The organism is Tessaracoccus antarcticus (assembly GCF_003688855.1).
Classification (GTDB): Bacteria; Actinomycetota; Actinomycetes; order Propionibacteriales; family Propionibacteriaceae; genus Arachnia; species Arachnia antarctica.
Genome location: NZ_REFW01000001.1, coordinates 397,909 through 513,251, shown reverse-complemented (window position 1 = coordinate 513,251; position 115,343 = coordinate 397,909). Strand labels below are relative to the sequence as shown.

The following is a 115,343-nucleotide window of genomic DNA, read 5'->3' as shown; positions in this document are numbered from 1 at the left end:
AAGTGCCGACGTGAGCAGGAACGGCCAGGTCCGGTCCATGCCCGAGAGCCACCCGCTGATCCAGCCGAACGGGGCAGTGACCAACATGACACACGTGCGCTGAATCGCCATCACACGTGAGCGCTCGGCCCTGTCCACGTGCAGAGCCACGAGGGACTCCGCCAGCATGAACAGCATCCCGGCTCCGAAAGCGTCCAGCATCAGACAGACAGCGAGAAGGCCATAGGTGGCCGTGACGGCCGGGCCACCCGGGGCCGGGATGCCAACCAGGAGGAGCTGACCTGCGAGATAGACACCGAAGCCGATGAGGGTTGGCGCCTTCAGGTGTCGGGCGTGCGTGAGGAGCGGTATGAGCGTGAAGAAGAACAACACCGACAGCAACGAGCGAACCATGGGGAAGAACGGCAGCAACGCGTCGGGAACGCCGAGCCGCTGGCTGATGACGACCTGCCAGAAGGTGCCGTTGACCAGCGCGACGGCACCGACGAGGGCAGCGATGACGAGCGCGAAAATTGTGCCCTTGGAGCGGACGATCAGCGCGAGCACGCCTCGATACTCGGACAACGACCTCCAGATGCTGACGCCGCGCGTCTCCTGCATCCGGATGCGACCCGTCGTGGTCTCGGTCGTGTAGCGGTAGAGAAGCCAGATCTTGAGCGACATGATGACGAAGGCGTTCAGGTAGAGGATCCGGACCGCGAGCTCCAGACCGAGGCTGGAGACCAGAACCGCGGCGATGGGCGCGAACAGCGCGGAGAATTCTGCGGCCACCTTGACGAGCGAGTACACCTTCGGGATCTCGGCACGGTCGACGTCCTCGACGAGCAGGCAGTCCCAGGAATTCTGAGTCACCTGCCACGCCCCGTTGACGACGGACGCCGCGAGGAACCACCAGAAGTTCTGCGCGAAGGCCCAGATGAGGCAGGGGATGGCCCACGCGATGATGTCGAAGACGGCAGTGGTGATCCGCCGCCCGAGCTTGTCGGTGATCACGCCGCTGAGCAGCCCGAAGACCACCTGGGACAGCATGGAGATGGTGGCAAGCAGTCCGATCTGTGCGTCGTGGACTCCCAGCGCCAGCATGAACACCGAGGTGTACGGCAGCACCAGCATCATGGAGAGACCCCACAGCGGCTCCGTGTAGACGGACGCGCGGCCATTGCCGCGGAGCCCCAGAAGGGTCACGATCATGGGGTTGCGTCTGCGTTTCACCGCCTCAGTCAACCCGTGCTGCTTCAACTTGTCCAACGAGGCAAGCGCTGCTCAGCCGACTCCGGGCATGATGCCCGGCAGCATCAGGACGGTGCCCAGCACGAGCGCTCCCACCGTGCCGCTCAGCCACAGGGCGATCCAGAGCATCCGCGGGAGGCGGGTCAGCCCGGCGAGCTGCGCGGCATCCGATCCAGCCGTGGCACGGCCTCGGCTGAGCGCCAACTCAAGGACGGGTCGTGGACCCGCGATAAGGAGGAGCCAGGCCAACCCGTAGGCGAGCCACACGAGGACGTGGGCAGGTGCGTACCAGGTCGCGAGGGCCAGGATCGCGCCGATGGCGACAACAACCAGCGCCCCGTACGCGTTGCGGATCTTCAGCAGCATCAGAGCCAGCAGCCCCACGAGCAGCCACAGCATGGCCACGGCGTGTCCCGTGCCGGCGACGGCGGCAGCCACCATGCCGACGAGTGAGGCCGCGGGATAACCGGCGAGCAGCGTGAACACCATGCCGGCCCCGGTGGGCTTCCCCCTGGTCAGGGTGACCCCGGACGTGTCCGAGTGCAACCGGATTCCCTTCAGGGAGCGGCCGGAAAGGGTGGCCGCGACGGCGTGCCCGGCTTCGTGGCAGACGGTGACCGCCATGCGGACCGCAGGCCAGGCGAGGATGACGCAGGCGAGGGCGACCAGTGCGATCACGAGGAGGGCGGATGCGTCCGGGACAGCGGTCGTCGCCCAGGCGCGCAGCCACAGATCCTGAAGAATGGACATGCGTTGCCTCACCCGGGTTCCTCATGGCCACCGGGCTGCAGCGACGTGTCAAAGACGAAACTGTGGGCTCGCAACCTCTCGACGAGGATGTCCCCCATGGCGGTGGCGGGCGTGAGCACGCCCGAGCGTCGGGGCAGGCGGTCGCCGTCGAGGGCCAGACTGAGGGCGGACTCGCCCAGCATGATGGCCGTGCCGTCGTAGCCCGGGTCGTAGTCGGCGCCCACCTTCGTGAGATACCGGGCGCCGCTCGTGGTTGTTGTGCGGATCTGCAGACGGAATCGACCCCTGGCCCGCTGCTCGGCGTTGGGGCCATCACCTGGCGTGGGCAGCATCCGGTCGAGCACCGCCCGTGTCGGACGGAAGGCCAGTCCTGCCAGGACGGCAGCCAATCCGATCGCCATGCCGCCCGCCTTCAGCGGGGACACCGGGGTGGAGCCGAAATCGGTGACCTCGTGATAGCGGAACTCGCGGCCGTAGGACCACTCGGTGAGGGTGTTCGACAGCCGCACGATGCGCGTGTTGAAGGAGGCCATCATGAAGGGCCCCATCCAGTGGTTCGTCTCGGCGTCTCGGGCGACGGGTATCCACCGCTTCAGCCTCGCGAGGGCCCCGCCGCCTGAGGCGGGCCCCGACGTCGGCTCCTCTGAACGTCGCGGGCTCAGGCTGTGGGGATCACTGATGGTGCGCCGAGCCACCGCGTCGCTGCGCGCGGCGATGATCTGCTGGCGGCCCGAGTCGATGGTGCCCCCCGAGAGCCCGCCGCGCAGTGAGTGGACGGCCAGGGTGGTCTGGCGCAGGGTCCCTGCACCGTCCTTCGCGACCCTCTCTGCCGTGACAAGCACGCCCAGGTCGGACGGAACGGAGTCGAACCCACACGCGTGCACGATGCGCGCACCGGTCTCTGCGGCGCGGGCGTTGACCTCGTCGATCGACCACCGCACGAAGAGCACCTCACCGGTGAGGTCGGCGTAGTGTGTCCCCTCCTTTGCGCAGGCCCGGACCAGTTCCTTGCCGTACAGGGCGTAGGGACCGACCGTCGAGGCGATCGCGGTGGTGCGCGCCGCGAGCCGACGCAGTCCCGTGGCGTCCGCGGCATCCACCGTCACCAGTTCCCAGCCGGCTGCCGAGGTCCCAAGTTTTTCACGCAGTGCTTCCAGTTTGGTGCGGGAGCGACCGGCCAGCGCGATCCTCACCTCCGCCCCGGCATGCGTGGCGAGGTGACCGGCCGTCAGTGCTCCGACAAAACCTGTGGCGCCGTAGAGCACGAGGTCAAGTTCGCGAGAGGTCATGTGTGCCCCATCCAATGTCTGCCGCCGTGAAGCGAACTGTTCGTGACCATGGTGCCACCCGCGCCAGAGCTCATCCCAAGCACCCACCCGCGGAGCCCTGCACTCCCATTAGGCTCGGGTGTGGAGCACCACAGAATCAGCACGACTGCAGGAGGCCGCTGACCATGCGTCTGGCACCCCTTGCCGACCCCGGATACCGACAGCCCCTCTTCGCTCGACGGGGAGCCGTCGCCACCTCGCAGCCCCTTGCCGCTGAAGCCGGTCTCGGGATTCTGCGGGCCGGCGGCAACGCGGTGGATGCCGCCGTCGCGATGGCCGCCTGCCTGCCCGTCGTTGAACCGTGCAGCAACGGCCTCGGCTCGGATGCCTTCGCCCTCGTCTGGGATGGAGACCATCTGCACGGCCTCAATGGTTCCGGGCGAGCTCCGGCATCCGCCTCCGCCTCACGGCTGCGCGACCGGGGGCTGACCACCATGCCTGTGTGGGGCTGGGAGGCCGTGACTGTCCCGGGCGCGGTGCGTGCGTGGGCGGACCTGCACCGCCGGTTCGGGCGTCTGTCCTTCTCCGATGTGATGGAGCCGGCCATCGCGTTGGCCACCGAAGGATTCGCGTTGTCCGGCGTGGTCGCGTGGGGCTGGCACAGGGGTGTGGCGGCAGCGGCCGCGCGCGCGTCCGAACCCAGCGCTGCAGGGTTTGCCCCGCTGTTTGCGCCGGGCGGACGGGCGCCAGAGGTGGGTGAGGTGTGGCGCAGCCCTGAAATGGCGGCGACCCTCACGGCCATCGCGGCCAGCAGCGGTGAGGACTTCTACACGGGCGGACTCGGCGCGAGGATGGTGGCCTTTGCACGCGCCACCGACGGATCCTTGACGGCAGGCGATTTGGCGGGTCACACGAGCGAATGGGTGCAGCCGATCAGCGCACGCTACCGGGACCACGAGGTGTGGGAGGTGCCGCCGAACGGTCAGGGTATCGCTGCGCTCATCGCGCTCAACGTGCTGGATGGCTTCACCCCCGACGAAGCCGCCGACTGGCACCGGCAGATTGAGTCGGTCAAGATGGCCCTGGCCGACACCCATGCGCTGCTGGGTGACCCGGCCGTCGTCGACGTGCCGGTCGAGGCCCTGCTGTCCGCTGGCCACGCGGCCCGGCGTCGCGCCTCCATCGGGGCCCGGGCACTGGCTCCCGTGGCGGTGGACCCGCGCGCCTCGGACACCGTGTACCTCTGTGCCGCGGACGGCGACGGGATGATGGTGAGCTTCATCCAGAGCAACTTTCACGGCTTCGGGGCGCAGGTCGTCGTGCCCGGCACAGGCATTTCATTGCAGAACAGGGGAGCCGGGTTCTCCTTGGAACCGGGGCACCCGAACGAACTCGCGCCCGGAAAGCGCCCGTTCCACACGGTCATCCCCGGGTTCCTCACGCGCGGCGGGGCGCCGGTTGGACCTTTTGGGGTCATGGGCGGGCACATGCAGGCCCAGGGGCACGTGCAAGTGGTCCTCCACACCGTGGATGGCGGCGACGACCCCCAGACCGCGCTGGGACGCCCGCGCTGGTTCTGGGATCCCGCGACGGGCCGGGTCCAGGTGGAGGCGTCCGCGGGGACGAAGCCATCGCGCAACTGCGGACGCACGGCCACGACGCGGTGGTGGGGCAACACGCGGCGATCTTCGGCCGCGGCCAGGCGATCTGGCGACTTCACCCCGACAACCCTGGCAGCGTCCTCGTCGCCGGATCCGAACCTCGCGCGGACGGTTATCCGCTCGGCTGGTGACGCAACTGCGGGGCGGTTGACAGATCCGGGGTTGCCTCCTTACAGTTTCGTCTGTCGTCGATTCGAGGAGGTGCATGCAGATGTTGATCAACTCTGCCGCTCCCGGTCGGCCGCGCGCGCTCGACCGCTGATCGCCACCGCGCCCGGGTTCCGCCCGCAGTGACGCCCACGGCGTCCCCCCTCTCACCCCTTTGCCGCGTCACCAGACGCCGTCCGTCAGGACCTCATCCATGCATGCACAACGCCGTGGGCGCTACGACTTCCCGCCCGCGATCCCACCCGACTCGCAACCCGACGTCCGCTCACCCAGTCGCTTCCTCTTCTGGCTGATTGGCTCCTACGGCTGGGTCGTGCCAGTGATGACACTGTCTGCCTCCTCGTGGTTGGTCCCTGCCGCATTGACCCCGTGGCTCCTCGGGCGGGCAATCGACGCTGGCGTCGCAGGCGCCGACACCACGGCTGCCCTTGGCTGGGTCGGGCTCCTGCTCCTCGTCATCGCCGGCGGGGTCGGCGGAGGGATTCTCTTCCACACGTTCGCTGTCCGCATGTGGTTGCTCGGTATCTACGGAATCCAGCGACGGGTGTCCCGCCAGGCGGTCCACCTGGGCCATGTCCTCAACCGTCGCGTGCCCACCGGTGAGGTGCTGAGCGTCTCGTCCTCCGACAGTGACCAGTTCGGTGCCACCATCGAGTCCTTCGGGCACGTCATCGCCGCGGCCATCAGCTTCGGGCTCGCATCGACGCTCATGTTGACCACATCGCCAGTGCTGGGCGCGGTCGTCCTGATCGCCACCCCGCTCCTCCTCCTGGCCTCGACGCCGGTGCTGCGTCCTCTGTCACGGGCCCAGTCCGCCGAGCGATCCGAGAGCTCCACGCTCACGTCGCAGGCAAGCGACATCGTCACCGGGCTGCGGATCCTCCGCGGCGTCGGGGGTGAACACACGTTTGCGCTCAACTACGAACGGCAGTCGCAGAAGGTCCGCGGCCTCGGAGTGCGGCTCGGCACCTGGCAGGCGGTCGTCGAGGCCACCAGCATTCTGTTGTCCGGGCTGCTGCTCGTGGCCCTGGTGTTCCTGGGCTCCCTCCGCCTCCTCGAGGGCTCGCTGAGTGTCGGCGAGCTCATCAGCTTCTTCGGGTACGCGGTGTTCCTCACCTCGCCCATGCAGGCATTCTTCGATTTCGCGCAGAGGTGGGTGCAGGGCCTGGTCGCAGCGCAGAAGACCCTGGCTTTCCTGGGCACCGACGTCCCGTGGGCGCCGACGGGTCTGGCACTCAGCCCCAACCCGGCGCTGCGGGACGAGTTGTCCGGCGTCACGGTGCAGCCAGGACGAATGCTCGGGGTCGTGTCCGCGGATCCCGACGCCTCCGCAGCCCTCGCCGACCGGCTCGGGCGCTACCTGCCTCTGCAGACGCCGGATCCGATGGACGACGAGGACCTTTCGGGGCGGGCCCGCAGGAAAGCTCGGCGGGTGCGCCTCGCGGCCAGAGCGCGCCGCGCACGGGAGGATGCCGAACTGGCGAACCGCCCGTGGGGTGTCACGGCCGACGGCGTGGACTATTCGGCAGTCGACGTCGCGGACCTGCGGCGCAGGGTCGTTGTGTCGCACACCGGTGCCATCCTCTTCTCGGGCACGCTGCAGAGCGCCGTCGACCCGTGGGGCACCCACAGCCGTGACGACGCGGAGCGAGCGCTGATCGTCGCGTCCGCCGAGGACATCTATGACTCACTGCCCGATGGCTGGCAGGGGCGGATCGATGAGAAGGGCCGGGGCCTATCGGGTGGGCAGCGGCAGAGGGTCGTGCTGGCACGCGTCCTGCTGCGGGACCCCGACGTCCTCATCCTCGTGGAACCGACCTCAGCCGTCGACGCGCACACGGAGGCGAGGATCGCCGCACGGCTGGCGGATCACCGTCGTGGCCGCACCACCGTCGTCGTCACCGTGTCCCCACTCCTGTTGCGGCGCTGCGACGACATCGCGGTGCTCGTCGACGGGGTCGAGGTTGCCCGCGGCAGCCACGACGAGCTGCGCGATCACCCCGAATACCATCGCGTCATCGCGCGGGGGATGGAGGACACCCATGAGTGAACACCTGTTGTCGCCCACGTCCGCCACCACGTGGCGCGAGGGTCCCGTACCGTCCCGGGTGCCGGACGAACTCGACGTGCCCCGAGGCGGTGGGCCGCGTCGCCGAATGGCCGCATTCCTTGGGCGCCACCGCTTCCGCACCCACACGGCGCGTGCCGCGTCCGCGGAGGCTCGCGCCCCGCAGAGCGGATTCCCGGTGGCGACGTCCTCCCAGGCGCTCGGATTCCTGGGTGGTCTGCTCGAGGGACGCCGGGGCACGCTGGTCTGGGCCATCGCCCTCAATGCGGCAGCGGCGGGCGCGGGGCTGGTTGCCCCGTTCCTGTTGGGGGGTCTCGTCGACCGTGTCACGGGTGGCCTGCTCGACCGCAACGCGCTCACGACGACGGTGGGGGTCATCGCCGGCATGATCGTGGCGCAGGCACTGCTCACCTTCGCTGCGCGACGGGCGTCGGCTGTTCTCGGGTACGACCTGCTCGCGGCGGCACGGGAGGAGGTCGTGCGCATCGTGCTGCGGCTTCCGCTGAGTCACGTCGAGTCGTCGGGTTCTGGTGACCTGCTGACCCGGATCACCTCCGACGTGTCGAAGATGGCGACGGCCGCGCGCTGGGCCTTCCCGAATCTCCTGGTGTCGGTGGTGCTCATCGGCGCGACGCTGGTGGCCATGCTGGTCAACTCCTGGGTGTTGACGCTCCCGATGCTGGGCACGGCGTTGGTCATGTGGCTGGGTGGGCGCTACTACCTCGCCCGCGCGACCGCGGGCTACATCACCGAGTCCCGCTCCTACTCGGTCATCAACTCCACCACCACCGAGACGGTCGAGGGGTCCCGCACCGTCGAGGCCCTGGATCTCGGCGGGCTGCGAATAGCGCAGATCGACGAGGACACGGAGGTGTCCGCCCAGGCGGAGCGATACACGATGACGCTGCGCAACATGCTGTTCGCCATGGTGGATTCCTCATTCCAGCTCCCGCTGGTCGGGGTGGTCCTCCTCGGGATCTGGGGTCACGCCGAAGGTTGGGCGAGCATCGGTCAGATCACCACGGCTGCGCTCTACATCGCGCAGCTGCAGGGCCCGCTGGATCGTGTCATCGCGGTGCTGGACCAGCTGCAGCTGGGCATCGTCGGCACCGCGCGTCTCATCGGGGTCGCCCAACTCGACGACGACCGCACCCCCGGTGAGGCCACGCCGGACGGCGCCAAGCTCACGGGCAGCGACCTGTGGTTCGGCTACCGCGAGGGCGTGGATGTGCTGCACGGCATCGACGTCGACCTCCAGCCCGGCGAGCGGCTGGCCATCGTCGGGCCATCCGGTTCCGGCAAGTCGACCCTCGGACGGCTCATCGCCGGGATCAACCGTCCCCGGGTCGGTGAAGTCACCGTCGGCGGTGTCGATGTCATGAACCTCCCGCTCGACCGGCTCCGTACCGAGGTGGCGCTCGTCACGCAGGAACACCACGTGTTCGTCGGTACCGTCCGCGACAACGTGGTGCTCGCCCGCGAGACCACGGCCTCCGACGAGGAGGTGGAGCGGGCACTGCGCGCGATTGACGCCTGGGGCTGGGTGTCGCGGCTGCCCGGCGGGTTGGAAGCCGAACTCGGCCACGGCAAGGCGAGCCTCACACCTGCTCAGGCCCAGCAGATCGCGTTGGCGCGACTCATCATCGCCGATCCGCACACCCTCGTGCTGGACGAGGCGACGTCGCTCATTGATCCGTCGTCGGCTCGGCATCTGGAGGGGTCCATGGCCGCACTGATGGAGGGCCGATCCGTGGTCGCGATCGCACACCGACTGCACACCGCGCACGACGCTGACCGGATCGCGGTGGTCGATGCCGGTCACATCGTCGAGATTGGGTCGCATGACGAACTCCTGGAGCTCGACGGGCAGTACGCAGACCTGTGGCGGACGTGGCGCGACTGACCCCCTCGGCTTCAGGGCAGGAAAACGGCGGGGCATGGGGGGGCACAACAAAGAATGGTGTTCGAGAGTGGACGCTCGAACAGCGGCCTATGGTGACGCCATGACAGTGCTCGTAGCACGGCGTCGACTGCTGGGCCGGACGGTGCGACGCACGCCGCATCACGCGGGTCGACGATGAGGAGGATCGGCTACCGGGCCTCCGGTGCGGACCTGCTGTTCGGACACCCCGAGCGAGCTCACGGGGTGGCCATGGAGGGCTACTTCTGGCGGATCACGGAGCCGGCGACCCAGCGGGTTGTCATCGCACTCATCGGCATCCAGACCGATCACACGGGTCGTTGGGCACTGGCGGGGCTGGGAGCATCCGACGGGTTCTGGCGCCAGGCGATCATCCCGACAGCTGATGCCCGTCCCGGCGGCCTCGGGGCACGCGCAACCAGCTCGGAGGCGTCCTTCTTCGGGACCGACGAGCGGGTCGTGGTCGACCTGGGTGCCGACGCACATCTCGAGGCCCATCTCGACGGCCTCACCCGCTGGCCGTCAGGACGCCCGTTCGGGGGATCCAGCTGGTTCCAGATGATTCCGGGACTCAACCAGTACTGGCATCCATGGCTCCTGGGCGGGCGGGCGTCCGGGACTGTCGCCGTCGGCGATGCGCGCTGGGACTTCGCCGACGCCCAGGTCTACGGCGAGAAGAACTGGGGGCGGGCCGGGTTTCCCGATTCGTGGTGGTGGGGTCAGGCGCAGGGCTTCGCGGAGGCCGACGCCTGTGTGGCCTTCGCCGGCGGCGACGTCACCGCTGGTGGGTTGCGCACCGAGGTCACTGCGCTCGTCGTGCGCCTGCCGGGTGGGAAGGTTCTCCGCCTGGGCAATCCTGTCACCTCGCCCGTCCGGGCGGACGTTGGAGATGAGCACTGGCGTCTGGAGGGCCAATCACGCGGCTGGGCCGTGTCCCTGGACGCCGATGCACCGCTCAGTGCCGCACACGTCCTGCCGGTGCCGTTGGTGGGACAGCGCCGCGCGGTGCCGGGAGCCATCGAACACCTCACCGGATGCCTCCACATCCGGGTCAGCCGCCACGGACGGCAGGTCTGGGCTGGGAAATCCACTCTGGCCGGCCTCGAGCATGGGGGGCTCGACCGTGCCGCAGGACTCGCCGCGTCGAGAAATCTCACGGTCAGCCAGCCGTCACGCCGCTGACCGCAGCGAGATGAAATCCACCGATCGATCCGAGGAGTGCCGATGCGGGCACTGTTCACCAGCACTGCTGGTCTGGATCACGTGCTCACGCCCACCCGTTCGCCCGAACCGTTAACCGGGTCCCCTCAATGCGTGGAAGCGTTCCGGCCCACCAAGACGTGGGTGACGGCGCCCGCTGGGTCGCCCTGCCTCAACTGACCCGTGCGATGGCGGCTTCAAAGAAAGGTGCCAGCGCATGGCTCTGATCGACGGTGATGTGGACCCCGTCGCGGTAACGAACCAGCCCCTCTGGCGACACGGCGGAGCAGATCCCCGCCGGACAGATGGCCTCCGTGAGGTCCAGCACGCCTGCGCCGGTGCTTGCTGTCACTTCGGAGACCACATGGGCGATGTCGCCCTGGCGCACGGTGACCTCGGCAATCGGCATCGTCTGCTGGCATCCGTCCGACAACAACTTCACCGTGGTGCACGCCTGCCAGTTCAGGGCTGCGGCACCACCCCAGTGGGGGACCGTCTGCACGAGCAGCACTTCGTGGCCCGCCTCCTGCAGCGGTCTGATGGTATCGGTCAGACGGGAGAACAGCTCCGTCTCGGAGGCCTTTCCCGCGACGTCAATCCTCCGGTTGCGCTCGCCGGCAAAGGTCTTCCGGAAGTCGCCGTACGCGTTGGCGATCACCACCACACCCTTCTCTGCCCCCAGGAGGTAGTCCTGCGCCTGGACCGGGTAGCGGTTGCACCGCCCACGCCAGTCCCGATCCGTCAGGGTGGACTCGCCCAGAATGTAGGAGCAGCCGGCCTCGAGCCGCATCACCAACGGACGCGCCAGAGACGTCGAGGCATCCATCATGGCCTCGCTGAAGTGGTCGGCATTGGAGTCCCCGACCAGGTAGATCGGGGGGCCAGCAGCATCCTGATTCCAGGTGCACGCCTCTGCTGTCCAGCCCATGGTGGTGGTGCAGTGCGCGTCATCTCCTGCGTGGTGTGACCGGATCATTGCGCGGTAGTCCCTGACCGACCCACTCCACAATTCATGGTCTGCGGCATACCCCAGGGCCCCAGCCACCACAAGCGGGGGCGCCATGGTGAGTGCGACGAGACGCACGAACGATGTACCCCCCGTGGTTGCCTTCGTACGGACGGGTTGTTCCACCCACCGGTAGGAGGCATAGGCGGGGATGAAGGACGCGGCCGCGGCGAGGACGAGGACGGGGAGCGACGCCGACCAGTTGAGCCGTGCGAAAACGATGCACGGCCAGTGCCACAGGTAGATGGAGTAGGAGCGGTCACCAATCCAGACCATCGGCGCGGAGGCCAACACCTTCGTGACGACTGTGTCGGCGGGCCCCGCGGCAATCAGGAAGACGGTGCCGAGCACAGGGAGCAACGTCCATGGCCCGGGAAAAGGTGTGGTGTCGTTGATGATCAGCAGCGACACACCCAGAAGACCGGCTCCGACGATGCTCACCGGTATCGCACTGCGAGCGGAAGCGGCACTGAGCCTCGCGCCGCCGAGGGCAAGCAGTGCACCGGCAGCAAACTCCCACACTCGCGTCGCTGGCCCGTAGAAGCCCACCAGATCGTCGGGGACACCCGGAACGTGAAACCCAGCCGCACCGATGAGCGCGAGGGCCAACGAGACCGCACCCACCGTGCCCACGGCCACCACCGGGCCGACGTGGAGTCGCTTTCGATGCGCGGCGATGAGCCACCCGAGCAGGAGAACGAAGGGGAACACGAGGTAGAACTGTTCCTCCACTGACAGGGACCACAAGTTCAGCAGTGGGTTGTTGTCGGCGGAGGCGTCGAAGTAGTCGCCCGTGGTTCTGGCAATGACGAAGTTCGCAGCGAGCAGAAGGGCGCCGAGCCCCGTCTTCGAGGCCGTCTCCTGCCCTCCGAAAGGTGAGAGAAGCAAGAAGGAGGCGAGCATCACCACACCCACCGTCAGGGCCAGGGCGGGCGCCAACCGTGTGAATCTTCGGACGTAGAAGCGGCCGAAACGGATCCGTCCGTCCCGAGACCATTCCCGCATCAGCATGGCAGTGATGACGAACCCGGAAATCACGAAGAAGACGTCGACTCCGACGAACCCCCCGGGTGCAGGGAGGCCCGCATGGAAGCACACCACCATCAGGACAGCGATGGCGCGCAGGCCCTGGACATCTGACCGGTGGTGCCGTCCCTGAGCCGCTGGCGTTGGGGAGGCAATCACCGCGGTCGCAGTGGACACCGACTTCCTCCTCGTGGGGCTAACGTTTGTGGGACCGTGGGCCCTTGTCATGCAGGACCAGAAGCACGGTAGCCGACGGAGCGGTCGCAACGGGCGACGCCGGAGACCACATTCTCATTGCGACCTCAGTGCGACCCACGAAAGCGCAGATGAAGCCAACTGCGACAGCAACATCCGCGCACACGACGGCAGGATCGTTGACGACACCCATCAGGTAACAGAAGAAGTGGCCGTCAAGGGGATTCGCAGGGCGGATGGTGAGACCGGGTCGTATCCGTACTGGATGGAATCGGCAGGGTCTGCGCTCGTGCGGTCAGCGCATCGTGGCCAGGCGCCAGCCGGCGGTGTCGCACTGGCCGTCGTCATTGTTGCCAGTGGCCAGGACACGCCCATCGGCTCGAAGTCCCAGGGTGTGGGTGGAGCCGCCCGCAACGGCCACCACGTCTCGCCATGATGAAACGTCGCACTGCCCTCGACTGTTGTCGCCGGCCGCGAGAACGCGGCCTCCCACGACGAGGCCCACCGTGTGGTGACTGCCCGCTGACACGGCGGCGACGTCGCGCCACTCGGACACCGCCTGGGCGGCGTGGTTCCGGTTTCCGGCGGCGAACACTCGTCCGTCCGTGTCGAGGCCGACGGTGTGGAGAGAGCCGGCGGCGATCCCGCGCAGGCTGTGCCACCCGGTGACATCGCATTGCCCCCGGTGATTGTTTCCCACCGCCGTGGCCGTGCCATCGGCGCTGAGCCCGACGGAGTGCCAATCTCCGGCAGCGAGGGCGACAAGGTCGCGCCACGAATCCACGTCGCATGCTCCGTCGCTGCGACGGCCCGTCGCTCGCGCTGTCCCGTCCTCGAAAATCGCGAGTGTGCGTCGCCACCCGGCCGCGACGCTGACGACACCGCTCCAGTCGACGACATCACACTGCCCTTCGTTGTTCCAGCCCGTCGAGACAACCGTGCCGTTCGCGAGCAGTCCCACACTGTGTGATCTGCCGGTATTGGACGCCGTGTGTACGTTCCCGACTGCCACGGAGACGACGTCGCGCCACCCGTCGACGCGGGACTCCTCGGAGAGAGGGTTGCCAGCGGCTACCACCGAGCCCTCCATGGTCACACCAATGCAGTGGCGCCGCCCAGCGGCGATGACAGCACGGAACGCTTCTCGTCTCACCTGTGGATGGTCTCAGGAGTGGTGGCGCGGAACAATCGACACGTCGGTCGCACTGCGTCAACCCAGCCAGTCGCCGACTGCCTCCAGCCCCCACAGACGGCAAGCGGCGTCCTGCGTGGCGCCGTGCCGAGCATGGCAGCTACGATCGCGGGAGCCCGACCCTCAAACGGCAGCGGCTGCCAGGGCGGCTGATCTCGCCGACAACGACGGATCTGCTCGCCCTCGGGCAGTCGGACGGGAGCGGGACCGCACCATGGAAGACGAGAGCCCTGCGGGTGTAGTGGCCGCGTTCGAGGCCTGGTGTGCCGCGAGTCCTCACCCCGGGGGGCCTGAGCCCTCGGATGCTGCTGCATCGCTGGCTGATCTCTTCACCCGATCGCGACGCGGTGGCGCGGACCTGCGCGACCCGGATGCGCATCTGCTCCGTTGGTTGACTCGTGATCTCGCGCGTCACGACGACGTCCATCGCGATGACGACAGCGACGAGTCCGACGGCGCCCAGTACCTGCTCGCGATCCGCACACTCATGGGGTTCCTCCTTTTCCTCAGGGCCCATGGCCTCTGGCGTCGAAGCGAACGTGCAGTCCTCGACTGCTGGGATGTCTTCACCTGGGCCACCCGCGAACCGCTTGGTGTGCACACTCTCGGGAGTCTCGCCGACGACATACTCGTGACGGGCCTGTTGATCGAGCCCGCACCATCTGATGTGGTGGACACGGCGCGAGAACTCCCTTTCGTCCCCCTCCTGCGATCCACGCTTGATGCGCTGGCTTCCCAGAGCCCGCTCTCGCGGGACGACCTGGCCGCCATCACGGGTCTGCAGGACACTCCTGGTGCGGTGGACATCTGGAGTGATTGCCTCTCCATGACCAATCTGGCTCGGCGGGACGCGGCAACAGACTCCGTGATGCCCTCCATCGAGGTCCGGACCAGCGGAGGCTGCCCCCCGGTGGACTCGGTACTGGTGCGAAACGTCGTCCAGGGGCTCGTCTCGGCGGCGCTCTCGTGGGGCTTCGACACTGACACCACAGAACGGCCGATGCGCACGACCCATCCGCGGGGCTCTTCGGTCCTGATCGCGCTCGTCTGTGCTTGTGATGATCAGATGTACCTCGCGGGAGACCGGAACGATGCTGACGATGAGGAGACAACGCGTGGGCTCGTGCGCATGTTCGTGGACAAGATGCTGGGGGCAGGACATGTGTCCTCACCATCAGTCGCGGACGAGGTGCTCGCCGTCCTTTGCGCACTGACCACCCTCGGTGTGCTTCAGGAGCGAAGGCTGCCGCTCAGCGGTGAGATCTATCTCGCCGCCCCGGATGCCCTTCGGCACTCGCTCCTCCAGAGGGTCGCGGATTTCACGGGCTGCATCGGCGGCCCCGATGACACCAGCGCCTGGCAGCCGATTGCGTTGGACTACCACCATGCGAAAGAGACGGTTTTCGACCTGCACCTGCACCTGGAGACTGGCGTGGGCGAAGAGAGCCGGCCGGAGGCCGCGACCGAGCCGTCAACAACATGGCGAGGCACACTGATCGCAGCGTCAAGCCCCATCGATGTGCTGCACGATGCCGTGCAGGCGCTCTTCGGGTGGCGGGGTCTGCGCCCACACGTGTTCCTGGACTCGGTCGGCACCCGCCGCTTCACCTCGCCGGGCCTCCTGCACATCTTCGACGCTCCCGGAGATGAGCGCATCACCGACCAGACGGCAGTCAGGATCGGCAGTGTTCTCACGCAGCCGGGGGATGAGGTGGTCTACGAATACGGGAGACTGCAGGACCCCTGGCGTGTGCGCATCCGCCTCGACGCCGTCGTGGACTCTCCCGTGGACATCACCCGAACCGGAGGCAGTGGGGAGTCACCTGCAGAGCAGTCGCTGCTCGCAGAGACGCTGTCGCGGCGCCTGCCGCAGGGTATGGAAATACCGGACGAGTTGGAGAGGGCGTGGGCCTTCTTCGAACAGAGGGGCTGGTGGGGATCGCGTGACGCGGACCATTTCCTGGCTCCGTGTTCGTTCGAAAGCAGGCCTGGTGTCGTGTTCAGTTCGGAGTGCACGCTGGATGGTTGGTTCGCTCCGGACAGCCCCGCCCATGAACGGCTGCTCCCCATCGCCGTGACGGATGGCACGGGCTCGATCGCAGCCCTGTGGCTGGAGTCACCCGGGATGCTCCGCGTCGTCGGGCTCGGTTCTGAGGGTGAGGCCCGACTGCTTGCCGAGTCCGTCCCGGACTTCCTGCGGTTGATGGCGATTGGCTACCCCGAGTTCACTCCGGGAGTGGTGGGCGGCCGCCCAGACGTCGACTCGAGAGCAGCGCTTGCCGACTACCGCCATTGGGTGGAAGAAACGCTGGGCCTGGACGTCCCCGCCGAGTGGCCTCCGTTCACCCGTGACCGATTCTCCGACTGGGTGGTTGCGCACATCGACCTGTGATGGCGCCAGAGGCAGCCATCGATCCGCGCGGACTGCCACGCGCGTCGCAAAGGCAATCATGGGGTCGAGGGGGTGGCGAGATGACCGCACTCGTGCGCCTGCTTCGTGCCACACTCCTTCCTGCCTTTGACGCTGCTCTGATCTGCAGAGGGTCTCTGTAGGATCGAGGAGTGTTCGTCTCCGCCGCAGCCGGCTTCGGCTTCGGGCTGTCACTCATCGTCGCGATCGGTGCACAGAACGCCTACGTGCTGCGGCAGGGGCTACGAAGAGAGCACGTGCTGGCCGTGGTGGCCGTGTGTGCGGTATCCGATGCCATCCTGATCCTGGTGGGGGTCGCTGGCTTCGGGGCTCTGGTGCGGACCCTGCCATGGCTCCTGACGACCGTGCGGATCGCCGGCGCTGTCTTCTTGCTCGGATATGCGCTGATGGCCGCTCGCAGGGCGATTCTGCCGCGCCCCCTCGACGCCTCGACTGTCGGCGACGCGAAGGGGCTTGCCCGGGTGGTCACCGCAGCCGTGGCGCTGACCTGGCTCAACCCCCACGTTTACCTTGACACGGTGCTGCTCCTCGGCTCCATCGCAGCAACGCACGGCGATGGCCGTTGGGTCTTCGGCCTCGGCGCCCTTCTGGGCAGTGTTCTCTGGTTCACGGCTCTTGGCTTCGGTGCCCGGCTCCTGCGTCCCGTCTTCAGCCGTCCGGCATCCTGGCGGCTGCTGGACATCGGGATCGCCGTTGTCATGACGACGATCGCAGCAAACCTGCTGCTGGGAATCAGCAAGTGAAGCAGCAAAGCTGGGCGGCCGTTCAGTCGCCACGCGCTGCCGTCCTCATGGAACAAAATCATGGTTCCGCCGGTGTCTCCCAAGGAGCCGGGGGGCGGGGCCAGGTGGCCCATCGTCCGAGCAATGTGAGCAGAGCTGGTGTGAGCAATGGCCGCACGACGAAGGTGTCGATGAGGAGGCCCACGGACATGGTGAAGGCGATTTGCCAGAACGTGGCGAGCGGGATCACCGCGACGAGGGCGAAGGTCCCGGCCAGGATCACCCCGGCGACCGTGATGGCCCGGGCGGCCCGTGGCACGGCGAAGCGCACCGCGCTGGTGATGTCTCGATGCCTCATTGCCCGCCAGATGCTGCCGACAGAGAAGACGTTGTAGTCGGAGCCGAGCGCGATGAGCAGCACGGCCGAGGCGAACGGTGCGTAGAAGGTCAGTCCCTGCTGACCGAGCAATCCCTGGAAGACCAGAACGGTGAGGCCGAGTGTCGCCGTCACGCTGAGGGCCCCCGTCGCCAGGAGGACGATGGGGGTGATCACCGACTTCAGGTAGAACGTGAGGATCAGCAACTCGATGACCAGGGCGGCGACCAGGACGATGCCGAGGCTCTCGCGCGTCTGGCGGGCCACCTCCCCAGCGATCAGGGTCTGGCCGGTCACCGCCAGGTAGCTGGGCGTCAATCCTGCCTGGGCGGCCATGGCTGGGAGCCGCTCCTGGAGACCGTCGGCATGACGGATGGCCTGGTCGGCCAGAGGGTCGCTGTCGAGAACGACGATGAACCGGGCCGCGCGGCCGTTGCGTGACAGGACCAGCCCGCGTGGTCCTTGCAGCGGGTTGTCGACGGGGCCGACGACGTGGGTCACACCCGGCATCGTGCTGATCAGCGCCTGAAGCCTGGCCAATTGTTCGCGTTGATTGAGGATGTTGTCCTGCTCCACAAGAACCTCCGTGGGCGCCGTCGCTCCTCGAAGCGTTGTCCGCTGCAGCAGGGCCGCACCCTGAGCCACCTCGTCGTCTGCAGGCAACGACGAGGTGAAGGAGAGGTCGAGCCGGGCCGCGGCGAGTGGAAGGCTGAGGAGCCCAAACACTGCCAAGAGAAGGACGACGGCCACCACAGCGCGTCGAGGGGTCGTGAGGCTGGTCACCTGACGCTCGAGGAGACCTCCGCTCGTGTCCGGGCGGCGATGCCCCACGGTGCGCCAGCGGGCGATGGGGAGGGGGGCAAAGAGCCGCCACCCGAGGATCGCCATGATGGCCGGGGTGAGCGTCAAACTGACGACGACCCCTACCACCACGGTGAGCGCCAGCGCCGGACCAAGGCCGCGGAACAGGATGAAGGGGGCTGCGAGTAGGGCGAGGGTGCCGCCGGCGACCGTCAGCCCAGCGGTCGCGATGATGGGGCTCTGGTGGACCATCGCCGCCTCCGTGGCGGCGCGCGTCGGGAGCCCGTCGTCCAGCGCGTCGCGGAACTCCTCGAGGAAGAGAACGCAGTAGTCGGTCACCACACCGAGCAGCAGGGCCAGCAGCACCGGCTCCAGTTGGCTGGGGACTTCGAACCCGAACGTGGCCGCCCCGAAACCGAGCAACGGCCGATACACGGCGTACCCGATACCCGCGATGATGAGCACGACGATGGGGGCCAGCAAGGAACGGAAGGCCAGGGCCACCACCACGACGATGAGGACAACACTTGCGAGCTCAAACGTGGGAAGGTGCCGGGCCAAGTAATTGCTTTGGGCGATCTGGGACGGGATGAACCCGGTCACGTACGTCTGGTGCTCCGGCACGTTGTTGAAGTGCCGCGCGTAGTCGTGGGCCAGGTTGTACATGCTGCGAGGGCTGGTCTGGTCGCTGGCGAACAGGTACGTCACGGTGGTGTCCGACCGGCCCGTGGGCAAGGGGATGGCCGCGATGATCCGATCCGGACCCGGGTCGGCGATCCGGAGTGCCTCCTGGGTCGTGGACGCCGCGAACAGGTACGAGTCAGCACGCGCGAGCGCCCCCAGCCCGCCCTGCTGATGAAGCACGACGGTGGTGCCGCTGATGACCGGGACGTCGAACTGGCTCAGCACCCGCAGCTCGTCCTGCACCACGGGGTTCTCCGGCGTCACCAGGTTCCCGAAGTCGGTGGCGGGAGGTCGATCGTCGATCAAGCGGGGTACGAGCACGGCGATGGCGATCCAGCCCAACACAACCAGCCATCGCCCCGAGGTCATGATCCAGCGATATGTCCGGCCAGTGGCCCGACCGGCAGCATGCAGAGCGGCACCGACGCGGCGACGCATGACCCGCATACCTGATGCCATGCGCTTATCATTACCGGAAAGTCCCCACGATGAGGGAGACGTTCGAATGACTCAGGACCAGACCCCACTTGATGAGCCGGACCCTGCCCCGGTTTCCACGGACTCAGAGGTCCCAGCCGCGCCGGGGGCCAGGCCGGTGCGCGCCGTCGTGTGGCCGGTCGTGGCGGTCGGGGCGTTGCTGCTGGGCCTTCTCGTCGGCTACAACGCTCCGGGGAGGAACCCGGCTGTGGTGCCACCTGAACAGCCTGCGTCGTCATCGTCGCCGCCGTTGACGCCCCGTGCGACGAGCGGCGATGCCACGGTGGCGGCACGGGCCCAGGTCAATGCGGCGTGCCTACGCTCGCTCAACGACGCCCAGAACGTGTACGTCGTTCTCGGCGGCATGGACACTGCCGTCTCGGACGTGGACTTGGGGCGGCTGGACCAGATGGTCCGCGACCTCCAGCCCCTTCAGAAGCTGCTGCAACGCGACCTCAGCGAGTGCGAGGTCAATACTGCAGTCGCCAACGGCGAGAGTGAAGCGCCTCCGCCGACGCCGACGTCAACGACAGCCCCCGCCAGTGTCCGGACTGTCACGAACTCCCCGCCGACGCCCACCGCAACACCCTCGTAGCACCGGCCATTCCCGGCCCCAGCCCGAGGCCCCCTCCACGGAGGCCGCGGCGTTTGCGTCATTGAATGTCAGACGTGAGTCGCATGACGTTGTCCACATATTTGCGGTACCACGGCTCCCTGTCCCACTCATCGGCAGTGAGAAGGTGTGACGCGTCCCGATAGCCATCCTGAACGACTGCCAGTTCGCCTGCGAGTGATTTCCCAAAACCGAGAAGCATGATTTCGTAGTCGAGCGCGAAGGAGCGCATGTCCATGTTGCTCGATCCGATCACCGAGATTTCACCGTCAACCGTGAAGTGCTTGGCGTGCAGGACGGTCGGCTTCGGGTACAGGTAGATCTTCACACCGGCCTCGAGCAGCATCTTGTAGTAGGAGCGCTGGGCATGTTGCACCATGAACTGGTCAGCCTGTTCCGAGACGAACAGCTCAACGTTCACGCCCCTGTACGCAGCAGTCGTGATGGCACTCAGGAGCGAGTCCTCCGGGATGAAGTAGGGACTGGTGATGATCAACGATTCCTGGGCCCGATGCATCAGGGAGACGAACATCCGCAGATTCGGCTCTGTGGGGAATCCGGGACCCGATGGCACGAGCTGGAAAGCTCCTTTGCGACCATCTGCGTCTGACAACGAGTCTTCTGCCGACGCGTGGGAGACGAAGTCAAGTGTTTCTCCGGTCTCGGTGTACCAGTCGACGGCGAAAACGGCCGCCAGGGAATCGACGATGGGACCCGTGACCTCGATGTTGAGATCCTTCCAACGTCTGCCGATTTCCACGTTCTTGGGCTTCAGGTAGCTTGAGTCGATCATGTTCTGGGATCCCATGAACCCGACGACACCGTCGACGATGAGCAGCTTTCGGTGATTGCGCAGGTCCGGGCGGCGCCAGCGTCCGTGGAGGAGATCGATGGGCATCATGCGGTGCCACTCAATACCCGCATCGGTCATCCTGGCCAGGAATTGCTTGTAGCCAGGGTATCCGCGAGTACCGATGTGGTCGAACAGAAGACGTACTTTCACGTCCCTCCTGACGGCGTTGGCGAGAGCGGTGAAGAAGACATCTGTCGTCTGGTCCCAGGCCATGATGTAGATCTCGACGTGGACTTCCGACGTCGCGTTGTCCACAGCTGCCGCCATGGCGCGGACCGTGTCCTCAGCATTGCCGTGGAGCCCTTCGTTGCGCCCCGACGCCAGAGGAAATGACACCAGGCGCCGGTTGCCCTCGACGATCGATTCCGCGCCCGGATAATCAGCCAGATATTTCTCCTTGGCGCCGTGCGTCGGCCATGTACGGGCAATGTGTTCGTTGACCTCACCCTGCAATCGATGTCGACGCCCCTGCACATACGGGCTACCCAGTATGAGGAAGAGCGGTAGTCCCAGCACGGGTACAAACAGGATGAGCATCAGCCAGGCGAACGAGGACCCCGTTTTACGATTTTCAGGAACCGTTCCCACCGCAACAATTTTGACTGCGTAATCGATGGCAAGCAACACAATGGCCCACCAGGACCTCTTTCGCTTCTTCTTCCCCGCATCGCGAAAAGCTGATGTGCTCATCTCGAACCCTCCAGGCATGCTTGCTGTTGGTCAGCCCCACGGTGACACGCTGGTCCTCAGTGTTGATGACGACGTCGGGCAGGTTGCCCTCAAGCTACCGGTCGGGGTGGCCATGCCGGTGAGGGTCCGCAGTGGGCCACGTGGACAGAAGTGGGAGAGCACTTCCTGCCAGTCGCTGCTCGCGATACGTTGTTGGCTGCGGAGGGGCCCTTGCCCCTCCCTCTGTCCCTTCCTGTGTGATCAAGCCTGACCGAGAGGTACCTCGTTATCGTGACTGACGGTATGGAAACCCCCGCCAATCCTGCTCCGACGTCGCGGCCGGGAGTGGCTGCCGTGGTGTACAACCCCATCAAGGTGGATCTGGAGGAACTGCGTGAGGTGGTGACAACCCAGGCGGGCGCCGCTGGGTGGGCAGAGACCTTGTGGTTCGCAACGTCGCCTGAGGATCCCGGGCAGGAAGCGGCGCGGAGCGCTATCGACAATGGCGCTGATCTCATCATCACCGCTGGCGGTGACGGCACGGTCCGCGCGGTCGCCGAAGCCGTCCGGGGAACTGGCACCCGCATGGCGTTGCTACCGTCGGGGACTGGAAACCTGCTCGCCCGCAATCTCAAGCTGACGCTCAATGACATCACCCACTCAGTGGAAGTGGCTTTCTCGGGAGTTGACCGCGAGATCGACCTCGGCGTCATCGACATCGAACGCCCCGACGGCACCACAAGCACCCACGTCTTCGTGGTGATGGCCGGTATGGGTCTGGATGCGAAAATGATCGAGAACACTGACGATGACCTGAAAGCCAAAGCCGGCTGGATTGCCTACGTGAAGGCGATCGTCCTTTCACTGCGTGATCCGAACAAACTCCACGTGCGGCTCCAACTCGATGGCGGGACCGAGAAGCGTGCCACGGTGCACACCCTCATCCTTGGAAACTGCGGGTCGCTTCCCGGCAACATCCTGCTGCTCCCGGACGCGAAAGTGGACGACGGGCTCTTCGACCTGATGCTGATGCGGCCGAGCGGGCTGATGGGGTGGATCAGCGTGTGGTTCAAAGTCGCGTGGATCAATCGGATCCTGCGTGGAAGCGCCGCCGATGCGTCCATCGGCAAGCTCTCGAGCGACCGCAGTCTGCGCTACGAAACTGGCACACGCCTGGCCGCCCACCTGTCACGTCCAGAGAAAATTGAACTGGACGGGGATGGATTCGGCGAAGCTACGGCCTTCAACGCCTGGATGGAACCAGGAGCGCTGACGGTCCGCGTCCCCGCTCACTGAGCGGGATGCGGCGGCGACACACCTGACGCCAACGACGAGCGTCGCCGGAACAACGACCGGGCAGCGAATCGGCGACCTACTCCCGGCCCGGGCCCCTGCGTTGCGCGATCAGCACTATGACCGCGGAGGCCCCCCACCCGTCAGAGAAGTTGCTGCTGGAGCAGCGCTGCGAGCCACTGCTGGTACTGCTCGTCGGTCCAGCCGCAGCCGTCGATTGCCGACACGTAGAGTTCGACTCCGGTGAGCATCCACGCCCGGTCCACTGCGTGGTCTTCGCTGAGCCCGGACGAGAGAGCGTTGGCTTGAACAAGCGAACCGATGAGCCGCCCCAGTGCCTCGCGACGATGCCGATTCCCTTCCTCTCGTAACGCATTCATCGCGGGATCTGCGGATGCGACATTGGCTGCCTGGATGAGCATTTTGCTGGTGGAGAACAGTGTTGTTGTCCACGTCGCGAACGCTTCCAGCTTGGCGCGGGGATCGGTCTCCTGCGCGATGCGCTCCACCCATTCGACGTTGTTCGCGTCGTGTTCCATCTGGGCGAGCAGGGCCCCCACGATGGCTCCTTTCGAGCCGAAGGTCGCGTACACCGTTGGCGCGGCCACCTCGGCGCGGGCGGCGATGTCGGCCACGGTCGTGCCCGAGAAGCCGCGCTCCGCGAACAGGTCCTTGGCCGCAGCGGCGATGCGATGTCGCGTATCAGCCGCGAGCTGCTCACGGACCGGCGACCGGTACGCCCTCCTGGTCTCCCGGGTCATGTTGTCCGAAGTGGCCACTGCCACACCTCCGTAATTGGGTATAGTCAACTATATCGAATTGATGTAGGTTGGCAACCATGCACTCGATGCCGCGTAAGCAATCCAACCACCGACCCTCGGGAGGCGGCTTCGGCCCGGCCGTCGGTGAGCCGCCGCCGTGGGTGGATCCGCGACGGTGGGGCAGCCTGATTGGCCTGGCCGGCGGGATGTGGTTCATCGCCGGCTACTCTCCCTCGCTCGGGCCGGTCGTCTCAGTCGCCGCCTTGATCGCTGGGCTGGGATTGGTTGGCGCAGCACTGTTTTTCCATTACGTTCGGCCTGTGGCGCTGGGCCCGCTGGCACGTCCCGGTCTCATGGCACTGCTCACCTACGGTGCGTGCGTCGTGGGTGAGCTCGTCCTCATCAGTCTTGGATCGCAGGGGCTGACCGCGACAGGGCATGCGGATCTGCGCCCGGCATTGATCGCCGCCGTCGTCGGGCTGCATTTCATCCCGTTCGCCTGGGCCTTCGGTGAACGCATGTTCTACCTGCTGGGCAGCCTTGTGGCCGCCCTCGGCACAGTTGGCCTGCTGGTGGGCGTCATGGGGGTGCCGCGGGCAGCCGACGCAATGGCCGTCACGGCGGGTCTGGTGATGCAGGTCGTCATTCTCCTGTACGCACGGGGTCGGTTTGCTCCCCGCCCGACACTCAGGCCCACCGCCTGATCGTATGATCCGCCGTCGCTGAACCACTGGACGCGTTTCGTCACTGGAGGTGGAAGCACAGCGCGTTATCGGCGCAGACTGCGATCACCATGCACTTCGGCGTCGGTCGCCCTCATGTCCATCACCACGTTGCAACCAGTCCCTGACAATCGCAGACAAACCCACCCCCAAAAGTTCTACGAAAGTGCTGTTGTGGCAGGAAATTCGTTGGTTGATGTCGAGATCGACGAATCGGTTCCGTCTCCTCCATGAGGCGGTCAGAATGGGCCGCAGCGAACAGGAGGCTGACATGGCCAAGTATCTGATGCTCAAGTACTACCGGGGCGGACGTCCCGCTGTGAATTCGGTTCCAATGCATCAACTCACGCCTGAGGAGTGGTCGGCGCATGTGCTCTACATGCAGGATATGGCGGCACGGCTCATCGCGTCAGGGGAGTTGGTCTCCTCGGAGGGCCTCTCCATGGAGGGCTCCTGGGTTCGCTTCGACGGCGAGGGGCGCCCACCCGTCGTGGATGGTCCCTTCGCTGAGACGAAGGACCTCATCGCGGGGTGGATGCTCGTTGAGGTCCACTCATACGAACGAGCTCTCGATCTCGCGTCCGAGCTGTCCGCTGCGCCATGGGCCAGCGGTTCGCCGCTCGGTGAGTGGCTGGAGTTGCGTGAGGTGATGAGTGCCCCGCCGGTCGATCTGGGATGACCCTCCTGGACGCGACGGCACTGCGCGCCGTCATCCCTGAGGTCGTCGGCATCCTCGTCCGGCGCGGCGCGGATTTCGCGTCGGCAGAAGATGCCGTCCAGTGTGCCGTCCTGCGCGCGCTTGATCCATCGCGCCGCGAGACAGTGCTCGACATTCGCGCGTGGCTCGTCACCGTCGCGTGGCGCGCATTCCTCGATCAGGTACGCAGCGATGCGGCGCGCACCGCCCGAGAGAAGCAACTCGCGAGAGTGCCCGAACCCGGTCCAGTGCCGCGCCGCGACGACACGCTCGCTCTCTATTTCTTGTGCGCACACCCGCTCCTCACATCGACATCGGCGATCACTCTCACTCTGCGCGCCGTGGCCGGCTTGACGACGCGGCAGATCGCGGAGGCATTTCTTGTCCCGGAGGCGACGATGGCGCAACGCATCAGTCGTTCGAAGCAGCGGCTCGTTGGCATTCCGCTTGATGAACCAGGCGACCTGTCCCGCGTGCTGCGCGTGCTGTATCTGCTGTTCAACGAGGGCTACTCGGGGCAGATTGACCTCGTCGCCGAAGCAATCCGCTTGACGCAGCAGCTGGCTGAACTCACCGACGAACCCGAGGTCCACGGGCTCCTGGCCCTCATGATCCTGCACCACGCACGGGGCCCCGCCCGCGTGATCGACGGATTGCTTGTGCCGCTCGCCCAGCAGGACCGCTCGTTGTGGGACAGAGATGCGATCACTGAAGGAGTCGACATTCTGCAGGGTGCGCTCGCACGCGACCGCCTCGGGCAGTACCAGGCGCAGGCTGCGATCGCGGCATTGCACGCCGATGCCCCGACCGTCGCAGAGACCGATTGGCAACAGATCGTGGAATGGTACGACGAGCTCCTTGCCATCGGGGACTCGCCCATCGTTCGACTCGGACGGGCGCTCGCGATCGGGGAGGCTGACGGGCCACGTGCTGGGCTCGTCGCCCTCGCTACCGTGGACTCGCGCGTACCCCGCTACTACGCCGCTCTCGCCTACCTGCACGAAGGGGTGGGGGACCTGGATGCGGCCGCCACCGAGTACGAGGAGGCGGCTCGCCGTGCGACCACTACCCTTGAGCAGCAACACCTGCTGCGCCAGGCATACCGAATCAGCAGAGGCAGGGGCATTGATCGAGCTGGCCAGGGTCTGTGGAATTGATTCAGCGAGAACGCTCATGGCCCGGCTTGCTGCGTCTGAATCTTCGGCGCCGAATGTGGCCCATTACGGCGATGTGGACTTGCCGTAGTAGCGGATGAATATCTCGTCGCGCTGATCACCCCAATGGAGGGCAAACCGCCAGCACCCTGCTCTGGGCATGTCCACGATGGAGGGTCCTGGACCCTCTGGAAGCTCCTTCGTGACGGTCTCTCCGGTCGCCTGCTCCGTCGCGATGATCGACAGTGGTGCCGCGTGAGTCCTGGCGATCCACAGAATTTTGTTGGCATGGTCGCTGGGTTGGTTGACCGGGTCACGTAAGGGCCATCCAAACGGCACCGCAACGATCGCCCGACCCGTGCCCACCAGATGCGACACCGACTGCGTCGGTGGGGTCCAGCCCGCACGGGCCCATGTCGGTAGAACGTCGTCAACCGGGTCAGGACATGTCCACGATGCTCGATCATCAATCGACGTGGTCGGCGGATTTGCTGAGATTGACGACGTGGTGGCCGTCGACGACGGCGCGGGTGGGGCGCTCGCGGAGCATCCACTGGCACAGGAAATAAGGGCGATACACAACACCGACAAGCCCAGGCGCTGCTGCACGGCAACCTCCCACTCGCTTCGCTCAGCTCATAGAACTTTTGCCAGCACTTCGGAGCTCACTGCCGGGGCCCGTCGGTAGCGACGTGTGTACTTCCACCGTAGACCTCTCGGTGGGTTCACGACGTGTGCGGTGAAAGCATGCTGCGCCGCTCGACAGCGTCGGATGATCAGCCACCCACAACTGGTCGAGCGAGTTCCCCTTTAACCAAGTCCACAGCGACCACATGCCCGGACATCCGGGGAACGGTTCGCCGATACCGACAAGACGTGGCACCCGTTGCCATACCCATCCGCTGGGTGGCGTGATCTTGGGCGTCCCTCGGGTGTCTGGCTGGTCGGTGCCACATGGGGTGAAAACGGCCAGCAACCTCTCGTGGTCGAGTCTGATGGGGTGCCGCGGCTTCGGAAGCGTGTCCGCAATCGTTGCGGTCATGGCGTCGATGGACGATGATTTCCACACCGGGAGTTTTTGACCTCACAATCGGTACCGGCATCCGCTGGGTCCTGTCATGCCGGCTAGATCTCGTCGGGAGGAATCATGCAGCGAATCGTGCCCAACGTGTGGTGCCACGGCAACGCGGACGACATCGGCCGCTTCTACGCGGCCGTGCTTCCTGACACTTCCGCCGAGGTCGTTGCCTCCTATCCAACGGAAGATGTGCCGGACTTCCAACGTGAGCTCGCGGGACAGCCCCTTGTCGTGGATGTGACGGTGGGCGGCTACCGGATCCGTTTGATCAATGCGGGCGGCGAGTTCCGGCCCACGCCGGCGTTGTCGTTCATGGTGAACATGGATCCAATGATGTTCAGCGGCGGGGAGGAGGAGGCGCGCGCCCGGATCACCAGCATGTGGGCGGCTTTCTCGGACGGTGGCGAGGTCCGCCTGCCCCTGGGTGAGTACCCGCACAGCAAGCTGTACGGCTGGGTCGAGGACCGGTTTGGGGTGAACTGGCAGTTGATGCTGGCCGACCCTGCTGGTGGGCGGCGTCCGATCCTCATTCCCCAGTTGTTGTTCACCGGGGCGGCCGCCCAGGCACGGCAGGCGATTGACTTGTACACCGGCCTGTTCCCCGGTTCGGCCCCCGGGATGCTCGTGCCCCGGCCGGGCGACGACGAGGGCGTCCTTTTTGCCGAGTTCACCCTCGCCGAGCAACAGTTCTCGGCGATGGACGGCGGTGCGGCCCATGACTTCACGTTCACCCCTGGGGTCTCACTGGAGTTCGACTGTGTTGACCAGGACGAGATCGACACGCTCTGGGCGGCTTTGAGTGCAGTGCCTGACGCCGAGCAGTGCGGCTGGTTGGTGGACCGGTTTGGAGTGAGTTGGCAGATCGTGCCGGAGAACATGGGTGAGTTGATGGAGCACTCCGGCGCCTATCAGCGGATGCTCGACATGAAGAAAATCATCATCGCTGACTTGTGAATCCCGGCCGTACCTCACGTCAGCGCTGCATGGCCCACAGTCCGGGTCCTCCAGCTGGGACATCGAGCGGCACCAACACCCCATCCCGCATGGACCTGGCCGAGGGGAGGCGGTTCCTCGACGCGCGATCATCGGACTCGACCTCCACTGGGCGTTCCAATTGATCCATGGACGATCAGATTGTCCTCACGAATGTTGGCCAGCGGAACGTCGGGAGGTCTCCTGACGTGCTGGGCGGGGTTAAGGTCGACGCGTGCGAAGTGGAAGTGATGTCATGCCGACCCCACCGACGGCGGTTGCGGGGCGGCAGCGAACTGCTCGACGCGTCCGGTGGTGGCTGGGAAGGAAGGCTCTCGATGAGCTTCTCGGGGGGCATGATCCGGCCGAGACGGTCCGCGTCCTCCTGGGAAACCATCCCGTCGTCACTCGGGCGACTGTCCAGGATGGCGTCGATCTGCTCGCCGATCGACTTCGTGACCACCCACGCGGCTTGCCCGCCGAGCGGTGGGGTCTCTGGCTGGCCCGGGTGCGCAATGTCGGCGTCGGCGTGGGAATCGTTGGCTTCCTCGGTGTATTCATCGCAGGATTCGTCCTCAGCGTGGGCTCACCGTCAGAGGATCCCTTTGAGGCGCTTGCAGGGCGTCTGAATCCCGGCATGGAAATGCTCGGGGTGGTGCTGATCGGTGTGCCCCTCTGCGTCGGCATCCTGCTCGTGTGGGTACTGAGCGCTTGGCGTTGGGTCATCGTCCTCGCGGAGGTGAGGTACGCCATCCGATGGTCTGCGAGGAGACCCGGCCAGGCCTCCCGCGGGGTCCCGGTGGCTGACCCTTTCGTCGGCCTGGGTGGGGTGTTGATGGCCCTTGCCGTCATGGCCTGGATTCTCGCCGCCATCGCGCTCTGGTTCGCGCTCTTTGCCCTCTCCGACGGTGACGTGTGGCCTTTGATCTGGCTCATCACCCTCGGCCTGGGTCTCCTCGGCTGGGGGCTCCTGCGTGGGCGCCGTGCGCTTCGAGAGATGGCCGCCGTCGCTGGCGCACACCTGCTGCTTTTCGGGCACCGGGGTGGTGGCCTCCGTCTGGACGCGGCCACGTCTGTCCAGGACGGCTTTCTCCTGGTCACGCAGGACCCGCTCCCGTTCATCCGCAAGTCCTGGTCCGCCAGTGAGGAGCGGGTCGTCTACCCCCTCACCGCGGGCCTACCTGCACATGAAGTGGCCCGACGGCATGACCAGGTCAGAAACGACGACAAGGACCTGAGATTGGTCGGAGATGGGCAGACGACCCCCCTCGTGACATTGGAGGTCCCGGGCTCAGGTCAGGACAACAATCCAGGCCACAGCCTGGACACCTCCTCGTATTCTGGCGGCTGGATGGTGGCCCGTACACGATGGAACCGCAGACCGGCGGTGATCATCGTGCAGGACCAGCCCGAACGCTTCCGTACCGAGGTGCTGCCGGCCTTCGGAGACCGGCATGGGTTGAACCTCGACGACATCGAGTGGCTCGAACCCCAACAGATCCCGGAGTCCGACAGATGGCTGGAGGAGTGGATGCCTCCTCGGACGTGAGGGCGAATGCGGGTTCTTGCGTAGGAGGGGCCGTCGTCTCCGGAAGTTTGCCCGGTAGTGCAAGTGACATCAGCACGCCGACGCCGGCAAACACTGTCGCCCACCAGAACGTCTGCTGGAAAGCGCCCGCCAATGAGGCGCTGCCAACGATGGGGGAGCGTGAACGCGTCGACCATGCAAGGATCCGCTGCTCCGCCCACTCGGAGACGGTGAGGGCGGCGGCGCTCTGGGTGTGCCGAAGGACGGCCGGGGGAGTCCACTCGCCTTGGTCGATCATCCGACGTTCCACGGCGTGCCAGTACGTGGCGTCCTTGAGGTGCGTGAAGGTCTTCGGGTGGCGTTCCCGCCGGGTCCGAGGTGGCGAACCTGGTAGCCGCCGGTGTTGATGCGGACTCCGCTGGGGAGTCGGATCTGCCTGCCTCGCCCGGACCGCAGAAGTTGAGCCCCATCTGAGCCCAATGTCTGGCATCCGTTGGCGGGGTGTGGTGCAGTCTGCAGCAAGGTTAAACGTTTCTGACTAGGTGTTTTAAGGCTATTTTGCCTTGTAAAACTCGGGTTTCGGGTTGTGGAGCATAGGGGACTCGAACCCTTGCTCAAGTGGGTTCTGACAAGGCTCGGAGTCCCATTTCTGCGGTGGTGAGCCCAATCAAAGCCCACACGCCAGAGCGCAGCCTGACGCAAAGGCTGGATGTCACCGTCCGTAGTGGTAGCGGCAGGCGGCGATGCGAACTTCATCAACGATCACCTTGTACACGAGCCGATGCCCATCGGTCCTGCGTGACCAGTACCTGCGGAAGTCATGTTTGAGAGCCTCCGGCTTGCCGATGCCGTCGTTGCTGTGGTGGACGACGTCCTGAATGAGATCGTTGATGCGCGTGAGGACCTTCCGGTCCTGGGTCTGCCACCACAGGTAGTCCTCCCACGCGTTGGAGTCCCAGACCAGTTTTCACGTCCGGTCAGTCAGTTGGGTCGAGCAGGTCTCGGACGTGTCCGTCGCCGGACTGGAGTCTTTCCATGGCGTCGAGGTGACGGCGGGCGTTTGCCGGAGACCGCATGAGGTACGCAGTTTCGCGGAGGGACTCGAAATCAGCCAGGGAAACGATCACCACGGGTTCGTGACCAGCACGGGTAATCACGATCTCTTCGCGGTCGTCGATCACAGAATTGAGCACCTCAGCGTAACGGGCGCGGGACTCGGTGTAGCTCATGGTCTTCATGGAACCTCCTTCTGTACAGATAGCTGTGCTTCAGGGCGTGGTCGAAACAAGCCCTCCTTGAGGGAGGAATCGGTGTCCTGGCAATATCACCCAGTCGAGTGAGTAGATGCTCGATCGAGGGCCTTGCGCACGACCTCGCGGACGCCGGTGTTCAGATGCCGTTCCAACTCCTCGATGACATTCTCGACGGCCCGGACGCCGTCATCGGCTTCGTCGTAGAACGAGGTGTGGTGCAAAGGCTCGCGGTAGCCGAGGTCAACCCCGGCCAGCGCAGCGTCAATGTCCGCCTGCAGTTCGCACCACCGGGTTGGCGTCTGGAGTAGCCCTACTCCCCTCCCGCCATGTGACACGTAGCGGGTGTGTCACTGGCACCTTGGGTGCTATGGCGCCGGTCGGCCAAACGGTCGCCAACCGTTGTCGGTGGGCTGTCCGTTTTCCTTGTACCGAATGCCAATCGATCAAAGTTTGAGTATCTAACCTTTGATACAATCGGTATTGATGAAAGGAACCGGTTGATGGCCACGTGGGAGGATGCGTTTTGGGAGTCCAGTGTCGACTCGGGCGTGCCCCGCCACGAGCAGCGCTCAGGCATTTACCAACGATACGTCCCCGATCTGATCGACGGCATGGCCCTAGCCGTTGATGGGGGAGTGTCGCGGCAGGTGACACCAATCGAACGCAGCATCCGGTTACTCAACGGACCAGGTGCTGAAGGGCTCGCCGGCATCGCCCGCTTTCTCCTGCGCTCCGAAGCCATCGCGAGCTCTCGGATCGAGGGCATCTCACCCTCCGCGCAGCAGGTGGCGTTGGCTGAGCTTGGTCTAACCGAGACGATTCGCGGGATCAGTGAGCAGGCGAAACTCGTCGCCAACAACATGACGGTCGTCCGCAGCGCCACCACTGAGTTGGTTGAGGCGGAAACCCTGACAGTAGAGAACATCGTCGACCTCCACCGCTCACTCATCCCCGATGAGCCGCACCATCATGGCCTTCGCGCAGTCCAGAACTGGATCGGCGCATCGCGCTGGACACCGATCGGCGCCACCTTCGTGCCACCCGCTCCCGAACGCGTTCCTGGCTACATGGCGGACCTGGTGGACTACATGAACGGCTCCGCGCATGCGCCGCTGATCCAGGCTGCCGTCGTCCACGCGCAGTTCGAGACGATCCACCCGTTCACTGACGGGAACGGGCGCGTCGGACGTGCGCTCATCCACACAGTGCTCGCACGGCGAGGCCTCACTGAACGAGCTGTCCTCCCCGTCAGTCTCGTGCTTGCCACCTTGCGAGACCGCTACGTCGAAGGGCTCACTGAGTATCGTCACGCCTCTGCCGCGGGTAGCGCCGGTGCCAGCAGGTCCATGAACGCCTGGACGGCGACATTCATCGAAGCGGCGGAGATTGCGGCGACCCAGTCGGAGGCACTGATGGATGCGATCCACACCCTGCGGGCGGAGTGGACGGATCGACTCACCGCTCATCGCAGCGCCTCGGGTGTACGGCCGACACCGCGTGCCGACTCAACGGTGTCACGTCTTTTGGGTCAGCTGCCCGAGGCCCCCGTCTTGACTGCGACAACGCTCGCCAAGATTCTTCAGGTGTCGTTTCCTTCGGCGAGTGCAGCGCTGGACGAGCTTCGTCAAGCGGGGATCCTCACCACCAGGTCGATCGAGAGAGGAGCAACGGCCTACGTTGCGCGTGAAGTGTTGGACATCATCACGATGTCTGAACGCGCGTTGGCCAGCACGCAGTTCGATACTCGGGTCTCGGCGCCGAACAGAAGCGTTCCGGCCCGCCCCACGCATGGCTGAGTACGCTGCCTGAACTGACACAAGACATCCATGGAAGTGCTCGTCCAGCTAGTTACCAGCGGGTGGCGCTCTCGTTGGCCTGTTGTCGGTCTCGGACGGCGGCGCCGAAGAATCGGTAGGCCCACTCCTCGGCCAGTGCCCGGGTCTCGGCGAAGATGATCGGCACGGTGGGGTGCCGGACCTGGCATTCGGCGAGCATGTCAGCCACCACCTCCAGTCTGTATCCCAAGCACGAGAGGAGACAATCCAACATCTCGTCGCTCATCTGGATCCGGCCCGACAAGAACTGGCTGATGTTTGGTTGTCGCACCCCACTGACTCGAGACAGCTCCGAGTGGGACATGCCCGTCTCAGTCAGCACTTTTGACGCTCCTTTATGTGAGAGCGGGCTCTGGTTGCGGGGCGGTGGCGAGGTGTCGAAGGGCGGCCGGCTGACGAGCCGCTCGGAGTCCGTTGAGAATGATGATGACTTCGGCGGCCTCGTGTACCAGTACGACACCAGCGAGCCCAAGCACCCCGAACAGGGCGAGCGGGAACAGCACGATGATGATCGCCAGTGCGAGCACGATGTTCGCAGTCATGATGCGCTTCCCCCGTCGGGCATGGGCCAGCGCTTGGGGGATGAGCCGCAGGTCGTGGCCCGTAAAGGCAATGTCTGCAGATTCGACGGCGGCCGCTGATCCCTGCATGCCCATTGCTATCCCGACGGTGGCGGTGGCCAACGCGGGAGCATCGTTGATCCCGTCGCCGACCATCGCGGTGGCACGGGATGCGACGAGCGTTGAGATCGCATCGGCTTTGTCCTTGGGAAGTTGCTCCGCGCGGACGTCGGTGATTCCGGCCTCCCGGCCGATCGCGCGGGCGGTGATCGCGTTGTCACCGGTGAGCATGATCGTCTCGATTCCCTGGGAATGGAGCATCGAAACCATCTCTGCTGCTTCCGGCCGGAGCTCATCCCGTACACCGATCAGTCCAACGACTTGCCCGTCCGTCTCCACGACCACCACTGTCACGCCCTGGGCGGCCATTGTTTCGGCGTAGCCTGCGAGGTTGCCGGTATCCAGCCAGCGGACATTGCCGACCCTCACGGTTCGCCCGCCCACCTGGCCGGTGATGCCGTGGCCGGCGTCTTCCACCACGTGGACTGCGGGGGTTGTTCCCGGGGCTGCCAGGGTGATCGCCGCCGCGAGCGGATGGCTGCTGGTGGCCTCCACGGCCGCAGCCCACTCGAGTAGTTCGTCACGGGTGACACCTGGTGCGGGGTGGACGTCAACGACGGTGGGCTTGTTTTGAGTGAGCGTGCCGGTTTTGTCCAGTGCGACCGTGCGGATGGTGCCGAACTGCTCGAATGCCTCTCCGGATTTGATGACGACACCAAATCGTGAGGCCGCGCCGATCGCGCTGATCACCGTCACCGGTACGGCGATTGCCAGTGCGCACGGTGATGCGGCCACCAGCACCACCAGTGCCCGTTCGATCCACAACCCAGGATCACCGACGATGAACCCAAACATCACAATGAGCGCAGCAGTGATCAGGACGAGGGGAACGAGCGGTCGCGCGATGCGGTCGGCAAGGCGGGCACGTTCGCCTTTGCGGGTGTGAGCCTGCTCGACCAAGGTGACAATTTGGGTCAGTGAGTTGTCCCGCCCGTCTGCGGTGGCTTCGATCCGCAAGGTTGCGGATCCGTTCACCGATCCGGCGATGACGTGGTCCCCTGGTCCGACCTCGACTGGGATTGACTCGCCCGTGACAGCGGACGTGTCCAGACTCGATCGACCCGCGATAACCACCCCGTCCGTCGCGACCCTCACTCCGGCTCCAACAACCAGCACGTCCAGCACGCGTACGTCGGCGGCGGGGATCTCCGTGTCGCCGCTCGCGCGGGAGATGCGCACCGAGTCGGGGATGAGTGCGAGCAGGGCCCGTAGTCCCTCTTTCGCGCGGTCCATCGCTCGGTCCTCCAGGGCCTCCGCGAGGGAGAACAGGAACGCCAGTGCGGCGGCTTCTGCGACGTGGCCCAGCAGCACTGCTCCGATCGCCGCCATCGTCATCAAAAGCCCGACGCCGATGCGGCCTCGTGCCAGACGCCGGAGTGCGCCGGGCACGAAGGTGTACGCCCCCGCCAACAGAGCGAGCCATTGGAGGGCCACCCCCAGGAAAGGGACTCCCAGCCACGCCACGCAGTACCCCGCTACAAGAAACGCGCCAGAGATCACCGACGGAAACAGGGACACGTCCCGCCACCACGGTGCCCGAGCGTGGAAGCCGTCGTGCCCGTTCGCGAGCGTGGATGAGGGATCCGGGCCGCAGCACGCGTCACCCATGGAGAGCGCCGGGGCAGTCGCGGAACTTCCCTGGCTGCCACTTGGGTCTCGACCCACGTTGACCGGCGTGGAAGGGTGAGCCGGCTCGGTTCGCCGCACCGTTGGGATCCGGCGCGGCTCGTCGGATCCGCAGCACTCCTTGCTCATTGGGCTTCGCCCAGACTGATTCTGGGCTCACAACACAACGGGACATCGCAGTTCTCATCGGCACACGGTGCCCCGTCGTCGTAGGCGAGCACGGTCTCCACCAGTAGTGCGATCGCCCGCGTCAGGTGCGGGTCCGCAATCTCATAGCGTGTCTGTCTGCCCTCGGGGGTCGCAACAACGATCCCGCAGCCCCGGAGACAGGCCAGATGATTCGACACGTTGGTCCGCGTCAGTGACAGCGCCTCGGACAAGCGTGCCGGATAGCAAGGCCCCTCCAGAAGCTGCAGGAGAATACGGGAACGCGTCGGATCCGCCATCGCCCGCCCCAAGCGGTTCATCACATCAAGGCGGGACGCAATAGTCAGCATCCACTGACTATACAGTCAACGGTGACATAAGTTCCACGTTTGCGCGCCTTGGTGTCACGAGTGGCAGTTGGCTCAATTGTCGAGACGCGGCGCAGATTGAAAACTTCCACGCTCAGCACTTTGAACAAACGGAACGTTTCGGCGCAGGTTGTTCAAAGTAGGCGCAGCACGCAAAGGGATCGTTGGTCCAGCGCCTGCCAAGGAGCTCCTCGTCCTTGGTGGTGGTGCAGGGTTGGAGCAGCATCACCAACACTGCATAGTCGCCGGCCTTGCTCAACTGGCTCAGGACGACTCGAGCGTGGCCAGTACCAGGACGCGATCGTCACCGCTTCCCCAGAGGCCAACGGAGCGCTTTCCATGTGTCTCGTAACCAACGTTGAGTACCTTGATGTGGCCGAATGGTTGTGAGACATAGTTGCGAGACCACCGGGAGTATGGGGCGCCCAGATCCCACGCGGGAACACGTGGGAACGGCGATGTGGAATGCAGTGTGGCTGTGAGGTGCCTCATAACCGTAGGGTTAAGAGACACCGGGAATCGTCAAGCCGACGTCAGGAAACACAGGCGAGTTCAAGGAGTCACCGCACCATAAGCGTTTTAGGCCAGCGCGGCCTGCGATGAACGGCTGAGGACATAGCGCTCGAGCGGTTCTGAATCCTCCACGACGCAACCCACGTACGAGAAGCCGAGGCGCTCCGCCACGGCGGCCGATTTGCGGTTCTCTTGCGAACACCGGATGAGAAAAGCGGTCACAGATCCCTGCTCATTGGCGATGCGCATGGCTAGTGTCACGGCTGCTGTGACGAACCCCTTGCCACGTTGCCCGCCGTAGAGCGCATATGTAAGGTTCACCTCGCCAGGAGCCAAGTAAGGCAACTCGCGTTGGATACCGACGACCCCGACGTGCTCACCAGTGTCGCAACGCTCAATCGCGAGGTCCACAACCGGCTCGTTGTCGTGCCAAGCGCGCGCATTCCTCTCCAACCAGGCGAGGTGCTGGTCCAAAGAGCTGACTCGTCCGCCATTGCTCCAAGCGTTAACTTCGTCGTCGCAGCCGTTGGCATGGGTCATCAGGTCGCCTGCCCGAAGCGGGCGGAGCCGTACTCTTCCATCGCTGAGGATCTCGTCTATGCCCGTGCTGTCCGTTGGCGTCTCGTGCATCCCTTCAGCGTAGACGCCGACCCTGATAGCCGAAGACTTCGCCGTGGCGCGGTGTCTCGTAACCTCGCCGTCTCGGAACCCATGGGATGCAACACAGCCTCGCCGATCCGTCGATATGGGCAGGGTGAGACGCCTCGATTTCGTAGAGTTACGAGACGGGTCTGGGGTACGTCTTAAGACTTGGAGCTTCGCGCTTCTTGGCGGGGATGGGCTTTGATGTGGGCCCGTTCGCCTTGAGGGCCGATGAGCATCAGTAGCTCGGTGGGTACGTTGCTGGAGTTGGTGAAGGCATGAGGGGTACGTGTGTCGAATTCGGCAACTTCCCCGGGAGTCAGTGTGAGGTCGTGATCGCCGAGCAGGAGGCGTAGCCGACCTGACAGTACGTACATCCATTCGTATCCCTCGTGGCTGCGCTGTTCGGGGCGAGTGACGTCAGGTTGCACCGGCAAGATGAGCTTGTAGGCCTGGATTCCTCCTGGTCGACGAGTCAGCGGTAGCCAGGTCATCCCATAGCGCACGCTCGGGCGCGTGTGGATGCGTGGATCGCCTGTGGTTGGGGCGCCGACCACTTCGTCCAGAGTCAGCTGGTAGATCTGCGCGAGTTGCAGCAAGATCTGAAGGCTAGGCCGTCGAGTCCCGGACTCGACGCGAGACAACGTGCTTTGGGAAATTCCTGTGGAGCGGGCCAGGTCCTCCAGAGTCATCGCGCGAGCGTGTCGCAGGTTCCGCAGGTGGCCCCCTACTGCATCGAGGGTTTCGTCGACGGCGGCTGGTGCTTCGGAGTCGCGCATTGCCCTAGTTTGCCAGATACGCAAGAAATCTTGTGAGGACCGCATTCTTCGTTCATCGTTTGGAGTAGTTGCGTGGGGACATTCCGCGGGACATGACTTGGAGGTTTGACGCGTGGTTACTTCATCAGCTGGTGGGGATTGTTTCGACATGGTGGTCGTCGGTGGTAGCGCTGCAGGCCTCAGTGGCGCCAAGATCGCGGCCCGCTCCCGGCGTTCGGTCCTGGTGATCGACTCTGGCGCGCCCCGCAACTCTGCCGCCGACGGCGTGCACAACTACCTGTACTCCGAGGGTGCCTCGCCATCCAGATTGGGCGAGATCGGTCGAGCGGAGGCCAATCACTACGGCGTGCAAGTCCTTCCTGGTACTGCGAGCTCAGCCACGATCATCGACGCGCCGATCGATGGTGCTTCGCGCTTCACGATCACGATCGAGCTGCAGGACGGCGGCGTGAGGACTGTTTGGGCGCGGCGGCTGTTGCTCGCGACTGGGCTGGTGGACGAGTTGCCAGATATCGATGGGCTGGGTGAGCGGTGGGGCAGGGACGTGTTGCATTGTCCGTTCTGCCATGGCTGGGAGGTCCGGGATAGGGCGATTGGTGTCATTGGTAGCGGCCCGATGGCCTTGCACGCTGTGCAATTGTTCCGGGCACTGTCATCCGATGTCGTCTTCTTCCAACACACCGCTCCGGACCCAACCGACGATCAGCGTGAACTGTTGGCCGCTCTTGGCGTGCGCCACGTCGTGGGTCCAGTGACTCGTATTGAGACCACCGACGACGAGTTGTCTGGGGTGCGGATGGCCGATGGACAGATCGTGGACCGCGAAGCCGTCGCCATCTCCACGTTCCTCAGCGCGCGAACAGATCTAGTGGCCGACCTGGGTCTGGAGATGACGGATCTGGAGATGGGCGGCACCGTCATCGGCCGGTACCTGGCAGTCGATGATCTGGGGCTCACCAGCGCACCGGGGGTGTGGGCTGCTGGCAACGTGAGCGCTCCAATGGCCCAGGTGATCAATTCCGCCGCCGCAGGTGCCACCTCAGGCGCGGCGATCCACATGGACCTGATTGCTGAGGACAATCGCCTTGCGGTCACTGAACTTCGCGCTCGAGCCGGCATCAATCAGAGCCATGACTTTGGCGATCGGGTGCGCTCCTGGATGAACGTTGCCAGCGGCCGATTCAACAACACCGCGCGCTATTGGGATCACCGGGAGGCCTCGTGGGTGGATTCCCGGAATGGCGGATCCGATGTGACAGCAGACGATGACCGGGCCGGGTGGGGACCGAGCGAACAGTTCTGGGAGCCGCACTACGCCGCCAGTGCACCAGCCACAGCTGGTCCCAACGCTGTCTTGGTCGAGACCGTTGAGGGGTTGAGCGCTGGAGACGCCTTGGATCTGGGTTGCGGCGGGGGCGGTGACGCTGTCTGGCTCGCACAGAATGGTTGGAACGTGACCACAGTCGACGTGTCCTCGACCGCTCTGGACAGGGTCGCGCTTCGAGCAGGCGCTGTCGGTGTCGGTGAGCGGGTCAGGACCGAACATCACGACCTGGCCCGCACCTTTCCTGCTGGTTCGTTCGATCTCGTGACGGCCCAGTATCTGCTCTCTCCGGTGGAGTTTGATCGACCCTCTGTGCTGGCTCAGGCCGCGACGGCGATACGGCCCGGCGGCATGCTTCTGATCGTTGACCATGCTTCGGTCGCGCCCTGGTCCTGGGCAGACCCGGAAACCGTGTTCCCCTCCCCGCGCGACACCCTGGAAGCGATCGGCCTGGATCTAGAGCAATGGGACATCACCCGGCTGGAGAACTGCGACCGATCCGCGAACGGCCCAGACGGGCAATCAGCTGTGGTGACCGACACCGTCATCGCCCTGACTCGTCGATGAACCACCACATGAGGGGTTGCTGCACGTTCTGGTGACACTTCTACATGGCTAACCGCGCCGGGTCCTTCCAGCGCGTGAAAGCTCGACACGGAACGAGCACCGCATATGTCTCGCGACCGATCTGTCTCAGAACCCCTCGGTCGCGAGACAGATCCGAGCAGATTTTCTGCTTTCGATCACCGCCGACCGGTGAGACGCCTCGTAACCCATGGGATGTAACACGGCCTCGCCGATCCGTCGACGTGGGCTGGGTGAGACGCCTCGATTTCGTAGAGATACGAGACGCAGCGACTTCGGTGCGTCACGCGGTGGACCCGGGCTGAGATAAAGTATCTTGATCTCAAGAGATTGGACATGATGCGCTGGGACCCCACGCAGTACGCCCGCTACTCCGACCACCGAAGCCGCCCCTTCTTCGACCTGGTCGCGCAGATTGGCGCAGTGTCACCAGGGACGGTTGTTGATATCGGCTGCGGGTCGGGTGAGCTCACCATCTCGTTGGCGCAGCGATGGCCGATGGCGAAGCTGCTGGGTGTGGATTCTTCGGCCGAAATGATCGGACGCGCACCCGTCCACAAGAGCGCCAGCTTCCAAGTCCGGGCCGCGCAGGACGTCAACGCAATCGGCGTCGACGTCCTGATCAGCAATGCTGCGTTGCAGTGGGTGCCGCAACACACCGAACTACTGAGCCGATGGGCCGAGGAACTCAACGACGGGGGCTGGATCGCCATACAGGTGCCGGCGAACTTCGACGCTCCTTCGCACAAATTGATGCGCGAACTCGCTGCTTCACCCCGTTGGCGTGATCAGCTGCACGGGGTGCTTCGCGATGCACAGGCCGTGGCCGAACCAGACACCTATCTTGACTTACTGACCGCACAGGGCCTGCACACCAATGTCTGGCAGACGCAGTATCTACACGTCCTATCGGGTGCAGACCCGGTCCTGGAGTGGGTCCGAGGTACCGGACTTCGACCCGTGCTACACACGCTGAATAGGGACGAGGCCGACGAGTTCAGCGATGAGTATGCCGCCCTCCTGCGCCAGGCGTACCCGGTCCGTTCCTACGGCACAGTCTTCCCCTTCCTACGCACCTTCGTCGTCGCTCAGAAGGCGACAACACTGTCTTGATTGGACGCGGCGGAAACCCAGCACGCCGCCATCAATGGGTGTGCTGCGCGATCTGGTGACAATGTCACCTATCCGGGCAGCAGACCCGCTTGCCGTTGGTCCGTAGCACTCAGCGCGCGGGGATTTGGTCCGCGGTGTGCTCAGTGCTTCGAACATGCAAGTGTCGAAAGGGCAGCGCGATACCGAAGGACACGGCTGCCGTTACGGGCGTTGATGCCTGTCTCCGCTCAGGAGCGCGTCAATCTCGTTCAAGTCGACGAGTACGCGGAAGCCGTTCTTGTAGCGGGTGAGCTTGCCCTCAGCCATGCGGCGCTCCAGTGAGCGTCGAGAGCTTCTGCAGTACTCGACGGCTTCGGGCAACGTTGCGTAGCGTGGATGCGTTCTGGTTGACGTTCGGGTGCTGGCCATGTGGGGCGCCTTTCGTGAGTCGTCTCGGTTGACCACACTGTCGCTGCTGCACCTCCTCCAAAACCTACCCCCAACCCACTCCGACGGACCTACCCCCAGTAGTGAAATGCGTGTTGACAAGGGGAAAGAAACCTACCCCCGAAAGTTTCCGGATAGGCCTTCCGAGACTGCAAATCACGGCCCGGAGCCCCTCGCGAATGCCGCCTTCCCCCTTGTGTGGGACACCTACCCCCACGACGAAGTTGGGCTACTCGTCGTGGAATGGGGTCCGATGGGAAACGGCAGGCGGAGTACGGTTCTGCCATGCCGACCTACACCGTCAGTACGTCGCGTGGGCAGTTGGACGATGCCACCCGCCCGGCACTGGCACGTGCCATCACGGCCGCCCATACTGCTGCGCCTGGGGCGCCGGGATTCTTCGCCCAGGTGAGGTTCGAGGAACTGGAAGTCGGTCGGCAATCTCCCACATGGGCTCGCCAGCCGTCGAAGCAGCAGCACCACATCTTGGCAGCCCGACCCGCAGACGCTTCGCTTGCACTGTCGACTAGCGCCCGATGCACAAATGCGCGGTATCGAGTGCTCGACACGCCCTCGAGTGTCTATTCAGAATAGAAGCCCATTTGTTCAAAGTAGGCTGCATCTCGAAATTTGGGTCTTATGGTTGCCATCTTTCGCTCCTGAGAGAAAGCGTATACACGAAAAATTACTTGTATACGGTTTCAATCACAAAGACGGTTCGTAGTCGACCTTCTCATCCACTCGAGAACCACGAGAGGGGTTGGAAGACAGTGGCCTTACCGGTTTGGTCCGACTGGCGGTGGTCGACGGGAGTGTTCAGCGCGACGGTGTAGTTCGCGGGCTCGGCCAAAGTCTTCCTTCCAGGAGGAAACAGGTGGCCCATTCGGCTCGAAGTCCCTGCGTTGTTCTCGCCACTTTGGGGTTTCGCGATTGCCCTCGGATTCCTTCGGGCCGTCGCCCGCCGGGATGAGGTCGAGTGGGAGTCGTGGTGCTTGTTCGCCGTTGGCAGCAGAGTCATGGTCGATGTTCTTGGTTGCTCCGACCAATGCCGCGACCTCGGTAGGTGTCGACGCTACTGATCCGGTGTGATCGCTCTGGTCGAGCTGTCGCGACAGCCGCCACCACAGTGCGGCAGCGGCGTGCTCGGCTGGGAGGGGGCCGTCGTCTGTCGCCCTTGCCAGCAACTCAGCGACGGATACGCCGCTGGAGTGCAGGTTGGCGACGTGGTGGGTGAGGGCGACCGCGAAGGGGTCGTCGTGGATTCTGGGGTGGATATCTGCGAGCATGTCGGCCCATGCCCGGCTGACGTCCGACCGAAGTCGAGTGTCGAGGTACTTCTGCCAGGTCCGGGCTGCGTCGCCGAGCTGGACCGGGCCGGTGGGGCGTCTGTCGGACGGGTCGACCCCGACAGCTGCCCGCCAGACTTCAATGTCGCTGATGAGTACCGGGTTCAGTTGTTGTCCCGGCAACGCCCACGCTGGCCTATCGAGAGCTTGCGCTTCCAGTCGCAGCTCCTGCGCGCATCGTGCGACCAGACCGGCGCGGTCGGCGAGGTACGGATTCCAGCCGGAGTGGTTGGCGAGAGTGTCAGGAATCGGCGGTAGCCACGGGAGCGGGCCGGGCGCTGAACGGCGGGGGAGACGCCAGGTCAGCACGGCTGCCGGGTCGTGCGCAGAGTCAAGTTCGTGAGTGGCACTCGCCGCCCGTAGTTCGTCGAGCGGGTTCTTGCCGTCCAAGGCATTGAGGATCAGGGCCGCACGCAGCGTCGGCCATGCCGGGCAGCCGGTCAATCCCGTGACGACCCCGTCGGCCCCACGGTCCAACGCCCGGAGGACATCCGGGTTAAGGGTGCTTTCAGCGGCGACGTGGAGGGTATCGAGGTAGCGGGCGCTGGCGTCGGTGAGCATGGTCGCCGGCGCTGTCGCCTCGCGGACTTCGGTCGTCGCTGAACGGGCGCTGCCATCCCGGAAAAGGATGGTCTCCAAGACGTCGACGGCGGTCTCGGGGCGCAGTGTGGTCGGGTGAAGGACGGTGTGTTCGTCACCGTCGCCGACAACTGGGACGTAGACGTGGTTGGCGTCGCGACCGCGGGTCATCATCACGTACAGCTGCTGCCTGGACTCTGACCCAGTAAGCACGCCATGGGTGACGTCGACGGTGATCCCTTGGGCGGAGTGAACGGTGACTGCGTAGCCCAGATGGACATGCTCGGCGACATAGCCCGGAGGAAGCACCACCCTGAGGCCGGAGCTGCGGTGCCTGGCCACGAGAGCCCCCTTGTCGGTGACTTCCTGGACGGTCCAGCGGTCGCCGTTCTTGACCCAGTTGGTCGCCGAGACAGGTAGTCGGCGGTCGTTCATTCTGGTGATGATCACGTCGCCTGCCGAGGCGTGGTTTCCGTCACCCAACGACACCGCGGCTCGCGGTGGCGGCGATGACGTGGTGAGCCGGTGGTCGCGGGCACGGCGGTTGAGTTCAGCGACAACCTCCCTTGTACCAGCGAGCATCAGGCTGTCGCGACCCTCAGCCAGGTCCTTGGCCCAGGCTTGGAATGCGGCCTCGGTGATGGACTCGTGGCTACCCGGATGGATGCGGTCAACGTCGAGATAGAAGCCGAGCGCTTCGGTCCGGCCCTCTCTCAGGGCAAGGGATGCGGCTGCCTCGGCGGGGTCGGTGAATCGCATCAGCTCGGTGAGCGCGACGGCGCCGTGGGTGTGGGCGATGTCCCGCAGGACACCGCCCGCGCTGATCGCTGCGAGTTGCTGGTCATCACCGATTAGTCGCACCGACCCGCCACGCCCCACCACGTGGCCGATGACCTGGGCGAGGGAGATGGTGTCGGCCATGCCGGCCTCGTCGATGATCACCAAGGTTTGTGTTCCAGTCCGGCTGTCCGTGGTCGGCCTGTCGTGCTCGATGTCCCACAGCAACTTCGCCACAGTGGTGGCATGGCCCACCTGATCAGCGAGGATGCTGGCCGCCACCGCCGACGGTGCCAGGCCGAGTACGTCACCCCCGCCTTCGCGCCACGCTTTGGCCAGCACACGCAGTGCTGTGGTCTTGCCCGAGCCGGCGGCCGCCAACGCCAACTGGACCCTCGACCCACTCGTGGCCATCTGGCGCACCAGGTTGGTCTGGCCGGCGTTCAGGGTGACCCCGTTCGCGGCGGAGGCGAGCAGAGCCAACGACACATCCACCTCGTCGACAGCACGTCCGTCGCTCCGGCCAGCCTGCTCAACGATCCACTGTTCGGCCTCGACGATCCGCTTCGACGTGTACAGCTGGGACCCTGCCAGCGAATACACCGACGACCCGTCCCGGCGGCGCAACATGGCCGGCTCCTCGACCCCGTCGGCGCCTGCGTCACCGATCGGTTGGCAGATCCGTAGCGCGCGGCGCAGCAGTTCCTCGGTGAGGGCCTCGATGCGGGCCGGATCCAGAGTGTGTTGCCTGGCACGGCGGGAAGCCTCCGCTCGTAAGTGCCAGATCTGCCACGTGGCCCTCGACACCTCCACCGCCGAGACGCAGTGAGCCGCGGTCGCGTCGATCCACTCCTCTGTCACTTGCGTCACCGACGGGCGGCTCTGCGAGGTCGCCGCCGCAACGATGTCCGTGATGCCCCTTTCGCCCAGCACCTCACGGGCTTCAGCCCACCAGGTCTGTCGTTGCTCAGCGACGGTGCGGGGTCCGTGCTTGGCATCCCGGGTCTCCAACGTTGCCTGTTGCGCCAGCTTCAGCGCCTCCACAGGCGTCGGTGGCCGGTGGTGGTTGTGCTGGAACACGGACGCCAGCTCTGCTTGCCGGGCCACGATCGCTGCTCGTCTCGAGGACCATCGCTCGTTCAACGCTGTCGGGATTCCAACGACTTCCCTCACGTCACGCTTGCTCGGGTCGCCCCCAAGGCGCGGAGCGAACCGGATGCCCAGACCGGCGAGGTGAGCCTCGAGTTGGGTGTTGTAGGTCTCCGAGATCGCCACCTTCGACTTGAAGATCAGCCGGCCATCGATGGACAGCCACTTCCCTCCGAGGGTTTGCACCTTGTTCGCGATCGCCACATGCGTGTGAAGGTTCGGATCCCCGGCCCGGGAGTCCCGGTGCACGAACGCTGCGGCCACTAGGCCGGTGACGTCGACCTGCCTGACTCCGCCCGCACCTTCACGGGCGTACAGTGCCCGCTGCTCCAGGAACCGCAGAGCGTCCACCACCGCCGCGTTGTGGGCCTGCTCGATTCGCGCCGCCAACTCCGGAGGTGCGACCGCCCACAGCGCCGAGACTGACTTCACTGGTGTGAACGTCATGTCGTACCCGGCGCACGCCGTCGACGGGTCTCGCGAGAGTCGTGCCACCTCCGACGACAACTCCACCTCGCCCGGAGCCCTGCCGAGCCGCTTGGAGAAGTTCTCCCGAGCGATGCTGTTGCGGATCTCCGCCCTGACAGCAACTGGCACCTCCGTCACAGTCGGGTGCAACGTCTGCCAATGGCTGCATCGAATCGCGACCTCCTGGTGGAACGCGGTCGTGGCCGCGTGCACGGGGAAGGGTCGTCCCAATCGCATTGCGTCCTTGATCTCCTCCGGCGACGCATCCGCTGGGAGTGCGGCGAGTCGTGCGGCCATGTTTGGGTGGAACCCGCCGCCAAACAGCGCCTTCATCTGCTCGGCTGTCACGGGATCCCCGACGGCCACGTCCACGAGCCCGGCCAGTCCGCTTCCAACCCATGCGCCGGGGACCTCACCCTTTTCGGAGTAGTACGACGCCAGTGTGGCGTGGCCCTTCTCGGTGGTGTCCTGGGCAGCGACCTGCCGGGTCAGGTAGTCGTACCCCGACCCGGCCGTCAGCTTGTGCATCGACGCGACCATGCCCATATATGGCCCGCCGACCGGCGGGGGTAGCGCAGACCAATCCGACAGTGCAGTGGGTGTGTGGCATTTTGATGCCTAGAAGGAAGATTGCATGAGGACTACTCCGAGACTTCAGTAGAGCCCCTTAGAGTGGGGGTGTGCTCCACGGATAGATGAGCTGCCCCACCAGTCGGGTTCCAGTCGGGGTGGCTAACTGGCAGCTGGAATTTGTTCTTGTTCTTTGAGTCTCTCGTACTCGATTGGGGAACGGTGGCCCAGGGCGGAGTGGGGTAGTTGCCGGTTGTGGAAGATCTCGATGTAGTCGAAGATCGCGTTCGCAAGCTCGACCCGGGTCTTCCATTTGCGGCGGTTCAGGAGTTCGATCTGCATCGAGGACCAGAACGATTCCATCATTGCGTTGTCGAGTCCGTCGCCGATGGATCCGAATGAGGGAAGTAGTCCTGGGGCTCGAATCTTTTCTCCGAAGACCCATGAGGTGAATTGGGTTTCGTGGTCGGCGTGGACGATTCCGCATGGGGCGGGTTGGCGGTTGCTGATGGCCATGTCGAGTGCGTCGACGACCAGGGTGGCGTCTTGTATGGAGTCGACCGACCATCCGACGATACGTCTGCTGAAGGCGTCGAGGACGGCGGCGCAGTAGAGCCATCCTTCTCTCGCTTAGATTCCAGCAGTCGTCGCAACACCTGCAGGAAGGTGTCGCGATGGCTGAGAAGAAGTACACGGAGCAGCAGAAGGAAGCGTTCTTTATGCTGCTCGATAAGGGTGGGACGGCCCGGGAAGCCCCGCCAGACCTGCAAGGGTCATCAGGGTCGACACGGTCCGCGAGGCCACGGTGACCCCCATTGCCATCGTCAACTCCGCATGGACGCGTCGATACCCATACGTCCCGCGGGAGGCGATGTGGACTTCGCGGATGAGTCCGGTGAGCCATAGCCTGCGCAGCTGAGTCGCCGAAGTTGGGGTGCGTTTCAGTTTGTAGTAGTTCTGCCGCGCAACCCCGAGCACGCGACAGCAACGGTCAACGGGAACCCCGGCGTCGACGAGTCGATCGATCACCGGGTAGAGCCTTTTGGGTCAGGACGATCCTCGTCAAGGAACTTCGCCGCCTGCCGGACGATCAGGAGCTCCGCTTCGAGTCCACGAATCCGACGCTGCGCGGATCTCAGCTCAGCTGACTCGCTGGAGGCAACACCGGGACGAAGACCTTTGTCGACGTCATCCTGGCGCAGCCACTTCGACAGTGTGTGACGGGGTGGATGCCAAGCTCGAACGCGGTCTGCTTGGCCTGCTTACTGGCTCGGACCAAAGCGATCGCTCGAGCACGAAACTCCGGAGGATATGGACGGGGCATATGGGACAGCCTTTCGGAAAAGGCCACCACTTCGCCATGGAATCTGGAACCCAAGAGGTGGGGCAGCTCACACTGTCATCTGATCGTGCAGCAGACCCATTCGCCCGTTGAACACGCCCAAAAGCCTCGGCGGATCGAGGCTCAGCGGACGTGAGGCCCGAGGGTCAAACTAGGTCCGGGCAGCATCGGCCTAATGCGGGTAGTGCGGCATTAACTCGCCAGCCGTGTACCAGACGGGAGCCACGCCCGGTGCCGGTTGAAACCCAACTTGGCAAGAGTAGCCACCTATTTCGAAGATCCAATCCAGGCATGCACCACAGGGGGTGAAACTATCGCGTTCCGCGACGACCAAGATTTGTGAGCACCGTGTGCCGCCGGCGCTTACTAGGGTCGAGAGCGCGTTGGTCTCGGCGTGGATGTCGTGTGACCGGAACCGATGTTCGACGTTGCAACCGGTGAAGATCTCACCAACCTCCGTTGACGCTGCGCAACCTACTGGGGTTGCCCCAAGAATACGGGCATTTGCGCGTACAGCCCATGCAGCCCTAGACAGGCGCTCTATTAGAGCGCCGCTGAATGGGGGAGTGGCATCGGCTGCCTCAGTCGACATTTGAGGGTCCTCGTTTTCGTTGACGCAGTCTGCCTGCGAGGGCTGCCAGATCTTCGGCGCCGCTATCGTCAGCCGTTTCCCAAAGGAGGGTGAGGAGAGGTTCGATGTCCTGATGCCAGTGTTCAGGCAACGGGGCCACTTCGACGCAGCGCATCGTTTCGGCACGGAGTGGGCCCGGTTCGCCTATTCGGCCAGCGATCTGATCTGTCAGCGTTCTAAGTAGGCCAGGACGTTCCCTCCCTGGCATCTTACGGATCTGCTCGAATATAGCGCGAAGTGCACCGTACGCTACCCAAGACTCGTCCGGTTCTGCTGCAAGTGCTTCGCTTAATGCTTCGAAGTTCTCACGACTCGCATGGGGACCTAATGCATGCGCGGCGCGCCAACGGACGGTGTCGTTAGGGTGTGAGAGCAGACGGCGGATTTCGGCGCCAATCTGTTGACTAAGGCCAAACCGGCGTAGCGCGTTAGAAGCGCCCCATCCGACCATTGGCGAGGGCAACCGAAGCGCTTCAACGTCAGAGTTCTGAGCGATCGCCTCATCGGGCCTGCTGAACTGTTCCAGCCATGTTTGGAACCAATCGGGTTGATCGTTCGGAAGGTGATCGAGGAGGGCGCTGACTACCTCAGATCGGTCCCGTGCCTCGAGAAGGCCCGCTGCTAACGATGACTGGTTCACGCGCAACGCGTCTTCAACTCGTACCACGGTCGGGACAACGTCGTCGAACCGCTTCTCCGCCAAGGCACCGAGGAGCGCGACTCCCACCGCCTCACTGATCTGGCGAATGCCGGCGCGGTCTTCTTGGAGCATGTAAGCGGCAGCGTAAAAATTCCAGTTGTAGACAGTCTCCACGAGTTCTTCAGCGTCGGGTTTTGTGAGGACTTGGGTGAGCGACAGCGCCAAGGCGTCAAATGACGATGCCTTGAGAGATAGGGTATCGAACCCGTGGTCGGTCCACAGTTCCCTGTGCGTAGCGAGGTGTAGTCCGGCTAAGAAATCCTGAAGGAGATGATGCTCGAATCGGAAGTTTGCTTGTGTAGTTCGGTTTGCGCTGCGGACAGGTGCCGCACGCTTCTCTTCGACCACAAAGCGCGCATCGACCATGGTTTGCCACACGCCCCGACCGACGCTGGCAACAATCATTTCGCGGTCTAGGGACCGACGTCCGTACTCCTCATAGGAGCGAAATGACACCTCGGCGAGAGCAGCGAAATCCTCGCCAGTTACAAATCGCGTGATTGATTCACGGAGAATCTCATGAGCTACCCCGCCTTGGCTGTGGCGTCGAAGGTAGAAGGGGATGCTCATCGCCTCGGTCGTGGGAAGAGAGCCAGTGACTTCGCGAACAACCTCCGGCGGCACCGGGCCTAGGGTTGCATACCTCCAGAACGTGCTCACGTTAGTGCGGCGCACGAGTCGATCCGTGATGAGGAATGAGAGCTGTGAGTCGATAGCTGTTACCGGAGCAACTGCCTCGAGTATGCCTTGGCCAGTAAGGCGGTCGACCTCGTTCAAGCCGTCAATCACGATCAGACCTGGATCGCCAGCCCAAGCTGCAGCCACAGACGAAGCCTGCGCGTTAGGATCAGCTTCGGCCCATTGGCCAGCAGTCCAAGTGGAGAGTTCAGTAGCATCGATCAAGGTCACCGCTGGAATCATGGCGCTCCAGAAGCCGTGATCAGCTGCAAGGCACTGACGGACTCGGTTGGCTGTAAAGGTTTTTCCAGCTCCACCCGGAGCCTGCAGCAGAACACAGGCCCAGCGGCGCAGTCCCTCGGCGAGCCCGTCCACTTCCACATGACCGTATACTGACCGCCTGTCTAGTACTGCTTCGAACGAGTTCGCAACTCGAATTTGGTACCTATACGGGACGTCTGCCGTTGATTCGCTGGGGTTGGCTCTCTTCATAATTTGAACCTAGCTCCCGCCACTGACAGTTGATATTTCAAAAGACGGGATCTCTGGGTGCCCGCTCATCGGTCTCACGGATCGGTGCACTAGCCGCCGCACTAGAGCGAGAGCAAAGGCGGACGCTGCTTCCGCGGCGCGGGGGCTCCAGACCTGTCGCTCGTCGGTCTTGTCGTCGGAAGCTGCTGCGCGGCCATCCACGTCGTCATGCTGGCTGCTGTAAGACACGCGGGCTTTTTCGAGGTCCGCTTCCCCCTCGAGTGGTCCGCCTGACCCACGAGCCCAAATCAGATCACTCACACCCCGTACGCTGATGTATAGAGGGGCGTACACGGCGTCCCTACGGAATGAATGAAGGGCTTGGCCGACACCCGCCGACTCCATTTCGGTCGCAGCAGCGCGGTCAAATGTATGCATAAGGTATTGCTGGGTTGCATCTAATGGGTCGTCTTGAATTTGCTCCCCCACGAGGAACTCCTCCTCCTTCGCGTTCGGCTTACGGGTTGCATCTGCCCAGTTCTCGCCGAGGCAACGATGCCAAGAAGCGGGATCATTAATCACGCCGCGCGCCTCACCTAGAAGGAAGCTTGACGGCTGATCGATACGGTGATATCTCATAAACTTGCCTCGATTTGTATCCTTGCGAAAGTCGCCGAAATGCACAAATTCAGACACGAGCACGTCGCCGCGAGGAACTCCCTTCCAAACCATCCGCTCAGGGTCTACTGGTCGCCACATGCTTCCAGCAGTACCGACGATGATGAAAGCTTGTGGTTTGAAGAGCCGCATCCATTCAGCAATGTCATTGCTGATAGCAAGGTTTCCCCGATCAGTCGTCCTTACGAGGACGAACGGTAAAGTCTCAGAGTCGGCGAACTGGCGAGGGGTGTATGCCTTATGATCCTCGATTTCTACGAGATCCCCAATCTGTCCGAACACCTTCCTGGCAATTGGGAACTCGGTGTCTGTGACGGTTAACACGACGACGCGCGCGTGACGCCCGCTTTTACCAAAGAGATGACCCTCGGGGTGGTTGTCGCAAATGCGCATGTTTTTGATCCTATGGACTGATCTATAAAACTTGTTCTTTTAATCCCAGTTGCGTGCCTGATGTGCCATTTGTCGTCGAGCAGCGGGTTGAGTTCAGTGTAGCCACTTATCCGCCCCGCGGGCTGAGTTCAAACAGTGTTCACGGCTCACGGAACTGACGAGGGTCGGCGGGGAGGGGCTCCGGGCCGGCGCTCGATGAGCGTCGGCAGCAAATCCAGCAAAAACTTCGGGTCGTTGTGGCCGTTCTGGTGAGCCGCTGCTTGGGATTTGACGGCTGCCCGGACCAAGGGCAAGTTGAACAAGAAGCAGCAGTGGGTCCGTCTGGTGGCCGTGTTCAGCGTAGACGATCATGCCGCGTTCGAAGTCCCTTAGAGCGCCGAACCAATACGTCGTTCCGCCTACCAAGCCGACAACCTCTCCGAAGGCAAAAACATTACGAGTCGCCTCAGGGCTACCCTTGAGACCGGCTTACCCGACGGGCTGAAAGAGCTTCGGACCTTGGGCCGCACCTTCAACCGGCTCGCGACGACATCCTCGCCTACTTCGACGCCCCGGTACCAGCAATGGTCCCTCTCAATCTATATATGGGCTGCTAGAACACATGGGGCACCGCCCGCGGGTTTCGGAACCTACCCACTCATCGCCAAAAGCTACTCGACGGCGTGACGGCTTAAGACCCGTGATCCGCTCCACTCTTATCTCTGCAGGGCCCTATGCGGACGGCGGGAGCATTCTACAAATTCGGGTTGCCCCCACCGCCGCTACGGGCCCGCTCAACAGCTACTGGGACCCTTCGTCACCTGTCCCCGAACACTCTAAGAATGGACCCCGGCGACGCGGATATCCAGTCAGGGACGCCTCCGGTGGACGATGCGGTGCAAGCCCGCTCTCAGCGCCTTCGCCTTCGCCATCACCTTCGCCGACCTCTGGCCAGCAGTAGAAACCTACTAATGAAAACTGCCGGAAAGACCGTTAACGAGAGTTCCAACCCATGGGTGACGTAAGCAGTTCAACTCAACATCGAGCGGCGGGGCTTGGTGAAGGCGGCGATTGTGGCTTTGGCCTGCTCCGAGACCAACGCGGCAAGCTCATTATTTTCCAAAAGGTCAAGCACTAGCGGGCCCGTCTGGAACGTGACGCGCTTCAGCAACTCACGGGCGAAGAAACTGCGTCCCATGCCGTGTTCCGCGTCCAGCCGGATGACTTCCTTGGCCGCAACCCTGATGATTCGAGGGTTTCGGGCCAGCGCGGTGCGTTCCAACAGCGACAAGAACTCGTCTTCACCCAAGGGCGGGTCTGCCTCGTCCATGACTTCACCCAAGATGTCCCAGTTTCGCCAACTGAGCTTGAGATAGTTCCGGTCCCGGCCAAGTTGTGCACCGATCCATCGGTCCACCGAGAGCTTCCCGTCAGCGCTCGGACCCCAACGCTTGACGACGAGGTCAGGAAACAGCATGAGGGTTAAGTAGCTCCAGGTGCCATCATGACCTGCATCGCTGCGGCTGGGATCGATGACATCGTCAATCGCTCTCCCCAGTTCCTTGGAATACAAGGCTTGGTCCGACTGAGTGCTCGCGGGAATGTCTTGCATGCGGCCGGTGACGCCCGCGCGCCAACGTGTCACGTCGTGCAGCGTCGGGGCCTTCCCCCCAGTCGCGTTCGGCACAGCTCCACCCAGCTCCGCGCTCACCAATTGAGCTGGGGAAGCCCCCCCACGCAAGAGCGCTTCGATCTCCCCAAATCGCTCCGCAGCCTGAGCAGCGTTCAAGCGTGGAATAAGAACCCTCACGATGCCTTCCCCTGCAGGAAACCGGTGACATCCTGCAGTCGGGTCAAAGCCAGCGAGCGGTTGTTGCGGAGGCTTTGGACAGATTCATGCAGGCCATGGCCGAGATAGGTATGGGTGAGGTCGTTCAACACTCCGCCCACAGTTCCTTCTTCAAAATTGCTTTGAGTGGCCAAGTCCCCGTCCGCGACGGTGACCAACAGTTCTTCCAATACGTCGTGAAATACCACTGATTGAATAAGTCCTGAGTCTCCGGACAGGATCTCCGCGCTGCGTGGATGACTGGTATTGACCAACAGACGAACGGCTGCCATGAAGGGTTTTTCCAAGTCATCCGCACTGAAGTTCAGCTTCCAAGCTGCAGTCGCGGGAAGCCCCGCCGCTTGGAAGTCGAACGCTTCGACAGGAAAACCGCCGCCCTGGCCCTCCAACTCGAATCGCGTCCGTTTCTGTTCCCAGAAGACACGGCTTCCTCTGCGATACGCAATGGCATCGGCGTTGGTTGGGAGTTCTTCTGCCAACGTCAAACCACCGCGCACCTCTAGCTCGAATGCAACAGTATGTGCGGGCACTTCTACACCTACCGTGGTGGGACTGCCGGGCCGCAGGATCTTCCGCTCCACGCGTCGGAAACCTGTGTGGACGCAGTCAACCTGCAAGGTAGCGGCCAGTGATTCCAGCCGGTTCAACCCGGTCGAGGCCAGCAAGGCCGCTTCATCCACGCGGATCTCCGAGGTGATCCGAACTTCAGCCATGTAGTCCCACAAGCTCACCGGGTCACCCGGACCGAACACTTCGCCTTGGACGTGAAGCCGCGGCTCGCCGACGGAAACAGACCCCGGATTCGCTGTGCGGAACGGCATGAGTCTCACTTGTCCGCCACCGCCTTGAAGTCGACATCAATTGCAATGCCGAGGGGATGACTGAACACCACATCAATGTAACCGCCGTCCACTCTCACTTGTGGATCCTGAATCAGGGTCCCCCCCGCAGTTGACCAGCCTTCCAAGCGCACGTCATCCCCCCCAGCCAAGGATGATCCCTCAACCGCGATGGCGAGCTTCGTGGCTGAGACGAGCACTGGACCAACGCCGTCAATCCGCAATGGGAGTTCTACAAACTGCCGACCTGGTTGAGAGTCAACAAAGTAGCGCTTCGGTTCGCCGGCGACGTGCACTTTGGGTGATTCGGACTTCGTCGCACGGCCGCCGCCGACGGCATGCTTGGCCCCAACTGGCACGGTCCCGTCGGCGGAACCCGTAAGCCCAGCCAGCGCGACGGACAGCGCCCCCGTGGACTTCGCACCTTCGCCGGAGACGTCCACCACGACGGGCTTCAGGTAGTCCGACATCGCCCCCTTGATTTTGATCAGGGCTCGTCGGACCGTACCGCTTGCTCTCTCGTCCTGCATTGACTTGAAGTTCCACGCGTCGTGGGCCGGGGGTTCGGACTGGGCGAACAGATCGTCCAACTCCTCTACCGGTTTAAACACGCCGACCCAATGGCTGAATGCATGTGGTTCGTCCCCGAACGCCTCGGTAGTGACGACCAACTCGGCGGAGTGGCGCATGTAGGTGACGGTGTCTGCCATTGCTGCCAGCGGATCGTCTACACCCACTGGGCCGACGCGGGTCAGTGCCAGATGACCCATCAGTTCCTTGGGCCGAAGACTTCGGATCTCCCGCACCGATACGAGCGGGTTCTCGTTCTGCTGACCCGACTGGACCTCTCGGATAGCAGTCAGGCACTGTTGCCCCGCTTCCAGGATGTCCGAAGGGCGGTCCTGATTGCAGATTGGCACGCGTGAACCGTGGTCGAAAAGGTTGACGGTCATACGTCGATCCTGCTCTTGGTCCTTCGCAAGTTTTGGCCATAAGTGCTGCAGCACTGCTCTACCCCACATGCTAACGGCTGATTCTCCGGGGTTGTCGCCATTGAGTCGGTCGGGCTTGGGGTCGAGAATCAGAAGAGATGTTCCGGTTTCGAACTCAGCGAAGTGTCGCTCGAACAGGGCCTGCCCAAGTCGGGTTGCATTCTCGCCGGTCGCCGGCTCGATTCGCTGTCCGCCGTGACCATCGGAGACCACGTGACCCCACCACTGCCGGCCGGTGTAGAGCCGACCGTCCACAACGAACCTTGGGCCCATCGCTGAACCAATGAATCTTTCTTCGTAGAATCCTGTCAGCGCGTTCTTCCATCGCGACCAAATGATAATCGTGTAGCAGGAACTGGCAGAGTAAGCCGTCGTCTTTCCATAGCCGTAGGTACCACCGCCGGGCGCATCTGGGGGTGCTCCCAAAGTCAGGACGAAGTCGGCGTAATCCTTAGGTATGCCATCGCCGAAGTCCAGGTCATTGCGCGTGGGACCGCCAAGTCCCTTGGTGCCGCGATCGACGATCTCAATCGCCGTGAGGGAGTCTGCTTCTAAAGCCTTTGCGAGCCCGAGGTTCTCCGAACATCCCCTCAAGACGTTCCATTTGAGAACGTCGCATTCGGGCATACCCAGTGTCCGCAACCGCATCTCAAACTCCGGAATTACTCCGCCCCTGAGACGAGCGTCCCAACTGTTTTGTGCCATCTCCCGGATGAGGATGTCGCGAGGCGCGAAACTTGGTTGCCCCAACGACCGCTGTTGACCTGTCCCATCGGTGTCGCCGGGTCCGAAGGGCTTGGCAAACCACTCCAAATCGGGCATCCCGATCATGCCGACATCATCCCGTCCATGTAGGCCTGCAGTTCGAATGCAGTCATCGCCCCCGGCGCCGACAGTAGGTTCAATGTGTACTTGATTTGAGTGATTGCCTCACCTCGATCTATTGGGAGATCGCCGCGGCGCAGTCCGGGGAAGGTTGATCCGACACGCCATGCCAAGGCTTCGATCGGGGCGATGAATCGATGTTCATCCGAGTCGATCCCGAGGCGGAAGCCCTCACCCTCCAACTTGTTAACCAAGTCTGCATGATTGCAGCCCAAAGCCACGAGCCCGTTAATCATTTCCTCCAGGTTTTTCCCTTGAGGAGCTGATTGCACGTGCAACCGGATGAGTACAAGAGGCGTTTCGGCCACTTCGTCCAGTTGGGACAGACTTGAGATCGTCACGGAACGCGAGTCGTTGCCGGACGATTTCACCTCCAGATCTCCCTTGGCTGTCGAGAAGTCATGCACGTGTGGATCTGGTCCATGCCAAGCATCCACCGCGTAGTGCGCATTCCGCTGGGCCAACCATGAGAGCACGACAAGTTCCCCAAAGATGCCGCGCGCAAGATTTTCGGCGAGTACCCGGCCTGGCTTGAGGAGCTTCTGCATGTCCTTGATTGCCTCTTGGATCGCAATGTGCGGTGACTCGCGGTTTGCGACCCTGTCGACGATGGAGTCCGTCAACTGCTCGAAAGGTTGGGACAGGAGTTCGTCATGACAGATCAAGTCGAGGTATCGAACACCAGTGGTTGGGTGACTCCATTCGGTCAGCTCAATGGACTCTCCCTGCTCGGCCTTGAAGGCGAAGTCCGCAGGGATGGGGGCAAGCACGTGGCGCTGGCCTTGCGCATTGACCCCCAAGAGCAGTCTCGATGCCTTCGGCGCACCAGATTCCACGTCGCGAAGGATCAGATTAGATTCGCCACCTCGCCCCCAAAGGTCCGCCAACAGCAGACCGAACTGTTCGCTTGAGTTGGTCATTCCTCCCCCTGCTCCTCGGCTTCATCTTCCACAATTTCTTCGTCTCCTTCGACGGTGAGTGGGACATCCCAAGTGCGTTTGACTGACACGAAGGTCCCTTGGTCCTTCTCAACGTCGTTTACGTGGGGGAAAACGACCGCGAAGCCCAGCATGGGCCGGTCGATTGGCATATTGATGCGGGAGTCTGAGTCGCTGGACGCCTTGGCTTGGGAGCCCAATGGGTAGAGCAGGATCAGTCCCCTGCCATCGCCATGCTTTCGCCGGATACGACGACGGCCCTCTTCCGTTTCAGCCTGCGTGCCCTCGTAAAGTGCTGAGTCGATGTCCGCAAGTCGGTCTGGCTGCGACGTCAGGGCCTTGAGGTCGACCTTGGCCTCAGTGCTGTTTTTCATGGGTGTGCGCTGGAAACATACCAGCTCGTGCGGCCCGAGCTTAAGAGTTTCCGCTGGCTCCTTTCCCCCCGTGCTGTTGCCCACGAGCACGATGTTCCAGACGTCACCTCGGGCCCACTTCTCGATCCATTCCACGGTTGCTTCCCGTCGGACCGTATCGGTGAGCCACCTCTGGTCTTCGTGGGCGCGAAATGATCGGATGAAGGCAGACACGCGTTCGCCGTCGACGCACTTGGCAATAAGACGGGCTTCGTTGCTTGCCAGCGACGAAAAACGCAGGCCCTTCACGAGTACGTTGGCGGCTTCGATATTCGACTCGATCGTCGAAGGTCGGCCATCCAGGAGGAAAGTCTGCGCCGACGTTCCACTCAGACCCAGCTGAACGATTTCAGCACTGAACATCTTGTTTTTCGATGTGATCTCCAGCCGGCCTGGATGCGCCCGCACCCTGACCCCGATCTGGCGTGGCGTGTACTCGGTCCCTTGGACCGATGCAATTTCGTCGCGGAGGTCCTTCTCCACGCGAGCCAAGTACGCGTAGTCGGTGTCCAGACCGGCTGTGACCCAGACGCGAGGGAGATCCTCATAACCGGGGCGATATCCAAACCATCGGCCCATCTGAAGCAGCGTGTCGTAGGTGTTCGATGTCCTGGTGAAGTAGGAGACAACCAGCCCTTCCAGTGTGAGTCCGCGCGACAGGGTTCCACCACCCACCGCCACGACGGTCTGAACAGGGCCTTCCGGGTCGTAATTGAGCCGATCGGCAGACTCCCCATTGTCCACGATGACCTCGAGTTCCTTTAGGACACTCTTTGCTTCCTTCTGGACGTTATCCCACTCAGGCAGCGGTTCTGTGGCCTCGGATGCCACCTTCAACACCTCCTCGTCCCAAGCAGCCTTGAGCAAACCGGGAGTTGTCGTGTCATACCCGCTGAGGAGTTCCCTGCCATAGGCGACCAACCTTGCCTTCATGGTTCGATGCGGTGCCGTGTAGTGAGTGGTGTGGACCAGCATCGACGAATGCGACTCCATATGCCCCCGGGCGCGACGGATGGCAGTCGCCAATACAAACCACTGGAACGCTGCTTTCAGGGAGGTTGGCAGATCCGGGTCAAAGAACTCCCGGTCTTCGGCATTGCTGGGAGGTTTCAAGGACGAGGCTTCAGCTGCTGGGATCCGCCTGACCATGTTGAGTCCGTCGAATTCCAAGCCCTCAGAGACGGTGTCCGCAACGCCGAATACCCGCTCAGCACCGAAGTAACCTTCCCCGGGCTGGATCGTGGTTACAAAATCAGAGGGGAAGAGGTCGCTTTCATTGTCGGGGTCCATGAGAATGTTGGCGAAAGGTGTTGCTGTGTACGCCAAATAGGTACCAGTCACAACAGTTCCCCACAGACCGCGCAGCCACTCGTTGATCGTGGAGATCTTCTCCTTCTCAGCCATGGAGTTCGGAGTGGCTTGATCTGCTTCGTCGTCCACGATTAGGATCGGCGCCTTTTGGAGCACCTCAAGGGGAATCGACTTCAGCATCTTCACCAAGTAGTGGAGGCGCGTCGGATTCTTTTTGACCACGGCACACAGCAGCTTCTGGCCAGTGAACAGAGTTCCCGGTTTCAGTACGCCTCGGAAGTCATCGTCCTTGTCGGTCAACGGGTACCAATCAGCCCCATCGAACAAGTCTGAGTTCAGACGAACTTGGGTCTGCTCTCTCAGGTTGTTGTTGATTCCCGAGAGCACGATGACGAACTTGTAGCCCTCGTCGGCTGCCTTGGCGATGACCCCCGCATAGTTACGAGTCTTACCTGATTGTACGTTTCCCATCACGAGACCCTTGCGCTTGGCCTTACCGGTCAGCGGATTGGCCAACAAACTGGTGATGGTGGTCGTCTCCTCCGACAGGTTGTCCAAGCTCGGCGCCTTCGCCTCCCGCAATCGTCTGAAGTATCGCGCCCACTGACCATCCGGCTTGGGTCCGGTGTACCAGGGAACGAAGGTCTGGGGATCCAGGACTGTTGAGAGTAGGTGCTGGTGCTTGGCCTGCTCGGCCAGCAAGTCGTCCAAGACGGAGTCGATCAAGGAGCGATCCAACCCGTAGCTCTTCAAGGTCGCTGCCGCTTCCTTGAGTGGAACCTTGGATTCCATGCTCTCGTCCACGATCAACTTGCGGTACTTCTTGTGGGCAGCTTCGCCAAACTCGAACATCACGCGCTCAGACTAACGGGCTTCTGGGAGGGTCGGTGTTGAGATTACCCAATACGGACCCGACTTGGGTAGCGGCCTCCGTTGGATCCACATGCTCCCAGAACCGGATGACTCTCCAACCTTGGCTCCTCAGTTCCTCGGTGGTGTCCGCGTCGCGCTTCACGTTCTTGGCCAGCTTCGCCCGCCACCATTCTGCATTGTTCTTTGGCGCCACTCCGTGTTCGGGGCACCCGTGCCAGAAGCATCCGTCCACAAAGACAGCGAGTTTCCACTTCGGAAAGGCAATATCAATGGACCGCCGAGGTCTCCCGGGAGCCGGGTACTGGATGCGGAACCGCAGGCCTTGGGCGAACAGCACTCGCCGTAGTGCCATTTCGGGCGAAGTGTCGCGAGTTCGCTGACGCTGCATCCTGGCCCGAACCACTGGATCAGGCGGAACAACAATCTCATCATCGCTCAAAAATCTTGGCCACCTGTTCAGCGATCTGGAGTGCCAGTAGAGGGGGGACGGCGTTGCCCACTTGATGATACTGCGCAGTCCTTGGACCGCAGAAGTAGTAGTCGTCAGGGAAGGTCTGGAGTCGAGCTGCTTCACGAACAGTGAGGCTGCGCATCTGTTGGGGATCAGGGTGGATGTAGTAATGGCCGTCCTTGCTGATGTGGGACGCGATGGTGCTACTGGGACGGTCCCAGCGCTGAACCTTGAACCTATCGACGAACGGCGTCTTGGCCCCGTCAATGTTTCGATGGTTCGGTCTCAGCTTCGGCGGCAGCTCGAAGACCTTCGGTTGCTCGCCGAACTCTGCGAGTCCGGCGAGATACGCATAACGGGTCAGGTCTGAAGCCATATGGGAGCGGGGGTCATGAAGTGTGATTCCGACCTCCCTGTGGGTTAGCCAGCGCTCGAGCTTCTCATCTGGCTTCGGATTGGAGTCCACCTTGCAGTCATTCCTAATTGAAGACTCCGACAAGAAATGGAAGGCCTCATTTTGGGCCTTGATCCAAGCTGATGGATCTGAATTTCGTGAGACGCCCGAGAGGACCTTACCCAAGCCAACCAGAGCTTGCGCCACGGTGACCTCTCCCGCAGCTGGCTTGAGCTGACCCCAGACGCCAGTGCCGAAGCCGTCACGAACGCCAAGGAGAATGATTCGGTGTCGCCGCTGTGGAATGTTGTACTTCTCGGCACGAATGACAAAATCAGCGGGCTCAGGTGACTCATCATCCACGACCAAGCTCCTGATGCGGTACTTCCCATCGTCAGAAAGATCCCGCATTATGCGTTCGAACATCGCAGATCCATTATGGTTTGCGGACAGGAGTCCCTTTACGTTCTCCATTACGAAGACGGGTGGCTCGAACCGCTTGATGATGTCCAAGTACTCCTTGTAAAGGAAGTGCTTGTGATCCGCAGCGAAGGTGGGATCATGCGCTCGGCGCGAGCGCCCAACGAGTGAGTAAGCCTGACACGGAGGCCCTCCCACCAAGACCCAATCCGAATGCCCATCGATAGCGGCATGAATGCGGGATGCGACCTTCTCGCGGTTCTCGCGTCCCAGCTCGATCTGGTTGACGTGAGCGCGGGCAAAGGCCTCGGCCTTCTTGAAGTCAGACGTCCCTCGCAGCTCGCTCATCGACAACTCGCCATCCAAGAACTCTCGGTAAGGCTCATACAGCTGACTTTGAGTGGACAAGGCTCTAACCGTGGACCGCAAGACGAGCGTCTCGACCGCGTTGGACTCCATCTCGAAGGATGCTGCGATTCTGAACAGGGGTTCGTCCCCGACGACCACGGAAGCGAAGCCTTCGTTGAGACCGCCTGGGCCAGCGAAGACATCTATGACGGGAATCAACAGCCAACCTTCCAGGAATCCGAAAAGGCCAGGCTACTACACCTCCCCACAGCAGCGACGTCACCCGAGACCGGGGTGTCGCTGCTACGTGCAGGCTGCGTTTGCCTAGGAGATCATGTCAAGTCGTCACAGATCCATGCAGCAGTCCCAAGGTTGAAGAACGAAGGGTGCTCGCTCTGGACTAGCAATTATGCTTTCCAATCACAGGTGCCTTGGGTGGGGTTGTTGGGCCCGTTCTCGACGTTCTGGGACATGGGACTGTTCCTTCCGTACGTCTGGGTACAGGGTGGCCCAGAGCAGCCGATGCCATTACCCGTTGGTGTGATCCCGCTTCGGTGTGTGGATGGGATGGGTGTTGAGCAGAGAGTCGATCATCGCTGCGCCCGATTTATCCCTCTGGAGTTCGGGCACTTGATACAGGTTCGCCATCGCGGCGGTTGTATGGCCGAAGCGACGCTGAACCTCACGATCGGTCATGCCCGCCTGCTTGGCCAATGTGGCAGCTGTCGCTCTCAGGTTGTGGAGGGTCAGGGTGGGTCGGCCGATGATCTTGGCGGCGCGACGGTGGGCTGAGGCCAGAACTGTCTCGTTCATCGTCTTCCGCGTTCGTCGAGCAGGGAAGAGGAGGTCGTCTGGTTCGAATGCGCGCGTCTCGAGCCAGGGTCCGAGGTAGTCCAGGACAGTGGCGGGCAGGTAGACGACCCGCCTGCCGGCGGGTGTCTTTGTGTCGGTGTAGGTGCGCTTGTACTCGCCCTCCGCCACCTGCTCTCGTCGGATGGCTCCGGCGATGCGGACGGAGCCCTCCTCCATGTCGAGATCACGGCGGCGCAATCCGCGAATCTCCCCAGACCGGAGACCACCCAGCACGGCGACTGCCAGGGCTGGTCGGTAATACTTCTCCACCGCGTCGAGGTATGGCCCCACCTCCTGTGCACTCAAGGCCTCGGCGGCGCCCTTTGCCCGTGGTTTGCCCGCGCCGACGATCCGGCAGGGGTTGGTGGCGATCAGTTCGTCGTTGATGGCGTCGTTCATCAGGTGCTTCAACAGGTCGTAGGACTTCCCGTTGATCGTCGGGGTATCGGGCAGGCCCTCGTGCCAGCTACGGACTTTGGCCGGAGTCAGGAGAGAGACAGGGACGTCGCCGAGGGCGGCTTCGATCCTCAGCCGGAAGGCCCGCCTGTAGTCCTCGACCGTGCTCCCGACGATTGGCGACCGTGAACGGGTCGACCAGGCGTGGATCCGCTGCTCCGCCCACTCGGAGACGGTGAGGGCGGCGGCGCTCTTCTTGCGCTCGCGCATCGCCGGGGGAGTCCACTCGCCCTGGTCGATCATCCGACGTTCTACCGCGTGCCAATACTTGGCGTCCTCGAGGTGCGTGAAGGTCTTCGAGTGGCGTTTTCCGTCGGGTCCGAGGTAACGAACCTGATACGCGCCGTTGTTGATGCGCACGCCGCTGGGGAGCCTGATCTGTCTGCCTGCTGCCATGGCTGCCTCGTCCAGAGCTCAGAACTTGAGCCCACGGTGAGCCCAATCTGAGCCCATTATGCGCCTTTTTGAGCCCAGTCTGAGCCCAATTCGTGGCATCCAGTGGCGGGGTGTGGCGCAGTCTGTCGCATGCTCAAACGCTGCTGACTACGTATTTTGCGGCGATTTCGCCTTGTGAAACGCGGGTTCGGAGTTGTGGAGCATAGGGGACTCGAACCCCTAACTTCCACCTTGCAAAGGTGGCACTCTACCAATTGAGTTAATGCCCCGAAGTCACAGCCGGACCAGCATACCCAGAGGGTGCCCCGGTGGTGAAACTGGCCCAAGGGTGTGGGTGGAGCTGCATCGGGTGTCTCAGGCCAACCGGAATACTGCAACGCCATTCGGCCCATCTCCCGGCAGGTGTAATGCTTGGGCCATGGTGCCCCTCGTCCTCACGTTCCCCGACATCAACCCAGTGGCCGTCAATCTGTTCGGGTTGAAGCTCCACTGGTACGCGATCATGTATCTCCTGGGCTTTGCCGTGGGGTACTGGCTGATGCGACGCCGCCTGCACCACGAGCCCTTCCGCTCAATCACCACCCCGAAGGCATGGTCGCCCACCGACATCGAGGACCTCCTCCTTGCGGCGGTAGCTGGCGTGATCATCGGCGGACGTCTGGGCTACGTGGTGTTCTACAAGCCGCTGGACTATCTGGCTGACCCGTTGGCCATCCTTCGGCTGTGGGACGGCGGAATGAGTTTCCATGGCGGCGCCATCGGTGTGGTGGTGGCAGTGGGAATCTTCGCGTGGAGGATGGGTCGCCCGTTCTGGCAGGTCGCGGACTTCCTGGCGCCAGCCGTGCCCATGGGCCTCATGTTCGGGCGCATCGGTAACTTCATCAACGGTGAGCTCTGGGGCCGCCCCGCCCCGGCTGACCTGCCGTGGGCCATGATCTTCCCGACAGGCGGCGACGTCCCCCGCCACCCCTCGCAGCTGTACCAGGCCCTGTTGGAGGGTTTGCTGCTGTTCGTTCTGCTCTGGTTCTACGCCCGCAAGCCGCGCTACCGCGGCCAGGTGGCAGCCGCCTTCCTCATCGGGTACGGCGCCTTCCGGTTCATCGTGGAGTTCTGGCGGGAGCCCGACGCCTACCTCGGTTTCCTCTCGCTGGGATGGAGCATGGGGCAGTGGTTGTCGGCCCCCATGGTCGTGGTGGGTGTGGCCCTCTGGCTGTGGTTCCAACGACGCGCCATCTCCGACGTTGAGGCGGGAGTCCTGCTGGCAGACGAGGATGTTGCTGCGGCTTCGCCGAAAGCTGAGTCTGAGACGGACGAGGAGCGATCCTCGAACGCGTCTGTGGAAAACGACGACGAATCTGTGGAGAAGCTGGCGAACGGTGAGGCAACGAACGCCTCCTCGTCGCCTTGATGGCGATGTGGTGGTAGCACGAAACCTGAGGGATTCGCAACCTCCGAATCGCTGCCGTAGTGAAGTTGTCCACGCCCGCCCCGAAACTGTGGACAACATGCTTTCGACACGTCATGCCTAGTGGAAGTCACTTGGAACCCGCGAGGCGGGAGTTTGTCCACAGTTGTGAACATCCCTGTTGACAACAATGCAGGCGTGGCCTGTGAATATCTCAGAGTCTTTTTCCCAGTCCGCACGTGTCCCCCGTCAGCGAGAAGCCATGGAGAGGGTCTGGTGTGGAAAAGTCCCGCCCGATGGCGCTCAGATCGCTTCTGCACCCACCGACACGTACCCTGAGCACGTGATTATTTCCCCCCGCGCCCGTGCCCTGGCCGCAGCCGCTGCTGCCTCCGCCCTTCTCCTGACCGCATGCGGGGGGTCGGACGCTGAAGAAACGCCCGCCCCGTCGCCCACCGTCGAGGCGTCCGAAACCGTTGCGCCCACCGAGGAGATGACCACCGAGGAGGCGACTCCGGAGGAGTCCCCTATCGCCGAGGAGAGCGCGGCGCCCAAGGCCAGCACCACGCGCGAGCCGGTCACCACCGGCCCGCTTGAGGGTGAAGAACTGAACGCCGCAGGCGTGGCGTGGTTCGGTGCCTTCTGCACCGGCGTGGCCAAGGCAACGTCATTCGCGGGCCCGGACACCACGGGCATGGCCATTGGTGAGGTCACCGACACGGTGGTCACCACGTACCAGAGCATCGGTGGAAGCTTCACAGAGACGGGGCAGGCCCTCGCTGCCCTGGACACAGCCATGAACTTCGAGAACGCGGACGCCTTCGCCGCCTCATCCACGAGCGCCGTCGATGAGGTGGGCGCGGTGTACACGCAGGGCTCCGAGACCGTTGCGGCCGGCACCTACGCCACCGAGGCCGAGCTCCTCAAGGTTGTCAACGCCACCGAGGCCTCCGTCGTCTCCGCCGGCGGCGGCGACTTCGGCCTGTCCAACCTCGACGACACCGTCCTGGCATCCGTCGGCGCCCAGGTGCCGGCCTGCGCTGAACTCTGAGTCACTAGCACCACGCACAACGCCAGGGACCGGCAGCTGAGGCTGCCGGTCCCTGGCGTTTCCCATGTCACCCGAGGGCGAGGGCACTCCAGGACACGGGGGGCAGGACCACGGTGATGGTCCCGTCCACGATCTCGTGGTTGGGAGTGGAGTCAACGCCCACGCGTTCACGGTCGTTCAGGGTGTTCTTGGCGTACACGTCGGCATCGCTGAGGGTGTGCTGCTCCAGAACACTCACGTCGCCGAGCGCCCGGATGTCCACCGTGAGCTCGACGCTCTGGTCCTGGCTGCGGTTCACGAGGAACAGGGCGCTGCGTTTCGTGTCCCCGTCATGCGTGGCGACGGCGTCGACGAGTGGTACCTCACCGTACTCGGCGGTCTCGTAGGTCGGCGTCTTGAGTTCGAGTCGCAGTGCCTCACCCTGGGCCAGTCGCGACGTGATGGAGAAGGGGAAGAACGTGCTCTGCCGCCAGGCGGGGCCGCCCGGTTCGGTCATGATGGGCGCGATCACGTTGACGAGCTGAGCCAGCGACGCGCTCGTCACCCGGTCCGCGTGGCGCAGTAGCGAGATCATCAGGTTGCCGAACACGACGGCGTCCGCGACGGAATAGACGTCCTCCAGGAGGCGAGGGGCGATTGGCCAGTTGTCGACCCCCTCGATCTTGTCGACGTTGCGGAACCGTGAGAGGTACCAGACGTTCCACTCGTCGAACGAGATGTTGATGGTCTTGTCACTGCGGAGGACCGCCTTGACGTGGTCGGCGGTGGCCACCACGGACTCGATGAAACGGTCCATGTCAACCGACGAGGCGAGGAAGCTGCCGAGATCGCCGTCGGTCTCCTCGTAGTAGGCGTGGCACGAGATGTAGTCGACGTCCTCATAGGTGTGCGTGAGCACGACGCGTTCCCACTCGCCGAAGGTGGGCATGGCCGCCGACGACGAACCGCACACGACGAGCTCGATGTCCGGGTCCAGCTGCCTCATGGCCTTCGCAGTGCGTGAGGCGATTTTTCCGTAGTCGTCAGCGGACCGGTGGCCCAACTGCCAGGGCCCGTCCATCTCGTTGCCGAGGCACCACATCGTGACGCCGAACGGGTCGGTGCGCCCGTTGTCGATGCGTCTCTGGGAGAGAGCGGTTCCGCTGGCAATGTTGGTGTACTCCAACAGGTCAATGGCCTCCTGCGTACCGCGGGTCCCCAGGTTGACCGCCAGCATCAGCTCGCTGCCCACCTTGTCCAGCCATGTCTGGAACTCGTGGAGGCCCACCTCGTTGGTCTCCGTGGAGTGCCAGGCAAGGTCCAGTCTGCGCGGACGCTCAGCGACCGGGCCCACGGAGTCCTCCCACTTGAACCCCGAGACGAAGTTGCCGCCGGGGTAGCGGATCGTGGAGACACCCAGCTCGCGCACCAGTTCCACCACGTCGGTGCGGAAACCGTCAGCGTCTGCGCGTGGATGGCCGGGCTCGTGGATGCCGTCGTAGACGTGCCTCCCGAGGTGTTCGACGAAGCCGCCGAACAACTGTCGCTGTATCTTCCCGACCGTGAAGTGGGGGTCGACGGTCAGATGGGCGGAGTGCATGACTGCTGCTTTCTCTAGCGGTGGGTGGTTGCTGCGCGACGTGCTGGTGTGGGTCACTTGATGCTGCCGATCGTCAGGCCGCCCTGCCAGTAGCGCTGCAGGAACAGGAACGACAGCAGCAGCGGCACGACGGAGATGAAGGCCCCTGAGGTGATGAGGTTCCAGACCTGCTCGCCTCCGGCTCCCGCGTTGGAGAGCGCCAGCCACCTGTTGAGACCGACCGTCACCGGGAGCAGGTCCGGGTTGGTCAGGACGGCCAGTGGCAGGAAGAAGTTGTTCCAGGTGCCCACGACGGACAACAGGAGGACCGTGACGATGGCTGGTTTCAGGAGCGGCACCACGATGGTGATGAAGGTCTTGACCTCACCTGCACCGTCGATGCGGGCGGCCTCCATCAGTTCGTCCGGCACCGCATCCTGGATGTAGACGCGCATCAGGTAGACGCCGAACGGGTTCAGCAGCGAGGGCAGGATGACCGCCCAGGCGGTGTTGATGAGCCCGTACTGGCTCAGGAGCATGAACGTGGGGATGACGAGGGCTGTGAGTGGCACCATGACCGAGCCGAGGATCATGCCGAAGACGAAGCCACGTCCCCTGAACCGGTACTTGGCAAACCCGTACCCGGCAAGCACGGCGATCACGGTGGCCCCGATGCCCGCGGTGAAGGCGTAGACGAAGGAGTTGGCGAGCCACTGCCAGTAGATGCCCCCCTGGTGCTCGAACAAACCGGCGACGTTGGTGAAGAACGCTGCTGGGTTGTCGAACCAGAAGGCTGGCGAGGAGAACAGGCTGCCGGTGCTCTTGGTGGCTGCCACCACCAGCCACCAGATGGGGATGATGAAGTACAGGGCGAGGACGACGAGCAGTGCGTGGGAGCCGAGGCGTCGTCCGCCCTCCCGGGCACGGGCGTGCGGACGAGGCGTGGTCAGGGTGGTGGTGGTCATTTCAGTCCGCTCTGCTTGCGAGTCAGGAACAGGAATCCGAACGAGCCGATGAACACGAGGATGCCCAGGGAGAACGCGATGGTGGCGGCGTAATTGAACTGGCTGTAGCTGAACGCCAGCGCGTAGGCATACATGTTGGGCGTGTACTCGGGTGGCAGCGAGCCGGAGGCGATGCTGCGGAGCACGGTGGGCTCGGTGAAGAACTGCAGCGTGCCGATGAGCGCGAACGTGATGACCATCACCATCGACGACGAGATCATGGGCAACTTGATCCTGGTGGCGATCTGCAGGCCACCGGCCCCGTCGATGCGGGCTGCCTCGTATATGGCGGGGTCAATGGCACGCAGGGAGGCGTAGATGACGATCATGTAGTAACCGGACCACTGCCAGGTGACCACGTTCACGAGACTGCCGAAGATGGATCCGGCGGCGAGAAAGTTGGGTGTCTGGAGCCCCACGAGGTCGAACAGCGTGGCCGCGGGCCCGAACCGTGGGCTGTAGAGGAAGCTCCACATGAGGGCACCGATGACCACGGGGATGGCGTAGGGCGCGAACATCAGCAGGCGGGAGAGCTTGGACACCCAGGTGGACAGGGAGTCGATGACCAGGGCCGCCAGCATGGCGATGCCGAGCTGCGTCGGGATCATGATGATGGCGAAGAGTGCGACTCGCCGGATCCCACCCAGAAAGAGCGGATCCGTGAAGGCCTTGACGTAGTTGTCGGCGCCGACGAACTGTGTGCCGCCGGCGAGTGTGGAGCTGGACAGGCTCATGGTGAAGGCGTATCCGAGCGGGAAGACGAGGAACACCGCGAAGACGATGAGGAAGGGGGTGATGAAGAGCCAGCCGACCTGTTGCCGGCGTTCGATACCGCTGCGGCGTGTGCGACGGGGAGCGTCCACAGCCTCGATGACGTGCGTGGTCATGGCGATTTCTTTCCGTGGGTGGCGGGTCGTCGTGAGTCACGACGACCCGCCACGAAGTCAGTCGAGGAGGGTGAAGCTCTGATCAGTCGCGTACTTCTCCAGCGCCGCCTGGAGGTCGTCCAGGGCCTTGTCGGAGGTCGTGGAGCCATCCACCACCACAGCTGTGACCTGCTGCTGCAGCTGGTCGTAGGCGTAGTTCTGGAAGGGGCTGAACGTGAAGCCCTTGTAGCCGGCGGCGGCGTCGAGGAAGACGTCGTTGTTGATCTGCTGGCCACCGAAGAAGGGGTACTCCAGGTCACGGAAGTAGTCGGATTCCAGGATCGGACGCCACAGGGGGAACAGCGCTGCCTTCTCGATGCCGATCTTCCACGCCTCCTCGGTGCCGAAGACCTCCTTCGCGACGGTGGCGGCCGCCTCCTTGTCCTTGGCCTGCTCGGTCACGGCAAACGTCGACCCACCCCAGTTGATCTGGGTGGGGGAGGCCGTGTCCCACTGGGGGACCGGGGCGGCGCGCCACTCCGCGCCCTCCTGTGTGCCCTCGAGGCCTTGCAGGTAGCCGGGTCCCCACGCGGCAGCCACGTAGATGGCGTACGTGCCGTCCACGAGCTTGGTGTTGTAGTCGGCGGTGAACGCCTCGTCGACGGCCACCAGGTCCTTCGATGCGAGGTCCTCCCAGTAGCTGAGGACCTTCTTGGAACCCTCGTCGTTGACGTCGATGCCCAGCTCCTGCGGCTTTGCGCTGTCATAGACGAAGGGCTGTGATCCGGCCTGTGCGAACAGCGCCTGGGTGAAGGCCCGTCCGTTGGGTGGGAAGTTGGCCAGCACCCCGGGGGCGCCGGCGTCCTTCAGCTTCTGGGCGGCAACGGCGAACTCGTCCCACGTGGTGGGGGGCTCGATCCCGTACTTGTCCAGGAGGTCCTTGCGGTACAGCATCCCCATGGGGCCGCCGTCGACGGGGATGGCGTAGACGGCGTCCCCGCTGGAGACGTCCTTCCACGCGCCCTCGGTGTAGTCGTCCTTGACGTCGGCGGCACCGAACTCGGAGAGGTCCACCAGCGCCTTGCGGATGGAGAAGCTGGAGAGCACTTCGGCCTCCAGCATGATGACGTCGGGGGCCCCGCTGCCCGACTCGATGGACGTGGAGAACTTGGTGTACTCGTCGTTGCCCTGCCCGGCATTGGTCCAGCAGATCTGCACGTCGTCATGGCTGTTGTTGAAGGCGTCGACGACATCCTCGAACGCGGGGTACCAGGCCCACACGCTGACCTGTGTGGCGTCGGGCTTGACGATCTCGTTGGTGCAGGTGGCCTCGGCGGCTCCGGGCGAGGAGCACGCGCCGAGGGTGACCACAGCCAGTGCCGCGGCGCTGAGTGTGGCGATGGTCTTGGTTCGCATGGTGCAGGATTCCTATCCGTGTGGACGTCGGTGTCTACGCGAACTGGAGTGCGTCGGTGTCACCGCCAGTCGTGTACAACGTTATAGGTAAACGTTGTAGAAGAAGTATCAGTTCCCTCTGGGCGGTTTGTCAAGGGTGTCTCAGCTGGCGGGGGCCGACTCTCGCTCAACGATGCGGAAGTCCGCCATCTGCAGGCCCCTTTCGGGTGCGCCGGGGGTCTTCCTGATCCTCTGCAGCAGGGTTCGCACGGCCGTTTCGGCGATCCAGGGCTGCCCCGGGTCGATGGTCGTCAGGGAGGGGATGGAGTACTGGGCCTCGTCCAGGTCGTCCCAGCCCACCACGGCCACGTCCTCGGGAACACGGAGCCCTGCCTCCTGGAGCACGCGCATGGCGCCCAGCGCCAACGTGTCGTTGAGTCCGAAGACGGCGTCGAAGGTGACGCCCCCATCGATGAGTTCGCGCATGGTCTCTGCGCCATTCCTGCGGCGCCACAGATGGGTGTGGCCGATGAGGGCCTCGTCGAAGTGGATGCCGGCGGCCTCCAGCGCCTCCGAGTAGCCGCGCAGCCGAAGGCCGGCGGAGCCGACCACCTCCCCCCGGTGGGCACCCACGACGGCGATCCGCCGGCGCCCGGAAGCCAGCAGGAACTCGGTGGCGGCGCGGGCTGCGTCGATGTTGCGCATCGTGATGTGGTCCACGGGGCTTTCGAAGATGCGTTCGCCCAAGAGCACCAGTGGGTAGGACACGTCGAGGAAGCCGACGTCGTCCTGACCCATGCCCAGGGGGCTGAAGATGAGGCCGTCGGTGAGTTTTAGCCGAGGGCTGCGGAGCAGCTGCAGTTCACGTTCCCGGTCGCCGCCCGTCTGCTCGACGAGCACGACGATGCCGGCGTCGTCCGCCTCCGCGATGACGCGCGCGGCCAGTTCGGCGAAATAGCTGAGCGCCAGATCCGGCACCGCCAGTGTGATGGCGCCCGTGCGGCCGGAGCGCAGGCCGCGCGCCGTGAGGTTGGGCGTGTATCCGAGCTCGGCGATCGCCGCCTCAACCCTCGCCCTCGTGGACTCGCGCACGTGTGGGTAGTCGTTGATGATGTTGGAGACCGTCTTGATCGACACCCCCGCCAGCCGTGCGACGTCGTGCAGTGTGGGCGCCATGGTCATCCTTCCTCCACGCGTACCCTACAGCGATTACAACGTTGCAGGCAGTAGGGCGATGATGGCTCCCCCCGGGAGCGAGTTCGCTCCCGCTCCGTCCTCCAGGGGCGTCCAGCTCGCCAACACCTTCTCCACGGAGCCCAGGTCGAGCTCGACGGTGCGGTCGGTGGCGCGGGTCGCGGCCACCACCACCCGGCCCCGACGCATGACGATGGTGTCGTCGTCGTTCTTCTCCAGCGTCGTCTGGGACAGGCGGGGGTTGAGGACGTCCGGCTGTTCGTGGCGGATGCGGATCAGCGTCCTGTACCAGTCGAGCATGCGTGCGTGCGCCGGTTCGGAGCGCTCGTCCCAGCGCAGAACGGCCTCCGCCATGGTCGTCTCGGCCTGGGGGTCGGGGACTGGCCGGTCCCAGCCCATCCGGGCGAACTCGCGGGCACGGCCCTGCGTCACCAGCGGTCCCAGGTCGGGACCCAGGTCGCTGAAGAAGGGGAACGGTGTGGAGGCGGCCCACTCCTCGCCCATGAACAGCATGGGGGTGTAGGGCGACAGCAGGTAGAGCGCGGCTGCCGCTGCGTGCTGGGCGGGGGTGATGGTCTCATCGATACGGTCCCCGGTGGCCCTGTTGCCCACTTGGTCGTGGTCCTGCAGGAAAGCAACAAAGGAGTGGGCGTCGTAGTCCTCTGAAGTCTGCTCCACCTGCTGACCCCACTGCTCACCCCGGAACGTGGACGTGGCTCCGTCGTGGACGAACACGCCGTCGAGTGCCTTCTGCAGCACCTCGACGGGGCCGAAGTCGACGTAGTAGCCCTGGGTCTCGTTGGTGAAGAAGCTGTGCAGGGCGTGGTGGATGTCGTCGGCCCATTGCGCGTCCATGCCCCTGGCGTCCGGGACGGACCCCACGGGAGAGACCATGGACGGCTGGTTCAGATCCGACTCAGCGATCAGCATCAACGGTCGTCCCGTCACCTCCTCCCAGCCCGCGACGGCCTCCGAGAGCTCCACGAGGAAGTGCTTGTCGGAGTCGTCGGCGAGCGCGTGGACGGCATCCAGTCGCAGCCCGTCGAGGCCGAAGTCGACGAGCCACTGCCGCGCCGAGTCCACAAGGAAGGCACGGACCTCCTCGGCGCCGGGGGCGTCCAGGTTCACGGCCGGCCCCCACGGGGTCTCGTGGGTGTCGGTGAAGTAGGGCCCGAACTGGGCCAGGTAGTTGCCCTCGGGGCCCAGATGGTTGTGCACCACGTCCAGGATCACGCCCAGACCGCGGGTGTGGCAGGCGTCGATGAAACGGACGAACCCGCCCGGCCCACCGTAGGCGCGGTGCACCGCGAACAGGCCGACGCCGTCGTAGCCCCAGCCACGCGAGCCCGCGAAGTCGGCCACGGGCATCACCTCCACGGCATCCACTCCCAGATCGACGAGGTCATCGAGGTGCTCGATGGCGGCGTCGAAGGTGCCCTCGGCGGTGAAGGTGGCCACGTGCATCTCGTACAGGACCGCACCGCGGAGGTTCCGCCCCACCCACGACTGGGGGCGGCGGAACAGCGACGGGTCCACCACCATGCTGGGCCCGTGCGGCCCGTCAGGCTGGAACAGGGAGCGCGGATCCGGCAACGGCTCGCCGCCGTCGAGCGAGAAGGCGTACTGCGTGCCCGGCTGGAGCGTCTCCGGCAGCACCCACCACCCGGGGCGCCCCTCGGCGAGGACCATGGGGAGGCGCTGTTGGTCCACGACCACCTCCACCCGGCGTGCGGTGGGGGCCCAGACATTTCGCTGCAGGGGATTGCTGTGGTGCATCGTCATGGCTCCTTGGATCTGGGGCTGGGGCTGGGGGTCAGTTGACGGGGACCAGCAGCGCGACGGGGAGGTTTCCGAGGACGTCGGACAGCAGGGTCTGGCCCCCGGTCACCTCCTGGCCACCCAACAGGCACCGAAATTGTCCCTCGGGGAGGAACACGGTGTGATCGCCCCAGCCGCCGCGGTCCATGAGTCCTGAGAGGAGGCGCGTCGCCACAGTGATGGCGGTCACCTGCTCGTCACCTGCGACGGCGCGGGCAAACGCGACCGCGTGCCCCGTGGTCGCGCCCACGGGACGGTACTCGGCCGTGACGCCGCGGAACGCATCGGGGTGATCGCGGCGCAGACGCAGAGCGCGGCTGGTGACCAGCAGCTTCTCCGCGTCGAGGCCGTTGCCGCTGCCTGCGTCCACTCCGGCGAGCAGCCCCGCCTGGCGGTAGAAGTCCACCGGTCGTCGGTTGTCGGGATCCACCAGTGACAGGTCCACCACCTCGCAGCCCTGGTACACGTCAGGGATGCCGGGCATGGTGAGCTGGAGCAATTTCTGCCCCAGCACCGTGGCGCGCACAGACTGCATGGACAGGGCCACGAACTCGTCGAGTGCCGAGGCAACCCGCTCGTCCTGGAGCGCGGCGGCGGCCAGCGACTGGATGGCATCCTCGTAGGCCTCGTGTGGTTCCGTCCAGGTGGTCTGCGACTTGTTCTCCCGCATGGCCTTGGTGAGGTACCCGGCGAGCCGCTCCTGGCTGACGGGGTGCTGGCCCGCCGTCGTCCCGGGTAGCCGCCACATGCCCAGCAACGTCTGCCACAGCAGCAGCTCGGTGGCGCCGTCGACCTGCTCGGTGCGGATTTCCTCGGTGGCGGAGTGCAGCTCCGTCAGGCAGGACTCCCACTCCTTCGGGAACTCCGTGAGCGCCGACAGGCGGGCTCGGACGTCCTCCGAGCGCTTCGCGTCATGGGTGGACAGCGTGGTCATGGTGGAGGGCCACGTCGTGTTCAGATCGCTGCAGAAGTCGTGGAAGGAGTCCGCGGACACGCCGACGATGGTGGGTTCGCTTCCCACCTCGTTGACGGCGACGAACCGGTTCCACCGGTAGAAGGCTGTGTCCTCCTTGGATTTGGCCATGACGGGACCGCAGGTCTGGGCGAAGCGGACCATGAACTCCGAGCGCAGCGCGTCGGTGTTGGGCGCGTCCCTGGGGAACTCCGTGGTGACGGCGTGACCGTGGGGCTGGGGTAGCGTTTCCGCGCCCCGACCCTCCTCGCCGGTTCCGGGATCGCCGCATGCCAGTGCCACGATCAGGTCCAGGGTGTCCTGCTCGTCGTCGGCGAGCCGCTGCCGGGCACGCTCCGCCGCCTCGAGGACCACCTGGCGCTCCTCGTCGGAGGGGACGAGGCCGGGCTCCACGTAGGCGCGGTAACGATCCATGCCCATGAGTAGTTCGTTGATGGCCCGGTACACCTGACGGCGGGTGTGGTCCCGCAGCCGGATGTCACCGTCGCAGACCCCGACGACGATGGACACGAGGCGGTTCACCTCGGTGAACAGCATGTCCTGCACCACCTCCTCCTTGGCGCGAGCGAGGTTGGCGGCGAACCCCTCCCCGGAACCGGAGACCCGCTCCCACAGGTCGGTGAGGCGGGGGAGGCTGGCGGCGTCGTGGAACAGGCCGGAGACGCGCAGCAGGGCGTCGTAACCGGTGGTGCCGTCGCACTCGAAGTTGCTTGGCAGCGCCTCATCGGCCTCGAGGATCTTCTCCACCACCACCCAGCAACCGCCGGTGGCCTTCTGCAGGTCGGCCAGGTACTGGCGGGGGTTGGCGAGGCCGTCGGGATGGTCGATGCGGAAGCCGTCGATGAGCCCCTCCGCGTGAAGGTCCACGAGGAGTCGGTGGGTGGCGCGGAACACGTCGTCGTCCTCCACCCGGACAGCCGCGAGGGTGTCGACGTCGAAGAATCGGCGGTAGTTCAGCTCCTCGCTGGCCACCTTCCAGTACGCCACCCGGTACCACTGCTGTTCGAGCAGTTCAGGAAGCGGCAGGTGCTCGGTGCCGGGGCGGATGGGGAACACGTGGTCGTGGTAGACCACCACCGGCTGCGACGAGATGGTGTCGTCGGCGTTGGGGACGTCGCGGGTTTCCACCGTGATGGTGCCGGCGGCCAGTTCGCGCCCGATCTTGTCGCCCAGCACCGGCATCAGGATGGCCTGGGAACCTGTGAGGTCGATGTCGAACCAGTGGGCGAATGGGGAGTCGGGCCCCTCACGCAGCACCTCCCACAGGGCATGGTTGTGCCACAGCGGGGTGGGGACAGCCATGTGGTTCGGGACCACGTCCACCACCACACCCAGTCCGTGGTTGTGCGCAGCGGTGGCCAGACGTCGGAACGCGGCCTCCCCGCCGGACTCGTCAAACACCTGGGAATGGTCCACCACGTCGTAGCAGTGCATCGAGCCCGGCGCGGCCTGCAGGATGGGGGAGCAGAAGAGGTGGGTGATCCCGAGCCCGGCCAGGTACGGCACCTGCGCGGCGGCATCGTCGAAGGTGAAGAGGCCATGGCACTGGAGGCGGTACGTCGAGGCTGGCACGGGGTTTCGGTCTGTCACGGCGCCAACTCTATGCAGTGGAGGGGCCTCGCCAGCCATCCAGTACCGCCGTTGCCCACTTTGGAAGGGGAGATGCTCGCCAACGTCGCGTAACCTGTGCAGGTTGTGCCGTTGTGGCCGGCACTGTTGATCGACGTGGTGGAGGCGAACGGGTGATGGCGGAAGTCAAGGAACCAACGCACGGCACTGTCCCACCACTCAAGGTGGTCATACGGGTGCTGGCGCCGTATGCGCGACCCCATCTGTGGGTGCTGGTGTTGGCGCTGTTCGTGACGCTCGCGGGATCGGTGGCGGCACTACTGATGCCCCAGGTCCTCCGGCAGCTCATCGACGGTCCCATCACCACGGGTGACCGCGGGGCGCTGCTGCCGGCCACCCTCGTGGTGCTCGGCCTCGGACTGTTCGAGGCGGCCATGGTGTTCGTGCGGCGCCTCATGGTGCTGAACACATCCACGCGCATCGAGTACAAGGCCCGGATGGCGTTGTTCTCCCACCTCGTGGACCTGCCTGCCGCTTTCCACGACCGGTGGCCGTCAGGGCAGCTGCTGACCCGCGTCACGCAGGACCTCAACCTCGTGCGCCGCTGGCTCGCGTTCGGGCTCATCATGCTCATCAACGACATCAGCATGATTATCATCGGCGTGATCCTGATGGCCGGCACGAACTGGATCCTGGCCCTGGTCTTCCTTGCGGGTTCCCTGCCGCTGGTCTTCCTCATGGTCCGGTTCGAGGAGCAGTACCGGAAGCTGACGCGACGCGCCCAGGACCAGTCCGGTGACGTGGCCACAGTGGTGGAGGAGTCCGTCAAGGGCATCCGCATCCTCAAGGCCTTCGGGCGTGCCTCGGAGGCGCTGGAACGCTTCGGTGGCGAGGCCGAGAAGCTGCGCGACCTTGAGGTGGAGCGCGGGCAGGCCGACGCCCGCATCTTCCGGTGGCTCGTCCTGATTCCCAACGTGGTCATCGCCGTGTGCCTGGCCCTGGCCATCTGGTTCGCGTCCTTCGGCTGGGTCAGCCTGGGCGGGGTGGTGGCCTTCTTCGCCACCGCCACCATCCTGCGGATGCCCCTGCAGTTCCTGGGGTACCTCATCTCCTTCAGCCTCGACTCCCTGAGCGCCACCTCCCGATTCAAGGAGGTCATGGACTCGCCCGTGACAGTCGCGGACCCGGAGACCCCCGTCGCCCCGGCACAGGGTGGACGCGGCGCCCGGCTCGAGTTCCGCAACGTGAAGTTCAAGTTCGACGACCAGGGTCCGGGGGAGGCACCGTTGCTGTCCGGGCTGGACCTGGACGTTGCCCCGGGCGAGCGCATGGCGCTCGTGGGACTCACGGGTTCGGGCAAGTCCACGCTCATCAACCTTGCGGCGAGGTTCTACGACGTCACCGCCGGCTGCATCCTGATCGACGGTGTTGACGTGCGTGACCTGACCCGCGACCAGTTGCGCTCCCAACTCTCGGTGGCGTTCGAGGAGCCGACGCTGTTCAGCGCGTCGGTCCGAGACAACGTCCTGCTGGGCAACCCGGACGCCGACGACGACGTGCTCGCCGAGGCACTGCAGGTGTCGGCCTCTGAGTTCGTGGAGTCCATGGCAGACGGTGTCGACACCGTCATCGGCGAGGAGGGCCAGAGCCTCTCCGGAGGCCAGCGGCAGAGGTTGGCGCTGGCCCGCGCCATCGCCAGCCAGCCGCGTCTCATGCTGCTGGATGACCCCCTCTCAGCACTCGACGTGCACACGGAGTCGCGCGTCACAGCGGAGCTGGACCGGGCCCTGGGGCAGACCACGGCCCTGATCGTGGCGCACCGGCCCTCCACCGTGGCGCTGGCGCACCGCGTCGCGCTGCTCGACCGCGGTCAGGTGGTGGCCGTCGGGACCCACCACGAGCTGCTCGCCACCAACGAGCGCTACCGCTACGTCATCTCCTCATTCGAGACCGAGAAGGATGCGGCATGAGCCAGAAGACCGACAGGCGCCAAGAGGTGGCCGACTCCGTTCGTGGCATCCAGGGCGAGGACGCCGACAAGCTCTCGCGCGCCCAGAACAAGATCCTCCAGAGGCGCTCCATGCGGCTCCTGGGCTCCCTGCTCTATCCGGAGCGCTGGAAGGTGGCGGAAGTGGCAGCGGCCACGCTCATCGGCACCTCCGCGGCCGTGGCCGTCCCTGCGCTGGTCGGGCTGGGGGTGGATGCCGGGTTCGGGGCACTGGGCGGCAAGCCCTGGACGCCGTTCGTGGTGATCGCCCTGGCCACCCTGGTGTGTGCCGTGCTGGCCGGCCTGTTGGAGGGCCACGCCAAAGCCGTTACCCCGCGGTTCGCGCAGGCGCTCGTGCTGGAGTTGCGGCGCAGGCTTTTCGCCCACTCGCAACGGCTCAGCATCTCGTTCCACGAGTCCTACACGTCGGGTCGCCTGATCTCGCGCCAGACCAGCGACATCGAAGCCATCCGCGAGTTCATCGCCGCCGGCATCACCCAGTTCGTCAGTTCCCTGCTGTTCCTCATCGGCACCGTCGTGGCCCTCATGCTCCTCGACGTCCCCAGCGGGTTCATCCTGCTGGCGGGGCTGGTACCCACGGCACTGTTCGGGTGGTGGTTCGTGACCGAGTCCCGCAACCGGTTCCGCAAGGTGCGGGGGGCGTCGGCCTCCATGATCGCCACCTTCGTGGAGTCCATGGTGGGCATCCGCGCCGTTCAGGCGTTCCGTGCCGAGGAGTCGCGCACCACTGAGTTCGGTGAGAAAGCCGAGGAGTACAGGGTCTCCAACGCCCGCGTCATCTTCACCTTCGGCGTGGCCAACACCGTCATCGTGGCGCTCGCAGCCATCGTCTCCGCGACTCTCATGTACGTCGACGGGTCCCGCGTGCTCAGCGGAACCCTCCCCGTCGGTGTGCTCCTGGCGGCAGTCCTCTACGCACGCCAGTTCTTCGACCCCGTCACCGACATCATGATGTTTGCGAACCAGTTGCAGGGTGCCACCAGCGCGCTGGAGAAGATCTCCGGTGTGCTGGAGGAGGAGCCGACGGTGATGGACCCCGTCACACCCATCCCGCTGGGCATGGCCAGGGGCAGCATCGACGTCGAGGGCGTCACGTTCGCCTACGGCACGAACAAGCCCGTGCTGCCGCACCTCGACCTGGCCATCCCGGCCGGACAGGTGGTGGCGCTCGTGGGGGAGACCGGCGCCGGCAAGACCACACTGGTGAAACTCATCGCCCGCGTCGTGGACCCCGATGCGGGAGCACTGCGGATCGACGGCACCGACGTGCGTGACATCACGGACGCGGAGCTGCGTCGTACCGTCGTCATGGTGACGCAGGACTCCTTCCTGTTCTCCGGGACGGTCGCCGCCAACATCGAACTCGGCCGCACCGGTGCCAGCCGCCAGGACATCGAGGCGGCCGCCATCACGGTGGGCGCCGACACCTTCATCCGGTCGCTCCCGGACGGGTACGACACGGATGTCCGCAGTCGCGGGGGCCGCCTGTCAGCGGGGCAGCGTCAGCTCGTCAGCTTCGCCAGGGCATTCCTCGCAGACCCACAGGTGTTGATCCTCGACGAGGCAACCAGTTCCCTGGACCTGCCCAGTGAGCGCCTCGTCCAGCGGGGCCTGCAGACGCTGCTGAAGGGGCGGACGGCCATCATCATCGCCCACCGGCTGTCCACCGTCGCCATCGCGGACCGCGTGCTGGTGATGGAGCACGGACGGATCATCGAGGACGGGACGCCAGACGAACTCATCGCCCTCGAGTCCGGCAACTTCGCGTCACTCCACAGCCAGTGGGAGACCTCCCTCGGGGAGCGTCGCTGAACGTCGGATCCAGCGCCGGGTTGTGCGCAACACCCGAAATATGTTTCACTTGTTGAACCGTTGAAGGGGAGTATCCCACCCACGTTTCGTCGTCAGTACGGTCCGCAAGGACCCGGCGAGCGGGCCCGTTGAGGGCTGGGAGAGACCTTCGATCACATCGATCGAAGGAGCTTTTCATGGATGTACCCGTTTGGGCCTGGGCCGCAGTGGTGGCCTTCATCGTGGTCATGCTGGCGGTGGACCTGTTCGCCCACCGCCGCGCCCACGCCATCGGTGTCAGGGAAGCAGCCGCCTGGACGGGCGTGTGGGTGGCGTTCGGCGTCGCGTTCGGCGCGGTCGTCTGGATGGTGTGGGGCGCCGAATTCGGGCAGCAGTACTTCGCGGGATATCTCATCGAGAAGTCCCTGTCCGTGGACAACGTGTTCATCTGGGCCATCATCTTCAGCTTCTTTGCCGTGCCCCCCAAGTTCCAGCACCGCGTGCTCTTCCTCGGCGTGCTGGGGGCACTGGTGTTCCGCGGTGTGTTCATCGCCGGCGGTGCGCTGCTGATTGAGAACTTCTCCTGGATCCTCTACGTCTTCGCCGCGTTCCTGCTCTGGACCGGCTGGAAAATGCTGCGGCAGAGCGACGACCACGTGGACCCCAGCAAGTCCGCCGTGCTGCGGCTGTTCCGCCGGGTGGTGCCCATGACCGACGTGTATCACGGGCAGAAGCTGCTGGTGCGTCGTCGCGGCGTCCTGCTGGCCACGCCCCTGCTCGCGGTCCTCGTGCTGGTCGAGGCCACCGACGTGCTGTTCGCGGTCGACTCCATCCCCGCCATCTTCGCCGTCACCGACGAGGTGTTCCTGGTGTTCACGGCCAACGCCTTCGCGATCCTCGGCCTGCGGGCCATGTACTTCCTGCTCGCCGACCTCATCCACAGGTTCGTCTACCTCAAGACAGGACTGGCCCTCGTGCTGATCTGGGTGGGCATCAAGATGGCGCTCAAGAGCGTCGTGCACATCCCCACCGGTATCTCCCTGGCAGTGATCGTGGTGATCCTGGCGGTGGCCGTCGTCGCCAGCCTGCGGGCGACCCGTGGGCAGGGTCGCCAGAGCGCCCCCGTGCCGGTCGACCCGCCGTTCAGGGTGGCGACACCGCAGGAGGAGTCAGAACTCGAGCCGGTGTTCGGCGGCAAGCGCAGTGAGGTGTGATGGGCGGCTGACCATCACGGTGTCGGCCACGTGGGGGCTGGGTCGCTCGCAGCACATCCCTCGTCTCAGCAGGCTCCACCGACGTGCTCTGCACCACGGATTCGACGAGGGGGCTCACGACCAGCCACTCGCGAAGGTGTGCGAGGTCGATTCCCCTGGACGGCGGAATGCACCGCTCGTCAGCACCAGTGACAGGACGGCGGCAGCCGTGGCGAGGGGGTGCGTGGTGCGTTGCGCATGGTCCTGCAATGTGTCGGCCTTCGCCGAACGCGTGGTGAGCCGCTCTTCCTGGGGGCGTCCGTCGTTGAGCCGCGGAGGCGGCGGTGCTCAGATTCCGAGGATCAGCTTGGCGATTCCGAAGTAGACCAGGAGCCCCGTGGCGTCGATGAAGGTGCTGATGAACGGGTTGGAGAAGACAGCTGGGTCCGCGTGGACGGCCTTGGCCACCAGTGGCATCGTGCCGCCGACCGTGGCCGCCACGGTGCACACCGTCAGCAGTGTGAGCCCGATGACGGAGCCGATGCCAAGGCCGTACAGCAGACCCGTGATGACGAACCCCAGCCCTCCGAGTGTCACACCCAGCATCGCGCCCACGGCCATCTCGCGCCGCACCACCCGGAACCAGTCCCGACCCCGCACCTCGCCGAGCGCGAGGGCACGCGTGACGGTGGTGGCGGCCTGGTTGCCGGTGTTGCCGCCCGTACCGATCAGGAGTGGGACGAAGACGGACAGCACAATCATCTGGCTCAGCGTGGCCTCGAAGATCTCCAGCACCTGCACCGTGAGGCTGGCGCCAATGGCCAGCACCAGCAGCCACACCACACGGGAGCGCACCAGCCGGGACAGCGGAGTGGCCAAGTAGTGGCCGCGAACGGGTTCGGTACCGCTCATGCGGGCCTGGTCCTCGGACTCGGCTTCCTCGAGGATGGCCAGTGCATCGTCGACGGTGAGGATCCCGACGAGGCGATCCTCGTGGTCCACCACGGGCAACGCCAAGTGGCCGAGCTCGGAGCAGCGGCGGGCGGCCACCTCGGCCGGTTCGGTGGCCTGCGCGGTGTTGGCCTTCACCACGAGGTCTCGCACCGGTGATGCCTCGTCGGCGGCCAGGAGGTCACGCAGCCCCACCACACCCAGGAGACGCCGGCTCTGGTCGACGACGGGGAGGGTGTAAATGGTTTCCGCCTCCAGTGCCCTGGACTTCGCCCTCCCGAGCGCCTGGCCGACGGTGCTGTCGATGGGGATCGTCACCACTTCGGGGCTCATGCGCCGGCCTATGGACCCGCTTGCATAGCCCAGCACCACGGCCGTGAGCTCGCGTTCCCCGCCGGAGAGCCCGCGCATGAGTTTGGCGGCGATCCCTGCCGGCAACTCGTCGAGGAGGCTCACCCGGTCATCGGGATCCAGGTCCTCGAACACGGCAGCCGTCTCGTGGGCCTGCAGGAGCCGCACCAGATCGCCCTGGGTGGGGTGGTCCAGACGCTCGAAGACATCCAGCGCCTGATCCTTGGACAGCAACCGGAAGACGATGGCGCGATCCTCGCCACGCAGCCGGCGCAGCTCTTCGACGATCTCCCCGGGGTCCGCGCCGTGCAGCATGGCACTCAGCCGTGTGAGGTCATTCTCGGAGAGAGCGTCCCTGAGTTCGTCGCGCGTGAACGTCACCTGCTGCGTCATGGGTTCTCCTGAGTGTGAGCCGCGGCTCGTTCCTGTGGGGTGATGGCTGGAGCGACGTGGGTGACCCCCGCGGGTGTGTCAGATCACCAGCGGGAGTGCACGAACTGGCGGATGCGACGGTCGTAGATCTCCTCCAGCGCGGTGAGCTGGCGGGCGTTGAGTGGCAGCATCGACCCGGCGGCGGCGTTGGAACGCGCCTGGGAGGGGCGGCTGGCACCGGGAATGACGCTGCTGACGCCGGGCTGGTCAATGATCCAGCGCAGGGCCAGCTGGGCAGGGGTGACGCCGTCGCGGCACAGCTCGGCCACTTCGCGGGCGGCTTCGACGCCCTCCTCGAACGGTACGCCGGAGAACGTTTCGCCCTGGTCGAAGGACTCACCGTGACGGTTGAAGGTGCGGTGATCGGTCTCGGCGAAGGTGGTGTCCTTCGTGAACTTGCCCGACAGCAGGCCACTGGCCAGGGGGACCCGGGCGATGACGCCGACACCTGCAGCCTTGGCGGCCGGCAGCACCTGCTCCAACGGCTTGCGGCGGAAAATGTTGAGAATGATCTGGATGCTGGCCAGGTTGGGGCGCGCCAATGCGGTCATGGCCTCGTCGACGGTCTCGACCGAGACGCCGTAGGCTTTCATGCGTCCCTCCTCCACCATCTCGTCGAGGACGTCGAACACCCCGTCGTTGCTGTAGACGGGGGTGGGTGGGCAGTGCAGCTGCACCAGGTCGAGGGTGTCAACCCCCAGAAGACGGCGGGAGCGGTCGTTCCATTCGCGGAGGTTCTTGGCGGTGAACTCCTGTGGCTCGTGCGGGTTGGCGCGCCGTCCCATCTTCGTGGCCACGACGATGGTGTCGTCGGCACGCTCCTTCAGGAAACGGCCGACGAGTTCCTCACTGTGGCCGTCGCCGTAGACGTCGGCGGTATCGAAGAATGTGACGCCCGCGTCCGCGGCCGTGTGCAATACCGACATCGCGGTGTCGTCGGTGACGTCGCCCCAGTCGCCCCCGAACTGCCAGCAGCCCTGCCCCACGACGCTGACCGTTCGACCGGTCCTGCCAAGAATTGATGTGTCCATGCCCCAACCTTTCCACATCTGCGGGGCGGGACCGCTTTTCAGACCTTCTGGTGGCTGGGGCGCTTGTAGAACTGGACGATGATGACCGCCACGCCGATGACGATGGCGGGGACGAGAACGGCCTGGGACATGGCGTTGGCGAGCCCTTCACGGACAGGTTCGGGGATGTCCGCACTGCCCATCGAGGCCGGTGAGAAACCCTGGCCGGAGGTGCCGAGGTTGGCCGCAATACGGCTGCTGATCAAGGTGGCGATGACGGCACTTCCCATCACGGCGCCCACCTGCCGGGCCGTGTTGTAGACGCCTGACCCTGCGCCGGCACGCAGGGGCGGGAGGTTGCCGGTGGCGGCCGTCGACAGGGGCCCCCACACGAAGCTGTTGGAGATGCCGAGCACCGTCATGGGGATGAGGATGAGCCAGACGGGGCTGGTGGTGTTCATCACGGCGACCAGACCGAACAGGGCCGCGGACCACAGCCCGCAGCCGATGGTGGCGAGCAGGCGTGGGTGGATGCGGTCCACGAGATTGCCGACGGGGCGGGCCAGGACCAGCGACATGAGTGCCGTCGGTGCGCTGAGCAGTGCTGCCTCAGTGGGCGAGAAACCGCGAGCGGCCTGGGCCCAGATCATCAGCGCGAAGGGCATGGCTGTCACGGAGAATCCGACGGTGACGATCGCGATGTTGGAGACGGCGAAGTTCCTGTCGGAAAACAGCTCCAGCGGCAGGAGGGGCTCGCTGCGGTTGTACTTCTGCCACAGGACGAAGCCGACGAGGACAACGAGGCCGAAAATGATGAGCGACCACACGGTGATGGGTCCCCAGATCTGGCCCCACTCGAAGGTGTCGGCCTCCTGAAGTCCGAAAACAATGCAGAAGAGGCCGACTGCGCTGAGCGCCACCCCGATCCAGTCGAACCGGTGCTTGTTGACCTCCATGCGGGGCACGTACTTGACGACCGCGAAGAAGCCGACGACACCCACGGGGACGTTGATGAAGAAGATCCACTCCCACCCCAGGGAGTCCAGCAACAGGCCGCCGAGGACGGGACCGACGAGGGTGGCGATACCCGCCACCGCACCCCAGATGGCCATGGCTTTGCCGCGTTCGTTCGCTGGGAAGAGGCGGGTGATGGTGGCCATGGTCTGGGGTGTCATCATGGCCGCGCCGATCCCCTGGACCACGCGGGCGATGATGAGCGGGTTCACGCTCCCCACGAGCCCGCAGGCCAGCGAGGAGAGCGTGAAGATCACCAGACCGATGAGGTAGATCTTCTTGGGCCCGTACCGGTCGCCCATCCTGCCCATGATGAGCAGTGGCACGGCGTAGGCCAGCAGGTAGGCACTGGAGACCCAGATGGCTTCACTGACCCCGGCGTTCAGCTCGGAGATGATGGTGGGCGTGGCCACCGACACGATGGTGGTGTCCACCAGGATCATGAAGAAGCCGACGACGAGCGCCCACAGCGCCGGCCAGGGGCGGGACTGTTGTTGGCTTGCGGCGGTCAGCGTGGCGGTGTTCTCCGGGGCGGACATGCGGCTCCTGTGTTTCGGGGGGCCTCCGGGATGCCGGTGTGCCGTCCTCCAAAATAACCGCTGCTGGGGCCCAACCCAACCCTTCTCATGGGTGGGCCCCCTTCGGGCTTCTCGTCAGAGGGCCGCGAGGTCCAGGTTCGTCATCTTGTTGGGGTAGTGCGACGAGATGGACACCTTGCGTTCGAGGTCCTCGATGATGGCGACGGCGAAGTTCTCGTCGTACAACTGTGCGCAGCTACCCAAGCCGCCCGGGCTGAAGACGTTGACCTCCATGAGCTTGTCGCCGACGATGTCCAGCCCCACGAGGAACATGCCGTCGGACACCAGTTTGGGGCGGACCACCTCGACGAGGTCAAGCATTTCGTCGGTGACCTGCACCGCAAGTGCCTTTCCGCCAGCCGACATGTTGGAGCGGATGTCGCTGCTGGAGGACTTTCGGCGGAACGCCGCGTACTTGCCGTTGCGCATGAGGGGGCGGCCGTTCAGCACGAACATCCGCACGTCGCCTTCGGAGGCCGCCTCGAGGTACTCCTGCGTGACGACGTAGCCGTCGCGGGCGATGGCCTCGATGATCTGGCTGAGGTTGGGGGACTCCTTCTGGTTCACCAGGAACACGCCGCTGCCGCCCGAACCCTGCAACGGTTTCAGCACGGCGCGGCCGCCGAGGTCGTCGATGAAGGTCGTGATCTGGGAGGCGTCCCGGGAGATCAGGGTGCGAGGCCGCACCACTTCCGGGAAGTGCTGGAAGTAGGCCTTGGACAAGGCGTTGGCGAGGCTGCCGGGGTCGTTGACCACGAGCACGCCCGTGGAGGCGATGAGCTGGCCGAAGGCGACACCTGCGTTGTTGGCCCAGGGGGCCTCGTTGTGGTCGTCGGCCGGGTCGGAACGCAGCATGACCACGTCGAACTCCGAGAGGGAGAGAAGCTCGTCACTCTTGGGTTCCTGAATGTCGGCCACGTAGCGCTCCAGTGAGCGGTAGTTCTTGTCGGCGGCGCCCCGGGCGTGGGCGCTCAGTGAGCCGTCGGGTTCGTACGAGAAGTCGCCCATCCCCATGATCCAGACCTCGTGGCCCATGTTGGTGGCCTGCATGGCCAGCCGGGTGGTGGTGTAGACGGGTGCTTCCGTCATGACGTCGTTGACGACGAAGCCGATCTTCATGGGGCGATTCCTTCGATGAGGTGGGTGGGGTCGGGGTCCTGTGCGGCGGCCGCCAGGCGGGCGGCCCCGTCGGCTGTGTCGTACCAGCGGGGCACCAGGGCGGGAGGGGTGAGCACGCCGCGGGCGAGGAGGTCCTCGATGAGTGGGAGGTCCACCAGCGAGAACTTACCCAGCCAGAACGGCTCCAGGGAGCCGCCGTCGCGGAGATGCTCCAGCAGGTCGAGGAGGCCGCGGAGGTAAATGGCGTCCTTGGTGAGTCCACCTGCGCGGAACACCCGCATGGTGGTGGTGAATGCGGAACTCCGGCTGACGTCTGCATCCACCAACTGCTGCCAGCATTCGACGAACGTGTCGCCGGCGAGCATGCGATGCACGGTCAGCACGCGGGCCGCGAGCTGGCGCAGCCGGTTGGGGGTGAGGCCGCCACACGCCACCTCCGCCAGCACCGCGAGACCCTCCTGGGTCTCGTCGTACCCGGCCAGACCGGTGCCGAGTGTGCGGATGGGTTGGCGTGAGCCGTTGACCTGCGTCACGAGGTGGGTGCCCACCTCGTGGTGCACGAGGGCCTCTGCGCGCGCGGCGTCCGTGTGGGACTCCGGGCCGATGAGTAACACGTTCTCGCTGACCATGACGCCGGTGCTGTCGTGCCGAATTTCGGCGTGGATGTCAATGTCGGGTTCCAGCTCGCGGTAGCGCTCGATCTCCTGCTCGGCGACTCCCAGGAACTGTTCGGCGTCCAGCAGCACCCCCGAACCCTCTGTGGGGGCCACACGTTCCATGATGGATTCCGCCGCACCGAGGAGGTTGGGGGCGATGCCGCCGTACAGCTCGAGGCTGAGGTGGCGGAAGTCCTCGCTGTCCCGGGCGCGCAGCATCGACAGCTGCAGTTCAAGCTCGCGGTGCTTGTTGCGCAGCAACGCGCCCAGCGTGGTGTCGGCGACGTCGGAGACCTTCGTGCCGGCCAGCATGGTCTGCAGAACTTCGGGGTCGGTTACCAGTTCGCGGTAGGTGAACGTCGGTTCGTGCGGGTGCTCGAGGAAGGATTCGCGGACGTCGTCGGCATCGATGGGGGTGACGTCGAGGATGAAACGAATGCTGCCGCCGAGGTCGGACAGTTGGTGGTCGATGGCCTGGTCAGCGGCTGAGAGGGGGTTGCCACTCACGATGGCATCGCCGCCAGCACCGGGTCGACGGTGCTGGCCAGGGAGCGGGCCAGCTCATCGAGCCGGTCCCGGTCGGGGATGCCGGTCCACTCGTCCATGAAGGTCTTCTTGAACTCCAGCGCCAGGACGACCCCGGTGCCGGCGTAGCGTTCGTGCACCCACCACGCCAGGGCCTGCCCCTTGAATTTCACGTTCTCGCGCACGTCGAAGCCCTGCGCCGTCATCGCATCGCGGAAGGCATCCACCACGGGGCCGAAGCGGTCGCGGTCCACCGAACCCGTCCCGAGATTGACCTCGGGGTTCTCCTGTGGTGGTTCGGCGGGCTGGTCAGCCCCGGGCCGTCGATGGTTGTAGGAATGCACGTCGAAAACGACGAACGGTCCTCGCGCTTCGAGTTCGTCCAGGCGGACGGCCAGGTCGCGGTAGAAGGCGTCGTAGACCTCCAGGCTGCGCGCCTTCACGTCCGAGGGAAGTTCGTCGGTGCTCCAGACGTCCAGTCCCCAGCAGTCGTCGGGTTTCGTGTAGACGGCGATGTCGCGGACCCGGTTGAGGTCGGTCTCGAAGCGGGAGCGGTGCACCAGCACCCGTGCCGGGACCAGAGCGGTGATGGCGTCGGTGAAAGGGTCCTCCTCGCGGAGCCTTGCGGCGTCGTCAAGGACCATCAGGTCCGCCACCTCGGGTCGCAGGTGGTGGCCGGCGTGGATGGACGTGGCCACCAGTTGGCCCGACCAGTCGCCGACGAATTCGTGTGAAAGCATCCGTACTTTCTATCGCAGCCAGGGGTCAGTCGCTGGATGGGGCCACGGACCTGCCTCGTGAAGAGCGGCGCTCAGGGGCGGCGCATCACCCTGCGAGCCTGTCGGAGGAGTCCTCCTCCGCACCGGTGCTGCGGGGCAGCGCCGCGAGCGCGTCCTGGACAGGACCGGCAGCGAGGTGGACACTCTGGGCCAGGACGTTCAGGCGGTGGGAGTCGGGGATGCCGGTCCACTCATCCATGAATGTTTTCTTGAACTCCAGCGTCATCACGCAGCCCGTTCCCGGGTAGCGACGGTGCACCCACTGGGAGAGTTGTTTGGGGAAGAACTTGATCTCATCCCGGACGTCGAAGCCCTGCGTGGCCATGCAGTCCCGCAGCGCGTCAATGACCGGGGTGAAGCGCTCCCGGTCCACCATGCCGGTGCCCAGGTCGAGTTCCGGGTTCTGGGCCCATGATTCGTTCGGCTCGTCGGGGCCGGGGCGGCGGTGGTTGTAGGAGTGGATGTCGAAGATGACGAAGGGGCCACGGGCGGCAAGTGCGTCGAGCCGGAGGGTGAGGGCGGCATAGAAGCTGTCCCAGTACTCGAGGCTGCGCGCGAGAACATCTTGGGGGAGGTGACCTGTTTCCCACACGTTGAATCCCCAGCAGTCCTCGGGCCGGGCGTAGACGGCCATGTCGCGGGACCTGTTGAGGTCGGCCTCGAAGCGGGAGCGGTGCACCAGCACCCGCGCCGGCATCAGGGATCCGATGGCGTCGGTGAAAGGATCCTCCTCGCGGAGCCGGTCCGCCTCGTGTAGCACCATGAGGTCGGCGACCTCGGGCCGCAGGTCATGGCCGGCGTGGATCGAGGTGGTCACCAGCTGGCCGGACCAGTCGCCGACAAATTCGTAGGGCTGCATCCGTCATGTGTAGCCGACGGGGCGGGCGGACGGAAGGGGGTCTCGGTGGTGGATGTGATCACGAGTGAGCGTGTCGGGTCATGCTCAGGTGCAACGCGTGCTGGATTCGTTGGATGGTCTCCGGTGCCAGGTCCCGGTTCTCGGCGCGTGCGACGCGGGTCATGTCCATGACCGCTCGGTCCAGTTCGGCCCTCTCCCCGGACAACGCCAGGGCGTGGATGCGGCGGATCTCCAGTGTCTCGTCGTCCCCTGTGGCCAACTGACCCTGGTCGATGGCCCAGTGGGCACCCTCCAGGTCCTGCTCCGTCAGACACCGGTCGGCAAGGACCGCGGCAGCATCGGTGATCATGCTTTCCATGTCACTCACCCACTGCGCCACCCACGGCCACTGGAAGGTGACTCCCTCGAGGGGGCGTCCCCTGACGAGTGAGAGGGCCTCCCGAAGCAGAGGTGAGCTGGCGACATTGACGCCCCCGGCCAGCAGGAGCTGGAACTGCTCCCAGTCGGAGGAGACGCTCGGGTCCAGGGTGATCCGTCCGGAGTAGGCATCGGGGAGGTAGGAGACGCCCTCGGTATTCCTCCCCAGCCATGACCTCAGACGGCTGGTGTTGGAACGGCGGGTGCCCTCAGCCACCAGCAGTTCCCGCACCATGGTCGAGGCGGTGGCCCCGGGGTTCAGCAGAAGCCACGCGCAGTACTCCATGCACTGGCCGACGGCGCGTCCGGGACGTTCACCGTGGCATCCACGGAGTTCCACGGGGCCGAGCACCAAGAGGGTGGGATGGTCGGGGAGTGGGGACCAGGCAGGCATCGCATCGTCCTTGATGGGCTCCTCCGCCGTTGTCGGCGGAACGGTCACGTGTGGGGGAAGGTCGCCATCACGCCACCACGGCGCTGGTTCGGTTCGATCGTCGAGGGACGATGTGAACAGGGACACAACGGCCCGGCGTGCGGGCTGGTTCAGCAGTTGCGGCTCGAACGTGTCGTCCGTGCCCCCCAGCCGCGCGACGCTGGTGGAGAGGACATGCACCGCTCGGGGGTCACCGTTGGAGGTGGTCCCATGAGCGAGGGGCGCCACCACGCTCACCCCCACCTCCCCGAGTGACAGGCAGTCCCGTACGTGGTCAACATGGGCGGGCAGGAGGCCGTGACAGAACACGAAGACCACGGGGGGCCAGGACCCCGCCACGTCAGGGTCGGCTCGTAGGGACGCCAGGTTCGACCGTCCCATCGCCATCCGTCGTTGGGCGCACAACCGCTGCAGACGGGTCAGGGCCTCCTCCAGGTGCATCTCGCTGGAGAGGCGGGGGTCGTCGAGGGCCAGCACCCACTCCTCCTGCGGTTCCACTGTCACCACCTCCGCCATTGAGGACCATGGGGCACACATGAGGCTTGTGATGATGGTGGCCGCCAGGGCCGCAGTGTCCTCCGGGGAGCCCTCCACGAGGGTGCAGCGCCGCGGTTCCAGGTCGATGCGCACCTCCTCCTCGTCGCGCCACCCGATGATGACGGAGGTGGGTTGGGCGTTCGGCTGCAGCTCCGGGGCGACATGGGAGCGCTGGACCAGGGCGGCGAAGAACCGCTGGATCTCCGGTGCAAGCGTCGCTGCACGGCGCCCCACCCCACGCTGGAGGAGTTGCACGCGCCTCCTGGCGATGACTCCCGCGAACAGGCTGGCGGCCAGCACCCCACCCACGGGGCCCAACACGTCGTCGGACCACTGCGGGTCCTCGGTGGTGGTCACGGGGGTGGCGTTCCCCGTCGCTCCGTTCGAGGGCTGGTTCGTTGCCCGCGGGGTTGCGTCGGTCATCACGGGAATGGCCAGGGGGGAGGTCCGGGGGGTCGTGTCCGGCGGCAGCGTGGGTGAGACCGTTGGCGCGAGGGTGGTGGGCTGGTTCGTGCCCCCCACTGGTGGCGGAGCCGACGGTGTCGGTGTCGCCGAGACCTTGTCCCCCTGACCGAGTCCGGTGTCCCGGGGCTGGGTGGTGTCGGCCGCACCCGGGATGCTCAGGCGCCAGCCAATGTCGATCTCGTCGGGGTCGGAGATCTGGTCGCGGTTGGCCTGGAAGAGTTCCGGCCATCGATGTGCGTCGCCCAGATGCTGTTCGGCCAGGTCCCACAAGGTGTCTCCGCGCCTGACCGTGACGTGGCCGCTGCTGTCGGGAGCCGCCGACGCCTGCACCGGGGGAGTGGACGGCAGGAGGATCGTGTTTCCCGGCGTGAGAACCGTGTCCGCAGTCATCCCGGGGTTGCTGCGGAGAATTGTTCGCCAGGAGCCACCGGAGCCCAGCTCCTGCTCGGCCACCGCCCACAGCTCATCGCCGGGCCGCACCACGTAGGCGCGCAGGCCCGCAGGAGGGACGAATGGGTGGGCGGTGATCGTGGGGGAGATCTGGTGCTCGACGACGGCTGGGGCATGGGCGGGGGCGGGCGGGGCCGGTTCGGCTGCCGTGCTGGAGAGTGCCGGTGCCATCACCATGGCGACGAGTCCGCCCACGGCGGGTTGCAGCCAGCCGATCCCGGGCAGGTGGATGTGGACGCGTCCCCGGGACATCGCCATCACGGTTTCAACGATGGCAGTGACGGCCAGCAGTGCCCACGCCAACCAGCCAGCAACGCTGCACAGGGCGACGACGAGTTCCTTGCTGGCCGGTTGCACGAGGGCTCGGCGCCAATCCACGCGCAGCAGAGCCGAAGGGTCACCCCACGCAATCAACATCGCCGGTACGCCGGCGAGCAGGGCCACCAGCAGCGCGAGCGCGGCCAGAGTCTTCACCACCCGCATTCCACCCCTCCCGTCCAGCCATCCAGGAATGCCGACGTCATCACGTGGTTCCCGCTCATCAGGCGGGGAGGCGGGCTTTCACGTAGGCGGTGATCACCGTGACGATGAGTACGGCCACCGTCACTGCACCGGCCAGCAGGATCGCGTTCTCGGTGGACTGGGACAGCCCACGCTCATCTCTTGTGGCCGGCGGATGGGTCAACCCCCACCACACTGCGATGGCCATGTGCACCATGTTCATCAGTTTTCCTTCCTCTGGTTTCGTACTGTGGTCACCGCGGATCGGTAACCGCACTTGTCCACATACGTGTTCTGGCTGCCCGTCTCATGGGGTCGTCAGCCGCAGCAGGGGCGGGATGATGAACGCCAGACCCAGCAGCAGCGCCGGCAGGGTCATCCACAGGGTCAACGACTCGGTGTCGGAGTGTGCAGCGGTGCGCTGCTCGGCCAGATGTGCGTCCCGGAGTTCCCTGACGCGGGCTTGGAGCACCTCGGCAAGGGCCGCGCCCTGCTCCTCCAGTTGCATCACATCGGCGAAGTCGTCCAGCTCGGGGACGTTCCATTCAGTGGCGACGCGTCGCAGTTCCGGCCAGGGCGCCGTCTGTTCGAGGCGGGCACGTTCAAGACCTGAGGTGATGCGCCGGAAGAGCGGTGCATCGGAGATGGAGGCCGCAGCGGCCACGGACTGGGTGGCCGAGGCGTTCGCCATCCGCTCCAGGGCCACGAGGTCGAAAAATGTATGGATGCTCTCGGTGGTCGTTCGGCGCAACTGGTGCGAGGACCTGGCCAGGCGCCAGTCCGCCAGGAAGTAGCCGAGTACGCCTCCCGCTGCGGAGAACAGCAGCGGCAGCATGTCCGGGGGAGTGCCCACCGCAACCTGCAGCACCATCCACAGCACCGGGAGCAGGAGCCCGGCCAGGGCCAGGACAAGCTTCTCTGCGAAGAAGTCGGCCACCGTGCGGTCCTGCAGCAGGAGCAGTTGCTGTTGGCGAGCCGTGACAGGGAGCCGGAGTCTGCGCTGGAGCCACCCGCCCGCCCCTTCCAGTCCCGTGCCCCCGGATGTGGCCACCGGGGCCACCAGGGCCGGGTGGCCGTCAAGCAACGCCAGCGCGTCCACCAGCCGCACCGTGCGCCGGGTGGCGCCCACCACGATCCCGAAAAGCCCCAGCCCCACCGCGGTTCCGCAGAGCACCATCAGTGACCACCCGGTCATCACAGCGCCCCCCGGAGGAAGCGGGCGGTTGGCCTGGGGACGGTCCGGTGTCGCAGCACGCCGAGCGCGCCGACATAGGCCGCCGCCAGAGCCAGTGCCAGCGCCTGACCCAGTGGGCTCCGGTACGGCTCGAAGAAGTTGCCACCCAACAGGACGGAGCCGGTGAGGACCGCGAGCGTGATCACCGTGACCTGCCGCACCACGGCCCGTGGCTTCGCTCGCTCCGAGGAAATCTCCCGCAGAACGTGGAGGCGCTCCTGCGTGTTGTCCGCCAGAGCAGACAGGGTGGTGCGGGACCCGATACCGCCGCGACTGGCGGAAATGGCCAGCGCGGCAAGCACTGCGTCGGCGTCCGCCGAGGAGAGGTCGTCCGCCATCCCCAGTAACGCTTCCCGGGTGGTCCACCCCTGGTCCACTCGTGCGACGAGGCGGCTGACGGGCTCCTGAAGAACCTCAGGCACCTGCCCGCGCGTGGACAGGATGGCGTCGCGGATGGACTTGCCCGTGGCGATCGACGGTGCGAGGAGCCTGATCCACCTGTCCAGCCCGGCGAGCGTCGCGATCTCCCGCTGCGGCGGCTCCGACAGCAGCGCGGGGATACCCAGGGCTGCGGCGGGGACGAGGAAGACCGCGATCAACCATCCCGTGGTGAGCGCCACCACCACGCCAGCCACCAAGGATCCCAGCATCCACGCGCGTCCCGCTCGGGATCGGCCAGTCCACAGGTGGTGGACCTGTTTCCACAGGCCTGTGGAAGGGGTTGTGGGAAATGGCCGCACCGAACGTCGGGCGCCTGCTGTGATCAGGAGCACCCCCAGCACGATCAGTGCCCCAACCGAACTGGCCATCAGGGGTTCCATTGCGCTCCCACCTCGAATCGGGAGAGCTCGGCGGCCATCTCCGCCTCCGGCTGGAACAGCTCTGCGCGGGTGGGCGTGGCGGCGCGGTACACAAGGTGGGTGGTGGGCCGGCCACTCTCGATGGCGCCCGTCATCTGCCGTACCTCGCTCACGAAGCGACGACGCGCACCACCGCGCCACACGTTGTCCTCCAACTGCACGTGGACGATGAGGTGGATGTTCTGGGCCACCTGGCGCATGGCCTCTTCCACTGTCAGGACCCCTCCTTGGGCGACGCGGGCAGCGAGCCGGTCGATGGTGGAGCTCGCCGAATGTGAGTGCGTCGTCGACAGAGTGCCGGCGCCGGCCTGCATCGCTTCGAACATGGCGCCTGCCTCCGCCCCCCGCACCTCACCGACGATGAGGCGCGACAGGTTCTGCCGCAACGCCTCGGGGATGAGGTCAGCCACACTCCAGGACCCGACCTCGGTGCCGGCGACGTTCTCCCCCAGACCAATGCGGGCCTGCAGCGCGACGACGTTGTGGCGATCCTTCTGCAGGTGTGTCAGGAGTTCGTAGTCAGTCTCGATGGTGCCGAAGCGTTCACTGGGGTGGATGGCGGCGATCAGTGCGCGCAGCAGGGTGGTCTTTCCTGCACCCTGGTCGCCGGAGATCACCAGTGACTTGCGTGCCAGAACCGCCGACTGGAGGAGCCGCGCCACGGTTTGCGGGAGCATGCCGTCCTCGGCGAGGTCGGAGAGAGTCACATCCGTCAGGATGTGTTGCCGAATGGCAATGGAGGGGCGATGCGTGATGCCGAACCCCATGGCGTGCAACCGGAACCGGTCGCCGAGCGCGAGCGTCATGGTGGGGTGGGCGTCGTCGAAAGGGCGAGGCGGGGTGGCGGTCTCGGCCAGGAACCGGATGGCGTCCACCAACTCCTCGTCGGAGTCGGCGACGGGGTGGTGGGAGGTGCGGGTCCCGTCGCCGCGCTGGACCATCACCGAGTCCCAGCCGTGGATCTCGATGTTCTCGGCCGTGGGAATGTCGAACAGTGGCTGGAGGCGGCCGTAGCCGAAGATGGCGCTCTCGACGGCCGCTGCGTAGCGGTTCTCCAGTTCCAGCGGCCACAGTGCCTCCCCCTGGTCGCTGAGCCTTTCAGCGTGGGCATGCACCACCGAGCGGATGATGGAGCGGCCCTGGACGCGACGATCCTCCGGGGGCATGGGCGCGTGTCGTTCGTCGCGCCAGCGGTCACCGGCCAGACCGATCTGCTCCGCAGCCATCCTGCGCAGGAACACCACGAGGTGCCAGTCGACCTCCGTGACGGTGGAGGCCGGGGTCGGGAAGTCCGTCTCGGGGGCGCGCGCGGAGGGTGGGTGCCAATCGGAGGCGGCAAGCGTGGAGAAGGCTCCTCCGAGGCTGGGCAGCTGCGACGCCGGGCTAGACATGTTCCGGAATCCTTGCCGGTCCGGGGGTTCTCGCCGTGATGGCCCGTTCCAGCTCTGCAGCGTTCGTGATGCGCTCACGGAGCCTCAGTCCTGCAGCCCGGAGCTGGTTCATGAGCGAGCTCTCCGTGAACCGTTTCGGTTCGGGCGCACCGTCGGACAGCACCGCCGCAAGCTTTTCGTTGCGCTCCACCTCCGCCCAGCACGGGGTCCCGAACTGCGCGGCGATCTCGCCCCCGGCGTACGGCTGGTTGGGGTCCACCAGCACGAGTCCCAGAGCCCTGGACCCGGGCAATCTTTCCAGTTGCTCGGCCACCAGCGGAAGGTAGAGGCGCGTTGCGGCCAGCGCCCGCAGGCTGGTGCGGGTGAGGAAGCACACGGCATCGGCCTGTGCCATCAGCGGCAGCGGCAGCCCGTCACGCCCGACGCGGCCGGCGTCGACGATCACGTCGACCCCCTGCTCGTCGAGTGCAGTGAAGGCGTCCGCGAGCTCGGCCCACACAGTGTCGAACAGGCGCACGGTGGCGGGTTGTGAGAATCCGGGGAGGAACCTCCGCTGCAGGTCGCCGTACTGCACCAGCGGGACGGTGTGGCGCCAGAGGTCCGGGGCCAGAGCTCGGTTCTCCCGGTGGAGCCTGGCCAGCGCCGCCAATCCCCGGCCACCGTTGTCCATCCCCCGCAGGTATCCCGCCTGGATGGCCTGGGAGGGGTCACGGTCGCAGTCAGCCAGGAGGACGTCGCGGGACCAGGTCAGGGCCATGCCGAGCGCGGTGGTGGTGACCCCGGGTGAACCGGAGGCGCTCACGCACACGATGGTGGACATCAGCCTTCCCCCACAGCGATGAGCACCAGAAGGTCTGTGGCCGCGAGCGTGGCCACGCTCGGCGCCGCAGCGTCTGCGACCGTCACGTCCAGCAGGTGCCCGGATCCGTCGTCAAGCAGAATCGGTGACGACGCGACGACAGCATCCGTCACGCTGTCGTCGTTCTCCGCCAGGCTGATGAGTTGCACGAGGGTGCCCGGCGGCAGGTCCGCCGTCGGCAGCCGTCCCGGTGTCAGGCGGATGCCGATGAGTGAGCGTCCCTCCGGGATGGGGTCCTCGCCGAGATGGCGTGCGACAGGGAAGGAGCCGGCGGGCAGGTCGCTGCGCGCCGTCTGCCCCACCATCTCGCCCATCTTCGCGGAGCTGCTGGTCTCCATCGTGAGCCCGGCGGGCACGCTCACCACCGCGAGGTCCGATGCCTGGATGCGGTCTCCGCGGACCACGTCGCGCGTCATGACGACGACGTCGGCGTTGTGGGTGTTCATGGAGTACAGGGCGCCCGCGCCCAGCGCACCCAGTACCACCGACAGGATCCCGAGGGCGATGAGGCGGGGGCTGCGTCGTGCCCGCAACTGCACTGCGTCCGGTCGTGGCGACGCCGGCGGCGTGATGTCAGCCTTCGTTGGCTGGTGGTCGAGGAGCATTGCCCACCCCCTTGAACCACGCAATGTACGTTCCGAATGGTCCACATGGCAGGTCAAGGCGGCGATCTGTGGAGAACTCTGACGTTCTGGCGTGTTCGACGCCGTGATTATCCGCGAAAGCCCCTCATGGGGTGCGAGTCAGTGCACAGTTCTCCACAACGTGGACAACTCTGGGGAGAACTTGTCAGTCCTGTGCCACCCTGCCGGCCAGAACCCAGGCGAGGAACTCCCGAAGGTAGCCGGTCTCGCCGTCGCGGCCGCCGCGCCCGACCTCCAGCGAGGGCTGGGTTCCGGGGAGTTTCACCCCCCTGAAGCGTTCCATCCACCCGCCGGGGACCGTGAGGGTGTGGTAACCACCGTCGACGTCGATGGCGACGGAGTGGTTCTGTCGCAGGTACCAGCCGGTCTTGTCGGTCTTCACGACGTGGCCGTCGAGTGTGGTGGCCTTCAGGGGCACGGGTGCTGGACCATTGGCCAGAGCCGTCGCCACGAACTCGTCGATCAGCACCTGTGCTGCCTGTGCCTCGCGTCGCGCTGCCTGCTGGCCCATCTCCACCCGCCGTTGGGCGTCGGCTGCCCGCTCGTCCCTATCGCTCATGGGATTCATCCTAGGACGCTGTGCCTGATCACCAGCCGCGCTCGACCCATTCGGCCAGGTGCGCGGCCTCGACGCCGATGGAGGTGGACGGGCCGTGGCCCGTGTGGACGACCGTGTCGTCGGGCAGCGTGAACAACTGGCTCTGGATTGACGCGATGATCCGCTCGAAGCTGGAGTAGTCCCACCGGGTGGCGCCGGGGCCGCCCTGGAAGAGGGTGTCACCGGTGAACACGGCGTGCAGGTCGGGGGCGGAGACACTCATGGAGCCGGGGGTGTGGCCGGGGGTGCCGACGACGCGCAGTCGCGTCCCCGCCACGTCAAAGACCTTGTCCTCCAGCAGCGGCTCGAAGGGTGAATCACCGTGGCTGTCGGCCCACAGGAACTGGTCCTCCGGGGACAGGTGAATGGTGGGATCGCCGACGAGTGCAGCGAAGTCGCGAGCAGCGCGGACGTGGTCCCAGTGGCCATGCGTCAGCAGGACGGCCACCACGCTGCGTCCCGCCACGGCGTCGGCGACGGCCTGTGCGTCGTGCGCGGGATCGATGACCAGCACTTCGCGCTCGTCGCCCACCAGCCACACGTTGTTCTCGTGCACCGGCGGACCCTGCGGATCATGGTTGCCGGCGGTGACCAGGCGATGGATCTCAGCCACGGGATGCCTCCTTGGGTTTGGACAGCGCGAGTGCGACTGGTCCGATCAAATCACGGACGTCGGTGCGGGCGCTGTTCATGTCATAGAAGAACAGGGACTCGAGCACGTCCAGCAGCTGCTCGGTGGTCAACCTGAACTCGACCCCCAGCTGCAGCGCCAGGTTGTCGATGAAGCGCAGCATGCCCGGCCGGACCTCGTCGGCCACTTTGGCGAGCCGCAGGGCGAGCTCAGGGCTACGTGTGGAGCGCAGCCGGATCTCCACGAGGGTGCGCTGGAAGTGCTCCGTGGGCGCGACGATCCGGAAGAACTCCGCGAGGGCGGCGCCCGTGACCCACTCGATCTCGGCGTCCTGCGGCAGGTGGTCGAAGACCGCCGCGAGGCCATCCATCACCAGGTCGCGGTGGTGCTCGATGATGGCGGCGCAGAGGTCGTCCTTCGTGGCGAAGTTGGAGTAGAAGGCACCGCGTGAGAAGCCTGCCGCCTCGCAGAGCTGCTCGACGCTGGTGGCGTCGAGCCCCCTCACGGCGAACTCGTCGATGGCGGCCTCCACGAGACGCTGTCGGGTCAGTTCTCGGCGCGGTGTTGTCTCGGTCATGGTTCCTTCGGCGGTGAGGGGTGGTTCGCCCGAGCCTAGATCATCTGCGATACAGAAACGTATCGGGGCGGATCACGGCGTTTGGGATGCTCGATACACAACTGTATGCTTTTGCATTCACTCCTGTATCGAACTCTTTGAGGTGCTCATGTCCGCACAGTTGTACGCCCTGGGCCGCTGGTGCCACCGCAATAGCTGGAAGGTCATCGGCCTGTGGCTGGCGCTCCTCGCTGTCACAGGTACCACTGGCGCGTTGGTCATGGGCGACTTCAACGACGAGTTCCGGATCCCCGGCTCTTCGTCCCAGGAGGCCCTTGACCGGCTGCGCATGACCTTCCCCGAGGGTGCGGCGCTGAGCGCGACGGCCATCATCATCGCCCCCGAGGGCACCGACATCAACACGCTGCAAACTGCTGTGGAGGCGCACCTCGACGACTTCACGAAGCTTGGCACAGTCGAATCCGTGACGTCGCCGTGGAACAAGCTCGTCAACGGCCTCATCAACGACGCGGACACCGCGGCCATCGCGCAGCTCACCCTGGACGTGGACGGGGCACCCACGACGGAGCAGTTGAAGGACATCACCGACGCGGCAGATCGCCTGCAGGCGGAACTGCCCGCCGGGTCCCAGGTGCACATGGGCGGCGAGGCGTACAACATTGAACTGCCCGCGCTCAGCATCGTCGAGGGCCTCGGGCTCATCGTCGCCCTCGTGGTGTTGTTCATGGTGCTCGGATCGCTGGTGGCGGCAGGGCTGCCGATCCTGACGGCCCTCATCGGTGTCGGCGTCGCCATGGCGTTGATGCTGATCATCACCAGCTTCGCCTCCATCAACTCCACCACCCCGCTGCTGGCCGTCATGCTGGGGCTCGCCGTAGGCATCGACTACGCGCTCTTCATCCTCTCGCGCCACCGCGACCAACTACGCGACGGGATGGAGGCCGAGGAGTCCACCGGCCGCGCCGTCGGCACCGCCGGCTCCGCCGTCATCTTCGCGGGACTGACCGTGTTCATCGCGCTGCTGGGCCTCGGTGTAGCCGGCATTCCCTTCCTGACGGTCATGGGCGTGTTCGCCGCGCTGACGGTCGCGTTCGCCGTGGTCATCGCCATCACACTGCTGCCCGCCCTCATGGGGCTACTCGGCGAGCGGATGCGCCCCAGGGTGCGCAAGCCACGCAAGGTCGTCGAGGGCCAGGAGCCGCGGGCTCCGAAGCAGAAGGGCCGCGCGTTCTCGTGGTGGGTCGGCGTCACCACCAAGCACCCCATCATCACCATCGTCGTGGTGGTGCTCGGCCTCGGCGGACTGAGCGTGCCCACCATGGACCTCCAGCTGTCCCTGCCCAACTCCGGGCAGCACGAGGTGGGCGCGCAGGACCGCACGGCCTACGACCTCGTCGACAAGTACTTCGGTCCCGGCTTCAACGGCCCCCTCATCATCACGGCCGACATCATCGGCTCCACCGACCCGCTGGGGCTCATGAGCTCGCTCAAGGCCGACATCGAGAAGGTCGACGGCGTCGCCTCCGTCCCGCTGGCCACCCCCAATCAGAACGCTGATACCGGGCTCATCCAGATCATCCCCACCACGGGCGCCGACGACCCGGCCACCGCCGACCTTGTGCAGCGACTCCGCGACAAGACGGTCGAATGGGAAGACCGCTACGGCGTCGAGACCGCCGTCACAGGCTTCACGGCCGTGCAGATCGACGTCACCGACAAGCTCGCCGGGGCCCTGCTGCCGTTCGGTTTGCTGGTGGTGGGCCTGTCCCTGATCCTGCTGACGGCGGTGTTCCGGTCCGTGGCCGTGCCCATCAAGGCCACGCTCGGCTACCTCTTCAGCGTCGGCGCCGCCTTCGGCACCACAGCGCTGGTCTTCAACGACGGCTTCATGCGCCAGCTCATCAACCTCGACGAGCCGATGCCGGTCATCAGCTTCCTGCCCATCCTCGTCATGGGCATCCTGTTCGGCCTGGCCATGGACTACGAGGTGTTCCTCGTGAGCCGCATGCGCGAGGAGTACGTGCACGGCAAGAGCGCCATCGACGCCATCCGTGACGGCTTCGTCGCATCCGGCCCCGTGGTGGTGGCCGCCGCCGTCATCATGTTCTCGGTGTTCGCGTTCTTCGTCCCCGAGGGGGCCGGGCCCATCAAGCAGATCGCCTTCGCATTGGCCGTCGGTGTGGCCGTGGACGCGTTCCTGGTGCGCATGACGCTGGTGCCCGCCGTGATGGCACTGCTGGGCGACAAGGCCTGGTGGCTGCCGAAGTGGCTGGACAAGCTTCTCCCGACGTTCGACGTGGAGGGCGAGGTCCTCACCCAGAAGCTCGCCATGGCCAACTGGCCCGGTACCGATGACATCGTCCACGCCGAGGGTCTGGCGGTTGACGGCATCGTCAACCCCATCGACCTGTCTGTCCCCGCCGGCGCCGTCGTCGGGATCGTGGGCCCGCTGGGCCCGCGCACCGGCGCCGCCATGGCGCTCACGGGCCGGTTGGAGACCACGTCAGGCCGTGCCCGCGTGGTGGGGGAGCTCCTGCCGGAGTCCGCGTCCACGGTGCGGCGACGCACCACACACCTGGATCTGGCACTCGTGCGTGACACCGTGCAGGCCCTGCGCTCCATCATCCCGCGCACAGGCGAGGCCATCGTCGTCGACTCCGTCGATGCCGTGGGCTCCGCCGCCGAACGTGACGCCCTGGCGCAACTGGTGTCGCTGGCCCGCACGGAGCGGTCGTTCGCGCTGTTCCTGTGCGCCACCAGCGCCGCCCACCTCGAAGACTTCCACCCCGACGGCGTCATGACGGTCGCCGAAACACACCTGCAGGAGAGTGCCGTATGAGGCCCGAAAGCACACACGCAGGCCACCGCGTCAGCTGGTCCGCACTGATCGCCCTGATCCTGGTGCCGCTGCTGGCGGTGGCGGCACTCATCACCCTCGGCGGCAACGGCCGCGACGAGCGTGTCAGCGCCGCCGTCGTCAACCTCGACGAGGCCGTGGAACTCGACGGGCAGACGGTGCCGTTGGGGCGCCAGCTCGCCGGGGCCATGCTGGAGCGCGAGGGCGACAACATCGGTTGGACACTCGCCGACGCCAAGAGCGCCAAGGATGGCCTGGCCAGCGGTCAGTACGCCGCCGTCGTGACCATCCCGAAGGAGTTCTCGGCAGCCGCCACGTCGTTCAGCGCCAACGACGCCGCCGTGGCACGCCAGGCGACGGTGTCGGTGCAGGTCTCCGACAACTCGCCCGTGACCGACTCCGCGGTGGCGCAGGAGATTGCGCGACTCGCCGCAGACACCATCAACTCGCAACTGACGCAGAGCTACCTCGACAACATCTACGTGGGCTTCAACCAGGTGGCTGACCAGTTCACCACCATCGTCGACGGCGCCCAGCAGCTGTCCGACGGCGCAACGCAACTGGCTGATGGCACAGGCAAGACCTCGGACGGCGCTGCGCAGCTCTCTGACGGGCTCGGCGTGCTCTCCACGAACTCCCAGCCGCTCGTCGACGGCGGCGGCAAGCTTGCCGATGGCACCGACACGCTGGCCCAGGGTGCCTCCGACCTCTCCACCGGGGCCTCCCAGCTCAGCGCAGGCGTGGCCGAGTTCGCCGGGCAGGCTCCCAAGCTTGCCGACGGCGTGGACCAGTTGGCCACCGGCGCCAAGCCGTTGCTCGGCGCCATCCCCGGCTACACGGCCGGCACCAAGCAGGCCATCGGGGGTGTGTCGCAGCTCAAGGGCGGCATCGACAAGGTCATCGCCGGCCTCGCCGTCGACACCGACACGTCCCAGTTCGACCCGCTCGTCAAAGGCTCCCGTGACCTCGCCGTCGGTGCCACCCGGATCGATCAGGGCGCCAAGGGCATCAGCGGTGGCATCAACGCCGTGGACCAGCAGCTCCAGGCATTCGCCTCCGGCAAGGTGGCCCCGCCGGAGCAGGCCAGCTTCCAGTGCCCTGAGGGAGTGGACCCCACCACCTGCGGCATGCTGGAGGCGGCCTACAACGGCGGCTTCCAAGCAGGCACGGGCACTGCGTCGGCGGCGCTCAACACCCCGGACCCGCAGACCACCACCTCCCTGAAGGGCGGCGCCGCGGCGCTGGCCGAGAACACCGGCGGCTTCGCGACAGGCGCGAAGAATCTCGCCGACGGCATCGGGCAGGTCCCCGGACAGATCGAGGCCGGGACCAAGGAGCAGCTCGGAGCGCTGTCCGCAGGTCTGCAGAAGATCTCCGACGGCGCCGACACTCTTGTCACCCAGGCCCAGCCGCTCGTCGACAACGCCGACCAGCTCGGAAATGGCTCCACCCAGCTCCTGGGCGGCATCAACCAGCTCAACACCCAGGTGGCCCAGTTGCCGTCGGGCGTGTCGCAGCTTGCCACTGGCTCCTCACAGCTCGCGGCCGGCGCCAGCCAGCTCAGCGACGGCGCCGCAACACTGGCAGGTGGGGTCGAGGACTACACCAGTGGCGTCGCCCAGTACACCGCCGGCGTGGACTCCGCAGCCAAGGGCATGCGGCAGCTCTCCGACGGCATCGTCCAGCTGGACGACGGGGCCGACAAACTCGCGGAGGGCACCAGCACCTTTGCCACAGAACTGGCAAAGGGTGCCAAGCAGGTACCCACGTACTCGCCGGAGGCGCGGGAGAAGCTGTCCACCGTGGTCAGCAGCCCCGTGCAGCAGTCCGACTCCCTCATCGACGGCGGCCGCGCCGCCCTGGTGGCGCTCGTCCTGGTGTCGATCCTGTGGCTGGCGGCACTCGCCTCGTTCGTCGTGGCGCGATCCATCCCCTCCGACGTGTTGACTTCCAACGCGTCCAACGCGGGACTGTGGGGCCGTACCGTCGGCGCCCCCGTCCTCATCACCGCAGTGCTCGGCCTGGTGTTCGGTCTCATCGGCGGGCTGGTGCTGGAGCTCCCGGTGGGTCGCCTGCTCGGGCTGATGGGTCTGCTCGCCGGGCTCGGTGTGGTGTTCACCCTCGTCAACCACGCCCTGACGGCCTGGCTGGGAACGGTTGGACGGGGCATCTCCGTGCTGCTGCTGGCGCTGAGTGTGGCGTTGGGCCTGACGTCGGCGACGCCCGCCATCTTCGGAGCGATCGCCTCGTTCTCCCCTGTGCAGAACGGTCTCCTGCTGGTGCGTACCTGGATTGCTGACGGCACCGGCATCGCCGGACTCATCGGTGGCCTCCTGTTGTTCACCGTGGTGGGGCTCATCGCGTCGGTGGCCTCCGTGGCCCGACGCCGGAAGCTGACGCCGGCACAGTTCCGCAGCCGGGTGGCCATGCGCCAGGGCTGAGCCGCAGGCCGCCGCGCGACGTCGCGGCGGCCGGTGTGCCCACGGGGCAGAAGTCGGGTTTGAGCCCGCGTCTTGCAATACTTGGGGCGTGGTTTCTTATTCCGGGTCTGAGGAGGTGTGGGGCTTGCGGTCAGCAGACGATGACGGCGACGACGAAGTGCTTGCACCGGACTCCGTTCTTGACTCCGATCTGGAGGTGGAGGACGAGTTCGACGAGGATCTCGTCGACGATGGATTCGGGGATCCTGATCGCATTGTCCGGCTGTGGTTCGAGGGCGACGACCTGACGCGCGTTCGCATCTCCTCCTCCTGGCGCAGCAAGCTGGCGGGCCGCAGCCTGGACGAGTGTTTCGCGGCTGCCATCATGATGGCGAACATGCGGGTGGCGGAGGTGAAGCCGCGACCGACGCCCAGGTTCGATGGCGTGGACTTCGCCCAGCTCCCGCCTGTCAGTGCCCGTTCCGTGGCCGCCTTTCAGGTGCTGTTCGACGGCATGCACGCGCGCTGGGATGAGGCGTTGGAGCGTCGCGCCCAACGTCCGGCTGCCGAGTCGGGTGCCCGGACGGGGCGCTCCAAGGGCGTCGTCGTGGAACTCAGCGCGACCGGACGACTTTCGCGGGTATCGCTCGATCAGCAATGGCTGGCAGGAGTTGAGGCGCCCGTCATCCGCTCGCACGTCATGCGGGCGTGGCGTCAGGCGCGGGCAGGCCTGGTGCCGGTGGGCGACGACCAGGCGGAACTCATCGGGCTCGAGACCGAGCACCAGTTGTTGGTCACGGCGTTCGAGGCCATGCTCAACCCGGGGCGGGGCGTGTCGTGACGTTGTCGTGCACGGGGATTCACAGGGTCACAACGGATTTCATGGGAGGCAGGGCATGACCAGCGCTGAAGGCTACGAGTACTCGACGATGCGGGCGAAGGTCACGGCCCTGCGGGGTTCCCTCGACAACGCGATCGCCCAGGATGTCGCGGAGGGCGAGCAGTTCCTCACGGATGTGAAGCTGCTCTTCAAGCACGGCCTGGGCTACGGCGAGGCGGTGCAGAGCTTCCACAACAGGGGCAACGCCCTGGTGGCTCGCGCCAAGGCAGCGATGGAGGCCATCGAAGCTGAGTGCGACGGCCCGTTGCAGAGCAACGCACTGGTGCCCAAGCAACTCGAGGAGGACGCCAGGAAGTGGAGGGCGGATGCGCGCAAGGTTGCGCAGAAGGAACTCGACTGCGCCAAGCAGCGCGACGTACCGGGGTGGACCGGGGATTCAAAGGTGAATTACGACGCAGCCGTTCTGGTGCAGGAGTCAGCCCTGAAGGAACTCAAGGGTGTGATGGTGAGCACGGCGCAGAGCTGCACGGCGGGAGCCCTGCTCAACAGGGCCATCTTCTGCGCCATCGGGGAGGCTGCGATCGCGGCCCATGGAGCGGTGCAGTGGAATGCAGCGGCATCGGGCGACTCGTACTATCTGCGCACGGCCAGCGCCGTCCCCGTGCTGGAAGCTCTCCTGCAACAGGTCCGCCGTGCCATGAACGGGGAAGTGGCCGACGGATCTGCCACCGCGCTGGCCCACGAGGTGCGCAAGACCGAGACCATGCCCAACCTTCTCGTCAAGGGCTCGTGGCCCACCGGCACGTCAGCGGCGGGGACCTCTCCGGCCGACACGGAGGGGGGCGTCACCAGCGGAGGAGACGACGCCAACCTGGACGTGGAGGCACGCATCAACGCGTGCCTGGCAGGCGCCAACCTGTGAGCATGAACCCGGGTGGAGGGTCCTGTCAGCACCGCTGGGGAACCACCAGGGCGATGGCCGCCGTCGCCGGCGTCCTCATCCTCCTGGTGGGGTGCACGACGCCCGATCCACCGGCACCGTCGCAGGAGGTGACGTCGCCTGCCATCACCTCCACCCCCGCCAGTCCACCCGCTGGCAGTGCGACGCCCTCCGACGTGGAGGAGATGGACTGGGGGCCGTTCCCACCGAAAAATCTTGACGCGCCCAAGGATCTTTCGGATCCCCAGTTCCCGCAGACGGTGTTGACGTTCGAGCTCGACTCCGAGAGCGGGGATGCCGCGTCACGGGATGTTTTCTACGCTGACCGTGCTGCGGGTGTCTCGATGCTTGCCTCGATAACCCTCGGTCGTGAGAGCTATCGGGGGGCAGTGGAATTGTTGGCCGACCCCGCATACCAGGGCCAGGCAGTCTGTGGGCATCCCACGGCAACGCCAGACCAGATCGAGTGCGTGATGGTGGGCGCTGAGCACGTGCTGACCGTGGGGACCGCGGCGGAGTCATCGCTCCAGGATGTGGCAGCCTTCGCCGAAGCGATCTACGCCGTTCTCTGATCACCATCCATCCAGCCGAAAGACTGAGTCTCCCTGTACTGGGCTCCTTGGCTCGCAACAATCCCGGGTGCACGAGACTGGCGGTGCAAGGCCATCCCCCCGCGAAGCCATGGTGAACCTCGCTGAGGCTGCGCTGTCCTGACCGGAGTGTTCCTGGCGTCGACGGTGGCCCCCGCTCTTGGCATAATCAACCCCAGCGGACGAACATGACCAGCCGAGCTGATGCGCACGTCATCGATGTGGTCAGGAACGTCCAGATCACCGAGAGGATTCACGGATGAGCGAACCCACCACGGACCCGAGCGTCCTGCTCACCTACGACCACGCCAGGATGCGTGGCAAGGTGACGGAACTGGAAGGTGCGGTGAAGGCTGCCATCGACGCTGACCAGGCCGAGGCAGACAGCTTTTTCACCGACCTCTCAAGATTTTTCAAGCATGGATTTGGCTACCAAGCCGCTGCCGATGACTTTCAGAACAAGGCGAACGCGCTGATGGACCAGGCCAAGGCTGCGATGAGCTCCATCTGCTCCAAGGCCGACGGCAAGCTTTCCGAGAATGCTGGTGTGCCCGATGCGCTGGAGGCGGACTCACTCAAGTGGAGTGCCTCGGCAGCGACCGTCGCGGGCAGGAAGGCCACGTGTTCCAGCCTTGCCAGCGTGCCGGGGTGGGTGGGTGAGGATCAGGAACGCTATGCACTGGCCGTCGGTGTGCAGGCGGAAGCTCTGGAGGAGCTGAGGGGCATCCTGTCCAGCACGGCGCAGAGCTGCACGGCCGGTGCCACCCTGAACAGGGCGATTTTCTGCGCCGTCGGCAACGGGGCCATCCAGGCGACGGGTCGCATCACTGGCAATCAGGGGTACGGATCATCGGACGGCGTCTATTACGTGCGCACAGCCAACGCCATCCCCGTCCTCGAGGCGTTCGACGATCTTGTGAAACGAGCAATTTCAGGCGACGTGGCGTCTGGATCGGCTGGCGTCCTCTCGAAGGAGCAGCAGCACACGATGGTGATGCCCAACCTCCTGGTGGAAGGCGGGTGGCCCACTGGAACCTCCGCGACGGGGGTTGTGGCTGCGGCCACGGGCAATGGTGTGCTGAGCGATGGCGAAGACGCACAAACCACATTGGATGCCTTCCTCAGGATGTGCATGGCGGGCGCAAACTTGTGAGGCGCCCGTCGAATCGTCAGTCCTTTCAGGACCTCACCTCGTCATCCCGGCGTCTCCGGGACACTTCGCGGGCCCTGGGTGCCATGCTGGCGGCCTTCACTCTGGCGTCGTGCACGATGACGGGGAACGGTGTCCTCCCGTCGCCTTCGCCGCCGGAGACCCCCATCAGTTCGCCGGTCGACCCGCCCAGCCCGTCCGCGGGCGAACCGACTGACGACGTTTTCGTTCCGGAGGACTTCGACTGGGGTGAGTTTCCTCCGAAGAGTTTCGAGAATCTGAAAGATCTTGCCGATCCGGTGTTCCCGGAGACCGTGCTGACCTACACGCTCGAGTCCTCGAGTCCGTCCTCGTCGTTGAGCATCGGTTCCTATGTTGATCCCGCAGCTGTGGCGACGATGCAGGCGTCGGTGTACTCGAGCCCGTTCATCTACAAGACGATCGTGGAGGGGCTTGTGGGCCCGGAGTACCACGGCAGGCCGGTGTGTGGTCGTCCTGAGAGTTCTCCGGAGCAGGTCACTTGCGTGATGATCGGACAGCTGGGTGTTTTGTCCGTCGTGACTCCGGCGCCGCTGCCGATCGAGGACGTCGCAACGTTCACCGAGGCAATCTACGATCTCCTCTGAGGTTGTGGTGTGCGTCGGCCGGATGCTTCCTGGAATCAACGATGGCCCCCGCCCTTGCCATACTGGGCTGTGTGCAAGGAAATACTTTCGGGAACAGGATTGGGGGGTGGAGCACCTTGGCGGACGCAGACGACGATGACCTGTTGGCGCCCGACCCGGCGCTGGCCTCTGATTCTGAACCGGAAGACATTGATGCAGCCGTGGACGACGGCGGTGTCAGCGACAGCCAGGCGATCGTCCGCGTGTGGGTGGAGGACGGACGCCTCACCAAGGTTCGCGTCTCGCCCCTGTGGCACACGAAGCTGGGGCGGCGTGCGCTGGACGACTGCTTCACCCAGGCTCTGACGCTGGCCAACGTCCGCGTCGCCGAGGTCAAGGCTCATGAACCCCGAACCTTCGACAACGTGGATTTCAGTCAGATGCCACGATTCGGCCCGCATGCTTTCGCCGCGTTCCAGGCGGCATTCGACGATGTGGAGCAGCGGTGGGGCGACGCGCTGGAGCGCGACGCGCAGCGATCGCCCACATCCCGGCCCGTGATATCCGGCAGGCACAAGGGCGTCACGGTGTCCCTCAACGGCATCGGGGCAGCACAGCGGGTGACATTCGATCCGACGTGGCTGGACACCGCCCAGGCCGGCGCGATCTGCACGCACGTGATGCGCGCCGCGGAGAACGCCTACGCACGCTTCATCCCCGTGGAGGATGATCGCCGCGAACTGGACGACATTGAGACAGAACACGAATTCCTGCTGACCGCATTCCAAGAAATGCTGAACCCCAAGGAGCGATCATGACGAACCCCAACGACCACTGGGCGGAGATCGAACGCCGGGCCGCGCTGAGTGGCGGTCAAGGGCTGACGTCGGACTCCGACGACCTGCTCAATGACGACGAGCTCGGCGAAGCCGCCATCAACCCCAACAGCAAGGGCGGGAAGGGGTCCGGCGGATCCGGGTCCGGCATGATGCCGCCCATGATGATGGGTGGTGGCAAGGGAGGCGCCGCCGGGGTCCCCGCCGGAGGCGCCGTTGCCGGTGATCCCTCCGCCTTGGGCCAGGCCCAGGCGATGGGCGCGGCGGGCATGGCCCGCGGTGCTGCGCCAGCTGCGGTGGGTTCGGCTGGCGGGCTCGGCGCCGGGGGCATGCCTGCTGGTGGCATGGGTGCTGGTGGGATGGGCGCCGGTGGCATGGGTGCCGGCGGCGCGACCGGTGGCCTCGCAGGTGGCGTCGGTGGCGGGATGCCCAGTGGAATGGGCGTGGGTGGCATGGGTGCGGGCGTGAGTGCCGCCGGTGCAGGCCCCGGCGACGTGAACGGCGACGGCATTGCCGACCGGTACGTCGACGGCGGTATTGACGTCAACGGCGACGGCATCGCCGACATGCCGTACGGCTCGACGGGGCCGGGATCCGGCCACGGGGGCGGTTACGGCTCACCGGGCGGGATCGGTGGTGGCCCCGGCGGATCGGGTTCTGACGGCTCCTACGGTGGGGGCGGTCCCGGATACGACGACCTCCCCCCCGTCGGCAACTCAGGACCCGGGACGGGCGGGCCGGTCAGAACACCCGACTGGGACTTCGGCAACAGCGCTCCAGGCCAGCCAGGCCTCACCCCACCCGGCGTTGGAGGACCGTACGGCCCCGGCGGTACTGGCGGCCCCGGCAGCACGGGTCCGGGAGGCACTGGCTCCGGCTGGGACAACGGTTCAGGCAACTCACCCACGGGTCCCGGCGCTGTTGGCGTGATGCCGAACGGTGAAATCCGGGACCCCTCGTTCTCCGGCGGTTCGGGCCCCGGAGGCAGTGGCGGCGTTTCAGGCGGCCCCGGTGGCGGCGGGATCAGTGGCGGCAGCGGCAGTGCCGGCGGAGGAGTTGGCGGCGGAGGAGTCGGCGGGGGCGGTGTCGGCGGTGGAGGCAGCGACGTACGCGGCTCCGACCCGGCGGCGATGCGCACCGCGGCCACCAAATGGAGCCAATTGTCCGCGGACATGCAGACGCTGGCAGCCGACGCCCAGCGCAAGAGCGATTTCGGTCTCGTGAAGAAGGTGGAACCCTCTCACAATGAGCTGTCGGGGGCTGCGTCGACGTGGTCGTCGGGTGCCAGCACGGAGTTCGACCTGCTGCGTGGAAAGTTGGGAAGCGCAGCTGGTGCATTCGAGGACACGGAAAGCGCGGCCGTCCAGGAGGCGAACCAGATCAACTGATCCGGTGGTGGGGCTGTTCCTGCGCTGTCACATCAGCGCAGGAACAATGCCTTCAAACGCACTGAGGCGGCCCACGTCCCCACGGCCGCCAGCACCACGAAGTACAGCGCGTGCCCGGCTGTCCACCAGTCCACCCAGCCACCGTTGAGTGCGCGGAGCAACTCGACGCCGTGCCACAGGGGCAGCGCCATGATGAACCACTGGATGGCATGGGGGTAGACACTCAGCGGGTAGAAGGTGGCCGAGAACAGGAACATGGGCATCAGCACCAGCGACAGCCAGTCCATCTGCTGGAACGTCCGCAGGAAACTGGTGGCTGCCATGCCGATGGCGGCGAACCCGAACGCGATCAGCAGGCAGGCGGGCACCATCAGCAGCGCCCACCACGACGAGATCAGCCCCAGCACCGCCATGACGGCGACGAAGCCGGTGGCGTAGACCCCGCCCCTGACCAGCGCGACAGCGATCTCGCCCAGCGCCACATCCATGGGGCCGATGGTGGTGTTGAGCATGCCTCCGTAGATCTTGCTGATCTTCAGCTTGAAGAACACGTTCCAGGTGGAGTCATACACCGCACCGTTCATGGCCGACGTCGCCAGCAACGCCGGGGCGATGTAGACGGGGTACTCCACCAGGCGGCCGGCGTCGTCGGTGATGGTACCGATGAGGGCACCCAGCCCCAGGCCCATGGCAAGAAGGAACAGCACGGGCTCCACGAAGCCGGACACCATCACCCACAGGTTGCCCGTCCACTGTGAGCGCATGCCCCTGTCGAACACGGCGCGGGCGTTGCCGCTGTACAGGCTGGAGCGGAACGGGCGACGGACGAGGCCCTGCGCATCCGGCAGGGTCGCGTCCTGCGTGGCTGAGGAGGTCATCCGACGAGCCTCCTGCGGTAGTGGCGACGCGCCAGGAACCATCCGACCAGGCAGAGGGCCACCATGTAGCCCACGTGCACCACCACCATGCCGGCCGGGACCGGCGTCCCGATGGTCACTGCCCTGCCCAGCACCACGGCGTGCCACAGGGGCGAGACCCAGCCGATGGGCTGCAGGTAGATCGGCAGCGTCTCCAGCGGGAAATAGGTGCCGGCGAACAACATCATGGGCATGATCACGAACCGCCCCAGCAGCGCGAACTGGCCCTTGTCCTGGGTGATGGTGGAGGACCACGCCATGATGGGCAGACCCACCGACGACGCGCACAGCACGCCGATGGGGATCAGCAGGAGCCCCGTCACCACATGGGGAATGGCTCCGAACACGGCGAGCACCACCCAGTAGATGATGCAGGTCACGAGGTAGCGCAACGTCACCCCCAGCACGTGGCCCCCCGCGATCTGTTCCGGCGTGATGGGTGTCACCTGCGGGGCGTAGTAGGTTTCCCGCCACTTGAACCCCCCCATGATGGTGAAGGTGTTCTCCTCGGTCGCGGCCTGCATGGCCGTCGACAACAGAAGCGCCGGTGCCACGAAGTGCAGGTACGGCACGCCCAGTCCGCCGCCGGAGGCCCTGTCCACCACCACGCCGAGTCCGACGCCCATCGCCATGAGGTACAGCAGCGGAGACAGGAGGCCGACGCCCAGGATGCTGCCCACGTAGGCCTTCGCCTGCACGAGCCACGTCTCCAGGGTGAACAGTGAGCCCCGGCGAGCCACCGCGGCGGCCATTTCGTCGTGGGTCATGGGGGCGCGCAGCGACGTCACCCTGGCGGCCGCGTCGGCGTCCAGGGCGGTGGAAAGAATGCGCTCAGTCAACAAGGCTCCGTCCGGTCAGCCGGAGGAAGACGTCCTCCAGGGAGCAGCGGCGCACCAGCGACGACGTGGGCTCGAGACCGCGGGCGACGACGGCCGCCAGTGCCGCCTCACCGTCGGTGGCGTAGACGAGCAGCCGGTCGGGAAGCACTTCGATGCGTTCACCCACCCCGTCGAGCGACGAGGCCAGTGCTGCGTTGCGGTGCGAGCCGAAGCGCAGCTCCACCACCTCGCGCCCGGCGTGCTCGCGCACCAGGGTCGAGGGCGTGCCCTCCGCGACGATCTTCCCGTGGTCCACCACCACGAGGCGGTCGCAGAGCTGTTCGGCCTCGTCCATGTGGTGGGTGGTGAGCACCAGGGTGATGCCCTGCTCCTTCAGCCGGAACAGGCGGTCCCACAGGACGTGGCGGGCCTGGGGATCGAGTCCTGTGGTGGGTTCGTCCAGCAGCAGGATCCGCGGGTCCGACACCAGCGATCGGGCGATGGTGAGACGACGCTTCATGCCGCCGGACAGGTCATCCACCTTGGACTTGCGCTTGTCGGTCAGCTCGGCGAACTCCAGCAGCAGTTCGGCCTTCTGCTTGAGGAACCAGCGGGGGAGCCCGAAGTAGCGTCCGTAGGTGATGAGGTTGTCGATGACGCTCAGGTCGGTGTCCAGGTTGTCCTGCTGCGGCACCACGCCGAGGTGGGCCCGGATGCGTGGCCCCTCATGGCTCGGGTCCATGCCGAGAATGGTGAGCTCGCCACCGCTGCGGTGGGACACGCCACCGATCATGCGCATGGTGGTGGACTTGCCCGCCCCGTTGGGGCCCAGAAGACCGAACGACTCGCCGGGCGCCACGTCGAAGTCGATGCCGCGCACGGCTTCGAAGTCGCCGTAGGTCTTGCGCAAACCTCTGGCCTGGATCACGGGAGTCACAAACGGCGAGGATACCCGTCGGGAGTTCCACGCACCATGTCCGGGCGTCCGCCACTTCGCTGGCAAGGGCAGAAGCCGAAAATAGCTTCGGCGGGGGTAATTTCCGCCACGAATGTTCGCATCAAGGTGCAACCCCTTGGGGTGAGCCGTGCACGAAAGTGCAGAGTGCTTGCGAGGATGTGCAGTCACCGCCATGCTGTCAGTCATCGGGGGGTGCAGGCGCTTGCAACGATGGCGCCCACCGGACAAGTGGGGCCGGGAAGAACCCGGCACCTCAAGCGTCCACGGGGACGCGCTAGCTGACATTGTCGTCAGGAAACGGAGTCGCAAAATGGAAGTGCTTGAAATCTCCCTCGGTCAAGTGTTCCTCTCGGAGGCCGTCGGATCAATGCTCCTGCTTCTGCTGGGTGGTGGCGTTGTTGCCAACACCCTGCTGAAGGGATCGAAGGGACAAGGGACCGGCTGGCTCCTCATCAACTGGGGGTGGGGCCTCGCCGTCTTCGTCGGTGTCCTTGCTTCCGGCGCATCGGGAGCCCACATCAACCCGGCCGTCACCGTCGGCATCATTGCCCGCAACATGATCCTGGGCAACCCGGACTTCGTACCGGGAATTGCCATCGGTGTCGTCTCCACGCTCGTCTACTTCGCGGGTCAGCTCGTGGGCGCCATGATCGGTGCCGGCCTCATGTGGCTCGCCTACAAGCAGCACTTCGATGCCGAGGAGAACCCCGCCTTCAAGCTGGGCGTCTTCTCCACAGGACCTGAGATCCGCAACTACGGCTGGAACATGGTCACCGAGATCATCGGCACCTTTGTCCTGGTCTTCACCATCTTCGCCGCAGGCGTCTTCACCCTGGGCGCGGACGGCAAGGGTGTTGCCGTCAACCTCGGATGGCTCGGCGCCCTCGGCGTCGGTCTGCTGGTCGTCAGCATCGGTGCCAGCCTCGGTGGGCCCACCGGCTACGCCATCAACCCGACGCGTGACCTCGGCCCCCGCATCATGCACGCCATCCTGCCCATCAAGGGCAAGGGTGGCTCTGACTGGGGCTACGCATGGGTGCCGATTGCCGGCCCCCTCATCGGTGGTGTGCTGGGCGGCATTGCCAGCACGTTCCTCCTCGTCTGATTCCTGATCACGACCACCTCACAATCACCATCACAAGGAAGTGAAACTGCATGGCTGAGAAATACGTACTTGCCATCGACCAGGGAACCACCAGTTCCCGGGCCATCATCTTCGACCACGGCGGCCAGATCGTCGCCACAGGTCAGAAGGAACACGAGCAGATCTTCCCCCGCGCAGGCTGGGTGGAGCACAATGCCATCGAGATCTGGGACAACGTCCGCTCCGTCGTCGCCGACGCACTGAGCAAGGCATCGCTGAACCACCACGACCTCGCCGCCGTGGGCATCACCAACCAGCGTGAGACCACGCTGGTGTGGGACAAGACCACCGGTGAACCCGCCTACAACGCCATCGTCTGGCAGGACACCCGCACCGCCAAGATCGTCGACGACCTCGGCGGCGACGAGGGACAGGACAAGTACAAGGCCCGCGTGGGACTCCCCCTTGCCACGTACTTCGCCGGCCCGAAGGTCAAGTGGATCCTCGACAACGTCGAGGGCGCCCGCCAGAAGGCTGAGGCCGGCGACCTCGTCATGGGCACCATGGACAGTTGGGTGCTGTGGAACCTGACCGGCGGTGTCGACGGTGGTCTGCACTACACCGACGTCACCAACGCCTCGCGCACCATGCTCATGGATCTGAAGACCCTGAGCTGGGACGAGGAAATTGCCTCGGACATGACCATCCCCATGTCGATGCTGCCGGAGATCCGCAGCTCGGCAGAGGTGTACGGCGAGGGCCGTGCCAAGGGTCTGCTGCCCGGCGTCCCGATCTCGGGCATCCTGGGTGACCAGCAGGCCGCCACGTTCGGCCAGGCCTGCTTCGAAGTGGGAATGGCCAAGAACACCTACGGCACCGGCAACTTCATGCTGCTGAACACGGGCACGGAGATCGTCCCGTCGAAGAACGGCCTCCTGACGACGGTCTGCTACAAGATCGGTGACAAGGACGCCATCTACGCGCTGGAGGGCTCCATCGCCGTCACCGGTTCGCTGGTGCAGTGGCTGCGCGACAACCTCAAGATGTTCAGCTCCGCCCCGGAGGTTGAGGAACTCGCAGCAACGGTGGAGGACAACGGTGGCGCGTACTTCGTGCCGGCGTTCTCCGGTCTGTTCGCCCCGTACTGGAAGTCCACCGCCCGCGGTGCGCTCGTCGGCCTCACCCGCTACGTCAACCGTGGCCACATCGCCCGCGCCGTGCTGGAGGCCACCGCCTTCCAGACGCGTGAGGTGCTGGATGCCATGGAGGCGGACTCGGGCGTGAAGCTCGCCGAGCTCAAGGTTGACGGTGGTATGACCGGCAACGAGATGCTCATGCAGTTCCAGGCCGACATGCTCGGTGTGGACGTTGTCCGTCCCAAGGTGGCCGAGACCACCGCACTGGGCGCCGCATACGCCGCCGGCATCGCCGTCGGTTTCTGGGAGGGCGAGCAGGACGTCATCGACAACTGGGCAGAGGACAAGCGCTGGACGCCCAACATGGACGATGGCGACCAGCAGCGTCTGTACCGCAACTGGAAGAAGGCCGTCACGCGGACCTTCGACTGGGTCGACGACGACGTGGTCGAGTGATCAGTAGCTGATCGCTTGTCCTGATCGCGTCCAGTACGCCAGCCGGGCGGTGTGGGGAAACCCACACCGCCCGGCTGTTTCGTTGAGGGGTCCTTCGTCTGAGCCGTGACGTCCTCTCGGCCTCAGACGCAGAACTCGTTGCCCTCCGGGTCGGCGAGCACCACCCAGGTGTGTGGACCCTGACTGCCCTCGCCGATGCGGCGTGCACCCATCGTGATGAGCCGCTCGACGTCCTCGGGAGTCGCTTCGCCGCCGGACTTGCGCAGGTCCCAGTGCACACGGTTCTTGATGGTCTTGCCCTCCGGCACGCGCTGGAAGAGGAGCCGTGGTTGATGGTTGCCGGGGTGCACCACGGCGGCACCGTCGGCCCACACGCGCTTCCCGCGGAAGGTGCGAACCTCCGACTCCTCAGCCAGACCCTGGTCCAGCATCGACTGGATGAAGTCCTCCTCCTGTGGCTCCACGTCCCAGGCGAGGGCCTCGGCCCACCATGTTGCCAATTCGTGCGGGTCATCGCAGTCGACGGCCACCTGCAGATCCCACGGCTGATTCGTCATGGCACAAGAGCGTAGGCGCCCGGGCCGGGAATGGGAATGGGCCCGGGGATGATCCCCGGGCCCATCAACCCGAACGGGCAACTGGTGAACGTGCGTGCGCGAATCAGCC

General features: G+C 65.2%; 90 protein-coding genes, 1 tRNA gene and 2 pseudogenes (2 of these 93 only partly in view). 34 read left to right on the top strand and 59 right to left on the bottom strand.

The window, feature by feature from the left end; genetic code table 11:
- The 3 genes in view from EAX62_RS02190 to EAX62_RS02180 are tightly spaced (at most 51 nt apart) and all read right to left on the bottom strand, a layout consistent with a single transcriptional unit that may run on beyond the window.
- Positions 1-1,212, bottom strand: partial view of an MFS transporter gene (locus EAX62_RS02190; RefSeq protein WP_121900025.1) — the 5' portion only. Its footprint begins 84 nt before the window's first position; 1,212 of the gene's 1,296 nt are visible here — the first part of the coding sequence; it begins with the start codon at positions 1,210-1,212; its stop codon lies beyond the left edge, outside the window.
- 51 nt (positions 1,213-1,263) lie between these two features.
- Complete coding sequence (locus EAX62_RS02185; protein WP_121900024.1) at positions 1,264-1,980, bottom strand: M50 family metallopeptidase; 717 nt, start codon at positions 1,978-1,980, stop codon at positions 1,264-1,266.
- 8 nt (positions 1,981-1,988) lie between these two features.
- Positions 1,989-3,269 carry a saccharopine dehydrogenase family protein gene (locus EAX62_RS02180; RefSeq protein WP_121900023.1) on the bottom strand — a complete coding sequence of 427 codons (1,281 nt, stop codon included), beginning with the start codon at positions 3,267-3,269 and terminating at the stop codon, positions 1,989-1,991.
- Between the two features lie 164 nt (positions 3,270-3,433).
- Here EAX62_RS02180 and EAX62_RS02175 point away from each other — a divergent pair, with 164 nt between their 5' ends.
- From EAX62_RS02175 to EAX62_RS02160, 4 genes are all read left to right on the top strand, one after another.
- Positions 3,434-5,203 carry a gamma-glutamyltransferase family protein gene (locus tag EAX62_RS02175; RefSeq protein ID WP_199711069.1) on the top strand — a complete coding sequence of 590 codons (1,770 nt, stop codon included), beginning with the start codon at positions 3,434-3,436 and terminating at the stop codon, positions 5,201-5,203.
- 67 nt (positions 5,204-5,270) lie between these two features.
- Positions 5,271-7,127 carry an ABC transporter transmembrane domain-containing protein gene (locus EAX62_RS02170; RefSeq protein WP_121900022.1) on the top strand — a complete coding sequence of 619 codons (1,857 nt, stop codon included), beginning with the start codon at positions 5,271-5,273 and terminating at the stop codon, positions 7,125-7,127.
- Positions 7,120-9,048 (top strand): ABC transporter ATP-binding protein, encoded by a 1,929-nt coding sequence (locus EAX62_RS02165; protein WP_121900021.1) that lies wholly within the window; start codon positions 7,120-7,122, stop codon positions 9,046-9,048. The genes EAX62_RS02170 and EAX62_RS02165 overlap by 8 nt, the downstream gene beginning before the upstream one ends.
- 174 nt (positions 9,049-9,222) lie before the next feature.
- A complete protein-coding gene (locus EAX62_RS02160) occupies positions 9,223-10,248 on the top strand; it encodes a tocopherol cyclase family protein (RefSeq protein ID WP_121900020.1) in 1,026 nt (341 codons plus the stop codon).
- A gap of 190 nt (positions 10,249-10,438) precedes the next feature.
- On the opposite strand, the gene EAX62_RS02155 is transcribed toward EAX62_RS02160, so the two are convergent.
- Together EAX62_RS02155 and EAX62_RS02150 are read right to left on the bottom strand one after the other, a co-directional pair.
- Positions 10,439-12,475: an acyltransferase family protein gene (locus EAX62_RS02155; RefSeq protein ID WP_158600470.1), complete on the bottom strand. Its 2,037-nt coding sequence runs from the start codon at positions 12,473-12,475 to the stop codon at positions 10,439-10,441.
- Positions 12,476-12,788: 313 nt separating this feature from the next.
- Positions 12,789-13,646: an RCC1 domain-containing protein gene (locus tag EAX62_RS02150; protein ID WP_233557768.1), complete on the bottom strand. Its 858-nt coding sequence runs from the start codon at positions 13,644-13,646 to the stop codon at positions 12,789-12,791.
- Between the two features lie 253 nt (positions 13,647-13,899).
- On the opposite strand from EAX62_RS02150, the gene EAX62_RS02145 reads away from it, so the two are divergent.
- Together EAX62_RS02145 and EAX62_RS02140 are read left to right on the top strand one after the other, a co-directional pair.
- On the top strand, positions 13,900-16,077 hold the full coding sequence (locus EAX62_RS02145; protein WP_158600468.1) for an IS1096 element passenger TnpR family protein: 2,178 nt from the start codon (positions 13,900-13,902) through the stop codon (positions 16,075-16,077).
- Positions 16,078-16,247: 170 nt separating this feature from the next.
- Positions 16,248-16,859, top strand: a complete 612-nt coding sequence (locus tag EAX62_RS02140) for a LysE/ArgO family amino acid transporter (RefSeq protein ID WP_121900016.1) — start codon at positions 16,248-16,250, stop codon at positions 16,857-16,859.
- A 58-nt stretch (positions 16,860-16,917) separates the two neighbouring features.
- Here EAX62_RS02140 and EAX62_RS02135 read toward each other — a convergent pair whose 3' ends face one another.
- The gene (locus tag EAX62_RS02135; RefSeq protein WP_121900015.1) at positions 16,918-19,158 is read right to left on the bottom strand and encodes an MMPL family transporter; all 2,241 of its coding nucleotides are present in this window, start codon (positions 19,156-19,158) and stop codon (positions 16,918-16,920) included.
- A gap of 46 nt (positions 19,159-19,204) precedes the next feature.
- Between EAX62_RS02135 and EAX62_RS02130 the strand changes: the two genes are divergently transcribed.
- Positions 19,205-19,771 carry a hypothetical protein gene (locus EAX62_RS02130; RefSeq protein WP_121900014.1) on the top strand — a complete coding sequence of 189 codons (567 nt, stop codon included), beginning with the start codon at positions 19,205-19,207 and terminating at the stop codon, positions 19,769-19,771.
- Between the two features lie 58 nt (positions 19,772-19,829).
- Here the strand turns inward: EAX62_RS02130 and cls are convergent, their stop codons facing one another.
- Positions 19,830-21,332: a cardiolipin synthase gene (gene cls, locus EAX62_RS02125; RefSeq protein ID WP_121900013.1), complete on the bottom strand. Its 1,503-nt coding sequence runs from the start codon at positions 21,330-21,332 to the stop codon at positions 19,830-19,832.
- A 420-nt stretch (positions 21,333-21,752) separates the two neighbouring features.
- Between cls and EAX62_RS02120 the strand changes: the two genes are divergently transcribed.
- A complete protein-coding gene (locus tag EAX62_RS02120; RefSeq protein ID WP_233557767.1) occupies positions 21,753-22,607 on the top strand; it encodes a diacylglycerol/lipid kinase family protein in 855 nt (284 codons plus the stop codon).
- 140 nt (positions 22,608-22,747) lie between these two features.
- On the opposite strand, the gene EAX62_RS02115 is transcribed toward EAX62_RS02120, so the two are convergent.
- Positions 22,748-23,383, bottom strand: a complete 636-nt coding sequence (locus EAX62_RS02115; protein WP_121900011.1) for a TetR/AcrR family transcriptional regulator — start codon at positions 23,381-23,383, stop codon at positions 22,748-22,750.
- Positions 23,384-23,451: 68 nt separating this feature from the next.
- Between EAX62_RS02115 and EAX62_RS02110 the strand changes: the two genes are divergently transcribed.
- The 5 genes from EAX62_RS02110 to EAX62_RS02085 all read left to right on the top strand — a co-directional run bounded on the left by EAX62_RS02110 (position 23,452) and on the right by EAX62_RS02085 (position 29,537).
- Positions 23,452-24,069 carry a hypothetical protein gene (locus EAX62_RS02110; RefSeq protein WP_147453979.1) on the top strand — a complete coding sequence of 206 codons (618 nt, stop codon included), beginning with the start codon at positions 23,452-23,454 and terminating at the stop codon, positions 24,067-24,069.
- A gap of 289 nt (positions 24,070-24,358) precedes the next feature.
- On the top strand, positions 24,359-24,766 hold the full coding sequence (locus tag EAX62_RS02105) for a YciI family protein (RefSeq protein ID WP_121900954.1): 408 nt from the start codon (positions 24,359-24,361) through the stop codon (positions 24,764-24,766).
- A complete protein-coding gene (locus EAX62_RS02100; RefSeq protein ID WP_199711067.1) occupies positions 24,763-25,941 on the top strand; it encodes an RNA polymerase sigma factor in 1,179 nt (392 codons plus the stop codon). The genes EAX62_RS02105 and EAX62_RS02100 overlap by 4 nt, the downstream gene beginning before the upstream one ends.
- A 1,144-nt stretch (positions 25,942-27,085) precedes the next feature.
- On the top strand, positions 27,086-27,970 hold the full coding sequence (locus EAX62_RS02090; RefSeq protein ID WP_121900008.1) for a VOC family protein: 885 nt from the start codon (positions 27,086-27,088) through the stop codon (positions 27,968-27,970).
- Positions 27,971-28,244: 274 nt separating this feature from the next.
- The gene (locus EAX62_RS02085) at positions 28,245-29,537 is read left to right on the top strand and encodes a hypothetical protein (RefSeq protein ID WP_121900007.1); all 1,293 of its coding nucleotides are present in this window, start codon (positions 28,245-28,247) and stop codon (positions 29,535-29,537) included.
- 691 nt (positions 29,538-30,228) lie between these two features.
- Here the strand turns inward: EAX62_RS02085 and EAX62_RS02080 are convergent.
- Complete coding sequence (locus tag EAX62_RS02080) at positions 30,229-30,480, bottom strand: Txe/YoeB family addiction module toxin (RefSeq protein WP_121900952.1); 252 nt, start codon at positions 30,478-30,480, stop codon at positions 30,229-30,231.
- A gap of 13 nt (positions 30,481-30,493) precedes the next feature.
- Positions 30,494-30,754 carry a type II toxin-antitoxin system Phd/YefM family antitoxin gene (locus tag EAX62_RS02075; protein WP_121900006.1) on the bottom strand — a complete coding sequence of 87 codons (261 nt, stop codon included), beginning with the start codon at positions 30,752-30,754 and terminating at the stop codon, positions 30,494-30,496.
- Between the two features lie 98 nt (positions 30,755-30,852).
- Between EAX62_RS02075 and EAX62_RS02070 the strand changes: the two genes are divergently transcribed.
- Together EAX62_RS02070 and EAX62_RS02065 are read left to right on the top strand one after the other, a co-directional pair.
- Positions 30,853-31,077: a hypothetical protein gene (locus tag EAX62_RS02070; protein ID WP_121900005.1), complete on the top strand. Its 225-nt coding sequence runs from the start codon at positions 30,853-30,855 to the stop codon at positions 31,075-31,077.
- Positions 31,078-31,113: 36 nt separating this feature from the next.
- Positions 31,114-32,565, top strand: coding sequence for a Fic family protein (locus tag EAX62_RS02065; protein ID WP_199711066.1), 1,452 nt, complete (start codon positions 31,114-31,116; stop codon positions 32,563-32,565).
- 52 nt (positions 32,566-32,617) lie between these two features.
- Here the strand turns inward: EAX62_RS02065 and EAX62_RS16825 are convergent, their stop codons facing one another.
- From EAX62_RS16825 to EAX62_RS02040, 5 genes are all read right to left on the bottom strand, one after another.
- Positions 32,618-32,773, bottom strand: coding sequence for a hypothetical protein (locus tag EAX62_RS16825; protein ID WP_199711065.1), 156 nt, complete (start codon positions 32,771-32,773; stop codon positions 32,618-32,620).
- A gap of 166 nt (positions 32,774-32,939) precedes the next feature.
- Complete coding sequence (locus EAX62_RS02055; RefSeq protein WP_199711064.1) at positions 32,940-34,892, bottom strand: heavy metal translocating P-type ATPase; 1,953 nt, start codon at positions 34,890-34,892, stop codon at positions 32,940-32,942.
- Between the two features lie 143 nt (positions 34,893-35,035).
- Entirely contained in the window at positions 35,036-35,407 is a 372-nt protein-coding gene (cmtR, locus tag EAX62_RS02050; protein WP_121900002.1) for a Cd(II)/Pb(II)-sensing metalloregulatory transcriptional regulator CmtR, read from the bottom strand.
- 597 nt (positions 35,408-36,004) lie between these two features.
- Positions 36,005-36,568 (bottom strand): GNAT family N-acetyltransferase, encoded by a 564-nt coding sequence (locus tag EAX62_RS02045; protein ID WP_121900001.1) that lies wholly within the window; start codon positions 36,566-36,568, stop codon positions 36,005-36,007.
- A gap of 173 nt (positions 36,569-36,741) precedes the next feature.
- Positions 36,742-37,359: a helix-turn-helix domain-containing protein gene (locus EAX62_RS02040; RefSeq protein WP_121900951.1), complete on the bottom strand. Its 618-nt coding sequence runs from the start codon at positions 37,357-37,359 to the stop codon at positions 36,742-36,744.
- 148 nt (positions 37,360-37,507) lie between these two features.
- Between EAX62_RS02040 and EAX62_RS17030 the strand changes: the two genes are divergently transcribed.
- The 3 genes from EAX62_RS17030 to EAX62_RS17450 all read left to right on the top strand — a co-directional run bounded on the left by EAX62_RS17030 (position 37,508) and on the right by EAX62_RS17450 (position 41,401).
- Complete coding sequence (locus EAX62_RS17030; RefSeq protein ID WP_121900000.1) at positions 37,508-39,250, top strand: SAM-dependent methyltransferase; 1,743 nt, start codon at positions 37,508-37,510, stop codon at positions 39,248-39,250.
- Positions 39,251-39,604: 354 nt separating this feature from the next.
- Positions 39,605-40,381, top strand: coding sequence for a methyltransferase domain-containing protein (locus EAX62_RS02030; protein WP_199711063.1), 777 nt, complete (start codon positions 39,605-39,607; stop codon positions 40,379-40,381).
- A 669-nt stretch (positions 40,382-41,050) separates the two neighbouring features.
- Entirely contained in the window at positions 41,051-41,401 is a 351-nt protein-coding gene (locus tag EAX62_RS17450) for a tautomerase family protein (RefSeq protein WP_407703296.1), read from the top strand.
- A gap of 182 nt (positions 41,402-41,583) precedes the next feature.
- Here the strand turns inward: EAX62_RS17450 and mobF are convergent, their stop codons facing one another.
- From mobF to EAX62_RS01960, 15 genes and pseudogenes are all read right to left on the bottom strand, one after another.
- Entirely contained in the window at positions 41,584-45,654 is a 4,071-nt protein-coding gene (gene mobF / locus EAX62_RS02020) for a MobF family relaxase (RefSeq protein ID WP_158600466.1), read from the bottom strand.
- A gap of 204 nt (positions 45,655-45,858) precedes the next feature.
- Positions 45,859-46,323, bottom strand: a pseudogene (locus tag EAX62_RS17445) (transposase); the annotation flags it as partial.
- 107 nt (positions 46,324-46,430) lie between these two features.
- Positions 46,431-47,020 (bottom strand): annotated as a pseudogene (locus tag EAX62_RS17440) (transposase); the annotation flags it as partial.
- 190 nt (positions 47,021-47,210) lie between these two features.
- Positions 47,211-47,630, bottom strand: a complete 420-nt coding sequence (locus tag EAX62_RS17435) for a cytidine deaminase family protein (RefSeq protein ID WP_121899998.1) — start codon at positions 47,628-47,630, stop codon at positions 47,211-47,213.
- Positions 47,620-49,539 (bottom strand): HEAT repeat domain-containing protein, encoded by a 1,920-nt coding sequence (locus EAX62_RS02005; protein WP_147453978.1) that lies wholly within the window; start codon positions 49,537-49,539, stop codon positions 47,620-47,622. The genes EAX62_RS17435 and EAX62_RS02005 overlap by 11 nt, the downstream gene beginning before the upstream one ends.
- A gap of 9 nt (positions 49,540-49,548) precedes the next feature.
- A complete protein-coding gene (locus EAX62_RS16520) occupies positions 49,549-50,589 on the bottom strand; it encodes a nucleoside phosphorylase-I family protein (protein ID WP_147453977.1) in 1,041 nt (346 codons plus the stop codon).
- A 1,009-nt stretch (positions 50,590-51,598) separates the two neighbouring features.
- On the bottom strand, positions 51,599-52,213 hold the full coding sequence (locus EAX62_RS02000; protein WP_147453976.1) for a hypothetical protein: 615 nt from the start codon (positions 52,211-52,213) through the stop codon (positions 51,599-51,601).
- A 161-nt stretch (positions 52,214-52,374) separates the two neighbouring features.
- Positions 52,375-53,238, bottom strand: coding sequence for a hypothetical protein (locus EAX62_RS01995; RefSeq protein ID WP_147453975.1), 864 nt, complete (start codon positions 53,236-53,238; stop codon positions 52,375-52,377).
- Between the two features lie 5 nt (positions 53,239-53,243).
- Positions 53,244-55,079, bottom strand: coding sequence for a hypothetical protein (locus EAX62_RS01990; RefSeq protein ID WP_121899994.1), 1,836 nt, complete (start codon positions 55,077-55,079; stop codon positions 53,244-53,246).
- Positions 55,076-56,053, bottom strand: coding sequence for a PD-(D/E)XK motif protein (locus EAX62_RS01985; RefSeq protein ID WP_121899993.1), 978 nt, complete (start codon positions 56,051-56,053; stop codon positions 55,076-55,078). The genes EAX62_RS01990 and EAX62_RS01985 overlap by 4 nt, the downstream gene beginning before the upstream one ends.
- On the bottom strand, positions 56,050-58,647 hold the full coding sequence (locus tag EAX62_RS01980; RefSeq protein ID WP_121899992.1) for a Z1 domain-containing protein: 2,598 nt from the start codon (positions 58,645-58,647) through the stop codon (positions 56,050-56,052). The genes EAX62_RS01985 and EAX62_RS01980 overlap by 4 nt, the downstream gene beginning before the upstream one ends.
- A gap of 7 nt (positions 58,648-58,654) precedes the next feature.
- Positions 58,655-59,056 (bottom strand): very short patch repair endonuclease, encoded by a 402-nt coding sequence (locus EAX62_RS01975; protein ID WP_121900948.1) that lies wholly within the window; start codon positions 59,054-59,056, stop codon positions 58,655-58,657.
- A 40-nt stretch (positions 59,057-59,096) separates the two neighbouring features.
- Positions 59,097-60,500, bottom strand: coding sequence for a DNA cytosine methyltransferase (locus EAX62_RS01970; RefSeq protein ID WP_199711062.1), 1,404 nt, complete (start codon positions 60,498-60,500; stop codon positions 59,097-59,099).
- A gap of 309 nt (positions 60,501-60,809) precedes the next feature.
- Positions 60,810-61,985, bottom strand: coding sequence for a site-specific integrase (locus EAX62_RS01965; protein ID WP_121899991.1), 1,176 nt, complete (start codon positions 61,983-61,985; stop codon positions 60,810-60,812).
- A 196-nt stretch (positions 61,986-62,181) separates the two neighbouring features.
- A tRNA-Ala gene (locus EAX62_RS01960) sits at positions 62,182-62,254 on the bottom strand.
- Between the two features lie 149 nt (positions 62,255-62,403).
- On the opposite strand from EAX62_RS01960, the gene lgt reads away from it, so the two are divergent.
- Together lgt and EAX62_RS01950 are read left to right on the top strand one after the other, a co-directional pair.
- Complete coding sequence (gene lgt / locus EAX62_RS01955; protein ID WP_199711061.1) at positions 62,404-63,393, top strand: prolipoprotein diacylglyceryl transferase; 990 nt, start codon at positions 62,404-62,406, stop codon at positions 63,391-63,393.
- A 340-nt stretch (positions 63,394-63,733) separates the two neighbouring features.
- Entirely contained in the window at positions 63,734-64,441 is a 708-nt protein-coding gene (locus tag EAX62_RS01950) for a hypothetical protein (RefSeq protein WP_147453973.1), read from the top strand.
- Between the two features lie 67 nt (positions 64,442-64,508).
- Here EAX62_RS01950 and arfA read toward each other — a convergent pair whose 3' ends face one another.
- The 7 genes from arfA to treY form a co-directional block, all read right to left on the bottom strand.
- Complete coding sequence (gene arfA / locus EAX62_RS01945; RefSeq protein ID WP_121899989.1) at positions 64,509-66,020, bottom strand: arabinosylfuranosidase ArfA; 1,512 nt, start codon at positions 66,018-66,020, stop codon at positions 64,509-64,511.
- Between the two features lie 53 nt (positions 66,021-66,073).
- Positions 66,074-66,964, bottom strand: a complete 891-nt coding sequence (locus EAX62_RS01940; RefSeq protein WP_121899988.1) for a carbohydrate ABC transporter permease — start codon at positions 66,962-66,964, stop codon at positions 66,074-66,076.
- Positions 66,961-67,890, bottom strand: a complete 930-nt coding sequence (locus EAX62_RS01935) for a carbohydrate ABC transporter permease (RefSeq protein WP_121899987.1) — start codon at positions 67,888-67,890, stop codon at positions 66,961-66,963. Before EAX62_RS01935 ends, EAX62_RS01940 begins: the two co-directional genes overlap by 4 nt.
- A 57-nt stretch (positions 67,891-67,947) precedes the next feature.
- Positions 67,948-69,285: an ABC transporter substrate-binding protein gene (locus EAX62_RS01930; protein ID WP_121899986.1), complete on the bottom strand. Its 1,338-nt coding sequence runs from the start codon at positions 69,283-69,285 to the stop codon at positions 67,948-67,950.
- Between the two features lie 141 nt (positions 69,286-69,426).
- A complete protein-coding gene (locus tag EAX62_RS01925) occupies positions 69,427-70,440 on the bottom strand; it encodes a LacI family DNA-binding transcriptional regulator (RefSeq protein WP_121900945.1) in 1,014 nt (337 codons plus the stop codon).
- Positions 70,441-70,473: 33 nt separating this feature from the next.
- Entirely contained in the window at positions 70,474-72,240 is a 1,767-nt protein-coding gene (treZ, locus tag EAX62_RS01920) for a malto-oligosyltrehalose trehalohydrolase (RefSeq protein ID WP_158600464.1), read from the bottom strand.
- A 31-nt stretch (positions 72,241-72,271) separates the two neighbouring features.
- Positions 72,272-74,839, bottom strand: a complete 2,568-nt coding sequence (gene treY / locus EAX62_RS01915) for a malto-oligosyltrehalose synthase (RefSeq protein WP_233557765.1) — start codon at positions 74,837-74,839, stop codon at positions 72,272-72,274.
- 155 nt (positions 74,840-74,994) lie between these two features.
- Here treY and EAX62_RS01910 point away from each other — a divergent pair, with 155 nt between their 5' ends.
- From EAX62_RS01910 to EAX62_RS01900, 3 genes are all read left to right on the top strand, one after another.
- Entirely contained in the window at positions 74,995-76,788 is a 1,794-nt protein-coding gene (locus EAX62_RS01910; RefSeq protein WP_121899984.1) for an ABC transporter ATP-binding protein, read from the top strand.
- Positions 76,785-78,638, top strand: coding sequence for an ABC transporter ATP-binding protein (locus EAX62_RS01905; RefSeq protein WP_121899983.1), 1,854 nt, complete (start codon positions 76,785-76,787; stop codon positions 78,636-78,638). The genes EAX62_RS01910 and EAX62_RS01905 overlap by 4 nt, the downstream gene beginning before the upstream one ends.
- A 176-nt stretch (positions 78,639-78,814) precedes the next feature.
- Positions 78,815-79,831 (top strand): TerC family protein, encoded by a 1,017-nt coding sequence (locus EAX62_RS01900; protein WP_121899982.1) that lies wholly within the window; start codon positions 78,815-78,817, stop codon positions 79,829-79,831.
- A 327-nt stretch (positions 79,832-80,158) separates the two neighbouring features.
- On the opposite strand, the gene mgtE is transcribed toward EAX62_RS01900, so the two are convergent.
- The 17 genes from mgtE to EAX62_RS01815 form a co-directional block, all read right to left on the bottom strand.
- Complete coding sequence (gene mgtE / locus EAX62_RS01895) at positions 80,159-81,505, bottom strand: magnesium transporter (RefSeq protein WP_121899981.1); 1,347 nt, start codon at positions 81,503-81,505, stop codon at positions 80,159-80,161.
- Positions 81,506-81,588: 83 nt separating this feature from the next.
- A complete protein-coding gene (locus EAX62_RS01890; protein WP_121899980.1) occupies positions 81,589-82,575 on the bottom strand; it encodes an aldo/keto reductase in 987 nt (328 codons plus the stop codon).
- A 38-nt stretch (positions 82,576-82,613) separates the two neighbouring features.
- On the bottom strand, positions 82,614-84,107 hold the full coding sequence (locus tag EAX62_RS01885) for a DHA2 family efflux MFS transporter permease subunit (RefSeq protein WP_121899979.1): 1,494 nt from the start codon (positions 84,105-84,107) through the stop codon (positions 82,614-82,616).
- Between the two features lie 114 nt (positions 84,108-84,221).
- Positions 84,222-85,265, bottom strand: coding sequence for a glutathione synthetase (locus tag EAX62_RS01880; RefSeq protein WP_121899978.1), 1,044 nt, complete (start codon positions 85,263-85,265; stop codon positions 84,222-84,224).
- Positions 85,262-86,428 (bottom strand): flavohemoglobin expression-modulating QEGLA motif protein, encoded by a 1,167-nt coding sequence (locus tag EAX62_RS01875; RefSeq protein WP_121899977.1) that lies wholly within the window; start codon positions 86,426-86,428, stop codon positions 85,262-85,264. The genes EAX62_RS01880 and EAX62_RS01875 overlap by 4 nt, the downstream gene beginning before the upstream one ends.
- Entirely contained in the window at positions 86,425-87,186 is a 762-nt protein-coding gene (locus EAX62_RS01870) for an N-formylglutamate amidohydrolase (RefSeq protein WP_121899976.1), read from the bottom strand. Before EAX62_RS01870 ends, EAX62_RS01875 begins: the two co-directional genes overlap by 4 nt.
- A gap of 85 nt (positions 87,187-87,271) precedes the next feature.
- Positions 87,272-88,084, bottom strand: coding sequence for an N-formylglutamate amidohydrolase (locus EAX62_RS01865; RefSeq protein ID WP_121899975.1), 813 nt, complete (start codon positions 88,082-88,084; stop codon positions 87,272-87,274).
- A 58-nt stretch (positions 88,085-88,142) separates the two neighbouring features.
- Positions 88,143-90,860 (bottom strand): LysM peptidoglycan-binding domain-containing protein, encoded by a 2,718-nt coding sequence (locus EAX62_RS01860; RefSeq protein WP_158600462.1) that lies wholly within the window; start codon positions 90,858-90,860, stop codon positions 88,143-88,145.
- Positions 90,861-90,927: 67 nt separating this feature from the next.
- A complete protein-coding gene (locus EAX62_RS01855) occupies positions 90,928-91,110 on the bottom strand; it encodes a hypothetical protein (RefSeq protein WP_121899973.1) in 183 nt (60 codons plus the stop codon).
- A gap of 84 nt (positions 91,111-91,194) precedes the next feature.
- Positions 91,195-92,082 carry a hypothetical protein gene (locus EAX62_RS01850; protein WP_147453972.1) on the bottom strand — a complete coding sequence of 296 codons (888 nt, stop codon included), beginning with the start codon at positions 92,080-92,082 and terminating at the stop codon, positions 91,195-91,197.
- Positions 92,082-92,771: a type II secretion system F family protein gene (locus EAX62_RS01845; RefSeq protein ID WP_158600460.1), complete on the bottom strand. Its 690-nt coding sequence runs from the start codon at positions 92,769-92,771 to the stop codon at positions 92,082-92,084. Before EAX62_RS01845 ends, EAX62_RS01850 begins: the two co-directional genes overlap by 1 nt.
- Before the next feature lie 158 nt (positions 92,772-92,929).
- On the bottom strand, positions 92,930-94,372 hold the full coding sequence (locus EAX62_RS01840; RefSeq protein ID WP_121899970.1) for a CpaF family protein: 1,443 nt from the start codon (positions 94,370-94,372) through the stop codon (positions 92,930-92,932).
- Positions 94,365-95,192: a hypothetical protein gene (locus tag EAX62_RS01835; protein ID WP_121899969.1), complete on the bottom strand. Its 828-nt coding sequence runs from the start codon at positions 95,190-95,192 to the stop codon at positions 94,365-94,367. The genes EAX62_RS01840 and EAX62_RS01835 overlap by 8 nt, the downstream gene beginning before the upstream one ends.
- Positions 95,192-95,836 (bottom strand): SAF domain-containing protein, encoded by a 645-nt coding sequence (locus EAX62_RS01830; protein WP_121899968.1) that lies wholly within the window; start codon positions 95,834-95,836, stop codon positions 95,192-95,194. Before EAX62_RS01830 ends, EAX62_RS01835 begins: the two co-directional genes overlap by 1 nt.
- A gap of 184 nt (positions 95,837-96,020) precedes the next feature.
- Positions 96,021-96,443 carry a hypothetical protein gene (locus EAX62_RS01825; protein WP_121899967.1) on the bottom strand — a complete coding sequence of 141 codons (423 nt, stop codon included), beginning with the start codon at positions 96,441-96,443 and terminating at the stop codon, positions 96,021-96,023.
- A gap of 19 nt (positions 96,444-96,462) precedes the next feature.
- Complete coding sequence (locus EAX62_RS01820) at positions 96,463-97,086, bottom strand: MBL fold metallo-hydrolase (protein ID WP_121899966.1); 624 nt, start codon at positions 97,084-97,086, stop codon at positions 96,463-96,465.
- Positions 97,079-97,681, bottom strand: a complete 603-nt coding sequence (locus tag EAX62_RS01815; RefSeq protein WP_121899965.1) for a TetR/AcrR family transcriptional regulator — start codon at positions 97,679-97,681, stop codon at positions 97,079-97,081. The genes EAX62_RS01820 and EAX62_RS01815 overlap by 8 nt, the downstream gene beginning before the upstream one ends.
- Before the next feature lie 148 nt (positions 97,682-97,829).
- On the opposite strand from EAX62_RS01815, the gene EAX62_RS01810 reads away from it, so the two are divergent.
- The 9 genes from EAX62_RS01810 (at position 97,830) to EAX62_RS01770 (ending at position 109,308) form a co-directional block, all read left to right on the top strand.
- Positions 97,830-100,520 (top strand): MMPL family transporter, encoded by a 2,691-nt coding sequence (locus EAX62_RS01810; RefSeq protein ID WP_121900943.1) that lies wholly within the window; start codon positions 97,830-97,832, stop codon positions 100,518-100,520.
- On the top strand, positions 100,517-102,979 hold the full coding sequence (locus tag EAX62_RS01805; protein ID WP_121899964.1) for a YhgE/Pip domain-containing protein: 2,463 nt from the start codon (positions 100,517-100,519) through the stop codon (positions 102,977-102,979). Before EAX62_RS01810 ends, EAX62_RS01805 begins: the two co-directional genes overlap by 4 nt.
- A gap of 124 nt (positions 102,980-103,103) precedes the next feature.
- A complete protein-coding gene (locus tag EAX62_RS01800; protein WP_147453971.1) occupies positions 103,104-103,799 on the top strand; it encodes a hypothetical protein in 696 nt (231 codons plus the stop codon).
- A 55-nt stretch (positions 103,800-103,854) separates the two neighbouring features.
- Complete coding sequence (locus EAX62_RS01795; protein WP_121899962.1) at positions 103,855-104,721, top strand: hypothetical protein; 867 nt, start codon at positions 103,855-103,857, stop codon at positions 104,719-104,721.
- A 2-nt stretch (positions 104,722-104,723) separates the two neighbouring features.
- On the top strand, positions 104,724-105,311 hold the full coding sequence (locus EAX62_RS01790; RefSeq protein WP_147453970.1) for a hypothetical protein: 588 nt from the start codon (positions 104,724-104,726) through the stop codon (positions 105,309-105,311).
- A 277-nt stretch (positions 105,312-105,588) separates the two neighbouring features.
- On the top strand, positions 105,589-106,482 hold the full coding sequence (locus EAX62_RS01785) for a hypothetical protein (protein ID WP_121899960.1): 894 nt from the start codon (positions 105,589-105,591) through the stop codon (positions 106,480-106,482).
- 116 nt (positions 106,483-106,598) lie between these two features.
- Positions 106,599-107,105: a hypothetical protein gene (locus EAX62_RS01780; RefSeq protein WP_147453969.1), complete on the top strand. Its 507-nt coding sequence runs from the start codon at positions 106,599-106,601 to the stop codon at positions 107,103-107,105.
- A gap of 116 nt (positions 107,106-107,221) precedes the next feature.
- A complete protein-coding gene (locus tag EAX62_RS01775; protein ID WP_121899958.1) occupies positions 107,222-107,902 on the top strand; it encodes a hypothetical protein in 681 nt (226 codons plus the stop codon).
- Positions 107,899-109,308 carry a hypothetical protein gene (locus EAX62_RS01770; RefSeq protein WP_121899957.1) on the top strand — a complete coding sequence of 470 codons (1,410 nt, stop codon included), beginning with the start codon at positions 107,899-107,901 and terminating at the stop codon, positions 109,306-109,308. Before EAX62_RS01775 ends, EAX62_RS01770 begins: the two co-directional genes overlap by 4 nt.
- A 32-nt stretch (positions 109,309-109,340) precedes the next feature.
- On the opposite strand, the gene EAX62_RS01765 is transcribed toward EAX62_RS01770, so the two are convergent.
- The 3 genes from EAX62_RS01765 to EAX62_RS01755 are packed head-to-tail and all read right to left on the bottom strand — an operon-like array spanning position 109,341 to position 111,980.
- Positions 109,341-110,186 (bottom strand): ABC transporter permease, encoded by an 846-nt coding sequence (locus tag EAX62_RS01765; protein WP_121899956.1) that lies wholly within the window; start codon positions 110,184-110,186, stop codon positions 109,341-109,343.
- The gene (locus tag EAX62_RS01760) at positions 110,183-111,064 is read right to left on the bottom strand and encodes an ABC transporter permease (RefSeq protein WP_121899955.1); all 882 of its coding nucleotides are present in this window, start codon (positions 111,062-111,064) and stop codon (positions 110,183-110,185) included. Before EAX62_RS01760 ends, EAX62_RS01765 begins: the two co-directional genes overlap by 4 nt.
- Positions 111,057-111,980: an ABC transporter ATP-binding protein gene (locus tag EAX62_RS01755; RefSeq protein ID WP_233557763.1), complete on the bottom strand. Its 924-nt coding sequence runs from the start codon at positions 111,978-111,980 to the stop codon at positions 111,057-111,059. The genes EAX62_RS01760 and EAX62_RS01755 overlap by 8 nt, the downstream gene beginning before the upstream one ends.
- 331 nt (positions 111,981-112,311) lie before the next feature.
- Between EAX62_RS01755 and EAX62_RS01750 the strand changes: the two genes are divergently transcribed.
- Together EAX62_RS01750 and glpK are read left to right on the top strand one after the other, a co-directional pair.
- On the top strand, positions 112,312-113,106 hold the full coding sequence (locus tag EAX62_RS01750) for an MIP/aquaporin family protein (protein WP_199711060.1): 795 nt from the start codon (positions 112,312-112,314) through the stop codon (positions 113,104-113,106).
- 50 nt (positions 113,107-113,156) lie between these two features.
- Entirely contained in the window at positions 113,157-114,677 is a 1,521-nt protein-coding gene (glpK, locus tag EAX62_RS01745) for a glycerol kinase GlpK (RefSeq protein WP_121899953.1), read from the top strand.
- A gap of 122 nt (positions 114,678-114,799) precedes the next feature.
- On the opposite strand, the gene EAX62_RS01740 is transcribed toward glpK, so the two are convergent.
- Positions 114,800-115,234 carry a VOC family protein gene (locus EAX62_RS01740; protein ID WP_121899952.1) on the bottom strand — a complete coding sequence of 145 codons (435 nt, stop codon included), beginning with the start codon at positions 115,232-115,234 and terminating at the stop codon, positions 114,800-114,802.
- 103 nt (positions 115,235-115,337) lie between these two features.
- Positions 115,338-115,343 carry the 3' portion of a murein biosynthesis integral membrane protein MurJ gene (gene murJ / locus EAX62_RS01735; RefSeq protein ID WP_121899951.1) on the bottom strand. 3,549 nt of this gene lie beyond the right edge of the window, so 6 of the gene's 3,555 nt are visible here — the last part of the coding sequence; the start codon falls outside the window, past its right edge; the stop codon is at positions 115,338-115,340.

Excerpts from the sequence above, each read along its gene's own strand:
- EAX62_RS17450 (WP_407703296.1), top strand. The coding sequence starts at position 41,051 with ATGGGGTCCGATGGGAAACGGCAGGCGGAGTACGGTTCTGCCATGCCG.
- EAX62_RS02055 (WP_199711064.1), bottom strand. The coding sequence starts at position 34,892 with ATGGGTGACGCGTGCTGCGGCCCGGATCCCTCATCCACGCTCGCGAAC.
- EAX62_RS01795 (WP_121899962.1), top strand. The coding sequence starts at position 103,855 with ATGACCAGCGCTGAAGGCTACGAGTACTCGACGATGCGGGCGAAGGTC.
- EAX62_RS01780 (WP_147453969.1), top strand. The coding sequence starts at position 106,599 with ATGACGGGGAACGGTGTCCTCCCGTCGCCTTCGCCGCCGGAGACCCCC.
- EAX62_RS01890 (WP_121899980.1), bottom strand. The coding sequence starts at position 82,575 with ATGGACACATCAATTCTTGGCAGGACCGGTCGAACGGTCAGCGTCGTG.
- EAX62_RS01805 (WP_121899964.1), top strand. The coding sequence starts at position 100,517 with ATGAGGCCCGAAAGCACACACGCAGGCCACCGCGTCAGCTGGTCCGCA.
- EAX62_RS01790 (WP_147453970.1), top strand. The coding sequence starts at position 104,724 with ATGAACCCGGGTGGAGGGTCCTGTCAGCACCGCTGGGGAACCACCAGG.
- EAX62_RS01940 (WP_121899988.1), bottom strand. The coding sequence starts at position 66,964 with ATGACCACCACCACCCTGACCACGCCTCGTCCGCACGCCCGTGCCCGG.
- EAX62_RS01870 (WP_121899976.1), bottom strand. The coding sequence starts at position 87,186 with ATGCTTTCACACGAATTCGTCGGCGACTGGTCGGGCCAACTGGTGGCC.
- EAX62_RS02105 (WP_121900954.1), top strand. The coding sequence starts at position 24,359 with ATGGCCAAGTATCTGATGCTCAAGTACTACCGGGGCGGACGTCCCGCT.
- EAX62_RS01910 (WP_121899984.1), top strand. The coding sequence starts at position 74,995 with ATGGCGGAAGTCAAGGAACCAACGCACGGCACTGTCCCACCACTCAAG.
- EAX62_RS01925 (WP_121900945.1), bottom strand. The coding sequence starts at position 70,440 with ATGGCGCCCACACTGCACGACGTCGCACGGCTGGCGGGGGTGTCGATC.
- EAX62_RS02040 (WP_121900951.1), bottom strand. The coding sequence starts at position 37,359 with ATGCGCGACTCCGAAGCACCAGCCGCCGTCGACGAAACCCTCGATGCA.
- EAX62_RS02145 (WP_158600468.1), top strand. The coding sequence starts at position 13,900 with ATGGAAGACGAGAGCCCTGCGGGTGTAGTGGCCGCGTTCGAGGCCTGG.
- EAX62_RS01830 (WP_121899968.1), bottom strand. The coding sequence starts at position 95,836 with ATGCTCCTCGACCACCAGCCAACGAAGGCTGACATCACGCCGCCGGCG.
- EAX62_RS02130 (WP_121900014.1), top strand. The coding sequence starts at position 19,205 with ATGACTCAGGACCAGACCCCACTTGATGAGCCGGACCCTGCCCCGGTT.
- arfA (WP_121899989.1), bottom strand. The coding sequence starts at position 66,020 with ATGCACTCCGCCCATCTGACCGTCGACCCCCACTTCACGGTCGGGAAG.
- EAX62_RS01740 (WP_121899952.1), bottom strand. The coding sequence starts at position 115,234 with ATGACGAATCAGCCGTGGGATCTGCAGGTGGCCGTCGACTGCGATGAC.
- EAX62_RS02180 (WP_121900023.1), bottom strand. The coding sequence starts at position 3,269 with ATGACCTCTCGCGAACTTGACCTCGTGCTCTACGGCGCCACAGGTTTT.
- EAX62_RS02090 (WP_121900008.1), top strand. The coding sequence starts at position 27,086 with ATGCAGCGAATCGTGCCCAACGTGTGGTGCCACGGCAACGCGGACGAC.
- EAX62_RS01900 (WP_121899982.1), top strand. The coding sequence starts at position 78,815 with ATGGATGTACCCGTTTGGGCCTGGGCCGCAGTGGTGGCCTTCATCGTG.
- EAX62_RS17435 (WP_121899998.1), bottom strand. The coding sequence starts at position 47,630 with ATGTCGACTGAGGCAGCCGATGCCACTCCCCCATTCAGCGGCGCTCTA.
- EAX62_RS02170 (WP_121900022.1), top strand. The coding sequence starts at position 5,271 with ATGCATGCACAACGCCGTGGGCGCTACGACTTCCCGCCCGCGATCCCA.
- EAX62_RS02175 (WP_199711069.1), top strand. The coding sequence starts at position 3,434 with ATGCGTCTGGCACCCCTTGCCGACCCCGGATACCGACAGCCCCTCTTC.
- EAX62_RS01880 (WP_121899978.1), bottom strand. The coding sequence starts at position 85,265 with ATGAAGATCGGCTTCGTCGTCAACGACGTCATGACGGAAGCACCCGTC.
- EAX62_RS01965 (WP_121899991.1), bottom strand. The coding sequence starts at position 61,985 with ATGGCAGCAGGCAGACAGATCAGGCTCCCCAGCGGCGTGCGCATCAAC.
- mobF (WP_158600466.1), bottom strand. The coding sequence starts at position 45,654 with ATGCACAAGCTGACGGCCGGGTCGGGGTACGACTACCTGACCCGGCAG.
- EAX62_RS16520 (WP_147453977.1), bottom strand. The coding sequence starts at position 50,589 with ATGCGCATTTGCGACAACCACCCCGAGGGTCATCTCTTTGGTAAAAGC.
- EAX62_RS01935 (WP_121899987.1), bottom strand. The coding sequence starts at position 67,890 with ATGACCACGCACGTCATCGAGGCTGTGGACGCTCCCCGTCGCACACGC.
- EAX62_RS01865 (WP_121899975.1), bottom strand. The coding sequence starts at position 88,084 with ATGCAGCCCTACGAATTTGTCGGCGACTGGTCCGGCCAGCTGGTGACC.
- EAX62_RS01855 (WP_121899973.1), bottom strand. The coding sequence starts at position 91,110 with ATGAACATGGTGCACATGGCCATCGCAGTGTGGTGGGGGTTGACCCAT.
- EAX62_RS01785 (WP_121899960.1), top strand. The coding sequence starts at position 105,589 with ATGAGCGAACCCACCACGGACCCGAGCGTCCTGCTCACCTACGACCAC.
- treZ (WP_158600464.1), bottom strand. The coding sequence starts at position 72,240 with ATGACGATGCACCACAGCAATCCCCTGCAGCGAAATGTCTGGGCCCCC.
- EAX62_RS01770 (WP_121899957.1), top strand. The coding sequence starts at position 107,899 with ATGACGAACCCCAACGACCACTGGGCGGAGATCGAACGCCGGGCCGCG.
- EAX62_RS01750 (WP_199711060.1), top strand. The coding sequence starts at position 112,312 with ATGGAAGTGCTTGAAATCTCCCTCGGTCAAGTGTTCCTCTCGGAGGCC.
- EAX62_RS02100 (WP_199711067.1), top strand. The coding sequence starts at position 24,763 with ATGACCCTCCTGGACGCGACGGCACTGCGCGCCGTCATCCCTGAGGTC.
- EAX62_RS01985 (WP_121899993.1), bottom strand. The coding sequence starts at position 56,053 with ATGACCAACTCAAGCGAACAGTTCGGTCTGCTGTTGGCGGACCTTTGG.
- EAX62_RS02030 (WP_199711063.1), top strand. The coding sequence starts at position 39,605 with ATGATGCGCTGGGACCCCACGCAGTACGCCCGCTACTCCGACCACCGA.
- EAX62_RS01930 (WP_121899986.1), bottom strand. The coding sequence starts at position 69,285 with ATGCGAACCAAGACCATCGCCACACTCAGCGCCGCGGCACTGGCTGTG.
- EAX62_RS02075 (WP_121900006.1), bottom strand. The coding sequence starts at position 30,754 with ATGAAGACCATGAGCTACACCGAGTCCCGCGCCCGTTACGCTGAGGTG.
- EAX62_RS01825 (WP_121899967.1), bottom strand. The coding sequence starts at position 96,443 with ATGAATCCCATGAGCGATAGGGACGAGCGGGCAGCCGACGCCCAACGG.
- EAX62_RS01765 (WP_121899956.1), bottom strand. The coding sequence starts at position 110,186 with ATGACCTCCTCAGCCACGCAGGACGCGACCCTGCCGGATGCGCAGGGC.
- mgtE (WP_121899981.1), bottom strand. The coding sequence starts at position 81,505 with ATGACGCAGCAGGTGACGTTCACGCGCGACGAACTCAGGGACGCTCTC.
- EAX62_RS02085 (WP_121900007.1), top strand. The coding sequence starts at position 28,245 with ATGCCGACCCCACCGACGGCGGTTGCGGGGCGGCAGCGAACTGCTCGA.
- EAX62_RS01990 (WP_121899994.1), bottom strand. The coding sequence starts at position 55,079 with ATGATCGGGATGCCCGATTTGGAGTGGTTTGCCAAGCCCTTCGGACCC.
- lgt (WP_199711061.1), top strand. The coding sequence starts at position 62,404 with ATGGTGCCCCTCGTCCTCACGTTCCCCGACATCAACCCAGTGGCCGTC.
- cmtR (WP_121900002.1), bottom strand. The coding sequence starts at position 35,407 with ATGCTGACTATTGCGTCCCGCCTTGATGTGATGAACCGCTTGGGGCGG.
- EAX62_RS01810 (WP_121900943.1), top strand. The coding sequence starts at position 97,830 with ATGTCCGCACAGTTGTACGCCCTGGGCCGCTGGTGCCACCGCAATAGC.
- EAX62_RS01840 (WP_121899970.1), bottom strand. The coding sequence starts at position 94,372 with ATGTCTAGCCCGGCGTCGCAGCTGCCCAGCCTCGGAGGAGCCTTCTCC.
- EAX62_RS02045 (WP_121900001.1), bottom strand. The coding sequence starts at position 36,568 with ATGCACGAGACGCCAACGGACAGCACGGGCATAGACGAGATCCTCAGC.
- EAX62_RS01885 (WP_121899979.1), bottom strand. The coding sequence starts at position 84,107 with ATGTCCGCCCCGGAGAACACCGCCACGCTGACCGCCGCAAGCCAACAA.
- EAX62_RS01995 (WP_147453975.1), bottom strand. The coding sequence starts at position 53,238 with ATGCCGTTCCGCACAGCGAATCCGGGGTCTGTTTCCGTCGGCGAGCCG.
- EAX62_RS01815 (WP_121899965.1), bottom strand. The coding sequence starts at position 97,681 with ATGACCGAGACAACACCGCGCCGAGAACTGACCCGACAGCGTCTCGTG.
- EAX62_RS17030 (WP_121900000.1), top strand. The coding sequence starts at position 37,508 with ATGGTGGTCGTCGGTGGTAGCGCTGCAGGCCTCAGTGGCGCCAAGATC.
- EAX62_RS02165 (WP_121900021.1), top strand. The coding sequence starts at position 7,120 with ATGAGTGAACACCTGTTGTCGCCCACGTCCGCCACCACGTGGCGCGAG.
- EAX62_RS01905 (WP_121899983.1), top strand. The coding sequence starts at position 76,785 with ATGAGCCAGAAGACCGACAGGCGCCAAGAGGTGGCCGACTCCGTTCGT.
- EAX62_RS02185 (WP_121900024.1), bottom strand. The coding sequence starts at position 1,980 with ATGTCCATTCTTCAGGATCTGTGGCTGCGCGCCTGGGCGACGACCGCT.
- EAX62_RS02005 (WP_147453978.1), bottom strand. The coding sequence starts at position 49,539 with ATGAAGAGAGCCAACCCCAGCGAATCAACGGCAGACGTCCCGTATAGG.
- EAX62_RS01845 (WP_158600460.1), bottom strand. The coding sequence starts at position 92,771 with ATGCTGGGATCCTTGGTGGCTGGCGTGGTGGTGGCGCTCACCACGGGA.
- EAX62_RS02135 (WP_121900015.1), bottom strand. The coding sequence starts at position 19,158 with ATGGCATCAGGTATGCGGGTCATGCGTCGCCGCGTCGGTGCCGCTCTG.
- cls (WP_121900013.1), bottom strand. The coding sequence starts at position 21,332 with ATGAGCACATCAGCTTTTCGCGATGCGGGGAAGAAGAAGCGAAAGAGG.
- EAX62_RS01835 (WP_121899969.1), bottom strand. The coding sequence starts at position 95,192 with ATGTCCACCATCGTGTGCGTGAGCGCCTCCGGTTCACCCGGGGTCACC.
- EAX62_RS01850 (WP_147453972.1), bottom strand. The coding sequence starts at position 92,082 with ATGACCGGGTGGTCACTGATGGTGCTCTGCGGAACCGCGGTGGGGCTG.
- glpK (WP_121899953.1), top strand. The coding sequence starts at position 113,157 with ATGGCTGAGAAATACGTACTTGCCATCGACCAGGGAACCACCAGTTCC.
- EAX62_RS02160 (WP_121900020.1), top strand. The coding sequence starts at position 9,223 with ATGAGGAGGATCGGCTACCGGGCCTCCGGTGCGGACCTGCTGTTCGGA.
- EAX62_RS02110 (WP_147453979.1), top strand. The coding sequence starts at position 23,452 with ATGCCGCGTAAGCAATCCAACCACCGACCCTCGGGAGGCGGCTTCGGC.
- EAX62_RS01980 (WP_121899992.1), bottom strand. The coding sequence starts at position 58,647 with ATGTTCGAGTTTGGCGAAGCTGCCCACAAGAAGTACCGCAAGTTGATC.
- EAX62_RS01975 (WP_121900948.1), bottom strand. The coding sequence starts at position 59,056 with ATGCAGCGTCAGCGAACTCGCGACACTTCGCCCGAAATGGCACTACGG.